This is a genomic window from Planococcus sp. PAMC 21323 (assembly GCF_000785555.1).
In the GTDB taxonomy this organism is placed as follows: Bacteria; Bacillota; Bacilli; order Bacillales_A; family Planococcaceae; genus Planococcus.
Window position 1 is genome coordinate 346,030 of record NZ_CP009129.1, and the last position, 115,343, is coordinate 461,372.

Annotated in this window: 110 protein-coding genes, 9 tRNA genes, 3 rRNA genes, 1 riboswitch and 1 other annotated feature (2 of these 124 only partly in view); of the genes, 95 read left to right on the top strand and 27 right to left on the bottom strand. The window is 40.6% G+C overall.

What is annotated here, in order from left to right; genetic code table 11:
* The 12 genes from PLANO_RS01845 to PLANO_RS01900 all read left to right on the top strand — a co-directional run.
* Nucleotides 1-179, top strand: partial view of a thiolase family protein gene (locus PLANO_RS01845; protein WP_038702470.1) — the 3' end only. The gene continues 970 nt to the left of window position 1, outside the view; the window shows 179 of its 1,149 coding nt (coding positions 971-1,149); its start codon lies beyond the left edge, outside the window; its stop codon occupies nt 177-179.
* Nucleotides 180-198: 19 nt separating this feature from the next.
* Nucleotides 199-969 (top strand): 3-hydroxyacyl-CoA dehydrogenase, encoded by a 771-nt coding sequence (locus tag PLANO_RS01850; RefSeq protein ID WP_038702473.1) that lies wholly within the window; start codon nt 199-201, stop codon nt 967-969.
* 15 nt (nt 970-984) lie between these two features.
* Nucleotides 985-2,133 carry an acyl-CoA dehydrogenase family protein gene (locus PLANO_RS01855; RefSeq protein ID WP_038702475.1) on the top strand — a complete coding sequence of 383 codons (1,149 nt, stop codon included), beginning with the start codon at nt 985-987 and terminating at the stop codon, nt 2,131-2,133.
* Nucleotides 2,134-3,093 carry a CaiB/BaiF CoA transferase family protein gene (locus PLANO_RS01860; protein ID WP_038702477.1) on the top strand — a complete coding sequence of 320 codons (960 nt, stop codon included), beginning with the start codon at nt 2,134-2,136 and terminating at the stop codon, nt 3,091-3,093. It begins immediately after the preceding gene.
* Between the two features lie 19 nt (nt 3,094-3,112).
* Nucleotides 3,113-4,729 carry a long-chain fatty acid--CoA ligase gene (locus PLANO_RS01865; RefSeq protein ID WP_038702479.1) on the top strand — a complete coding sequence of 539 codons (1,617 nt, stop codon included), beginning with the start codon at nt 3,113-3,115 and terminating at the stop codon, nt 4,727-4,729.
* 404 nt (nt 4,730-5,133) lie between these two features.
* Nucleotides 5,134-5,369: a binding site (T-box leader), on the top strand.
* 61 nt (nt 5,370-5,430) lie between these two features.
* Nucleotides 5,431-6,423 carry an anthranilate phosphoribosyltransferase gene (gene trpD, locus PLANO_RS01870; RefSeq protein ID WP_038702481.1) on the top strand — a complete coding sequence of 331 codons (993 nt, stop codon included), beginning with the start codon at nt 5,431-5,433 and terminating at the stop codon, nt 6,421-6,423.
* Nucleotides 6,420-7,193: an indole-3-glycerol phosphate synthase TrpC gene (gene trpC / locus PLANO_RS01875; RefSeq protein ID WP_038702483.1), complete on the top strand. Its 774-nt coding sequence runs from the start codon at nt 6,420-6,422 to the stop codon at nt 7,191-7,193. Before trpD ends, trpC begins: the two co-directional genes overlap by 4 nt.
* Nucleotides 7,190-8,986 carry a tryptophan synthase subunit beta gene (gene trpB / locus PLANO_RS01880; protein WP_081976611.1) on the top strand — a complete coding sequence of 599 codons (1,797 nt, stop codon included), beginning with the start codon at nt 7,190-7,192 and terminating at the stop codon, nt 8,984-8,986. The genes trpC and trpB overlap by 4 nt, the downstream gene beginning before the upstream one ends.
* Nucleotides 8,983-9,744, top strand: coding sequence for a tryptophan synthase subunit alpha (gene trpA / locus PLANO_RS01885; RefSeq protein ID WP_038702486.1), 762 nt, complete (start codon nt 8,983-8,985; stop codon nt 9,742-9,744). Before trpB ends, trpA begins: the two co-directional genes overlap by 4 nt.
* 29 nt (nt 9,745-9,773) lie before the next feature.
* Nucleotides 9,774-10,364 (top strand): DNA-3-methyladenine glycosylase, encoded by a 591-nt coding sequence (locus tag PLANO_RS01890; RefSeq protein WP_038702488.1) that lies wholly within the window; start codon nt 9,774-9,776, stop codon nt 10,362-10,364.
* 69 nt (nt 10,365-10,433) lie between these two features.
* Complete coding sequence (locus tag PLANO_RS01895) at nt 10,434-10,958, top strand: type 1 glutamine amidotransferase domain-containing protein (protein ID WP_038702489.1); 525 nt, start codon at nt 10,434-10,436, stop codon at nt 10,956-10,958.
* A gap of 247 nt (nt 10,959-11,205) precedes the next feature.
* The gene (locus PLANO_RS01900) at nt 11,206-12,501 is read left to right on the top strand and encodes an arsenic transporter (RefSeq protein WP_038702491.1); all 1,296 of its coding nucleotides are present in this window, start codon (nt 11,206-11,208) and stop codon (nt 12,499-12,501) included.
* Between the two features lie 50 nt (nt 12,502-12,551).
* Here PLANO_RS01900 and PLANO_RS01905 read toward each other — a convergent pair whose 3' ends face one another.
* Complete coding sequence (locus PLANO_RS01905) at nt 12,552-13,355, bottom strand: GNAT family N-acetyltransferase (protein ID WP_038702493.1); 804 nt, start codon at nt 13,353-13,355, stop codon at nt 12,552-12,554.
* Between the two features lie 215 nt (nt 13,356-13,570).
* Between PLANO_RS01905 and PLANO_RS01910 the strand changes: the two genes are divergently transcribed.
* From PLANO_RS01910 to PLANO_RS01925, 4 genes are all read left to right on the top strand, one after another.
* A complete protein-coding gene (locus PLANO_RS01910; RefSeq protein WP_038702495.1) occupies nt 13,571-14,497 on the top strand; it encodes a manganese-dependent inorganic pyrophosphatase in 927 nt (308 codons plus the stop codon).
* Nucleotides 14,498-14,662: 165 nt separating this feature from the next.
* Nucleotides 14,663-15,370: a DsbA family oxidoreductase gene (locus PLANO_RS01915; RefSeq protein WP_038702497.1), complete on the top strand. Its 708-nt coding sequence runs from the start codon at nt 14,663-14,665 to the stop codon at nt 15,368-15,370.
* A 111-nt stretch (nt 15,371-15,481) separates the two neighbouring features.
* Nucleotides 15,482-16,120 carry an FMN-dependent NADH-azoreductase gene (locus PLANO_RS01920; RefSeq protein WP_038702499.1) on the top strand — a complete coding sequence of 213 codons (639 nt, stop codon included), beginning with the start codon at nt 15,482-15,484 and terminating at the stop codon, nt 16,118-16,120.
* Nucleotides 16,121-16,722: 602 nt separating this feature from the next.
* Complete coding sequence (locus PLANO_RS01925) at nt 16,723-18,270, top strand: FAD-dependent oxidoreductase (protein ID WP_038702501.1); 1,548 nt, start codon at nt 16,723-16,725, stop codon at nt 18,268-18,270.
* Between the two features lie 76 nt (nt 18,271-18,346).
* Here PLANO_RS01925 and PLANO_RS01930 read toward each other — a convergent pair whose 3' ends face one another.
* Nucleotides 18,347-18,871 carry a YceI family protein gene (locus tag PLANO_RS01930; protein WP_038702503.1) on the bottom strand — a complete coding sequence of 175 codons (525 nt, stop codon included), beginning with the start codon at nt 18,869-18,871 and terminating at the stop codon, nt 18,347-18,349.
* Between the two features lie 201 nt (nt 18,872-19,072).
* Between PLANO_RS01930 and murB the strand changes: the two genes are divergently transcribed.
* The 4 genes from murB to PLANO_RS01950 all read left to right on the top strand — a co-directional run bounded on the left by murB (nt 19,073) and on the right by PLANO_RS01950 (nt 23,218).
* Nucleotides 19,073-19,984, top strand: a complete 912-nt coding sequence (gene murB, locus PLANO_RS01935; RefSeq protein ID WP_038702505.1) for a UDP-N-acetylmuramate dehydrogenase — start codon at nt 19,073-19,075, stop codon at nt 19,982-19,984.
* 148 nt (nt 19,985-20,132) lie between these two features.
* Complete coding sequence (locus tag PLANO_RS01940; protein WP_038702507.1) at nt 20,133-22,499, top strand: penicillin acylase family protein; 2,367 nt, start codon at nt 20,133-20,135, stop codon at nt 22,497-22,499.
* 36 nt (nt 22,500-22,535) lie between these two features.
* Nucleotides 22,536-22,889, top strand: a complete 354-nt coding sequence (locus PLANO_RS01945) for a fluoride efflux transporter FluC (protein WP_038702509.1) — start codon at nt 22,536-22,538, stop codon at nt 22,887-22,889.
* Nucleotides 22,886-23,218, top strand: coding sequence for a fluoride efflux transporter FluC (locus tag PLANO_RS01950; RefSeq protein ID WP_038702511.1), 333 nt, complete (start codon nt 22,886-22,888; stop codon nt 23,216-23,218). The genes PLANO_RS01945 and PLANO_RS01950 overlap by 4 nt, the downstream gene beginning before the upstream one ends.
* A 159-nt stretch (nt 23,219-23,377) precedes the next feature.
* Here PLANO_RS01950 and PLANO_RS01955 read toward each other — a convergent pair whose 3' ends face one another.
* Nucleotides 23,378-23,797, bottom strand: a complete 420-nt coding sequence (locus PLANO_RS01955; protein WP_038702513.1) for a universal stress protein — start codon at nt 23,795-23,797, stop codon at nt 23,378-23,380.
* A 12-nt stretch (nt 23,798-23,809) separates the two neighbouring features.
* Entirely contained in the window at nt 23,810-25,276 is a 1,467-nt protein-coding gene (locus tag PLANO_RS01960; RefSeq protein ID WP_038702515.1) for a SulP family inorganic anion transporter, read from the bottom strand.
* 242 nt (nt 25,277-25,518) lie between these two features.
* Here PLANO_RS01960 and PLANO_RS01965 point away from each other — a divergent pair, with 242 nt between their 5' ends.
* Genes PLANO_RS01965 through PLANO_RS01975 form a run of 3 tightly spaced genes read left to right on the top strand, consistent with a single transcriptional unit; the run spans nt 25,519 to nt 29,080 of the window.
* The gene (locus PLANO_RS01965; protein ID WP_038702517.1) at nt 25,519-25,875 is read left to right on the top strand and encodes an ArsR/SmtB family transcription factor; all 357 of its coding nucleotides are present in this window, start codon (nt 25,519-25,521) and stop codon (nt 25,873-25,875) included.
* The gene (locus tag PLANO_RS01970; protein WP_038702519.1) at nt 25,868-27,937 is read left to right on the top strand and encodes a heavy metal translocating P-type ATPase; all 2,070 of its coding nucleotides are present in this window, start codon (nt 25,868-25,870) and stop codon (nt 27,935-27,937) included. The genes PLANO_RS01965 and PLANO_RS01970 overlap by 8 nt, the downstream gene beginning before the upstream one ends.
* A gap of 21 nt (nt 27,938-27,958) precedes the next feature.
* The gene (locus PLANO_RS01975; RefSeq protein WP_038702521.1) at nt 27,959-29,080 is read left to right on the top strand and encodes a GNAT family N-acetyltransferase; all 1,122 of its coding nucleotides are present in this window, start codon (nt 27,959-27,961) and stop codon (nt 29,078-29,080) included.
* 141 nt (nt 29,081-29,221) lie between these two features.
* Here PLANO_RS01975 and PLANO_RS15940 read toward each other — a convergent pair whose 3' ends face one another.
* Nucleotides 29,222-29,377, bottom strand: coding sequence for a lmo0937 family membrane protein (locus tag PLANO_RS15940; protein ID WP_156108877.1), 156 nt, complete (start codon nt 29,375-29,377; stop codon nt 29,222-29,224).
* Nucleotides 29,378-29,552: 175 nt separating this feature from the next.
* On the opposite strand from PLANO_RS15940, the gene mntR reads away from it, so the two are divergent.
* From mntR to PLANO_RS02000, 5 genes are all read left to right on the top strand, one after another.
* A complete protein-coding gene (gene mntR, locus PLANO_RS01980; protein WP_038705339.1) occupies nt 29,553-29,975 on the top strand; it encodes a transcriptional regulator MntR in 423 nt (140 codons plus the stop codon).
* Between the two features lie 21 nt (nt 29,976-29,996).
* Complete coding sequence (locus tag PLANO_RS01985; RefSeq protein WP_038702523.1) at nt 29,997-30,857, top strand: CvfB family protein; 861 nt, start codon at nt 29,997-29,999, stop codon at nt 30,855-30,857.
* A 53-nt stretch (nt 30,858-30,910) separates the two neighbouring features.
* Nucleotides 30,911-31,798, top strand: a complete 888-nt coding sequence (locus PLANO_RS01990) for a DUF1002 domain-containing protein (protein ID WP_156108878.1) — start codon at nt 30,911-30,913, stop codon at nt 31,796-31,798.
* 437 nt (nt 31,799-32,235) lie between these two features.
* The gene (locus tag PLANO_RS01995) at nt 32,236-32,517 is read left to right on the top strand and encodes a GNAT family N-acetyltransferase (RefSeq protein WP_038702527.1); all 282 of its coding nucleotides are present in this window, start codon (nt 32,236-32,238) and stop codon (nt 32,515-32,517) included.
* Nucleotides 32,518-32,880: 363 nt separating this feature from the next.
* Entirely contained in the window at nt 32,881-33,435 is a 555-nt protein-coding gene (locus tag PLANO_RS02000; RefSeq protein ID WP_038702529.1) for a DUF4064 domain-containing protein, read from the top strand.
* Nucleotides 33,436-33,464: 29 nt separating this feature from the next.
* On the opposite strand, the gene PLANO_RS02005 is transcribed toward PLANO_RS02000, so the two are convergent.
* Nucleotides 33,465-33,956, bottom strand: coding sequence for a GNAT family N-acetyltransferase (locus tag PLANO_RS02005; RefSeq protein ID WP_038702531.1), 492 nt, complete (start codon nt 33,954-33,956; stop codon nt 33,465-33,467).
* Nucleotides 33,957-34,052: 96 nt separating this feature from the next.
* On the opposite strand from PLANO_RS02005, the gene PLANO_RS02010 reads away from it, so the two are divergent.
* Together PLANO_RS02010 and PLANO_RS02015 are read left to right on the top strand one after the other, a co-directional pair.
* Nucleotides 34,053-34,499: a GNAT family N-acetyltransferase gene (locus PLANO_RS02010; protein ID WP_038702533.1), complete on the top strand. Its 447-nt coding sequence runs from the start codon at nt 34,053-34,055 to the stop codon at nt 34,497-34,499.
* Nucleotides 34,500-34,598: 99 nt separating this feature from the next.
* Nucleotides 34,599-34,985 carry a hypothetical protein gene (locus PLANO_RS02015; RefSeq protein WP_038702535.1) on the top strand — a complete coding sequence of 129 codons (387 nt, stop codon included), beginning with the start codon at nt 34,599-34,601 and terminating at the stop codon, nt 34,983-34,985.
* Between the two features lie 39 nt (nt 34,986-35,024).
* Here PLANO_RS02015 and PLANO_RS02020 read toward each other — a convergent pair whose 3' ends face one another.
* The gene (locus PLANO_RS02020) at nt 35,025-36,152 is read right to left on the bottom strand and encodes an MFS transporter (protein WP_038702537.1); all 1,128 of its coding nucleotides are present in this window, start codon (nt 36,150-36,152) and stop codon (nt 35,025-35,027) included.
* 107 nt (nt 36,153-36,259) lie between these two features.
* On the opposite strand from PLANO_RS02020, the gene PLANO_RS02025 reads away from it, so the two are divergent.
* The 5 genes from PLANO_RS02025 (at nt 36,260) to PLANO_RS02045 (ending at nt 40,771) form a co-directional block, all read left to right on the top strand.
* The gene (locus PLANO_RS02025; RefSeq protein ID WP_038702538.1) at nt 36,260-37,156 is read left to right on the top strand and encodes a diacylglycerol/lipid kinase family protein; all 897 of its coding nucleotides are present in this window, start codon (nt 36,260-36,262) and stop codon (nt 37,154-37,156) included.
* Nucleotides 37,157-37,472: 316 nt separating this feature from the next.
* Entirely contained in the window at nt 37,473-38,258 is a 786-nt protein-coding gene (locus PLANO_RS02030) for an AraC family transcriptional regulator (RefSeq protein WP_038702540.1), read from the top strand.
* A gap of 185 nt (nt 38,259-38,443) precedes the next feature.
* Complete coding sequence (gene yidC / locus PLANO_RS02035; RefSeq protein WP_038702541.1) at nt 38,444-39,226, top strand: membrane protein insertase YidC; 783 nt, start codon at nt 38,444-38,446, stop codon at nt 39,224-39,226.
* A gap of 54 nt (nt 39,227-39,280) precedes the next feature.
* A complete protein-coding gene (locus tag PLANO_RS02040; protein ID WP_231554771.1) occupies nt 39,281-39,520 on the top strand; it encodes a hypothetical protein in 240 nt (79 codons plus the stop codon).
* A gap of 402 nt (nt 39,521-39,922) precedes the next feature.
* On the top strand, nt 39,923-40,771 hold the full coding sequence (locus PLANO_RS02045; RefSeq protein WP_038702545.1) for a M15 family metallopeptidase: 849 nt from the start codon (nt 39,923-39,925) through the stop codon (nt 40,769-40,771).
* A 52-nt stretch (nt 40,772-40,823) separates the two neighbouring features.
* Here PLANO_RS02045 and cls read toward each other — a convergent pair whose 3' ends face one another.
* The 4 genes from cls to PLANO_RS02065 form a co-directional block, all read right to left on the bottom strand.
* On the bottom strand, nt 40,824-42,278 hold the full coding sequence (gene cls / locus PLANO_RS02050) for a cardiolipin synthase (protein WP_038702548.1): 1,455 nt from the start codon (nt 42,276-42,278) through the stop codon (nt 40,824-40,826).
* 142 nt (nt 42,279-42,420) lie between these two features.
* Nucleotides 42,421-43,251 (bottom strand): squalene/phytoene synthase family protein, encoded by an 831-nt coding sequence (locus tag PLANO_RS02055; protein WP_038702550.1) that lies wholly within the window; start codon nt 43,249-43,251, stop codon nt 42,421-42,423.
* 186 nt (nt 43,252-43,437) lie between these two features.
* Nucleotides 43,438-44,157 carry an HAD-IIB family hydrolase gene (locus PLANO_RS02060; protein ID WP_038702552.1) on the bottom strand — a complete coding sequence of 240 codons (720 nt, stop codon included), beginning with the start codon at nt 44,155-44,157 and terminating at the stop codon, nt 43,438-43,440.
* Entirely contained in the window at nt 44,102-45,364 is a 1,263-nt protein-coding gene (locus PLANO_RS02065; RefSeq protein ID WP_038702554.1) for a glycosyltransferase, read from the bottom strand. The genes PLANO_RS02060 and PLANO_RS02065 overlap by 56 nt, the downstream gene beginning before the upstream one ends.
* Nucleotides 45,365-45,627: 263 nt before the next feature.
* Here PLANO_RS02065 and PLANO_RS02070 point away from each other — a divergent pair, with 263 nt between their 5' ends.
* Nucleotides 45,628-46,743 (top strand): NAD(P)/FAD-dependent oxidoreductase, encoded by a 1,116-nt coding sequence (locus tag PLANO_RS02070; protein ID WP_038702556.1) that lies wholly within the window; start codon nt 45,628-45,630, stop codon nt 46,741-46,743.
* A 17-nt stretch (nt 46,744-46,760) separates the two neighbouring features.
* Nucleotides 46,761-48,314 (top strand): GNAT family N-acetyltransferase, encoded by a 1,554-nt coding sequence (locus PLANO_RS02075; protein WP_038702558.1) that lies wholly within the window; start codon nt 46,761-46,763, stop codon nt 48,312-48,314.
* A 10-nt stretch (nt 48,315-48,324) separates the two neighbouring features.
* Here the strand turns inward: PLANO_RS02075 and PLANO_RS02080 are convergent, their stop codons facing one another.
* Complete coding sequence (locus tag PLANO_RS02080; RefSeq protein ID WP_038702560.1) at nt 48,325-49,548, bottom strand: helix-turn-helix domain-containing protein; 1,224 nt, start codon at nt 49,546-49,548, stop codon at nt 48,325-48,327.
* Nucleotides 49,549-49,660: 112 nt separating this feature from the next.
* Here PLANO_RS02080 and PLANO_RS02085 point away from each other — a divergent pair, with 112 nt between their 5' ends.
* Both PLANO_RS02085 and PLANO_RS02090 read left to right on the top strand, forming a co-directional pair.
* Entirely contained in the window at nt 49,661-50,929 is a 1,269-nt protein-coding gene (locus PLANO_RS02085) for an MFS transporter (RefSeq protein WP_038702562.1), read from the top strand.
* A gap of 185 nt (nt 50,930-51,114) precedes the next feature.
* A complete protein-coding gene (locus tag PLANO_RS02090) occupies nt 51,115-51,444 on the top strand; it encodes a DUF5658 family protein (protein WP_038702564.1) in 330 nt (109 codons plus the stop codon).
* A 54-nt stretch (nt 51,445-51,498) separates the two neighbouring features.
* On the opposite strand, the gene PLANO_RS02095 is transcribed toward PLANO_RS02090, so the two are convergent.
* From PLANO_RS02095 to PLANO_RS02110, 4 genes are all read right to left on the bottom strand, one after another.
* The gene (locus PLANO_RS02095; protein WP_038702566.1) at nt 51,499-52,680 is read right to left on the bottom strand and encodes an MFS transporter; all 1,182 of its coding nucleotides are present in this window, start codon (nt 52,678-52,680) and stop codon (nt 51,499-51,501) included.
* 116 nt (nt 52,681-52,796) lie between these two features.
* Nucleotides 52,797-55,184 (bottom strand): heavy metal translocating P-type ATPase, encoded by a 2,388-nt coding sequence (locus tag PLANO_RS02100; protein WP_038702568.1) that lies wholly within the window; start codon nt 55,182-55,184, stop codon nt 52,797-52,799.
* 77 nt (nt 55,185-55,261) lie between these two features.
* Complete coding sequence (gene copZ / locus PLANO_RS02105) at nt 55,262-55,483, bottom strand: copper chaperone CopZ (protein WP_038702570.1); 222 nt, start codon at nt 55,481-55,483, stop codon at nt 55,262-55,264.
* Nucleotides 55,484-55,499: 16 nt separating this feature from the next.
* Nucleotides 55,500-55,823: a metal-sensitive transcriptional regulator gene (locus PLANO_RS02110; protein WP_008498814.1), complete on the bottom strand. Its 324-nt coding sequence runs from the start codon at nt 55,821-55,823 to the stop codon at nt 55,500-55,502.
* A gap of 231 nt (nt 55,824-56,054) precedes the next feature.
* On the opposite strand from PLANO_RS02110, the gene PLANO_RS16030 reads away from it, so the two are divergent.
* Complete coding sequence (locus tag PLANO_RS16030; RefSeq protein ID WP_008498815.1) at nt 56,055-56,195, top strand: Lmo0850 family protein; 141 nt, start codon at nt 56,055-56,057, stop codon at nt 56,193-56,195.
* Between the two features lie 29 nt (nt 56,196-56,224).
* Here PLANO_RS16030 and PLANO_RS02115 read toward each other — a convergent pair whose 3' ends face one another.
* The gene (locus PLANO_RS02115) at nt 56,225-57,406 is read right to left on the bottom strand and encodes an FtsW/RodA/SpoVE family cell cycle protein (protein ID WP_038702574.1); all 1,182 of its coding nucleotides are present in this window, start codon (nt 57,404-57,406) and stop codon (nt 56,225-56,227) included.
* A gap of 159 nt (nt 57,407-57,565) precedes the next feature.
* Here PLANO_RS02115 and PLANO_RS02120 point away from each other — a divergent pair, with 159 nt between their 5' ends.
* The 9 genes from PLANO_RS02120 (at nt 57,566) to PLANO_RS02160 (ending at nt 66,309) form a co-directional block, all read left to right on the top strand.
* Nucleotides 57,566-58,336, top strand: coding sequence for a hypothetical protein (locus tag PLANO_RS02120; protein WP_038702576.1), 771 nt, complete (start codon nt 57,566-57,568; stop codon nt 58,334-58,336).
* Between the two features lie 73 nt (nt 58,337-58,409).
* The gene (sugE, locus tag PLANO_RS02125) at nt 58,410-58,757 is read left to right on the top strand and encodes a quaternary ammonium compound efflux SMR transporter SugE (RefSeq protein WP_038702578.1); all 348 of its coding nucleotides are present in this window, start codon (nt 58,410-58,412) and stop codon (nt 58,755-58,757) included.
* Nucleotides 58,757-59,074 (top strand): DMT family transporter, encoded by a 318-nt coding sequence (locus tag PLANO_RS02130; RefSeq protein WP_038705340.1) that lies wholly within the window; start codon nt 58,757-58,759, stop codon nt 59,072-59,074. Before sugE ends, PLANO_RS02130 begins: the two co-directional genes overlap by 1 nt.
* Nucleotides 59,075-59,147: 73 nt before the next feature.
* Entirely contained in the window at nt 59,148-60,218 is a 1,071-nt protein-coding gene (locus PLANO_RS02135) for a D-alanine--D-alanine ligase (RefSeq protein ID WP_038702580.1), read from the top strand.
* 13 nt (nt 60,219-60,231) lie between these two features.
* Nucleotides 60,232-61,590, top strand: a complete 1,359-nt coding sequence (locus tag PLANO_RS02140; protein WP_038702582.1) for a UDP-N-acetylmuramoyl-tripeptide--D-alanyl-D-alanine ligase — start codon at nt 60,232-60,234, stop codon at nt 61,588-61,590.
* A 39-nt stretch (nt 61,591-61,629) separates the two neighbouring features.
* Nucleotides 61,630-62,328: an alpha/beta hydrolase gene (locus PLANO_RS02145; protein ID WP_038702584.1), complete on the top strand. Its 699-nt coding sequence runs from the start codon at nt 61,630-61,632 to the stop codon at nt 62,326-62,328.
* 334 nt (nt 62,329-62,662) lie between these two features.
* Complete coding sequence (locus PLANO_RS02150) at nt 62,663-64,180, top strand: degradosome RNA helicase CshA (protein WP_038702587.1); 1,518 nt, start codon at nt 62,663-62,665, stop codon at nt 64,178-64,180.
* A 145-nt stretch (nt 64,181-64,325) separates the two neighbouring features.
* Nucleotides 64,326-64,805, top strand: a complete 480-nt coding sequence (locus PLANO_RS02155; RefSeq protein ID WP_038702589.1) for a PH domain-containing protein — start codon at nt 64,326-64,328, stop codon at nt 64,803-64,805.
* A complete protein-coding gene (locus PLANO_RS02160; protein WP_038705341.1) occupies nt 64,798-66,309 on the top strand; it encodes a PH domain-containing protein in 1,512 nt (503 codons plus the stop codon). The genes PLANO_RS02155 and PLANO_RS02160 overlap by 8 nt, the downstream gene beginning before the upstream one ends.
* A 47-nt stretch (nt 66,310-66,356) precedes the next feature.
* On the opposite strand, the gene PLANO_RS02165 is transcribed toward PLANO_RS02160, so the two are convergent.
* The gene (locus tag PLANO_RS02165; RefSeq protein ID WP_038702591.1) at nt 66,357-66,965 is read right to left on the bottom strand and encodes a rhomboid family intramembrane serine protease; all 609 of its coding nucleotides are present in this window, start codon (nt 66,963-66,965) and stop codon (nt 66,357-66,359) included.
* A gap of 68 nt (nt 66,966-67,033) precedes the next feature.
* Here PLANO_RS02165 and acpS point away from each other — a divergent pair, with 68 nt between their 5' ends.
* The 30 genes from acpS (at nt 67,034) to tsaD (ending at nt 85,916) form a co-directional block, all read left to right on the top strand.
* Nucleotides 67,034-67,387, top strand: coding sequence for a holo-ACP synthase (acpS, locus tag PLANO_RS02170; protein WP_038702593.1), 354 nt, complete (start codon nt 67,034-67,036; stop codon nt 67,385-67,387).
* A 15-nt stretch (nt 67,388-67,402) separates the two neighbouring features.
* Nucleotides 67,403-68,560: an alanine racemase gene (alr, locus tag PLANO_RS02175; RefSeq protein ID WP_038702595.1), complete on the top strand. Its 1,158-nt coding sequence runs from the start codon at nt 67,403-67,405 to the stop codon at nt 68,558-68,560.
* A 43-nt stretch (nt 68,561-68,603) separates the two neighbouring features.
* The gene (locus PLANO_RS02180; protein ID WP_008432414.1) at nt 68,604-68,888 is read left to right on the top strand and encodes a hypothetical protein; all 285 of its coding nucleotides are present in this window, start codon (nt 68,604-68,606) and stop codon (nt 68,886-68,888) included.
* 4 nt (nt 68,889-68,892) lie between these two features.
* Nucleotides 68,893-69,243, top strand: coding sequence for a type II toxin-antitoxin system PemK/MazF family toxin (locus PLANO_RS02185; RefSeq protein ID WP_008432415.1), 351 nt, complete (start codon nt 68,893-68,895; stop codon nt 69,241-69,243).
* A gap of 165 nt (nt 69,244-69,408) precedes the next feature.
* Nucleotides 69,409-70,236, top strand: coding sequence for an RsbT co-antagonist protein RsbRA (locus PLANO_RS02190; protein WP_038702597.1), 828 nt, complete (start codon nt 69,409-69,411; stop codon nt 70,234-70,236).
* Nucleotides 70,236-70,598, top strand: coding sequence for an STAS domain-containing protein (locus tag PLANO_RS02195; RefSeq protein ID WP_008432419.1), 363 nt, complete (start codon nt 70,236-70,238; stop codon nt 70,596-70,598). The genes PLANO_RS02190 and PLANO_RS02195 overlap by 1 nt, the downstream gene beginning before the upstream one ends.
* Nucleotides 70,599-70,600: 2 nt before the next feature.
* Entirely contained in the window at nt 70,601-71,002 is a 402-nt protein-coding gene (locus tag PLANO_RS02200; RefSeq protein WP_038702599.1) for an anti-sigma regulatory factor, read from the top strand.
* 12 nt (nt 71,003-71,014) lie between these two features.
* Nucleotides 71,015-72,016 carry a PP2C family protein-serine/threonine phosphatase gene (locus PLANO_RS02205; protein ID WP_038702601.1) on the top strand — a complete coding sequence of 334 codons (1,002 nt, stop codon included), beginning with the start codon at nt 71,015-71,017 and terminating at the stop codon, nt 72,014-72,016.
* 96 nt (nt 72,017-72,112) lie between these two features.
* Complete coding sequence (locus PLANO_RS02210; protein WP_038702603.1) at nt 72,113-72,442, top strand: anti-sigma factor antagonist; 330 nt, start codon at nt 72,113-72,115, stop codon at nt 72,440-72,442.
* A gap of 1 nt (nt 72,443) precedes the next feature.
* Nucleotides 72,444-72,914: an anti-sigma B factor RsbW gene (gene rsbW, locus PLANO_RS02215; protein ID WP_038702606.1), complete on the top strand. Its 471-nt coding sequence runs from the start codon at nt 72,444-72,446 to the stop codon at nt 72,912-72,914.
* A complete protein-coding gene (gene sigB, locus PLANO_RS02220) occupies nt 72,892-73,674 on the top strand; it encodes an RNA polymerase sigma factor SigB (RefSeq protein ID WP_038702608.1) in 783 nt (260 codons plus the stop codon). Before rsbW ends, sigB begins: the two co-directional genes overlap by 23 nt.
* Complete coding sequence (locus PLANO_RS02225) at nt 73,674-74,273, top strand: PP2C family serine/threonine-protein phosphatase (protein ID WP_038702610.1); 600 nt, start codon at nt 73,674-73,676, stop codon at nt 74,271-74,273. The genes sigB and PLANO_RS02225 overlap by 1 nt, the downstream gene beginning before the upstream one ends.
* A 54-nt stretch (nt 74,274-74,327) precedes the next feature.
* On the top strand, nt 74,328-76,493 hold the full coding sequence (locus PLANO_RS02230; protein ID WP_038702612.1) for a Tex family protein: 2,166 nt from the start codon (nt 74,328-74,330) through the stop codon (nt 76,491-76,493).
* Nucleotides 76,494-76,515: 22 nt separating this feature from the next.
* Entirely contained in the window at nt 76,516-76,968 is a 453-nt protein-coding gene (locus tag PLANO_RS02235) for a SprT family protein (protein ID WP_038702614.1), read from the top strand.
* A 172-nt stretch (nt 76,969-77,140) separates the two neighbouring features.
* Nucleotides 77,141-77,215, top strand: a tRNA-Asn gene (locus PLANO_RS02240).
* A 5-nt stretch (nt 77,216-77,220) separates the two neighbouring features.
* Nucleotides 77,221-77,295 (top strand) — tRNA-Glu (locus PLANO_RS02245).
* Between the two features lie 127 nt (nt 77,296-77,422).
* Nucleotides 77,423-77,499, top strand: a tRNA-Met gene (locus PLANO_RS02250).
* 3 nt (nt 77,500-77,502) lie between these two features.
* Nucleotides 77,503-77,578 (top strand) — tRNA-Asp (locus PLANO_RS02255).
* A gap of 5 nt (nt 77,579-77,583) precedes the next feature.
* Nucleotides 77,584-77,658 (top strand) — tRNA-Gln (locus PLANO_RS02260).
* 102 nt (nt 77,659-77,760) lie between these two features.
* Nucleotides 77,761-77,846 (top strand) — tRNA-Leu (locus PLANO_RS02265).
* A 13-nt stretch (nt 77,847-77,859) separates the two neighbouring features.
* Nucleotides 77,860-77,936, top strand: a tRNA-Arg gene (locus PLANO_RS02270).
* A gap of 21 nt (nt 77,937-77,957) precedes the next feature.
* Nucleotides 77,958-78,031: transfer RNA gene (locus tag PLANO_RS02275), tRNA-Gly, on the top strand.
* A 174-nt stretch (nt 78,032-78,205) separates the two neighbouring features.
* A 16S ribosomal RNA gene (locus PLANO_RS02280) occupies nt 78,206-79,755 on the top strand.
* A 196-nt stretch (nt 79,756-79,951) separates the two neighbouring features.
* A 23S ribosomal RNA gene (locus PLANO_RS02285) occupies nt 79,952-82,885 on the top strand.
* 81 nt (nt 82,886-82,966) lie between these two features.
* Nucleotides 82,967-83,082 (top strand): 5S ribosomal RNA (gene rrf, locus PLANO_RS02290).
* Together the 16S, 23S and 5S rRNA genes with 9 tRNA genes alongside form the textbook arrangement of a ribosomal RNA operon.
* Before the next feature lie 14 nt (nt 83,083-83,096).
* Nucleotides 83,097-83,169: transfer RNA gene (locus PLANO_RS02295), tRNA-Asp, on the top strand.
* Nucleotides 83,170-83,307: 138 nt separating this feature from the next.
* Nucleotides 83,308-83,760 carry a tRNA (adenosine(37)-N6)-threonylcarbamoyltransferase complex ATPase subunit type 1 TsaE gene (tsaE, locus tag PLANO_RS02300; protein ID WP_038702616.1) on the top strand — a complete coding sequence of 151 codons (453 nt, stop codon included), beginning with the start codon at nt 83,308-83,310 and terminating at the stop codon, nt 83,758-83,760.
* Nucleotides 83,757-84,452, top strand: coding sequence for a tRNA (adenosine(37)-N6)-threonylcarbamoyltransferase complex dimerization subunit type 1 TsaB (gene tsaB, locus PLANO_RS02305; RefSeq protein WP_038702618.1), 696 nt, complete (start codon nt 83,757-83,759; stop codon nt 84,450-84,452). The genes tsaE and tsaB overlap by 4 nt, the downstream gene beginning before the upstream one ends.
* The gene (gene rimI, locus PLANO_RS02310; protein ID WP_038702620.1) at nt 84,449-84,904 is read left to right on the top strand and encodes a ribosomal protein S18-alanine N-acetyltransferase; all 456 of its coding nucleotides are present in this window, start codon (nt 84,449-84,451) and stop codon (nt 84,902-84,904) included. Before tsaB ends, rimI begins: the two co-directional genes overlap by 4 nt.
* Nucleotides 84,897-85,916 carry a tRNA (adenosine(37)-N6)-threonylcarbamoyltransferase complex transferase subunit TsaD gene (gene tsaD, locus PLANO_RS02315; RefSeq protein WP_038702622.1) on the top strand — a complete coding sequence of 340 codons (1,020 nt, stop codon included), beginning with the start codon at nt 84,897-84,899 and terminating at the stop codon, nt 85,914-85,916. The genes rimI and tsaD overlap by 8 nt, the downstream gene beginning before the upstream one ends.
* A 377-nt stretch (nt 85,917-86,293) precedes the next feature.
* On the opposite strand, the gene PLANO_RS02320 is transcribed toward tsaD, so the two are convergent.
* The gene (locus PLANO_RS02320; RefSeq protein ID WP_038702624.1) at nt 86,294-88,228 is read right to left on the bottom strand and encodes an ABC-F family ATP-binding cassette domain-containing protein; all 1,935 of its coding nucleotides are present in this window, start codon (nt 88,226-88,228) and stop codon (nt 86,294-86,296) included.
* A 132-nt stretch (nt 88,229-88,360) separates the two neighbouring features.
* Here PLANO_RS02320 and PLANO_RS02325 point away from each other — a divergent pair, with 132 nt between their 5' ends.
* From PLANO_RS02325 to tatC, 3 genes are all read left to right on the top strand, one after another.
* Entirely contained in the window at nt 88,361-88,993 is a 633-nt protein-coding gene (locus tag PLANO_RS02325; protein ID WP_038702626.1) for a redox-sensing transcriptional repressor Rex, read from the top strand.
* A 90-nt stretch (nt 88,994-89,083) separates the two neighbouring features.
* On the top strand, nt 89,084-89,260 hold the full coding sequence (locus tag PLANO_RS02330; RefSeq protein ID WP_008429889.1) for a twin-arginine translocase TatA/TatE family subunit: 177 nt from the start codon (nt 89,084-89,086) through the stop codon (nt 89,258-89,260).
* A 30-nt stretch (nt 89,261-89,290) separates the two neighbouring features.
* A complete protein-coding gene (tatC, locus tag PLANO_RS02335) occupies nt 89,291-90,061 on the top strand; it encodes a twin-arginine translocase subunit TatC (protein WP_038702629.1) in 771 nt (256 codons plus the stop codon).
* A 16-nt stretch (nt 90,062-90,077) separates the two neighbouring features.
* On the opposite strand, the gene PLANO_RS02340 is transcribed toward tatC, so the two are convergent.
* A complete protein-coding gene (locus PLANO_RS02340; RefSeq protein ID WP_081976612.1) occupies nt 90,078-90,896 on the bottom strand; it encodes a CPBP family intramembrane glutamic endopeptidase in 819 nt (272 codons plus the stop codon).
* Nucleotides 90,897-91,087: 191 nt separating this feature from the next.
* Between PLANO_RS02340 and groES the strand changes: the two genes are divergently transcribed.
* A complete protein-coding gene (gene groES, locus PLANO_RS02345; protein ID WP_006831533.1) occupies nt 91,088-91,372 on the top strand; it encodes a co-chaperone GroES in 285 nt (94 codons plus the stop codon).
* 31 nt (nt 91,373-91,403) lie between these two features.
* On the top strand, nt 91,404-93,035 hold the full coding sequence (gene groL / locus PLANO_RS02350) for a chaperonin GroEL (protein ID WP_038702632.1): 1,632 nt from the start codon (nt 91,404-91,406) through the stop codon (nt 93,033-93,035).
* Between the two features lie 147 nt (nt 93,036-93,182).
* Here groL and PLANO_RS02355 read toward each other — a convergent pair whose 3' ends face one another.
* The gene (locus PLANO_RS02355) at nt 93,183-94,475 is read right to left on the bottom strand and encodes an LLM class flavin-dependent oxidoreductase (RefSeq protein WP_197053125.1); all 1,293 of its coding nucleotides are present in this window, start codon (nt 94,473-94,475) and stop codon (nt 93,183-93,185) included.
* Nucleotides 94,476-94,687: 212 nt separating this feature from the next.
* Here PLANO_RS02355 and PLANO_RS02360 point away from each other — a divergent pair, with 212 nt between their 5' ends.
* Complete coding sequence (locus tag PLANO_RS02360; protein ID WP_231554749.1) at nt 94,688-95,131, top strand: DUF6526 family protein; 444 nt, start codon at nt 94,688-94,690, stop codon at nt 95,129-95,131.
* A 54-nt stretch (nt 95,132-95,185) separates the two neighbouring features.
* Here PLANO_RS02360 and PLANO_RS02365 read toward each other — a convergent pair whose 3' ends face one another.
* Complete coding sequence (locus tag PLANO_RS02365; protein ID WP_038702639.1) at nt 95,186-96,601, bottom strand: DHA2 family efflux MFS transporter permease subunit; 1,416 nt, start codon at nt 96,599-96,601, stop codon at nt 95,186-95,188.
* A 596-nt stretch (nt 96,602-97,197) separates the two neighbouring features.
* On the opposite strand from PLANO_RS02365, the gene PLANO_RS02370 reads away from it, so the two are divergent.
* Both PLANO_RS02370 and PLANO_RS02375 read left to right on the top strand, forming a co-directional pair.
* Nucleotides 97,198-98,775 carry a BCCT family transporter gene (locus PLANO_RS02370; RefSeq protein ID WP_038702641.1) on the top strand — a complete coding sequence of 526 codons (1,578 nt, stop codon included), beginning with the start codon at nt 97,198-97,200 and terminating at the stop codon, nt 98,773-98,775.
* A 223-nt stretch (nt 98,776-98,998) separates the two neighbouring features.
* Nucleotides 98,999-99,850, top strand: coding sequence for a DegV family protein (locus PLANO_RS02375; protein WP_038702643.1), 852 nt, complete (start codon nt 98,999-99,001; stop codon nt 99,848-99,850).
* Nucleotides 99,851-99,902: 52 nt separating this feature from the next.
* Here the strand turns inward: PLANO_RS02375 and PLANO_RS02380 are convergent, their stop codons facing one another.
* Nucleotides 99,903-100,250, bottom strand: a complete 348-nt coding sequence (locus tag PLANO_RS02380) for a DUF6568 family protein (protein WP_038702645.1) — start codon at nt 100,248-100,250, stop codon at nt 99,903-99,905.
* Nucleotides 100,251-100,502: 252 nt separating this feature from the next.
* Between PLANO_RS02380 and PLANO_RS02385 the strand changes: the two genes are divergently transcribed.
* Entirely contained in the window at nt 100,503-101,498 is a 996-nt protein-coding gene (locus tag PLANO_RS02385; RefSeq protein ID WP_038702648.1) for a tRNA dihydrouridine synthase, read from the top strand.
* Between the two features lie 156 nt (nt 101,499-101,654).
* Nucleotides 101,655-102,089 carry a MarR family winged helix-turn-helix transcriptional regulator gene (locus PLANO_RS02390; RefSeq protein WP_156108879.1) on the top strand — a complete coding sequence of 145 codons (435 nt, stop codon included), beginning with the start codon at nt 101,655-101,657 and terminating at the stop codon, nt 102,087-102,089.
* Nucleotides 102,090-102,154: 65 nt separating this feature from the next.
* On the opposite strand, the gene PLANO_RS02395 is transcribed toward PLANO_RS02390, so the two are convergent.
* Nucleotides 102,155-102,664 carry a CarD family transcriptional regulator gene (locus PLANO_RS02395; RefSeq protein ID WP_038702651.1) on the bottom strand — a complete coding sequence of 170 codons (510 nt, stop codon included), beginning with the start codon at nt 102,662-102,664 and terminating at the stop codon, nt 102,155-102,157.
* Nucleotides 102,665-102,855: 191 nt separating this feature from the next.
* Between PLANO_RS02395 and PLANO_RS02400 the strand changes: the two genes are divergently transcribed.
* The 5 genes from PLANO_RS02400 (at nt 102,856) to metH (ending at nt 110,109) form a co-directional block, all read left to right on the top strand.
* Nucleotides 102,856-103,068: a hypothetical protein gene (locus PLANO_RS02400; protein ID WP_038702653.1), complete on the top strand. Its 213-nt coding sequence runs from the start codon at nt 102,856-102,858 to the stop codon at nt 103,066-103,068.
* A gap of 114 nt (nt 103,069-103,182) precedes the next feature.
* Nucleotides 103,183-103,704, top strand: a complete 522-nt coding sequence (locus PLANO_RS02405; protein WP_038702655.1) for a YehS family protein — start codon at nt 103,183-103,185, stop codon at nt 103,702-103,704.
* Nucleotides 103,705-103,888: 184 nt separating this feature from the next.
* Nucleotides 103,889-104,476 carry a hypothetical protein gene (locus PLANO_RS02410; RefSeq protein ID WP_231554750.1) on the top strand — a complete coding sequence of 196 codons (588 nt, stop codon included), beginning with the start codon at nt 103,889-103,891 and terminating at the stop codon, nt 104,474-104,476.
* A gap of 177 nt (nt 104,477-104,653) precedes the next feature.
* Nucleotides 104,654-104,758: riboswitch (SAM riboswitch) on the top strand.
* A 73-nt stretch (nt 104,759-104,831) separates the two neighbouring features.
* Complete coding sequence (locus PLANO_RS02415; RefSeq protein ID WP_038702659.1) at nt 104,832-106,691, top strand: bifunctional homocysteine S-methyltransferase/methylenetetrahydrofolate reductase; 1,860 nt, start codon at nt 104,832-104,834, stop codon at nt 106,689-106,691.
* Nucleotides 106,672-110,109, top strand: a complete 3,438-nt coding sequence (metH, locus tag PLANO_RS02420; RefSeq protein ID WP_038702661.1) for a methionine synthase — start codon at nt 106,672-106,674, stop codon at nt 110,107-110,109. Before PLANO_RS02415 ends, metH begins: the two co-directional genes overlap by 20 nt.
* Before the next feature lie 244 nt (nt 110,110-110,353).
* On the opposite strand, the gene msrA is transcribed toward metH, so the two are convergent.
* Both msrA and PLANO_RS02430 read right to left on the bottom strand, forming a co-directional pair.
* The gene (gene msrA / locus PLANO_RS02425) at nt 110,354-111,493 is read right to left on the bottom strand and encodes a peptide-methionine (S)-S-oxide reductase MsrA (RefSeq protein WP_038702663.1); all 1,140 of its coding nucleotides are present in this window, start codon (nt 111,491-111,493) and stop codon (nt 110,354-110,356) included.
* Between the two features lie 554 nt (nt 111,494-112,047).
* On the bottom strand, nt 112,048-113,076 hold the full coding sequence (locus PLANO_RS02430; RefSeq protein WP_038702665.1) for an NADP-dependent oxidoreductase: 1,029 nt from the start codon (nt 113,074-113,076) through the stop codon (nt 112,048-112,050).
* Nucleotides 113,077-113,257: 181 nt separating this feature from the next.
* Here PLANO_RS02430 and PLANO_RS02435 point away from each other — a divergent pair, with 181 nt between their 5' ends.
* The gene (locus PLANO_RS02435) at nt 113,258-114,382 is read left to right on the top strand and encodes an NADH-dependent flavin oxidoreductase (RefSeq protein ID WP_038702667.1); all 1,125 of its coding nucleotides are present in this window, start codon (nt 113,258-113,260) and stop codon (nt 114,380-114,382) included.
* 53 nt (nt 114,383-114,435) lie between these two features.
* Here the strand turns inward: PLANO_RS02435 and PLANO_RS02440 are convergent, their stop codons facing one another.
* A protein-coding gene (locus PLANO_RS02440) for a TrkH family potassium uptake protein (protein ID WP_038702669.1) crosses the window boundary here: on the bottom strand, nt 114,436-115,343 show its 3' portion. 421 nt of this gene lie beyond the right edge of the window; 908 of the gene's 1,329 nt are visible here — the last part of the coding sequence; the start codon falls outside the window, past its right edge; its stop codon occupies nt 114,436-114,438.

Genomic DNA, 115,343 nt, shown 5'->3' on the forward strand with positions numbered 1-115,343 from the left:
CAGAAAAGTTGAATGTTAACGGAGGCGCTATCGCGTTAGGTCATCCGCTTGGTGCAACAGGCACAAAATTATTGGTGTCGCTATTGCATGAACTTGAACGGACAGGTGGACGTTACGGATTGCTAGCAATTTGTGAAGGAATGGGAATGGCTAACGCAACCATCATTGAAAAACTATAAATTTAAAGGGGGAGTTAGAATGGGATTTTCGAAAGCGAAAGCAGTTGTAACGGGTGGTGCATCCGGACTTGGGGAAGCGACAGTACGTAGAATTGTAAGGAGTGGAGGCAAAGCGGCTATTTTTGATTTGAATGCAGATCGCGCCAAAAAGTTAATAGATGAGTTGGGAGAAGAATCGGTAATATACAAAGAAACCGATGTTTCGGACGCTGCTCAAGTCGAGAAAAATATTGGTGAAACGGTAGAACAATTTGGCAAGATAAATTTGGTGGTCAATTGCGCAGGTATCGGGACGCCTGGGAAAGTATTATCTAAAGGCACGCCTATTGCATTAGAGCAATTTGAAAAAGTCATCCAAGTCAATTTGGTTGGGAGTTTTAATGTCATTCGAGTAGCCGCGGCGGCGATGCAGAAAAATGAGCCAAATGAAGATGGTGAACGTGGTGTTATTGTTTCGACAGCATCTGTTGCAGCGTATGAAGGGCAAATTGGACAAGCTGCTTATAGTGCGTCTAAAGGTGGTGTTGTATCCATGACGTTGCCGATTGCGAGAGAGCTAGCGAGAGATGGAATTCGTGTTATGGCTATCGCTCCTGGTTTAATGGAAACACCGATGGTTGAAGGCTTACCAGATGCGGCAATTGCATCATTATCGGCAGCTGTGCCATTTCCGCAGCGACTTGGGAAACCGGATGAATACGCACAACTCGTAGAAAGCATTGTGGCAAATCCGATGCTAAATGGCGAAACCATTCGACTCGACGGAGCAATCCGGATGCAACCAAAATAAGGAGGGGTAGAAGAGATGGCAAAATACCGTTTTGAAGAAGAAGAACATGTGATGTTCCGCAAGTCATTACGCAAATTTCTAGAAAAAGAAGCGGTTCCTAACTACGATCAATGGGAAAAAGATCGTCTCATTCCAAAGTCTTTCTGGAAAAAACTTGGAGACATGGGTTTTCTCTGCCCTCAAGTAGAAGAACAATATGATGGACTAGGATTGGATTTTCGTTATTCGCTTATTATTGGCGAAGAAATGGAACGAGTTGGCGCAAGTTTAACAGGTGTGGGATTACATAATGACATCACAGTTCCGTATATAGAAGCTTACGGCAATGAAGAACAAAAAAAGCGTTGGTTACCTGGATGTGTCTCGGGGGATCACATTACTGCGATTGCCATGACAGAGCCTGGAGCAGGATCTGATTTAGCGAATATATCAACAACCGCTATTCGAGATGGTGACAATTACATCGTTAATGGTCAAAAGACCTTTATCACCAATGGCATTAACTCGACCTTAGTGGTAGTTGTGGTAAAAACCGATCCAAAATCAGAGCCTAAGCATCGTGGAATTTCGTTATTAATGGTAGAAGAAGGAACACCAGGTTTTGAGAAAGGGCGCAAGCTTGATAAAGTTGGTCTTCATGCGCAAGACACATCGGAATTGTATTTTGAGGATTGTATCGTTCCTGTAGCGAATTTAATTGGCGAGGAAAATAAAGGCTTTACTTATCTAATGGAGAAACTGCAGCAAGAACGCTTGGTGGTCGCAATGGCTGCTCAAATTGCTTCGGAAGATATGCTGGAAATGACTTTAGAATATGTAAAATCAAGAACAGCCTTTGGAAAGCCGATTGGTTCGTTCCAAAATTCTCAATTTAAGTTAGTTGAGATGGCGACGGAAATTGAGTTGGGTCACTCATTTTTAGAGTCATTAATCGAAGATCATATGGCGGGTAAAGATATTGTTTCTAAAGTATCGATGGCAAAATATTGGCTGACAGATACAGCTAAGAAAATTTCGGGTGAATGTATGCAGCTGCATGGTGGATATGGCTATATGGAAGAGTACAAAATTGCACGCCGTTATCGAGACATTCCAGTTGCTGCGATTTATGCCGGTTCTAATGAAATAATGAAAACCATTGTCGCAAAACGAATGGGACTATAGATGAAAAGGGCATTAAAAGGTGTCCGCATACTTGACGTGACTTATTATCTTCCTGGACCATATGCGGGAATGCGTTTAGCGGAATTGGGTGCAGAAGTCATTAAAGTTGAGCCTCCTGAAGGTGATCCCGCGCGTCATATGGGCGGTGGACATGTGCACGAAGCTAACAATCGAGGCAAAAAGATTATCCATATCGACTTTAAAACAGCAGAAGGTCGTTTGGAAATGTTGGAATTGGTAAAAAGTGCTGATGCGCTTATTGAGACATTCCGGCCGGGTGTGATGAAAAAACTAGGCTTAGATTATGAAAGTTTGAAAATAGTAAAACCTGACTTGGTTTATTGCTCGTTATCGGGGTACGGTCAATCTGGTGAAATGGCTCGTTTGGGAAGTCACGATATAAACTATATGGCGTTATCAGGAGCTTTAGAACAATTAAAAGATGCATCAGGCAGACCTATTCATCCAACCAATACATTTGCGGATTTTACGGGTGGAATGATGGCGTCAGAGCAAATAATGGCAGCTTTACTTAAAAAATTCCGGACAGGGCAAGGACAATACCTTGATATTGCATTGGTAAAAGTAATGGCAGAATTTCTTGGGAATCATGATATTTACCATGCAAAAGGTGTCTCTGAAAATGGGGTTCCAGAAATAGGTGGAGCGATCGTTAGTTATGGGATATATGAAACAAAAGATAGTCGCTATATGACGCTAGGTGCGCTTGAAGCGAAGTTTTGGAAAGCGTTTTGTGTATTGGCTGAGCGGCCAGAATGGCTTGGTTGGGCAGGGAAACCACAAGGAAGTCAAGAGCACCGACAAATTGCAGATTTTTTTAAGTCAAAAAACTGGCAAGAATGGTACCAACTATCGTTACAAGTAGATGCTTGTCTAGCTCCTGTTTTAAAAGCGCATGAGCGACACGAACACCCGGTTTTCATTGAAAAAATAGAATGAAAAAGGAGTTGGATGTGACATGATGGATGCACCATTATTACTATCATCTTTCGTAAAAAGAGCCGAGCGTTATTTTCCTGAGAAATTAATTATTTCGCGGACTGGAGAAGATACTATTCATCGTATTCCTTATAAAGACTTTGCTGTGAGAACACGGCAACTTGCGGCTGCTTTAACGAGGTTAGATATGGGACGTGGAACGAAAGTTGGTAGTTTTGCGTGGAATCATCATCGCCACCTTGAGTTATACTTTGGTGTTCCAAGTGCTGGTGCGATTTTGCATATGATCAATATCCGTTTATCACATGAACACATTGCGTATGTGATTAATCACGCAGAAGACGAAATTTTATTGGTTGATCATGATTTATTTCCGTTGATTGAAAAGTTAGCTCCTCTATTAAAGACTGTAAAACATTTCATCATTATGAAAGATGGCGTAGATTTGCCTGAAACGACGCTTGAAAATGTTCATTCCTATGAAAAGCTTCTGGTAGTTGAAGATGGTAATTTTGAGTTTCCGGAAGATTTGGATGAAAACACACCTGCAGGCATGTGTTATACATCTGCAACGACTGGTAATCCGAAAGGTGTGGTGTATACTCATCGCGGACTAGTGCTCCACAGTTACGCATTAGGAATGTCCGATTCGATGGGGTTATCTGAACGTGACATTACGCTATCGATTGTGCCAATGTTCCATGCGAATGCATGGGGCTTACCGTTTGCGGGTGTGTTATTTGGGACGACGCAAGTATTGCCTGGACCGGGCTTTGCTCCTGGTATGTTGTTAGACTTAATCGAATCAGAGAAAGTTACGTTAACTGCTGGTGTTCCGACGATTTGGATGGGTGTCTTAAAAGAGTTAGAAGCCAATCCACGCAATATCGACACACTGCGCATGATTATTTGTGGGGGCTCGGCTTCACCAAAAGGTTTGATTCGAGCGTTTGAAGAAAAATACAATGTGCCATTTGTGACAGGCTACGGCATGACGGAAACGGCTCCGCTTGTCAGTTTAGCGGTAACAACGTCTGCGATGTCTGACATGACGATGGATGAGCGTATAGAACGCCGCTCAATGGCAGGTTTACCGATGCCGGGACTAGAAGTGCGTATTGTCAATGAAAACGGTGAGGCACCATGGGACGGCGAAACGATGGGTGAACTAAACGTCAAAGGTGCATGGATCGCGGATGAATATTATAAAGATGAGCGAACAGAAGATGCGTTCAAAGATGGCTGGTTGTACACCGGGGACATTGCTGTAATCGAACCAGATGGCTATATTAAATTAACGGATCGTACGAAAGATTTAATCAAGAGTGGTGGGGAATGGATTTCGTCGGTAGATTTAGAGAACGCATTGATGACTCACGAAGCGGTATTTGAAGCGGCAGTTGTCGCCATTCCTCATGAGAAATGGATGGAACGTCCACTTGCTTGCGTCGTTTTAAAAGAAAACCATGCTGAAGACGACGCGATGAAAGCAGAATTGCTGACTTATCTTGAAAGCCAATTCGCCAAATGGTGGGTTCCGGATGATGTGGTCTTCTTGAAAGAAGTGCCGAAAACATCTGTCGGGAAGTTCTTGAAAGCGGCGTTGCGGAAAGAGTTGGATGGTTATTATCGGTAAGATATAAAGTAAAGGTGTAAGTGTCCAAAATACTTCGGATACTTACGCTTTTCTATGTCCAGGCTCCAGCAGCCAGCCCCTCGAGTCGCTTCAGCCTAGCCGCCAATGGCAAAGCCCGCCATTATCGTCTAGACTTCCAGCGCTTGTCGGGGCTAAGCGGCTGCTTACGCTTTTCTATGTCCAGACTCCAGCGGTCAGCTCCTAGGGTCATAAGTCAGCCCCGCTGTGTGGCAAAGAACGCCACTTCGCAGGTCTGTCTTATGCCTGTCGGAGCTAGCCGACCGCTTACGCTTTTCTTTATACTTGACAGAATATACGAAACCTTTTAGTATAAGGGACAACTTGTTGAACGGAAACGAGTCTGTTTGAGAGTAGAGCCTAGAGAAGACGAGAATAGAAGAGTGTATAAATCGAGGATTGAGACGAGTAGGCAGGGATATCTATTTAGAGAGTCAGCGGCTGGTGAGAGTTGATTAGATAAACTGCGCGAATGGACTTAGGAGAGCTAACCTGAAAGCGGAAGCGAGTAAGGGAGACGTAAGCCCTGCGTTAAAGGGAAAGGCGAAGAGCCTGTTTAAGTGAATGCAGATAAATTCTGCATTAATGCGTGGTGGTACCGCGGTTTTAACCCGTCCCCGCAATCAGATAGCTATCTGGTTGCGGGGATTTTTGTATTCAAAACAAGATGAGGAGAGATTAGCATGAGCAGAGCAGAGAATATGAGTGAACGATTAATGTATGAGAAATCAATGGAAATCTTGAACGGCAATATAAATGAGCAGCAAGTAAAAAGCTTTTTATCGGACCTACACGAGAAAGGTGAAACAGCAGATGAACTAGTTGGTTTAGTTAAAGCGATGCGTGAAAAAGCTGTGAACCTTCCGAAAGTTGGAGGAGAACTTGTTGATGTTTGTGGAACGGGTGGCGATCGTTCTAATAGCTTTAACATCAGTACGTTAACGGCTTTTGTTTTAGCAGGATGTGGCTTAACTGTAGCGAAGCATGGCAATCGGAGTGTTTCGAGCAAAACGGGCAGTTCGGATGTATTAGAAGCACTCGGAATTTCTACAGAAACGGATATTGCTTCGATTCCAGCAATGCTCGATCAAACGGGAATTGCCCTTCTTTTTGCACCAGCAATTCATCCAGCTCTTGGAGGTTTACGCAAAATCCGAAAAGAAATTGGAACACCCACTATCTTTAACTTAGTGGGACCGCTAGCTAATCCACTTCCAATCACCATTCAAATGACCGGTGTTTACCGCCGCGATATGTTAGAACCAATGGCAGATGCTTTAATTCGACTGGGTCGTAAAAAAGGAGCTTTGGTTCATGGGGCAGGTGGATTAGATGAATTGTCTCTTGTGGGTACGAATGAACTGATTATATTTGATGAAAATGGCAAGCGCGAGATAACCATTCATCCGCACGAAGTTGGTTTGGAAGTTGCGCCAGTAGAGGCAATTCGTGGAGGCGATCCAAAACGCAACGCAGAAATTTTTATGGATGTATTATCAGGCGCTGACAGTCCTTATTTAGATACAGTGGCATTAAATGCAGGTGTTGTATTGTACGTTAGTGGCAAAGCAGGAACAATAGCTGAAGGTGTAAAAAGAGCAAGAACTTCAATTCAATCAGGCGAAACCGCGCGTGTCTTTGACTTGCATCGGTTAGCTGCGGGGGTGTTTGTATGACCATATTAGATAAAATCATTGCGACGAAACATGAAGAAATAAAAACATATAAACCGGTCACGCAAGATGATGGTCAATTTCCGGGAAAATCAAAGTTGCTACAGCGTCTATTAGATGGAAATGGTGTCATCTCAGAAATTAAACGCGCATCTCCTTCTAAAGGGGACATCCAAACAGAAGTAGATATCGTAGCGCAAGCGAAAAAGTACGAAGACGCGGGAGCTGCTGCCATTTCCGTATTAACGGATGAAACTTATTTTAAAGGATCGATTGACGATTTGCGCGAAGTGGCGCAAATTGTTTCGATTCCTGTTCTTTGTAAAGATTTTATGGTGAGCGAAATTCAAATTGATCGTGCCAAACAAGCGGGAGCTACGATTATTTTATTGATTGTAGCGGCATTACAACAGCAACAGCTAAAAAGTCTAAATGACTATGCTCTCTCTAAAGGACTGGAAGTACTGGTTGAAGTTCATGTTGAAAAAGAGCTACATAGAGCATTAGAGTTAGATGCCAAATTAATCGGCGTTAATAATCGTAACTTAAAGACTTTTGAAGTGTCGATTGAACGGACTGCACAATTAGCTAAACTGTTTCCGTTTGATGAAGGTCGTGTATTAATAAGTGAAAGTGGTATGCATACGAAAGAAGATGCGCAATTTGCTTATGCTAGTGGAGCTTCTGGAATTTTGGTGGGGGAAGCCTTAATGCGCTCTGAAGACCCTGGCAACTGGATACGAGAAGCGACAAATGGGGAGGCGATAAAATGACCAAAGTGAAGATTTGCGGTTTAAAAGAAGAACAACATGTTCAAGCGGCAAGTCGCGCTGATGCGATTGGATTTGTCTTTGCCCCGAGTAGGCGTCAAGTGACTATTGAACAAGCAGCCAACCTAGCAAAACATGTTCCGGTCGGTGCCGATAAAATTGGCGTGTTTGTTAATGCCACTTTGAAAGAAATTGAAGACACTATAGCGGGTGTTCCGCTAACGATGGTTCAACTTCACGGTGACGAACCTGATGAGCTAGTCAAGGCGATTCAAGTTCCGGTCATTCAAGCTTTCTCGATTCGTACAAAAGAAGATGTCGAAAAGTTAAAACAGTCATTAGCTGATTATGTGTTAGTAGATGCACCAGGTACGGATTACCGCGGAGGAAGTGGCAATGTATTCGATTGGTCATTGCTTGCTGGTGCGGATATTGATCCTGCTCGACTTATTGTAGCTGGTGGCTTGAATCCAGGAAACGTCCATGCAGCGATCGAACAAATAAAACCTTATATGGTAGACGTTTCGAGTGGTGTTGAAACAGAAAAACGTAAAGATACAGCAAAAATACAAGAATTTATTACACAAGTGAAGGGTGATTCGATGAAACAGACAATGGAACAAGTTGGCTTTTTTGGAAAGTATGGCGGTCAGTTTGTGCCGGAGACATTAATGAAAGCCGTAAAAGAATTAGAAGACGCTTATAACGAAGTAAAAGTAGATCCTGAATTTCATCGAGAATATCACCATTACTTATCCGAGTATGTGGGACGTGAACAACCTCTTACGTTTGCAAAGCGTATGACAGAAGCATATGGTGGACCAAAAATCTATCTGAAACGAGAAGATTTAAATCACACTGGCGCTCACAAAGTAAATAATGCTATTGGCCAAGCCTTACTCGCGATGCGCATGGGCAAACGTAAAATTGTGGCAGAAACGGGAGCGGGGCAACATGGTGTAGCTACGGCGACCATCTGTGCTCTTTTCGATTTAGACTGCGTTATTTTTATGGGAGAAGAAGATATTAAACGTCAGCAATTAAATGTTTTCCGTATGAAGTTATTAGGCGCGCGTGTTGAAAGTGTCACAAAAGGCAGTGCGACTTTAAAAGATGCGGTCAATGAAGCGCTGCGTTACTGGGTGGCAAATGTCGAAGATACGCATTACTTAATTGGTTCGGCACTTGGACCTCATCCGTTCCCGACAATGGTTCGGGATTTCCAAAGTGTCATTGGTGAAGAAACAAAGCGTCAAATTTTGGAGAAAGAAGGACGTTTACCTGATGCGATTTTAGCTTGTGTTGGCGGCGGAAGTAACGCAATTGGTATGTTTTATCCCTTTATTCAAGACGAAGAAGTCGAGTTGATTGGTGTTGAAGCAGCTGGTCAAGGCGTGGATACAGATAAACATGCGGCAACATTAACAAAAGGGACTGATGGCGTTCTTCACGGTGCACTGATGAAATTATTGCAAGATGATGCGGGTCAAGTGCAAGAAGCGCATTCGATTTCTGCGGGTCTTGACTACCCGGGAATTGGTCCAGAGCATGCGCATTTAGCAGATACGGGACGTGTAGAATATCGTTCAATTACAGACGATGAAGCGTTAGCTGCCGTTATTAGCATGTCGCGTCTTGAAGGAATTATTCCAGCGCTTGAATCAGCTCATGCGATTGCAGAAGCGGAAAAACAAGCTAAGAAAATGACAGCTGATCAAATTTTAGTGATTTGTGTATCTGGGCGTGGCGACAAAGATATGGCGACATATGCGGAAAAATTGGAGGGGCTGTCATGAATCGATTAGAGCAACTGAAAAGTTCAGGGAATAAAGCATTTGTTGCTTATATTATGGCAGGGGATGGTGGACTTGATCGTTTAAAAGAGCAAGTTCAATATTTGCAAGGAGCGGGTGTGACAGCTATTGAAATTGGCATTCCTTTTTCGGACCCAGTAGCGGACGGTCCTACGATTGAAGCAGCAGGAAATCGTGCTTTAAAACAAGGTGTTACCCTGCAAAAAGTATTAGAAGAAATCGGGAGCTGGACGTTTGATATAAAAATTCCTTTGTTGGTCATGACCTACTTAAATCCGGTGCTGAAATTTGGTGTAGGAAGATTTGCGACTGAATGTGGAAAAGCTGGCATTTCGGGTGTAATTATTCCAGACCTTCCGTATGAACATAAACAATTGGTTCAGCCATATATGGATAAAGAGAATATTAAATTGATCCAATTAGTAACTTTGACGACAACGGATATTCGGTTAGATGATATTCTTCGCGAAGCACAAGGTTTTGTTTATGCGGTAACCATTAAAGGAATTACAGGATCGCGCGATGAATTATCACAAGATGTAAAAACATTCATGCAAAAAATTCGCAAGAAAAGCCCAGTTCCAGTGTATGCAGGATTCGGGATTTCAAAAAGCAGTCACGTTGAACTGCTGCGGGATGATGTCGATGGATTTATAGTAGGTAGTGCGATTGTGGAAGCTTTTAATGCTGGCAAAATCGAGGAAATTGAGCCTCTCATCCGTGCAGTAACTAGCGCTTAATCGGTATAATACCGATAGGAGGGGATTTGATGTTTACACCAGTAACCGCGGACTTTTTTGATGCTCCGACATTGGAGTTGTCTCGCAATTTGCTTGGACAAATTCTTGTTCATGAGTTACCAGAGGGAATTGTCGCTGGCCGCATTGTAGAAACAGAAGCATATATGGGTGCAGAAGATCGGGCCGCTCATAGTTTCGGCAATCGTCGTACAAAGCGCACGGAAATTATGTTCGGTAAACCAGGACTTGTTTATACGTACCAAATGCATACTCATACATTAATCAATGTGGTTGCTGAAGCCGAAGACACTCCACGAGCTATTTTGATTCGTGCAGTTGAGCCGATAGCAGGCATTGATCTGATGGAGGAACTGCGAGGTAGTCATATGCCGATGCATCAATGGACTAGTGGACCGGGTAAGTTGACCAAAGCAATGGCCATTACGATGGATTATTATGGTCATCATTTTACGGAAAAACCATTGTATATCGCTCGGGGGAATCGGGTGCAGAATGTATCTGTTGGACCACGTGTAGGTATCAAAAATTCTTTAGAAGCGGTAGATTATCCTTATCGCTTTTGGGAAACGGAAAATCAATTTGTCTCGAAATTCCGCTAAATTCAGTTTATGTTTATGCTTTCGTGGAATACAGAAAGAGAATGAACAAAACAGAAGGAGTGGAAAATAGTGGCGAAAATTGCAACCTTAATTACAGATATGTTTGAAGATGTGGAATATATAGATCCCTCGAAAGCATTTAATGAGGCGGGTCACGAAGTTTTCACGATTGAAAAAGAAGCTGGCAAAGATGTAACGGGTAAACAAGGTGAAGCCGTTGTTACAATCGATAAAAGTATTGACGAAGTCAGCCCTGACGATTTTGATGCATTGTTTTTACCGGGAGGGTTTTCGCCAGACTTATTACGTGAAGACGAGCGATTTGTTAAATTCGCAAAAGCGTTCATGGACGCAAAAAAACCAGTCTTCGCGATTTGTCATGGACCTCAATTATTGATTACAGCGAAAGCTTTAGAAGGTCGTAAAGCCACAGGTTATAAATCGATTCAAGTTGATATGGAATATGCAGGTGCTACGGTAGTCGATAAAGAAGTGGTCGTGTGCCAAGATCAACTAGTGACGAGTCGTCAACCAGATGATATTCCGGCGTTCAACAAAGAATCACTACGAATTCTTGAACAATTAACTAAATAACTAGTTGAGCTCAACCCCGAATCAGCAGCGCTGATTCGGGGTTTTATTGGGTATAGAAGTTAATGGATTTTGATTTTCTCTTGAATACATAAGTAACTGCTTATATAATGGGTAAGTGTTACAGCGAAACACAGTATTTGGATCTGTTGTTTAGTTGAAAGATGTCGTTAAAAATATTGTGGATTTCAGCATAAACTTGGTTAACAAGTTATTGATTTGAAAAGGAAGAATAAGGAGTTGTGTGCAAGTGGATGTATGGTTAGCAAGTTTTATATTTATCGTGACATTAATATTTGTGATTTGGCAGCCAAAAGGCTTATCGATTGGCTGGTCTGCGATTGCTGGAGCAATCGTTGCACTTTTATTTGGAGTAGTTGATTTTGGTGATGTGTGGGACGTGACGGGGATCGTTTGGAATGCGACTTTAACGTTCGTTGCGTTAATTATTATTTCATTAATACTTGATGAAATTGGCTTTTTCGAATGGGCAGCATTACATATGGCGCGCTTCGCAAAAGGTAGCGGTTTGCGTATGTTCTTTCTCGTAACCATGTTAGGCGCGTTTGTTGCAGCTTTGTTTGCTAATGACGGAGCGGCGCTAATTTTAACACCAATTGTATTGGCAATGGTTCGCGCATTGAAATTTAAAGAAGCGATGATTTTGCCGTTTATTATGGCTAGTGGATTTATTGCAGATACAGCTTCGCTTCCTTTTGTAGTAAGTAATTTGGTTAATATCGTGTCTGCTGACTTTTTTGGTATAGGCTTTACCGAATATGCGATTAAGATGGTAGTTCCGAACTTGTTTAGCATTGCAGCGAGTATGCTAGTGCTGTATTTGTATTTCCGAAAAGATATTCCGAAACATTTTGATGACAGTACTTTAAAAACGCCGGCTTCCGCTATAAAAGACATTCGGATTTTCCGTATATCTTGGGTAGTGCTTGTGATTTTACTGATCGGCTATTTTAGCAGTGAAGCATTAGGAATTCCGGTGTCCTTTATCGCTGGGACTGTCGCTATTATTTTCTTAGCCATTGCTCGGAATAGTAAATCAGTAGAAACAATGACTGTTTTAAAAAATGCGCCTTGGGCAGTTGTCTTTTTCTCTATTGGTATGTATGTAGTTGTTTATGGTTTAAGAAATGTAGGACTTACGTCAGTATTAGCGACTGCAATTGAATGGACATCAAGTCATGGTTTATACGCTGCGACTATTGGTATGGGTTTTATCGCAGCAATTCTTTCTTCTATTATGAACAATATGCCAACTGTTATGATTGATGCGCTAGCAATTGCTGAAACAAATACGACAGGTGTTGTTAGAGAAGCATTAATCTATGCCAACGTAATTGGTTCGGATTTGGGTCCGAAAATCACGCCAATTGGTTCATTAGCGACATTATTATGGCTTCATGTTTTGAAAACTAAAGGGGTAGATATTTCGTGGGGCTATTACTTTAAAATCGGCATTATCCTAACAGTGCCTACTTTGTTTATTACTTTAACAGGACTTTATTTGTGGTTAACTATTTTAAATTAAGGCGATAAAAAAGGAGCAAAAGGAGCATGCCAGGGGCATGCTCCTTTTGCTTAGTTTAAAAATTTAGCTAAGTACAATTCGTTATGTGGTTTATCATCAATCATCATAGATTTCTCGCGAATGCCCTCTGATTTGAAGCCTGCTTTTTCGTATAATTTACGAGCCGATTCATTTTCTTCGACTACCGATGTTTCAAGTCGTGAAATGCCTTTTTCTTTAGACCATTCTTCTGCTTTCTTCAGAAGTGATTTAGCAATGCCTTTGCCTTGAGCTTCTTTTTGCAGTCCAAGCTCAATAGTAGCACGGTGTGCAGCACGTTTTGCATCATTGCCCATAATCATCAAAAATCCTACATGTTGGCCGTTTAAGATGGCAATAATGATAGTTGAATAGCCACTTTGCTTCCATTCGATAATTTGCTTTCGTACTTTTTGTGTCGATTGCGTACGCTCATCTTTACCGTAGAGCATATAATCTGATTCAGACTCGACTGCTTTTTGCAAAGCGGCGAGAGAACGTGCATCTCCATGCTCTGCTGTTCGAATCAATAATATGTCTTGATCTTCTTCATCCGTACCTGTGCCAGTTCCACCAGTGGAATCAATTCTTTCGAAAACAACAAAACGGTCAGGTTCGACCTCTGTGACAAAATAACCCGCATCTACCCAAGCGTGAAAATGCTTAGCAGGTGCTTTTACCTTTTTCCACCAGCTTTTGTTTAAGTAGGCGGCATTGGGCAAGTTTTGGCCCATAATTTGTTCGATTTCAGAAAATGTTAGTTTAATTGAGGCGTTAGTCGCTCCAGAAAAATAATTTGCTAAGGGAATGTATTTCTTTTCCAGTAAAATAGTCACAGATATCTCTTCCTTCCGCATAACTTAGAATTAGTTAGTCATATTATACCATTGGTCTATGCTAAAGTACACAATGAATTTTAAATATACAGATAATTCTATAAACTTAATGATTTTTTATATATGTTAATAATTTGGAGAGTCTAATTTTTTCAAATGCTATTATTATGATAGAATAAGCACAGAAACTAAGTATTTTCAGGAGGCTATTATTTATGTCAAAGATTTTAGTATTAGGTCATAAAAATCCGGACACTGATTCAATTTGTTCGGCTATTTCGTACGCATATTTAAAAAATGAAGTAGGCATGGTTGCTGAGCCTATTCGTTTAGGTGAAATAAACAACGAAACTTTGTTTGCTCTAGAGACTTTTAAATTTGATCAGCCAAGACTTGTGACACAAGTTGCTAAAGAAACAGACCGAGTAATCTTAGTTGATCACAACGAACGCCAACAAAGTGCCGACGATATTGATGAGGTTCAAGTAATTGAAGTGGTAGATCATCACCGTATTGCAAACTTCGAAACGACTGATCCATTGTACTTCCGCGCAGAGCCGGTTGGCTGTACAACAACAATTCTTCTTAAGCTTTTCAAAGAAAATGGTGTAGAAGTGCCTCCTAATATTGCAGGCTTAATGTTATCTGCTATTATTTCAGATTCCCTACTATTCAAATCGCCAACATGCACGCAACAAGATATCGATGCGGCAGCTGAACTAGCTAAAATTGCCAAAGTTGATGCAGAAAGCTATGGTCTTGATTTATTAAAGGCCGGAGCTGATTTAAGCAATAAAACTTTAGAAGATTTGATTTCTTTAGATGCTAAAGAGTTTGAAGCGGGTGACTGCCGGTTCGAAGTAGCTCAAGTTAATGCTATTGATGTCGAAGAAGTTATGGTCCGCCAAAAAGAGCTTGAAGTCTTAATGGATAATACAATTTCAACTAAAGGGTTAGGTCTCTTTATGTTTGTTGTAACAGATATCCTCAATAATAATTCTGTAGCTATCGTTCTTGGCGAAAAAGCACACGTAGTCGAAGCTGCTTTTAATTCGAGTGTGGTTGATCATCGCATTTTGCTACCAGGCGTTGTGTCACGCAAAAAACAAATCGTTCCTGTTATTACAGAAGCATTAAGCTGATTCCCAAATGGGAGTCAGTTTTTTTGTGCGTGGGTATATAAGTGGAAAGTATAATATTCCCTTGGTCGTATTTTTTAAACCTGACGTGTAAAGAGCTTTTTTCTATAGGCAAAAAATTTGAGCACTATTGTTTTCGTTGCTATAGTTAATGGCGAGGTGGAATATATGAAAATTGAAGTTTGGTCAGATTATGTATGCCCATTCTGTTATATAGGCAAGCGAACATTAGAAAAAGCATTAATTCAATCAGGTTTTGACAGTCAGGCAGAAGTGTCTTATAAGGCTTATCAGTTAAATCCGAATACGCCGGTGGATTCGACTGTTCCAACATATGAAAGTTTAGCGAAAAAATTTGGACAAACTATTGATCAGGCAAAAGAAATGTCTAAAGGTGTAGCAGAGCATGCTCGCTCTGTTGGTTTAGAATATGATTTTGATAACATGGTAGAAGCGAATACGTTAGCAGCTCATCGTTTAGTAAAATGGGCTGAAACACATGGCAAAGACGGAGAACTCACGGAAAAGTTAATGGATGAGTATTTTATCCAGGCGCAAAACGTGGGTAATCACGATGTGTTAGTGTCGATTGCTGAATCGACTGGTTTACCAAAAGACGAAGCGATAAAAGTGCTTGAATCGGATCAGTTTATGGCGCAAGTTCAAGTAGACATTGCTGAAGCTGGCCAAATTGGTGTGCAAGGTGTGCCTTTCTTCGTGGTTAACCGTAAATACGCAATTTCAGGTGCTCAACCTGTAGAAGCTTTTGTGGAAGCGCTAGAACAAATCGCCGAAGAAGAAGGCATTCGTCCTAAGCTAAAGCCGATGGGTAAGAAAACAAGTTTTTGCACAGGCGATTCATGTGATGGAATTTAATGATCAAAAGCAGAGTAATTGACTTTTACTCTGCTTTTTTATTAAGATGACAAAGTAGTTTTAAACTGAGATATATAATTTGAACATGATTACAAGAGGAGTTTTAAAGTAATGACAAACGTTTTAGTAGTAAAAGCAAATAACCGCCCCGCTTCTGAAGGGGTTTCAAGTAAAATGTACGAAGTATTCATGGATACAATCGGTACAGGCACGGAGCTTAACATCAATACGTTTGATGTCTTTAAAGAAGATATGCCGTATTTTGGTCAAGATTTCTTTGATGCTATGCAAAAGTCAGCGCAAGCTGAACCGTTAAACGAACTTGAACAACGCATTTTGACTGCGGCGAACAAATCAATGGATGCTTTTATGGAAGCAGATGTAGTGGTTTTTGCATTCCCATTATGGAATAAAACAATTCCAGCACCATTGCAAACTTTCATTGATTACGTTTACCGTGCAGGTGTAACATTCAAGTACACACCAGAAGGTCCAGTTGGCCTTGTGCCCGATAAAAAAGTGATCATTTTAAATGCACGCGGTGGAGTGTACTCGACACCAGAAATGGCTCCTGCTGAAATGAGCGTTAACTATGTTCGCTTAATTATGGATTTCTTCGGAATCACAGATATCGAAGAAGTAATCATTGAAGGACATAATATGTACCCAGATCGTGCGGAAGAAATTAAAGCTGATGGCATGAAACGTGTAGAACAAGTAGCTAATTCACTAATTAAAGTGTACGCATAATTTTGTGATAGAGGACAACCTTCATTGGTTGTCCTCTTTTTATTTGGACAGTAAATGTGGAGGAGTGGACAGTAAACTAGCTGAATCGGACAGTATTTCGGAGATTTGGACAGTATTCAACGGAAACTCGACAGTATATCCAATTTTCCCCTTTTCCAATCAACAACCCCTTGATACCCAAGCCCAGGAAAGCGCAAAGTCGCGCTTTCCGCTAAACCATATGAATTTTTGATTTCGACAGTAAGTGGTGTGAATTAGACAGTAAACTAGCTGAATCGGACAGTATTTCGGAGATTTGGACAGTATTCGACGGAAACTCGACAGTATATCCAATTTTCCCCTTTTCCAATCAACAACCCCTTGTTACCCAAGCCCAGGAAAGCGCAAAGTCGCGCTTTCCGCTAAACCATATGAATTTTTGATTTCGACAGTAAGTGATGTGATTTCGACAGTAAACTAGCTGAATCGGACAGTATTCTAAAGATTTGGACAGTATACAACGGGAACTCGACAGTATATCCAAATTACTGGAAAAATATTGGGTTAAGAATTTCCATTAGGGGTAGATAGGGAGTAAAAAGCTATCGAGGAGGAATGACGAGGTGCATAACGAACATGAGAGCCGAATTCCACATGAACAAAAGTCATTTTGGAGAGAGTACAAAGACATTCCAAGCTATCCTGCATTACAGGCAAATGAGTCGACCGATATCGCTGTCGTCGGTGGAGGAATGGTTGGCGTAATTAGTGCTTACTTATTAGCCAAAGCGGGACGGAAAGTAACATTAATCGAAGCTGGAAAATTGGTTGATGGGGTAACGGGGCGAACCACCGCAAAAATAACGGCGCAACACGGATTGTATTATGATTCCTTAATTCAAGTGGCTGGAGAAGAACAGGCAAAACTGTACTATCAAGCGAATATGGACGGATTAAATTTTATTGAAAAAACAGCAAAAGAACTGTCCATTGACTGTGATTTTTCGCATCATAATGCATTTGTGTATGCTAACACAGCTGCTGGAGCAAAAAAAATTGAAAAAGAAGCTGAAGCGTATATGAAGTTAGGCATTGACGGCGAGCTTGCAAAGGATGAAGTAGAATTGCCGTTTTCTGTAGAAGAAGCAATTGTCATGCGCAATCAAGCTCAATTTCATCCTGTGAAATTTTTGGCTGGTTTGATCAAAGAAATTGAACGACTGGGTGGAAAAATTTACGAACAAACGCGGGCAATGAAAATATTGAGCAAAAACGATCCAGTCATACAAACTGAAAACCTGTCTCATTTATCGTGCAACAAAGTCATTGTTGCCAGTCATTATCCTTTTAATGATTTTGATGGCATGTATTTCTCACGCTTAACAGTCAATCGCTCGTACGCTATTGCAGCTAAAATAAGTGGGAACGTTCCGAACGATATGTACATTAGTGGAGACATGCCTTCCCGCTCTTTGCGTTACGCAACCGGCGAGAATGGTGAAAAGCTATTATTGATAGGTGGCGATGGCCATGCAACGGGTAAAAGTTCGAGCGAAACAATCGAGCATTATTACAATCTTGAAAAGTTTGGTGACGAACATTTCGGAATTGAAGAAGTTCCATATCGTTGGTCATCACAAGATATGACAACGCTTGATACAATCCCTTATATCGGCACCATCACAGCAGGCTATGACAATATTCTAGTTGCTACTGGCTTTCATAAATGGGGAATGTCGAACGGCGCATTAGCCGGAATGTTGCTCAGCGACCAAGTATTGGGCAAAGAAAATAGGTACGCAGCCGTTTTTGATCCAACGCGCACGAAAGTGAAATCTAAAGATGCGGTGAGCTTTGCAAAAGATAATGCATCGGTAGCAAAAGCGTTAGTTACAGGCAAGTTACAACGAACCACTAAAACAGTTGACGACTTGAGCAAAGACGAAGGTTCGCTAGTCAAAGTTGGTAAAAAGAAAGCAGGAGGATACCGCGATGAGTACGGTCAAGTCCACCTTGTCGATACGGCGTGCACGCATATGGGTTGTGACGTTAAGTGGAACGATGCGGAACGTTCTTGGGACTGTCCGTGCCACGGATCACGTTTTTCGTATACCGGAGATGTACTGAATGGACCAGCTGTAAAACCTCTTAAAAAAATACAGGAGGAATAATGGACTTACAAACAACTAAACAATATTAAAACAGAAAAAAGCAGCGAGGAATTTTCCTCACTGCTTTTATTCGAATTTATTCAGCTGGGTTCGCTTGAATTTCCAAATGAATTTTAATGTCTTCGCCAACCATTACGCCGCCAGTTTCAAGTGCTTGGTTCCATGTGAGACCGAAATCTTTACGGTTTACTTTACCGTCTACATTGTAAGCTACAACTTCAACGCCCCATGGGTTTGTGCCTTTACCGTTATATTCTACATCGAAAGTTGCTGGGCGTGTAATACCTTTCATCGTAAGGTCGCCAGTCATTGTGTATTCGTCACCTTTTTTGACAATTTCATTTGCTTTGAATGTAATGTGTGGGAACTGCTCAGCATCAAAGAAATCTGCAGAGCGCAAGTGAGCGTCGCGATCTTTATTTTTTGTGCTAATGCTGTCTACATCGATTTTGAAATCGATTAATGCACCTTGTAAATCTTCTTCGTTTGCTTCAATTGTTGCTTCATAAGAAGTAAAAGTACCTCTAACTTTTGAAATCATCATATGTTTTACTGAGAACCCGATTTCTGAGTGTGCTGCATCTACTGTCCATTTTTTCATGTTAAATTCCTCCTAAAAATATTTTCTAAAATAAATATAGCAGAATTAAATCTCGAAGTCAATTGTCTTTAATTAAAAACTTTTTAATTCGAGATAAAAATTAGTTAGACTTTTGTACCGAACTTTACTTTATTGCTTGTCAAATCAAGATGAAAATTAGATACTAATAGAAGCTATAAGTTAAGAAGGGATTTGCATTAAATGACGAAACAACAATGGTTGACGGATTTACGCAGTTTTTTAACAGACGATCACGTCAAAGTGGATGAACCGCTCTATCTTCATACACTAACTAAAATGGGTGGACCTGCTGATATTTTCGTAGCACCAACAACTGAAGAAGAAATTGCTTTCACTGTAAAGTATGCATATAAAAATAATATACCTCTGTTGCTTCTTGGTAACGGTTCTAATATGGTTGTCCGAGACGGAGGGTTTCGTGGGATTGTCCTGACCTTTAAAGGGTTACGAGCAATTCGTATAGAAGGCACAAGAGTTTACGCCCAGGGTGGAGCGAATATTAAAGAAGTCTCAAAAGCAGTAGCAGCAAAACAATTAACGGGATTTGAATTTGCTTGTGGCATTCCAGGATCGATTGGTGGAGCGATGGCGATGAACGCTGGCGCATATGGTGGAGAAATCAAAGATGTCATTAAACAAGCAACGGTTCTTTCGAGAGAAGGAGATTTGCTCGTTCTATCTAAAGAGGACTTGGGTCTTGGCTATCGTAAAAGTATTATTACTAAAGAAGGTTATTATGTATTGTCGGCTGAATTTGATTTGGAAGTCGGCAATCCAATGGTTATTGATGCTAAAATGAGTGAATTAACTTACCAACGAGAAACGAAACAGCCTTTAGAGTTTCCTTCTGCTGGCAGTGTATTTAAACGACCACCTGGCAATTTTGCAGGAAAGTTGATACAAGATAGTGGCTTGCAAGGAAAAGGATTTGGCGGTGCAGAAGTTTCTACAAAGCATGCTGGGTTTATTGTTAATAAAAACAATGCAACTGCTAACGATTATATTAAGACAATTGAAATGGTCAAAGAAACGGTATTCAACAACTTCGGTATTGACTTAGAACTTGAAGTGAAGATTGTTGGAGAAGATTGAATCTGATTTGAAAGGATGTTCCTTAATGGGACATCCTTTTTTTGATGAGAAAAACAAGTCCTAGCCTATCGTTGCAAGAACGATCTTTATTAAAAGGTGTTTTTCCTTCGGTAGTCGAATAAAGAACTAAGGAAAAGGGGGGAGATTCATGAAGGGGAAAGTGAAAAACAAAAGATGGTTAAAATGGCTACTCGGTGTTTTAGGTGTAATGGTAATACTAATTGTGGCATTGCTTATTTTTATAAATGTCTTCTTGAATAAATCTAAACCATTCATCGAAGGGGAAGTATCGGTAGAAATACTAGATAATGATGCGACTATAATCCGAGATGATATAGGAGTCCCGCACATAAAAGCAGAAACAGATGCTGATTTATACCGTGCACAAGGATATGTTCAAGCGCAAGATCGCATGTTCCAAATGGATCTATCCCGTAGGCAAGCAAGTGGTCAATTGGCAGAAGTGATTGGGGCAGATGCTGTTGATACAGATAAGTTTTTTAGAACTTTTAGTTTGCGTGACGCAGCAGAGAAGTCTTGGGGTGGATATGATGAGCAAGCTCAACAAGTACTAGAGTGGTATGCAGAGGGCGTTAATGCTTATATGAAAAGCGCGAAAGCGGACAACACTTTGAGCTTTGAATTTTCCATTCTTGGATACGAACCGACAGAGTGGACACCTATTGACTCGCTGACGATTGGCAAGTTTATGGCCTATGACCTTGGTGGTCATTGGAATACACTTGCCGTTCGCCATTGGGCATTAAACGAATTTCCAGAAGACAAAGCGGCCGAACTTTTTATAAATTATCCTGAAAATGCACCGGCAATTTTAGCGGCTAATAAACAACAACAAGTTCAAGTAGCTGGTGAGTTTGATGCGTCAGTTATACCGCCAGAATTTAACGGCAGCAATAACTGGGTCGTATCGGGAGATAAAACAGCAAGTGGGAAGCCATTACTTGCCGACGATCCACATCTTGGACTGAGTACGCCATCCATTTGGTATCAAATGCATTTAGAGTCTCCTGAACAAAATGTGAGTGGCGTTATATTTGCAGGAGTGCCCGGAATTATTTTAGGTCACAACGAAGAAATTGCATGGGGTGTAACGAATGTTGGTCCCGATGTTCAAGATCTCTATATTGAAACACCAAATCCAGAAGATCCGACTCAATTCGAATACGAGGGGGAATGGGAGCAAGCGGAAGTAAGAAAAGAACCAATAAAAATAAAAGGTGAAAAAACGGAAGATTTCGAAGTGTTAGTGACAAGGCATGGTCCTGTGGTGTCTAATATTCTTTACGAAGATGAAAAACCAGAAGCTGTATTTTCTATGCAATGGACTGCACTTGAGCCAACACTCGAACTGCAAGCGGTTTTGAATTTCAACAAAGCTGCCAATTGGGAGGAGTTTGAACTGGCTCTCGAAGATTTTCAAGCACCTGCACAAAACTTTGTTTTTGCTTCGACTGATGGCACCATAGCCTATAAAGCCAATGGTCGCATTCCAATTCGAAAAACTGGAGATGGGCAATTACCGGTTCCAGGAAATTCAGCGGACTATGGGTGGGAAGGGTACGTGCCGTTTGATGAATTGCCAACGTCAGTAAACCCGGAAAGTGGATTTATTGCAACAGCTAATAATGAAGTCATCGACGATTCGTATCCATACCACATCACGAATTTTTGGGCACAACCATATCGCTATGAACGGATTGCTGAAGTGTTGGAAGCATCAGATAAACTGACAGCAGAAGACATGATGGAATTACAAATGGACCAAAAGAATTTGTATGCGGCTGAATTTTTAGAAGATATGATTGCGACCGTACGCTCGAATACAGAAGAACACAATGAAGTGCTCACGTTGCTAGAGAAATGGGATCAAGTGGATAGCAAAGACCAAGGAGCGCCATTAGTATTTCATAAGTGGATCAAGCAATTGCCTGAAACTTTACTAGCAGATGAATTTCCAGAAGACGTATATAAAATGTTAGATGGAAAAAATCACATCACAGATGAAATGATGCGTGATGCTTTTGCTGGAAACGAAGGGGTTTGGGTAAGTGAATACGGCGGAGCAGAAAAGTGGCTTGTGGATTCATTAGAAACAGCTATCGCTGAAATTGAAGAAGAACAAGGGAGTGATGTAGCTGACTGGAGTTGGGGAGATCATCATCAATTAACTTTCCCACATCCACTGGCAGGGGCATCTCCAGTTTTTGCTGAATTTCTAAACCCAGATTCGGTGCCCATCGGTGGTTCGAACATCACCGTTCAAGCAGCGGCATCAACACCAGATGGCGATGTTGATCATGGCGCATCATGGCGATTTGTTGCAGACCTCGCGGATTTATCGAGTGCTTATCATATCGTAGGACCAGGATTGAGTGGTCATATGAAATCGGATTACTTCCATAACCAAGTAGATGATTGGGCACAAGGAGATTTTCATGAAACAGAGATAGAAGAGAGAGTTGAAGGTTCAACATTAATATTAAATGCCGAATAAGTTATACTGGTGAAAAACGGATGCGAGGAATAATCTATGAAACGGATACTAGCTGTCGGACTTGGTGGAATGATTGGCGCACTTTTGCGTTATGGAATATACATGGTAGCTGCAGACGATCTGGGCCTTTGGCTTGTGAATCTAATCGGTAGCTTTTTAATCGGAGTGGCGGCCATTCGCTTATCTCACAAATCGGCTGAAATGCGGCTGTTCATTTCGACAGGTTTGCTAGGCTCTTTTACGACCTTTTCGGCATTCTCTTCTGCCTGGTTTTACCACCTCGAATCTTCTATTTGGCTAGGCATAGCGTTTGCTATCAGCATGACGATGGCATGTGTTGCGGCAGCGGGAGTAGGTTTATGGGTTGGTAGAAAAGAGGTGTCAGCATGATCGGCATTGCAATTGGTGGATTTTTAGGAGCGATTACACGTTATTTATTTTATTTATTTGTTGAGAGTCGAACGTGGCAACCGAAAGTTGCGACTTGGTTAGTTAACAGTATCGGTTCATTTGTTTTAGGCTTATTGATTGGTGAAGAAAATATATCGCTTTTCTGGATCACTGGATTTTTAGGTGCATTTACAACGTTTTCAACAATGGCTTTAGATGCTGTAAAAGACATAGAAGATGGTAAATGGTTAACGGGTGGGCTCTATATTACGGCTACTTTAGCTTCTGGAATTGCGTTATTCAGTTTGGGTTATATGTTAATGCAATAAAAAAACCTCATTATAATTGATGTGGGGGCTAGGTAAATACTTCACTAAACTACTTATTCAATTTTGGTATTTGTAATGAAGCGAAATAGGAATTTGGATATTTCTTCAACAACTTTAAAAGAGCCCTTTGCGATTTTTCGCAAAGGGCTCTTCTATAGCTTATTTAACGATAATGACAGGTGACTGAACGCGTTTAGCTACTTTATGGCTAACGCTGCCGAGCACCATTTCTTGCAGTGAGTTTAATCCGCGGCTGCCGATTAGTACAACGTCGTAGCCAACTTCATTGGCGTGTTTAACGATAGTTGGTCCTGGAATGCCGTGAAGTGTTTTTGTTTCAAAATTAATACCAGCAGAACGAAAAATTTCTTCGAGCGGTACTAAATGCTTGCGACGTTCCAAGTGAACTTCGTCGCTACTTTGGCCATGAAGAATCTCAGTACGAGCTTTTTCATAATCAATCACATAAAGCAAAGTGATAAATGCTTGTGGATTGGCTTTGGCCATTCTTACTGCTTCATGAGCAGCTCGTTTTGAATGGTCTGAGCCATCTGCTGCAACTAAAATTTTCTCATACATAGAGCATCCTCCTTATGGTGTACCTTTACCAGCATTGCTGTAGGTTGCTAACTTATCAACAAGCTTTTGGCTTGAAGAGTTTAGCCCAACAATTGTAACGGCTTGCCCTTGTGCTTGTAGTTTGTTCATAACTCGGTCGATGGCGCCAACTCCTGAGTCGTCCCAAACGGTAGCATCTGTAAAGTCTAAAACAACTTCTTTTGAAACTTCTACGTTGTCGAATTCAGAGACAAAGTCTTGAGAAGAAGCAAAGAACAATTGTCCGTGTATCGTATATCTATTCGACGCATTGCTTTCCAATCCTTCTTTACGCACTTCAACTTTGGAAATTTTAGCAGCAAATAGTACTGCACTCAAAATAACACCCGCGAATACGCCTTTCGATAAATCGTGTGTATAAACGACTACAACTACCGTTAATAACATAACGATGGCATCAGCTTTTGGTGCGGTCGCTAAATATTTGAACGATCCCCAGTCAAAAGTACCGATACAAACCATTACCATAATACCGGCTAGCACAGGCATTGGAATTTGAATAACCCAGTTGCCTAATACGATAATTAAGAACATCAAAAATACACCAGCTACAAAACTCGATAATCGTCCGCGACCACCAGAACGAACGTTAATACCTGATTGTCCGATCATTGCACAACCGGCCATACCGCCGAAAAATCCAGTGATAATGTTTGCGATACCTTGACCACGTGCTTCTTGGTTTTTATCTGATCCGGTTTCTGTTGCATCATCGATAATTGACGCTGTTAATAAAGACTCTAATAAACCGATAACAGAAAGTGCCAATGCAGTTGGGAAAATGATTTGCAAAGTTTCAAAGTTGAACGGGACGCTTGGAATAAAGAAACTTGGCAAGGTTTGCGAAATTGTGCCAAGACTACCAACGTTTTGCATATCAATGCCCGTGTAGATAACAACACCTGTTAATACGAGGATCGCGATCAATGGAGCCGGAATAGCTGTGAAAAAACGAGGCAAAATATAAACGATTGCCAATGTAACACCAACAAAAACATAAGTGAGGGTATTGATGCCGAAAATAAATGGCACTTGTGCCATGAAAATCAAAATAGCTAATGAATTGACGAAGCCAATCATAACCGCTCTAGGGATAAATTTCATAAAACGTGCAACTTTTAAGAGACCAAAAATCAATTGCAGTACACCTGTTAATACAGTAGCAGCCAATAAATAATCCAATCCGTGATCACGAACCAATAGGACCATTGCAAGCGCCATAGCACCTGTTGCTGCAGAGATCATGCCCGGTCGTCCACCGACAAAGGCGATAATAACAGAGATAGAAAACGACGCATACAAGCCAACCATCGGGTCAACGCCAGCAATGATGGAGAAAGCAATCGCTTCCGGTATTAAAGCAAGTGCGACAACAATTCCGGCTAAAACATCTCCGCGAATATTACCAAACCATTGCTCTTTGTAAGATAAAGTATTCAAAAACTTCCACTTCCTTCTATATTAATTTGTATTGATACCATATCTCGTAAACTAGTAATAAGCTAATTGAAAATAGTTAGAAAGATGAATTCCTTGCTCTTTCAATTATAGGCTATAAAACTGTATCACCTTTTTTTTCATATGTAAATACAATTCATTCAAACGCAGGTTTGACTGTAAAGGTTTGAGCGAATATACTAAAGAAAACAATCAAACTCTTATTTGAATGAAAGAGGTGCCATATGAAAGAACTATGTGAAGTAACAAAAGTTCATCCGGAAGTTGTCGATCGTGTACAACAAAATATGACTGACATGGGCGATGTAGCAAATTTATTTAAAGCATTAGCAGACGAGACAAGATTAAGGATTGCTTATGCTTTAACAATAGAAGAAGAAATGTGTGTTTGTGACATTGCGGCGGTTATTGGTTCTTCAACAGCAACCGCCTCTCATCATTTGAGGTATTTGAGAGAGCGAGCATTAGCGAAGTCTGAACGAAAAGGAAAACAAATCTATTATTCTTTATCAGACAACCATGTACGTCAATTAGTAAAAATCGCTCACGAACATACGAAAGAAGGTGTGGAAATTGGTTAAAACTTATCGCTTAGAAAATTTATCTTGTACAAGTTGTGCTGCTAAATTTGAAAAAAACATACGAGGTTTGCCTAATATAAAAAACGTCGATTTAAATTTTGGAGCTTCTAAGTTAACAATTGATGGAGATGTATCGATTAAAGCACTTGAAAAAGCTGGGGCCTTTGATCATATTCGAATTTATCCAGAAAAAGAAAAAATTAAAGTCGTTCCGTTTTATCAACGGAGACAGACAATAGAGACAGTCTTGTCGCTGTTATTATTGATTGCAGGTATTGTAGTATCGTTTCAAACCACTGAAACAGCTCCTTGGGCAATCGCGTTATTTACGGGTTCTATGGCAATCGGTGGCTACCATATGTTCTGGACAGGCCTAAAAAACTTGAGTGCGTTCCAGTTTGATATGAAAACTTTAATGACGATCGCGATTATCGGGGCGGTCATTATTGGTGAGTGGCGTGAAGGGGCGGTTGTAGTTTTCCTTTTTGCTGTCAGTGAAGCATTAGAATCGTTTTCAATGAACAAAGCGCGTCAGTCGATTCGCAGTTTGATGGATTTGGCACCGGCACGAGCATTAATTCAACGAGCTGGTGAATTGATCGAGTTGGATACAGAAGATATTCAGATCGGTGACATTTTAATCGTTAAACCTGGACAGAAAATTGCGATGGATGGCACAGTTCTTCGTGGAGAATCCGCTGTCAACCAAGCAGCAATTACTGGGGAATCGATTCCTGCAGTTAAAACTGTGGGAGATGATGTTTTTGCGGGCACTATGAATGAAGAAGGGGCATTAGAAGTTACCGTCACGAAACGTGTAGAAGATACGACAATCGCCAAGATTATTCATTTAGTAGAAGAAGCACAAGCTGAAAAAGCACCGACTCAGAAGTTTGTGGATCAGTTTGCAAAATACTACACACCAGCCATTATCGTTATTGCCTTTTTAGTAGCTATCGTACCAGGCTTTGTAACCGGTAACTGGGAACTGTGGGTTTATCAAGGTTTGGCAGTACTTGTTGTGGGGTGCCCATGTGCTTTAGTTGTATCAACGCCAGTAGCAATCGTAACTGCTATCGGTAATGCTGCGCGACAAGGTGTGCTCATTAAAGGCGGTATTCATTTAGAAGAAACCGGACAGATTAAAGCTGTCGCTTTTGATAAAACGGGAACATTAACAAAAGGCTACCCAGAAGTAACAGATGTAATTGTACAAGCTGCGATTACAGAAGAAGAGTTATTAAAGCTAGCCGCATCTGTAGAAACCATGTCACAGCATCCTTTAGCAAAAGCAATTTCAAAAAAAGCATCAAGCACTTATCCTTCTGAAAACTTTAATTCAGTTACAGGAAAAGGCGCATACGCGATAGTTAATAGTGAAATCATTTACGTTGGTAGTTTAAACTGGGCAGAAGAAAAAGGCTTACGTATTCCTGGAAAAGCGCGTAAACTCCAAGAGAGTGGGAAATCTGTTACGGCTGTCTTTTCTGAAGCAGTATTATTCGGTATCATCGCAATCGCCGATGCCATACGCGAAGAAAGTCCGTCCATTATTAAGCAGTTAAAAGCGATGGGAATCGAGCAGACCATCATGCTTACAGGAGACCATCCGGCAACGGCATCTGCCATTGCTGCGGAAATTGGGATGACAGATGTTCGAGCTGGACTCATGCCAGAAGAAAAGTTATCGGCGATAAAAGATCTTCAAAAACAATATGGACGAGTAGCTATGGTAGGGGATGGTATCAACGACGCACCCGCGTTAGCCGCTTCAAGTATTGGTATTGCGATGGGCGGAGCAGGAACAGATGCTGCACTTGAAACAGCAGATATTGCGTTAATGGCTGATGATCTCGAAAAACTTCCATATACAATTCGACTCAGCCGGAAGACTTTGCGTATAATAAAAGAAAATATCGTCTTTGCATTAGGGCTAAAGGTAATGGCATTGCTATTAATAATTCCAGGTTGGTTAACTTTATGGATCGCAATTTTTGCGGATATGGGTGCCACATTATTAGTAATATTAAATGCGTTACGTCTTGTGAAAGTTCAGAAGTGAGGTACGTTTGGAGGTTATGTATTGAAATTAACAGAGTGGACTATGGAAGAGCAGGAACAGCTAATTCATTTTATGACAACGAACTCTTGGCCATTCCATGGTCATGAACATCCGGTCCGAGCTTTAATTGAAAAAACAATTGAAGAAGGCGGCTATAAATCAGACCAAGTAACAACGTTTTGGATTGAAAATGAAGATAAAAAACAAGTAGGCTTAGTACAAATTTTTGACTTACAAGACGACATTCCCTTGTTTGATTTGAGAATTGCTGATCCCTACCGCAATAAAGGATACGGTCCAAAAGCATTGAAAATGGTTGCAGATTATGTCTTTTCGCTACCAGAAAAGAAAATTCGTTTAGAAGGCAATACACGTCACGATAATTTTGCGATGCGTAAAGCGTTTGAGCGAACCGGATTTGTTAAAGAAGCTCATTTACGGCAAGCTTGGTTTTCGCCAAGGGAAAGTCGATATTACGATGCGGTCATTTACGGTATGACACGTGAAGATTGGCAAGCAGGAATTACTACGCCTGTTCTATGGGACGATGCTGTAATTGAAGCGAAAAAGCCACCATTCAATCCGGTTTTACTCAACTTTCCCGAGGAATTTGAGTCTGAACGATTGTTAATCCGAGCACCAAGAAGAGAAGATGCAGAAGCCAATTATGAAGCAGTTATGCATTCATTGGAGTCGTTTCGACCGTGGTTACAGTTTGCACAGCAAAAGCCGGATCTTGCACAAACAGAAGCCACATTAATTGAAGCCGAAGCAAACTTTAAATTACGAAAGGATTTGCGTTTGCATTTCTTTTTAAAAGAAACTGGACAATTTATCGGCTCAACGGGTCTTCACCGAATCGACTGGGAAGTGCGTAAATTTGAAATTGGGTATTGGGTAGACAGTCGCTTTGAAGGCAAAGGATTTGTTTCAGAAGCGGTCGAACGGATTACGCGCTTTGCATTTGAAGAGCTAGAAGCCAACCGTGTAGAAATTCGTTGCGATCCAGATAATGTTCGGAGCCGTGCTGTGGCCAATCGTTTAAATTTTGAACTAGAAGGAATTTTGCGGAACGATAGCCTTTCACGTGTGGATAACAAACTACGTGATACATGCGTATATGCTAAAATTCGAGAAGAATAGCGCTATTAAAAAGCAGAAAGGGCAATTTACTAATTGCCCTTTCTGCTTTTACTTGTTATACAATTAACTACAAAAAAGGGTTGACCCGAAAGTCGTGTTCACGACTTTGAGTCAACCCTTTATGTATACATCACGCTATAGTTATAAACCTTTACGTCCGGTAACCAAGTTGATAACTAAAATGATTGCAGCAATAACTAAAAGAATGTGTATAAGTCCACCTGCAACGTCCATTAAGAATCCGATAAGCCATACTACGATAACAACCGATAAAATAATCCATAGAATACGTGCCATTTTTTTCACCTGTCCTTTCTTTAATAACTATGTTGCTTATATCAATAACTACCCCAGCTATAATGAGCTTAAACCTTTCTGAAAAAACGGATTGTTTGGAGCAAGACTCAGTCGAGTTGTTTCAATGATGGCGGTATAGTAAACTAAACATAGCTAAGTGAGGGAGGAAAGAATGTTGCCTACTCCAAGTATGGAAGACCATATTGAAATCATATATTCTTTAATTGAGCAAAAAGGCTATGCGCGTGTATCAGATATCGCGGAGGCCTTATCCGTGTTGCCTTCTTCTGTGACTAAGATGGTGCAGAAGCTAGATAAAGACGGATACTTAATATACGAACGTTACAGAGGTCTTGTGTTGACGCCAAAAGGCCAAAAGCTAGGCAAGCGGCTATTAGAGCGACATGGCTTACTGGAGCAGTTTCTACAGTTAATCGGCGTAGATGAAGAACGGATTTACGAAGATGTTGAAGGTATCGAACATCATTTGAGCTGGAATTCAATCGACCGAATTGCTGATTTGGTCCAACTACTGGAAGAAAGCCCGGATTTTACGGGAAAACTTAAACAGATGAAAGTAGCAGGAAAAGAAAGTTAAAGACAATAGGAGGAACTAAATATGGCTTTGCACCCAGGGTTAAAAGAGGTACTACAAGTAAAAGATCGTTCAACATCACAATGGATTTTATCAGATGGTTCAGGCGATGAAGTAATGATGAACGCATCAGAAATAGAAGAAGGACAAGAAATTGGAGAAGAAATTGAAGTTTTCCTTTATCGCAATCGCCAAGGCGGAGTTTCTGCAACGCCAATGATTCCGCACATTTTGCCAAGTGAGTATGGCTGGGCAAAAGTTTTAAAAGTATCACAGCGCGAGGGAGCGGTAGTTGATATTGGCACAACACGCGAAGTCTATTTATTACCAGCAGATCTTCCACAAATTTTAGAATTATGGCCAAAACAAGGGGATCATATTTTTATGACGCTTCGAACAGATCGCCATGGTGATTTATACGGGCGTTTAGCAACAGAGGAAAAAGTATTAGAATTGATGGAGCCGGCGCCAGAAACTCTTTTCAATCAAAATGTACAAGCGCGTGCTTATCGTTTATTGCCAGTTGGTACATTTATGTTGTCAGTACCAGGAATGCACCGAATCTTTGTTCACGAAACAGAGCGTAAAGAAGAGCCGCGTTTAGGTGAAGAAAAAACAGTACGTATTATCGACGTGAAAGATGATGGTACATTGAATGGTTCTTTACTTCCTAGAAAACAAGAGCGTCTATTAGACGATGCTGAAGAAATTATGCGTTATTTAGAAGAGTCAGGCGGAAAAATGCCGTTTACGGATAAATCTTCACCAGACGAAATCCTAGAAATTTTCGGTATGAGTAAGGCTGCTTTTAAACGAGCACTTGGAAAATTGTACAAAAACCGTCAAATCGTCCAAGAAGAAGGTTGGACAAAGTCGACGAAGTAAAGGAACCTTTTCGAGTTAATTTCGTATTAATTTGAAGAAAGGGGCAAATTAAATTGAAAAAAATAATCACAGTTATAGCATTACTGTTTACACTATCTGTTGTATTACCGTCATATAGTTCGGCAAACGTCGGCATTAATGAAAAATTCGGAGTGCCAATTGTAGTTTATGGAGGCAATTTATCAGCTGATGAAAAAGCTTCAGTTGCTAAGAGCTTAGATGTTGCAGGAGAAGCTGATGTAGAAGAAATTGAAGTAACAGGCCAAGATTTAGTGAAATACATTAAAGACGGGGATTCTCGCGCACGTATGTATTCTTCAGCTAAAATCACACGCAAAGATGAAGGCGCTGGTTTGGTCATTGAAATCGTAACACCTGAAAACATTACGCAAGTAACAACTGAAATGTATGCCAATGCTATGCTGACTGCGGGTATTGAGAATGCAACAGTAGAAGTGGCTGCACCAAAAGCTGTTACAGGACATTCAGCGCTTGTTGGAATTTATAAAGCTTACGAAGTGAACGGAGAAGCATTAGACCCGGAACGCACAGACGTAGCAAATGATGAATTGACGGTTGCTACGGAACTTGCAGAAGGTGGAGTTGGAGAAGACGAAGTTAGTGAATTGTTAACAGAAATCAAAAAACAAATTGCTGAAAAAAATCCAGCTTCGCGTGAAGAAGTAGAACAAATTGTTGAAGAGCAATTAAGCAAACTTCAGATCGAATTGAGTCCGGAAGATCGTCAGTTATTAGTGGACTTGATGGATCGTATTCGTCAACTTGATATCGATTTTTCAAAATGGTCAACACAACTAGAAGATTTGAGTAAAACGATTGAAGACAAAATTACAACAATCGTTAATGATGAAGGATTTTGGGCAAGTGTAAAAAAATTCTTTAAAAACATAGCTGACACTGTAAGTGGTTGGTTCAACTAATTAAAACAGGCAAACCTTGTATTATGAGGATTGCCTGTTTTTTTGTAGAAGTTTAATCTCTTGAGGAGAACAAAAGTCAGTGATAATATAAGATAAAATCTTGAAATAGAGATAACCGTGTAAACTTGATTAAAAGATGGGGAAATGTTTACCGAATCTATACGCCAGGAGTAATTGCAAGCATTTATCATGACTTCTGCTAGAGTGTTACCGTTATAAATAGAAAATATTTACGAGAAGGCAACAACAGAAATTTTCGGCATTTTAACAGGAAATGAGTCGTCTGCTAGCGAAATGTATTTTAGAAAAGCATTTTAGTTTTTCTATAAAAGATTGTGTGAGAAATGTCGATGAATGGTTTTAAAGTCGTCATAAAAGCATGTGAGTTAAAGCGTGTTGCATCCAATGTGTATTACGTAGAATAGGGGGAATTGGAAATGGATTTTAAATTAGTAGAATTAGGTAGTGATGAATTTGCATATCGCCTTGAAGATAAAGGTGTTATGAAAGGGGAAATTGCGTGGACTCAGTTGGCAGATGTGATGGTCGTTGAGCATACTTTTGTCGATGAATCGTTACGCAATCAAGGAATGGCTAAAAAACTTTTAGACCAAACAGCAAACTTTGCTCGTGAACATAGCTATAAAATAGAACCTGTTTGTTCTTACGCAGTTTCCGCTTTTGATCGCTACAACGATTACGATGATATTAAGATATAAGCTTCTATTAAGTATATAGACACATAAAAAGCAATCCGCTGTTAGTTGAGTGGATTGCTTTTTCTAATAATCGACTATGTAGTTTTTCATGTGCAACCTCCGTTTTAAATGCTTGTCATTAAGAAAACGATAGCTGTTAAAATTGAAGCTCCACCAACACCATACATAAAATCAGCTTGACTAAAAATTAGGTTTTTTTCCATTTTTTAGAACCCCTTTCAAATCTTTGTTATTTATAAATTACCCGCTCAATCGCTTTTTAAACAGGTTTTATTAATTTTATTAGGGGAAAACAAATAAGAGTGGAATTCTTTCTTTATTTAATTACGTAATGACAATAAATTAAAAGAAGAGGTGAGTGTTATGCATCAAGAAACCGTAAATAGAGCTGGTGAAAAAGTTCTCGGTATTATTGGTATTGTCTTTAATATTTTGTTTATAGGATTAATGGGTTTTGCAATGGTAAGTTACTCGAATGCACCGGAATTCCGACAGTATATGGAAGAAGAAATGATGGCAGATCCGACCATAACAAATCCTGAAGAAGTAGAAATGATCATGAATGTGATGTCTTCCGGATTTGGAATAGTAGGGTGGGTCGTGATTGCTTTATTGGCATTAAGTACGCTTTTAGCCGTTATCGCGATTATAAGTCTTCGCAAAAAAGGAAATGCATCTACAGCGGGTGTATTCTTTATCTTAGCAGGATTGTTTGCAGGCCTATTATCATTAACTTCTATACTGTTCTATGTTGCTGCTATTATGTGTTTTGTTCGTAAACCGCGAGTGCAGCAGACACAAACTTTGCGTGACGATGATTTTAAATACCAAGAAGATGAATTTCAGCGTAAAGAAGATTCATTCAATAACGATACTACAACACAAAAAGACAATGACACACCTTATCGTCCGTTATAAAAAGTCATGTGCACACAAAAAACCGCTACCTATGAGGTAGCGGTTTTTAAATCGTAAACATATTTGGTTGTTTGCAAAGGATGCCCCTCAAACAATTCTTCAAATTCTTCTAGTAACTTAAAGCCATTTGCTTCATAGAAGTTACGGCCTTTAATATTTTCGCTTTCAACATAAACAAAAAGTTGATTGCCATTAAGTAACTGACGTAAGCCTGCAGTGAATAATTGTTTGCCATGACCAGAACGTTGAAATTCGGGTTTTATGTAAATGGCAATCAGTTCAGCGTCGCCATCTTCATCAACTTTTGTGAAATTAGCGAAACCAACTGGTTCTCCTTCATGTTCTGCAAGTAATACAATCGTTCTCTTTAAACGCATCTCCATCATGGGAGTAGAATATGATTTATCTAGAAAACTTTCTTGGACAGTAGAGGGAATGATTCCAGCGTAAGTGTCATTCCAACTAATTTTGGCAATCTCCTGAACAGCTGTAATGTCTGCGGATGTACCGGTGCGAATCATGCAATCACCTCTAAAATTCTTTATGCAATCATACCAAAAAAAGAGGTGAATAGCCACTAATGTAGAATAAGTAACTCTAAAGGGGAGGCTCTATCAATGGATTGGAAGATTTATCAATTTGACGATTTGAGTAGTAGAAAACTATACGATGTGCTTAAGTTACGTGTTGATGTGTTTGTAGTTGAGCAAAACTGTCCTTATCCAGAACTTGATGGTTTAGATCAGCAATCGATTCATCTTCTTTGTAGCGAGAACGGTAAATTGATAGCTTATGCCCGATTAGTGCCATCAGGTGCCAAATATGAAGTGCCTTCTATTGGTCGTGTTATTGTGCATGAAGACGCTCGAGGTCGTGGCTTAGCAAAAGAATTGCTTGAGCGCAGCATCGATTATATTTCAAATGAATGGGGTGCCGACGCGATTAAATTGCAGGGACAAGTTTATTTGAAGGAATTTTACCAATCCTTTGGTTTTCAGCCAATTTCGGCAAGTTATGATGAAGACGGTATTCCCCATATCGATATGGAACGGGTTCGCAGTTAAATGTAATACGATTGACATATAAAAAAAGATTAATGGTGTGAAAAAGGGGTAAACATTAGTATTAAACAAATATGAAAACAGAAAAAGGAGTGCTGCAAAATGGCAAGAGGAAGAGGTCTCTTAATGGCAGGTTTGGCTGCAGGAGCATATGCATATTTTAAAGATCCTAAAAATCGCGAGAAAGCTACAAAAGCTTTCAATGAAGCGAAAGTGAAGGTGAACTCTTATATGGAATCACAAAACCTAGACAAGTCAGGAAATACAAGTTCAAATGTTGATGCAGCATCAGACAATTCAGTAGATCCTCAAGAGGATATGGTTGCAGAAGGTGGAGCAACAACAACTATTCAATATTACAATGAGCAACAACAAAAGAAGGAAGAATCAGATGATGTAAAACTTTCATCAAATGACGTTAGCAAAGAAAAGGCTGAAAACACTGATTCAGCAACTCCTGAAAATAAAATAAATACGGATAACTTATAAAAAAAGGATGGTCTTTTGACCATCCTTTTTTATCGCTATTTATTTTCTGGAAGTTAATCCGTTTGTAATGGCTGCAAAAAGCAAAAGAGAGCCACTCAACATAAAACCTTGATTAGAGTTCAATGCTAGAGCACCAGTAATACCAGAACCAACAACGACACCTGCGGAGAAAAACGCGTAAAAATAACCGTAAGAACGACCACGCGAAGAAGTGCTAGTTGAATCGATCAAAATAGAGTTGATTGAAGGAAATAATAAAGCAAAGCCTATTCCATAAGTACACATGCCAATATACAATAAAGGTTCAGTTGACACAGCACTTAAATAAAATAAAGAAATACCCATGACAGAAAAGCCTGCGATTAAGGTATATATCGGTTTAACAATGTCAAAAATTCGATTGACAGGAAGCAAGAATACCAATATAGCCGAAATACCAAAGGCGCTTAATAGTAAGCCGCTGAGTTGAGAATCTAAGCCAATTGCTTCAACTTTAAGGGGGAGCATATAAGCTAAAACTCCTTGAGAAAACATCAAGAAAAATGCACCTGAAAAGGACCGTAATAAACCAGTATTTTTCAAGATATCTGTTAAAGAAGCGGGAGTTTTAATCGTACTTTCTTTTATTATATGCGTTCGACGCAAAATTAAGAATGCAGCGATACCAATAGAAAAAATCAAAATCCCAGTTATAAACATCGTTTCTGGAACACTATTTCGACTTGTATAAACGGCTCCATAAGCAGGTCCAAGAATTGCTGCCAAACCAATGAAAGCGCCGGACAATGCAGACTCTTTTCCTCGTTTGTCTGATTTCGTTCGATTCGCTAAATACGTAAAAGCTGCAGGAACAGTTAATCCTGCTGCAAGTCCATGAAGAAATCTCACCGCCAATAAACTATAAGGTCCATCAATTAGTGAGTAAGTAAACAAAGTTACACTTGTAGATAATAAACCGATAACTAAAATGGCAAATGGACCTCTTCGGTCGGAGAAGATTCCAGAAATGATGTTCCCAAACGTATTGGATAACGAATACATACCTACGGCTAATCCTGCGATAAACGGACTTGAACCTAAAGATACTGCGTAAGGACTTATAATTGGAAGTTGAGCAAACAAGTCAAAGAAAGAAAAAAAGATTATAATATAGATGAGAATACGCAAGGCAGTTCCTACTTTCCTAAACAATATGCAGTTTTTTGGGTTTATTTCCCACAGTATAGGGGAAAGACAGCTACAGTTATTTATATTATACCATCGGAGGTCTTATGATGAAAAAAGCCATGTTTATATTAAATCCATCCTCGGGAAAAGAACAAGCTTCTGAATACCGTGGGCAAGTAGAAGAAACACTTACCTCAATGGGGTACGATGTGGATACAAGAGAAACAGAAAAAGAAAAAGATGCTACAAATTTTGCAACAGAAGCATGTGAAAAAGAATATGACTTTATTGTAGCAATGGGTGGAGACGGTACAATTAATGAAGCTGTATCAGGAATAGCGGAACAGTCACATGAGCCTTTATTTTCATTAATTCCGCTTGGGACAGTTAATGATTTTGCACGAGCTTTAGGAATTCCGTTAGATCCACCAGAAGCCATCGAAGCACTTAAAACAGCTCATGAAAAACGTGTGGATATCGCTAAAGTTGGTGAACAATACTTTATGAACATCCTCGCAATTGGAGATATCGCTGAATCTACGTACGATGTAGATCCAGAGCAAAAAACCAAATTAGGAGCTTTGGCATACTTTGTTGAAGGGATAAAGGCGATTTCTTCTGAAGCTGAAACTCATTTTGAAATCGAGCATGACCATGGTACGTGGTCAGGTGAAGCAAAACTAATATTGGTCGCATTGACTAATTCGGTAGGTGGATTTGAAAAACTAGCACCTGAAGCTTTGACAGATGACGGGCTACTTCATCTATACATTGTAGAAAATGCTGCTTTACCTGGATTTGTCCGAATAGCAACTTCAGTTCTTAGAGGAAAATTGAAAGATGATCCAGCAGTTGAAGTTATCAAGACTACCAAAGTCTCAATAAAAACAAATGAACCTCTATCGTGCAATATTGACGGTGATGAAGGATGCACAACACCATTTGAGATTCATGTTTTGCCACGTCATATTCGTGCGTTCATTCCAACTGAAAAAGACGAATAGTAAATTTTTCTATTAACTCAATATAGTGTTTCATAATGAGGGAAAGCAAGCGAACAGTTTACTAAGGTTTGTTTGGCTTTCCTGTTAAAATTAAGTTTTATGAAGTAATAATGAAACCTTTTCCCATCGAAATCGTCTTATATAGTATAAATTTTGTATTAAAACATTACTGAAGACATATGTAAAATTTATTATGTATAGAGCAAATGACATAAAAAAAATACAAAAATAGCAGTTTCACTCTATTATTTCAACTTAATTCAGTATATAGTTAAAATAATGAGGAAAAACTTGTACAAAGAAAGACGGGGAAATTATGAATATTATCACTGCACCAACTATTCAAGAAACCATTTCAAAAATATTTATGAACGAAACAGAAAATTTAAACCAAATTGATGGGTTGGATAAATTTTTTGAAATTGAAACACAGCTAATGTACGAGATTCATCATCTTGAAAAAGAGCGTGCGAAAGAGACATTAAGAGAATTAATCGATATGCTCTCCCTTCGCTCGGAAAAAGACATTATTCGATCTATTCGTAATTATTTCATCATCTTGTCTTCTGTCATGGCGCGAAAACTTTATGAAATGCGTGTTCCGCCAAAAAAAGCATTTGCTTTTAATTCTGCTTGTGTAGAGCTAGTAGATAAGCATATGAATGATTCAGAATTCATGTTTGTTGCAGACGAATTGATTGAGTTTTTTGTGTCGATCATATCTGAGCGGAAGCAACCTTCTTTTGGCCATCAAACCGTCAATAAAGTTGTTATTTATATCAATGACGAAGTTGAACGTGACCTTTCAGTTGAAGAAATTGCTAAGCATTTCAATATTTCCACAAGTCACTTGTCACGTATTTTCAGGGAACATGCGGGCATTACGCTTGTAGAATATTTGAACGTGCGCCGTGTAGAAGAGTCGCAATATTATCTTCGTCACTCGGATAAAGGTATTTCAGAAATTTCTAAGCAGTTCCATTTCTGCAATCAAAGTTATTTTACGCGAATCTTTAAAAAGTATACTGAAGTTACACCAAAGCAATTTAGGGACAGTCAGCACATTCCGTATTTCCGCTATACATTACCAAACGCTAAATAAAAGCAAAAAGGAAAGGAGAAGAAATTCTCCTTTTCTTTTTGCTTTTTTTACTAGGAGAAAGTTTTTAAGGTGCCGTAATTTTGTCACAAAAATTAAAATTTTTGCTAGTGTTCTCTCCACGGATTGAATTTTGTTCTGCTTATCGTTATACTTCATAGTAGCTAAAAAAGGTGAAGGTGACTAAATTGAAAAAGAAAATTACATTATTAATGATGATGGCATTAGCCGTTGTTTTGTTAAGTGGATGTTCGGCAGTAGAAAACAAAGAAGGTATGTTTTATACTGTTTTTGTCAAACCGTTCGATGTGTCATTGAATTATTTAGGTGACTTGTTTGGCGGAAGTTACGGATTAGCCATTGTGGTTATTACCATTATTATTCGTTTGGTATTAATGCCGTTTATGCTGCGTACATATAAACGTCAGCAAGGTATGAAAGTCAAAATGGATGCAATGCGTCCCGAAATGGAAGGCATTCAAAAACGTTTAAAAGAAACAAAAGACAAAGAAGAGCAAATGAAGTTGCAACAGGAAATGATGGGACTTTACAAAAAACATGAAGTAAACCCGCTGAATATGGGATGTTTGCCTGTCGTTATCCAAATGCCAATCATTATGGGTCTGTACTTTGCCATTCTTCATTCACCAGATGTTCAAGCGCATGAATTTTTATGGTTTAGTCTAGGTTCACCGGATATCATCATGACATTGATCGCCGGTACTGTTTACTTCTTCCAAGCAAAAGTATCATTATGGACGATGCCAGAACAGCAACAAAAGCAGATGAAATTGTTTATCTACATTTCACCAATCATGATTATGTTCATATCATTTACATCGATGGCGGCTTTACCCGTGTACTGGACAGTCGGAGGGATCCTTTTGATCATTCAAACCTTTATCGGTCGTAAATTCTATTCGAATCATCCAGAAAAAGCACTTGAATCAGTAGAAGAGAAAAAAGAATAATAGCGAGCCGGCAATTATTGCCGGCTTTCTTTTATGGGAGATGTTTACGTGAATATGAAATTAGTTCAAGGAGTGGCAATAGCCCTTTTAAGTATTACCGCATTAACTTGTTTAATATTTGGCTATTTAGAGGTAGCTGTACTGTTTATGACTGTGCTATTCGTTTTAACAAATAGCTTTCGCTATCGTCATATGAAAGCGCAAGGCATGCACCGAGAAGCTAAATGGATGCTCGGGATGTCAGTTACTTTTGGTGTATTATTCTTTGTCGTATTGGCAACTATTCTGTTTTAAAAGTAAAAGCACAATCTCTTTTTTATAGAGATTGTGCTTTTTGTGTATACTCATATTTTTCTTTCATACGTTCTTCAAGTAATGTATCTAATTGGTTCATCAATGTTTGAATGTCATTTTCTGATATTTGGTTCACTATCGACAACTCCTTAGGTGTTTATACACAGTTATTCGCAAAGAAATCGTATTTATGGGGGTATATAGTTTATGAAATTAAATTTATTTCTAGGGTATAATGTAGGGGTAATGTCGCATTTAAAGAAACGTAATAAAAGCCTCGGAATTCTCAACTACAGATTAAAATTTAATCCGATTTTAAGAGGGGTTGTTATGGGTTAACGAAGAATTTCAATAGTAGAAATGGTAGAATAAGAAATATGTTAAATAGAAGGAAGGCTTATTATGAAGTTTTTAGACCACTTAAAACAAAAAGATAAAAAGTTTTATATAAAATGGATGGTGATTGGTATGACAGCAATTATGGCAGCGTTAGCAGCATTGTGGTTATATATTAACGACTGGGATGCTAAACAAAGCATGACCGCATTAATAGAGGCTGTGACAATTGAAGAGCCAGCCATGGAAACACCGACAGAGCAAATTACAGAGGTGCCTGAATCTGATAAAGTGACAGAAGAACCTAAAAAAGAAGAGCCGATAACAGAAAAACCGGTTGAAGAAAAAGTAACAGACGCTACTGTTTATCCAGAGAATAGTCTATTACCAAAAGAGCCTTTTATCATTAAGGGGATACTATTGGCAAATAAACAACATCCGCTACCAGACACATATGCACCTGGAGAAGTACCAGAAGCCCGTACAGCTTTTGAAGCGATGAAAGCTGATGCAGTAAATGATGGGATTAATTTGCAGGCATTTAGTACGTATCGTGATTTCGCACGACAAAAGCAGCTATACGAAAGTTACGTAGCGAAAGATGGCCAACAAGCAGCAGATCGTTATAGTGCGCGTCCAGGATACTCTGAGCATCAAACCGGTTTGTCATTTGATATTGGCGAATCAGGAAAAGAACAGCATTGGGCGTCTGCCTCTTTTGGCGATACTGAAGGCGGCAAGTGGTTAGCAGCTAACGCTCATAAATATGGTTTTATTCTTCGTTATCCTGAAGGAAAAGAAAAAATCACAGGTTATATGTATGAATCTTGGCATTTTCGGTATGTCGGAAAAGAAGTTGCTACGCAAGTTTATGAAAAAGGCATTACACTAGAAGAATATTTAGGAGTTAATTAAACACAAAAGCGTCTTCGTAAAAATCACGAAGACGCTTTTTCTATGGTTAAAATTATAAAATTGGAGCCAACAAGCGGGCGATGGATTCTTTTGTCTTAATCCAACTTGTCCGGTGTAAGTACATTTCATACGTTAATTCAGTTGAAAGTTTCATATCTTGGTGGAAAAGTTCCGCGAGGTCTGTTGATATTTTTTGGTCGTAAATAAACGCATTTACTTCAAAGTTTAATTTGAAGCTTCTTACATCAATATTAGCGGTACCAACAGTAGATGCTTTATTGTCCGTTACAATCATTTTAGTGTGTAAAAAGCCATTTTCATAAGTAAAGACGCGTGCGCCTGCTCTTAACATTTGACCAACGTAAGAGTAGGTAGCCCAGTAAACAAACGGATGATCTGGTTTATTTGGAATCATAATACGAACATCGATTCCAGATAATGCAGCAATACGAATAGCATCATAAAAAGTGGCATCCGGTATGAAATAAGGAGTTTGGACATAAACATATTCTTTTGCAGAGTTTATAAGCTTAACGTATCCGTCTTTAATCTGTTCCCAATCTTCATCGGGACCACTAGAAACAATTTGCATAGAAGTGTTCCCCTTAGTGGGTTTAGCAGGGAAGAACAGTTCATCGTACTCGATGTCGTGCCGTGCAGATGCTTGATTCCAGTCACGGATAAAGCGCGTCTGTAAAGGATTAAGTGCGCTACCTTCGATGCGCAAATGGGTATCTCTCCAATATCCAAACTTGCGACTTAATCCAATGTATTCATTTCCTACGTTAAAGCCGCCGAGATAACCGACTTTTCCATCAATCACAACAATTTTACGGTGATTACGGTAGTTTAAGCGTGGATTAATTATAGGCAAAATAGATGGGAAGAACGTTTCTACTTCGCCACCAGCCGCCACTAATTCTTTGAAATGACGCTTTCTCAAACGCCGAGAACCCATATCATCATACAGCAAACGTACTCTGACACCTTCTTTAGCTTTAGCAGTTAACGCATCAACAATACGCGTGCCCAGTTCATCTAAACGAAAAATATAGTATTGTACGTGAATATGGTTGGTTGCCTTTTCGATATCCTCTAATAGAGAATTGAATTTTTCGCGTCCATCATTGAATATTTGAACACTGTTATCTTCAGTAAGTAAAGCTCCGTTATTCCGCAAGTGAAGATAAATCAAATCGGCGTAGTCTTTTGTATCTGGATCTTTAAATTCGAAGTTCTCATCATGCAATTCGTTCATCTGATGAGCAATCAAGCTCTCAATACCAACCCGTTTTTTCCCTTCCCATTTGAAGAGCGTCTTTTTGCGCAGTCTTCTACCCAAAAACAAGTAAATAAAGAAACCGAAAATAGGGATGAAGAATAAGACTAATAGCCATGCCCATGTTGTGGAAGCATCGCGTCTTTCAAGAAATACGAGCGCTGCAGCTAGAAGGACGTTCAAAATAAAAATAAATGCAGTTAAAAAGCTGAGAACAGTAACGGTCATTGGAATTCTCCTAACGTAAAATTCGTGGGTGGACAAGTTCTTACCTAACAATAATCAGTTTAGTTGAAATTGTAATTGTATAAAGGTCTTGTAATTGAGCGATTCAAAAAACTCCAGCCTCTTAAAATAAGGCTGGAGACTGTTAACTTAAACGTTCTTCTTTTTTTAATTGTTCTACTATGCCTTCAACTTCTACTCGACTCATCTTTTCTTTACCTGACTTCAAGGCTTTGAGCGTGCTATGAGCTAATGCCAATGGAACTTTACAGAACATCAAAATCCGTTTGCTTTTAATGGGTTTTATATAAAGGTCTGCTTTTGCTAAATTGTTTTTCGCATAGTCGAACAAATCTTCACGTGTCCAACCTTCTGGTACGAAAGTGACACCGCGCTCAAAATCTTCATCATAATTTCGTAGCATATTGACTGCTTGCAGTCCACGACCAAAAGCGATGGCGTGATCCGGATCTGTAACTGTACCGTCGTGCCAATACCAAATGTCTGAAAGCATTGTACCTACAAGGCCAGCTACGTAATAGGTATACTCATCAAGATCTTCTTTTGTTCGAATAACCCAATTTTTTTCTACCCACTTGGACATTCCACCAGCCATAATAGCAGTAGATTCCATTACTTTCCCTCTAATTTCTTCAGGACAAACATGGATCCAATCCGCTAAGCGCATTGTAACAGGTGGCAAAAATTCTTTATAAGGTGTAACAAGTTCTAAATAAGCCTGCTCATCAAAATCTGTTTCAAGCATTTTTTGAATCGTGCTTAGCAATTTAATTTTAGCTTGATCCTCTAGTTCTGGATGATCTTCAATTTCATCGATCGCTCGCATACAAAGGTAAGCCGAACCGACAGTTTTCTTTAAAGTAGGTTCTAAAAAGCTGATTGGGATGAAAAAGGTCCGGCTAGTTTCTTTTAGCATGATTAAGGACTCTTTTTGTAAATTCGAAACTTTGCTCATCTCAATTTCCTCCTGTTATGTGTATTGGCGTTCCATAATTTTATGTATGATACTAGGTCTAATGATAAAATGGCTTCCTACTAAATATAAACCATCTAGATAAAAAAACAAACAAATACCCCGAAAGCCAGAACTTTGTATAAAAAAAGTCCCTTTAAACAAATTGAAATGTTTAAAGGGACAAGGTCAATCCGGATAAAAATGACGCCATGCTTCATGAATTCCACCGGCATAATATTTCGTAGCCCGATAAATGGAAGGGTGACTTTGTTGTTCAAGCAGTTCAGGCTGTGCATTTCCAACGATAACAGAAGGAAAGCCCATCGTTAGCATTTCAACATCATTGCCAGAATCTCCGGCTACCAGTAGTTTAACATTATCCAAGTGATGCGTATTTAAGATGTATTCGAGTGCCTTTCCCTTCCCGCTGTTTACTGGAAGAACATCAACGTCACGTCCGCCACTATAAATTAATTTGTACGAAACTCCCGCTTGATCAAGTGCTATACGGAAATTCTCTACAACAGTAGAGTCAGTCGCATAATAAGAGCAACGGTTTGTAACTGGGAGTTCTTGAGAAACCAAACCGGCAATTTGACGAGCAATGGCCTTTATTTTTTCGGGCATCCATAATTTTTCTAAATGCTGCGACCATACTGAATCTTTTTCTAATGATTTTCCTACATAAATAGCGGTTCCGACGTCTGTAATCAGTACATCAGGAATCGGTAAATCTTCTTCATTGATAAGCGATAAAGCAGATTGATAATGTCTGCCTGTAATATAAACTAAAGACACATTGTACAGTTGCCTGTTATAAAAATGGAGTAGTTCCTGCAAACTTTCTGGATCACCTACGAGTGTTCCGTCCAGATCTGTTGCTAATAAGTGTGTTACTCCGTGCATGAATAATCACCTCATATAATGAATTGATGCGAGAAGAAATAGAATCCCAATTAAAGTCTTTACGAGCAATCTTTTCTGCTTGGCGACTTAATCGCTCTGTCAACAATGCGTTTGCTGATAAAACATCCATTGCAATAGCTAAATCAATTTCGTTTTTTGTTTCAACTAAAAGTCCTGAAATGCCATTTTGGACGACATTTTTTAATCCGCCTATATTAGATGCGATTACAGGACTTCCACATGCTTGCGCTTCAGCAGCAACCATCCCAAAAGATTCATAGAAACTAGGAACAATTGTAGCGGTAGCCGAATTGAACAAAAGAGCCAATTCTTCTTGGCTTTGAGGACCTAAAAACTCTACTCGGTTTTCGATGCCTTTAATGGCTTCACGAAGTTTTTCGTCTTTCGGAAATCCAGTATCGGAATCAAAGTCTTCACTATCTCCACCTGCAATTACCAAATAAGGTGTATCGGCAGAATTATTTTTTTCAACTAATAATCTGAAGGCTTTTAATAAGGTGAAAATGCCTTTCGTAACTTCTAGTCTTCCAGCAAAAACAAACAGGGGGCTATCGTAACCGAATTTCTTGCGCAAATGTGTTCGGTTACCACGTACTTTAAAAGCCTGATCTACTCCAATTGGTACAACTTGAATTGGCGAAGGTGAGTTAATGTGAGATTCAATCAACTGTTTTTCATTCTTAGTAGTAGCCAATACGTGATCTGTATTTTTCAAAATTGCTTTTTCTGCATTTATTCGGCGTTGGTCATGAACGCCTGTTGCTTGTTCTTTTGCCCAAGCAAGTGAATGGGTTGTGTGTACATAGGGCAATCCAAATTCACTTTTTAATTTTTTTCCGATTAAGCCGGATAGCCAATAATGTGTATGAACGATGTCATAAGAAGCTAAATTTAACGCGATTTTCATTTCTTTGTAAAATGATGGAAGCATAGCATACATTTCATCTTTTGAAACAAACCCTTTATGTCCAGCTTCTAATCTTAAAACGCGGCACGTAGTACCGAAAGTTTCTATTTGAGGTGCTGAAGAATCGCACCAATGAGTGACGACATCAACTTGCCAACCTTTATCTTCTAATGCGAGTGCTAATTGTTTAACATAATTGTTTTGACCGCCCGATTGTTTACCACCGAGCTTAGCTAAAGGATCTCCATGATCCGATATAAATAATGCTTTCTTGTTCATCAAAGCTCAGCTCCTTTTTTCTTTTTAAAAGAGGTCATCATAAGTGTTTACCCGTATTTTGAAATTTCCAATCAGATATTTTGAAAATTGTTTCTTTTTCGCTGATGGAGAATCTTAGTAACTTTAAAAAGCGGTAAGGTATCTTTACCCTATAATCGCGAAATGTAATCCACAATTTCCCATTTACAAAGAAATCTAGTTTGAGTCTCTCGGCACACTCGATTAGAATGAAGAAACAAGACTTTTGGAAACTAGGTGTTCACATGAAATCATTAATTATTATCGGTTCAGGAATTTTAGGAGCTTCTGCTGCCTATCACGCAGCGAAAGCTGGAGCAGCTGTTGTCTTGATAGACCGTGGCGATAAGGGACAAGCAACTGGAGCCGCAGCTGGCATTGTTTGTCCATGGATCTCTCAACGTAGAAACAAAGCTTGGTACAATTTGGCGAAAAATGGAGCTAAATATTATCCGGAATTGATTCGTGAGCTTGAGGCCTTAGGAGAAGAGTATACGGGTTATAGACAAGTAGGCATAGTTAGCATTCACGAAGACAGCAAATTAGATAAGATGGAACAAAAAGCATATGAGCGACGAGTTGATGCTCCGGAAATGGGTGACATTAAAAGGTTATCGTCCGAGGAAACAAGAGAAATTTTTCCTTATGCGACAGAAGAGTATGGCGCACTTTGGGTAAGTGGAGCGGCTCGAGTTGATGGGAAAGCCATTCGAGATGCGTTAATTTCGGGTGCGGTAAAGCTTGGAGCAGAACGTATGATTGGAGATGCCGAGCTATTGGTTGAAGAAGGACAAGTAGTAGGAGTAACCGTGGCTGGCAAACAAATTATTGCAGACCGAATTGTTTCAACAGGAGGCGCATGGGCAGCAGATTTATTCAAACCTTTAGGATTGGACTTAGACATTGTGCCGCAAAAAGCCCAAATTCTTCATTTGCACGCTGAATCTCAAGCGACAGGGGACTGGCCTGTTGCTATGGTTCCTTATGGTCAATATATTGTTCCGTTCGCGGATGGCAAGATTGTTGCCGGCGCAACGCATGAAAATGGAGTAGGTTTTGATGACAAGCTGACTGCAGCGGGAATTCATCATATTCTTGATAAAACCTTAGAAGCCGCACCTGGACTCGGTGAAACAGAGATGACTGGTGCTGCAACTGGTTTCCGTCCCGCTACAACGAGTGCGTTACCGTTTATTGGACAAGTTCCGGGATATCCGAACTTCTTTGCGGCTAATGGACTCGGGGCTTCAGGTTTAACTGCTGGTCCATACTTAGGTGGACAGTTAGCAAAACTTGCGCTCGGGGAACCTGTCGATATCGATTTGAGTCTTTACCAAGTAGAAGATGCGTTCAGGAGCTGAAAAGGAGGCGTAGAAATATGTATTGGTGCAAAATCGCCCGAACTAAAGCAGAATATGCTGAAATTGCGAGATTGAACTATGAAACTTTTGTAGAAGAAATTCCTCAACACCAAGCTGATGAAAGTGGCACACGTGTAGATCCGTTTCATGAACAAAATACATATTTAATTGTATTGTCGGGAATGGAAGTAGTTGGGATGATAGCATTGCGTTCAGAACGTCCATTTTCATTGGATTTGAAAATCGGGAATATTGAAGAGTTATTGCCAAATGCGGGGAAAGTTTGTGAAATCCGGTTATTGGCGATACGTAAAGCGCACCGAAACGGACGTGTGTTTTTTCTTTTAGCCCGAGCATTATCTGATTTTTGTTTAGAGCAAGGTTTTGATTCAGCTATAATTTCTGGCACTACACGTCAGATGAAACTATATGGCCAGCTTGGGTTTCGAGCATTTGCAGAACCGATGGGCACAGGAGAAGCTGTTTTTATTCCGATGGTTACGACGCGTCGCCAATACATGAATTCTGTAGCTGCGAGGTTGCAAGCAAGGCGCAGACTGTTTGTTCCAGGACCAGTTGCTTTGACTGATCAACTCGCTGCTCCTTTTAAAGAAGCTCCTATTTCACATCGATCAGCGGCTTTTCGGGAAATCCGGCAGGAAGTAGATCAATTACTTAAAGACATGACAGGGATGAAACCTCATTTACTGATAGGAAGCGGAACTTTAGCCAATGAAGCAATGCTCGCGCAAATAAAGCGTCTAAATACAAAAGGTTTAGTTTTAGTAAACGGTGAATTTGGCAGGCGGTTAGCCCAACAAGCAGAGCGTCTTAACTTAGATTATGAAGTAATAGAAGAATCATGGGGCCAAGCTTTTGATTTTAAAAAAATAGTAGAACAGCTTGAAACGGGAAAATTTCGTTGGATACTTATGGTTCATGGCGAAACTTCGACAGGTCAATTAAATAATTATGCTGAACTAACTGGTATTTGCGAGGCACGAGACATAAAGCTTTGCTTGGATACCATTAGTAGTTTTGGGGCTGTGCCATTTTCGCTTGAAGGAGTTTATCTTGCAACTGCAACAAGCGGCAAGGCGCTTGGCACGTTGAGTGGTGTTGCCATTGTCTTTGCTGATCATGAAATTGAGCCAGACAATAATGTGCCCAGCTATTTAGATCTTGGACTTTATGCGACAGGCGTCCCGTTTACATTCGCTGCGAGTTTGCTGGAAAGTTTACATCAGGCATTAAAGGCATATCCAGCCCGCTATGAACTACTAAGTCAGCGTGTTCATAAATTGCAAAAAGATACGGAAGACTGGCCAATCTTAGCGGCTGGTTACCCAACCGCTCGAACTTTTAAAATAGAAGAAGATATTCGTTTTCTAGTTGAAGATGCTCACCTTTCAGGTTTTGAGTTACATTCAGCAAGTGGCTATTTAAAGGCACGTGAATTGTTTCAAGTTTCTTGTATTCAACCAGAATTCGAAAAAGATTGGAAGCATTTCCTTGAATTTTATGAAGTTTATTATCGTTATCACGTAAAAGCAGCCCGCCACTCAATGTGACGGGCTATTGTTATACGACAATTTTGTTATAAACATCTAATATAAATGCTTTATGAGGAAAATTAGGCATAGGTTCGATCAAGTCTTTAGCGATACTGGCGTGTTTTTTGGCGAGTTCTTTATCGCCAAGCTCTAAGTAAATGAGTGCCATATACGCATCTTTTTCATAGTGCAGCGATAAGTCATAAGGGTGATGAAGAAATTCCCAGAGCTCATGCTTTTTCAGCCATTCTAAAGCTTCTTTAAATTGCCCAAGACCATATAAAGCTTTGCCTTTTTCTAAAGTAAACATGAAGATTTTGTCTTCGGGATACTTTTCTAAGTTTTCATCAATCAACGTAAGAGCCGCATGGTAATCATGAGCAAAAGAATTTAAATAATGAACTTCAATCGCATTAGCTAATGCGCTCACTTCATCGTCTTCTGTAAAATCTGCAAACAAACGAAGTTTCGAAATGTAATAATCTATTCTTATTACATCCTCTTCCAACATGGCTTGGAACCCTGCTAGTCGGTAAAGAGCATCAATTCGATAAAATACTTGATGCTCTTTTGAGTATTGAATAGCCTCTTCCATTAAACGTTTAGCGTTTTTGCCATCTCCAATAGCGGAATAAAGAATCGACTCGTAATAATCAAAGTCCAATTTCTTCAGATGATCTAAAACCCCAGTACGTTCTTCAAATGTTTTTCTCGAGGCTTGAATCGAATTTAAAGCTTCCTTATAGCGATGCTCCGTAAACGCCATCATTGCTTTGAAAATATGAAGGTCCGCGCTTTGGTTGATCATATGCAGGCTTTCATAAATATCTTCTGCGCCTCTCAACGTCTCTTCCCAGTCATTTTGTTTTGTGTGATAACTACAGCGACTGTAAATTTCAAGAAGTCTTGCAGATTCATAGCGAAAAGGAAGTCGATCGAGATATGGCTTTAAAATCTCAATGATTTCCTTGTACTTGCCAATCAATTCATTACTTAACAATTCTTTTGTATATAGCTTTTCTATTTTTTCCAATAAGCTTCTCAATTCATGTGTTGGCATATTTTCAAGAAGTTCATTGCGATCTACATCTAGTTGTTCTGCAATATATGCCAAGCTTTCCATAGAAGGATTTGCCTTATTGTTTTCGATTAAACTAAGCATTCCTTTAGTTAATTGATCGCCCGCTAAGGCTTGTAACGTTAATCCTTTTTGTTTTCTTAATGTCTTAATTCGTTCGCCTAAAGTAGTCATTGGATCACCCGCCTTCAATAGTTTAATTATATTAAACTTTTTCTTGCTATGTCAATTCTTTCGTGATATATTTTGTTTAATTAAATTAAACTTTCGTTTAGGAGGACAAAAGATGACAGATGATTTACGTATCAAACAGGCAACATACCATCTCTACACATTTACAGTTAGCAAATTAATCTCCACATTTGGAAGCTCTGTTTATGCATTCGGTATTAGTTTGTATGTATTGGCATTGACCGGTTCAGCTGCTAGTTTTGCGATTAATTTAATATGCAGTATTTTGCCACGATCACTATTATCTCCATTTGCGGGATATGTTGCCGACAAATACTCAAAAAAAGCCACCATCATTCTGTCCCAACTAGCCAGTGTGTTAGCAGTAGCAGGCTTACTTATTTTTGGGTTAATAAATGACTTGTCGTTAACAGCTATTTATACGACAACCGCGCTGTTGTCCATTAGTACGATGTTTACCGGTGTCACATTCTCTTCGTCAATTGCCAATCTGATTGACCCAGATCGCATTCAACGAGCAATGGGTTTTAACCAATCAGCCGTTTCTATTGCAGCAATCGGTGGTCCTGTAGTAGGAGGAATTCTTTTCGGATTTGTTTCGATGAATGTCTTTCTCATCATCCAAGTAGCGGCGTACGCTTTAGCTGTCTTGTTAGAGTCCACAATGAATTTCAAGCTTTTTACAAATCGAACTGAACAGCAAAGTGGCAGTTCGAACACTTCTATGTTGAAAGAAATGAAAGAAGGGTTTCTTTATTTAAAATCTAACCGTGTCATCATGGTGATTGTCACGACCGCTATCGGTATCAACTTCTTTTTTTCTTCAATGATGATTGGTTTGCCATTTATCGTGGTTCAGCAATTGCAAATCAAAGCAACGCATTTTGGCATGATTGAAGCGATGATTGCGATAGGGATGTTAATAGCGTCAATTTATTTTTCAATAAGCAAAGAAGTAGGATTTCCGCTTCTAGTTGCTAAAAGAGGGATATTGGCGATGTCTGTTTTGCTTGCTGGCATGGGCATCCCGCTGATTATTGGTATGCCTTACAACGTAACAGTTGGCTATTTCCTTTTGCTTATGTTGATATTTGGTATTAGCAATGTCTTTGTTAATACGCCCATTGGTGTCATGATGCAAAAGGACGTAGCAGAAGAATACCGAGGTCGCGTTTTTGGAATATTGGAGTCGATGGCAATGGCTATGATGCCGCTCGGCTATTTATTGTTTGGCTTGTTATATGATATGTTGCCTGCAGAATACGTAGTAGGGATAAGCAGTGTTTGTTTAATTGCGTTAACAAGTTATTTGATGCGTTCCTCGATCATGAAAGAAGCAATGCCTTCACTTCAAAAAATATAAGTTTCATAAAAAGCGCTGAACAACGTTGTTAATGTATGTTGTTCAGCGCTTTTTAAAGATTATTTTCTTTATTAATTGAAAATTAAAATAATTTATGTATAAATACCCCCTTTTAATGTCTATAGTATGTATTTTCTGGGTAACCCATTACTAAGGACTTATTATTTAGTGAGTGGGGGGAGACTATGAAAGTGGAAAAAGCAAATGCGCCATTAAAAAAATATGTTTGGAGCTTAGTCATTTTAAACTTCTTAGATGGCTTATTAACATATATTGGGCTTTCAACTGGAGCTATAGATGAAGGGAATCCATTGTTAGCATCGCTATCTCCTTTAGCCCTCTTCGCAACAAAGTTGTTTTTGTCGCTCTGTCTTTTCAGCTTTCTCTTCACACCTTTCATCAAGATTCAATCCCACATATGGCGTTACACGCTCGTTATTGTTAATATCCTGTATTCGATTACGCTGCTGCTTCACATTTATTGGTTAGTTATTTTGGTCGCAATAACTTATTGAATAAAAAAAGCACCGCTAAAAGCGATGCCTGTTCTAGAACTCTTGCTCTTATCATCATGCAGAAGTGCTGGCTTTTTTTGTCGTTGCTAAAGTCTTATTAGAAGCTCTAAACAATACGATCAATAATATGCTGGCTATTGCCAATGCTGCAGATAAATAATAAATGCTGCCAGCCTGAATAGTAAGAAGCCATGTGAAGGCTAGAGGGCCAATAATGCGCCCTAGATTATCCATAGAATAAGTCAAACCTGCAGCTGTCCCATATTTACCACCGGATTCTTTCGAAGTTAGCGATACGAGCGCTGTACGAGACAAGGCATTACCGGCAGTAAAGATGCTGAGTGCAACCCCAGCAAAAATCAAACTGCTTGTGAAGGGGAGAATGAATAGCCCTAGAGCTGTAACGACTTGTGCACCAATGATCCATTTTGTTTCAGCACCGTCTTTAATACGGCGAACGACGCCGCCTTGAATTGCAGCATCGACAAACCCACTAGCGATAAACAAGTAACCGAGTTGAAGTGGGGTAATGTTAATTTGTTTGATTTGGAACAATTGGAAAGTCGATTCTAGTCCTGCTAGTAAAATAGTTACCATGAAAGACATTAAAAACAAATAACGAATACGGAACTGCCAAAGCGTACTTGATCCTTTAGGCAAAAGTGCGCGCTTTGTGGCTTCGCCTTTGCGTACAGGCTCTTTTAACACAAGACTCGCATAACCCATCAATAACAGTACGAGAACTGCAGAAGTTGTAAAAGGCAGCGATAAGGAAATTGATCCTAGTAATCCACCAATAGCAGGTCCGAAAATAAACCCTAAGCCGATCGACATGCCAAGAAAGCCCATATATTTATTACGATCTTCATTTGAAGTGATATCTGCTACGTATCCGGTTACAGCAGTGTAGAGTGCACCTGAAAATAAACCACCAACGATACGTGAAAAATACAGTAGCATTAGATTATCAAGAAACAACGAAAATAAGAAAAAACTTAAACTAAACCCTGCTAGTCCAACGAGAATTAGCTTTTTTCGCCCTGTACGGTCTGAGAGTTTTCCCCATAACGGTGCAGTGAAAAAAGAAGACAACGCGTAAATGGTAATCAAGCCACCTACATGAATTTCGGAAAATCCTTGTTGTACGATGACTTCCGGTAAAATCGGTATAATAATGCCGAATCCTAAGTACACAAAAAATTGCACGGACATCAGCAGCAAAATGGTTTTTTTCATAATAAAGAATTCCTACTTTCTGAAAAGAATATGCCCTCATTTTACCTTTGTTTCTTATGTAGAACAATGACCAGAAAAAAAGAAGGCCAATAAGGGCCTTCTTTTTAGCGATCTGTTTATTTATTCAATTTAACACGTTGCAAACGTAACGCGTTCATAACAACCGATACGGAACTGAATGCCATAGCGGCACCTGCAAGCCAAGGAGCTAAAAGACCAACCGCCGCAATCGGAATACCGATCGTGTTATAGGCGAGTGCCCAGAACAAGTTTTGTTTAATATTTCGAACGGTTAGTCGACTCATTTGAACTGCATCAACGACTCTCATTAAGTCGCCTTGCATTAACGTGATATCAGCGGCTTCCATCGCAATCGCCGTTCCTGTACCCATCGCCATGCCGACATCTGCACTAGCTAAAGCTGGAGCATCGTTCAAGCCGTCTCCAGCCATGGCAACATGTTTGCCTTGTTGTTGAAGCTTCACCACAACATCTGCTTTTTCTGCAGGTAAAACACCCGCAAATACTTCGTCGATGCCAACTTGTTTAGCAATCGCCATCGCCGTCTGTTCTTGATCTCCTGTTAACATGACCACGTGCAATCCCATATCTTTCATTTCTTGAATGGCTCTTTTCGCAGTTTCTTTCACAGTATCAGCAACAGCAACAAGTCCGCTGTAACGGCCGTCCACAGCTATAAACATAACCGTTTTGCCGTCTTGTTCCAAAACGCTCGCTTGTTCTTCGTCAATGACAAGGCCATCCATCAAACGACGGTTGCCCATTACAACTTGGTGATTGTCTACTGTGGCACGAATTCCGTGACCTGGAACAGCTTCGAAAAGACTGACTGCTAAATTTTTTCTACCATAATCAGAGATAGCTTGCGCCACAGGGTGCTCAGATTGACTTTCAGCACTTGCCGCTATATTTTTTAGTTCTTCCAAATCGATTCCATCAACTGCGATAAAATCAGTAACAACAGGTCGACCGTTGGTGATGGTGCCTGTTTTATCCAAAACAATGGTATCAATATGTTTTGTGTTTTCTAGCGATTCTGCTGTTTTAAATAACACACCTTGCTCAGCAGCACGTCCTGATCCCGCCATAATTGAAGTTGGTGTAGCAAGTCCAAGTGCACACGGACAAGCGATTACGAGAACTGCAATTGTACTTTCGAGAGCAGCTGGGAAGTTTCCAGGTGATACAACAAAGTACCAAAGGATAAACGTGACTACCGCAATACCGACGACGACTGGAACAAATACACTGGAAATTTGATCAGCAAGTCGTTGAATCGGCGCTTTTGATCCTTGTGCTTGTTCAACAACGCGAATGATGTTGGATAAAACGGTATCTTTACCGATTTTATCCGCGCGTACATGAAGTGAACCGTTAGAATTGACGGTCGCTGCAAAAACGGCGTCGCCTGCTTCTTTATCAACCGGTAAACTTTCACCAGTTAGCATCGATTCATCCACTGCTGAATTACCTGAAAGAACAGCAGCGTCTACTGGAATAGATGCGCCAGGCTTAATCAATAGAATATCGCCGGTTTTGACTTCTGAAATGGGCAAACTGACAAATTCATCTCCGCGCTCAACGAGTGCATGTTGCGGTTGCAGTTTCATTAGCTTTTTGATGGCGTCAGAAGAACGGCCTTTTGCGCGTGCTTCAAACACTTTCCCTAATATAATTAACGTGATCAATACTGCACTTGTTTCAAAATACAAGCCCATCGTATGTCCTGTATTCCAATTAGAAAGAACCAAGTAAACACTATAGAAATAGGCAGCTGAAGTTCCGAGTGCGACCAAAACATCCATGTTCGCGGATTTGTTTTTTAAAGCAAAATAAGCACCTTTATAAAATGAAGCCCCAATAATAAATTGAACAGGTGTTGCTAATGCCCATTGAACAAGTGGATTCATCAAAATTTCAGGCACATACATCCACGACGTGAACGAAAAATGACTAAACATCGTCCAAAGAAGCGGGAGCGAAAGTGCTGCAGAAATCCAGAAAAGACGTGTTTTCTTTTTGATTTCTTGCTGCTTGTGGTCGGTTGCGTCTTCGCTTTCTTGTTCTAGTATCGCATCGTAACCAAGCGATTGAATACGTTTAACAAAGTCTTCAGGTGTAACGGTTCCAGGATTATATGAAACATGTCCAGTTTCCATTGCCAAATTCACATTGGCTAGTTGAACACCCTCCATTTTGTTTAATACTTTCTCAATGCGTGCAGAGCAATTGGCGCAAGTCATGCCTTGAATTGTGAAATCGATTTCTTCTTGTTGCACGCCATAGCCTAATTGTTCGATTTTATTTTGTACTTCAGTCATTGATGCTTGATCGCTATCATAAACAACGTTGGCTTTTTCTGTTGCAAAATTAACGGTCGCTTCTGAAACACCTGGTAATTTTTGAAGGCCTTTTTCGACACGATTTGCACAGGCTGCACAAGTCATGCCGGTAATGGCTACTTCTGTTTGTTTTGTGCTCATTGTGAGTCCCACCTTTTTTAATAATGCATACCTATAGGGGGTATGATGTTGTGAAAAAAATAACCGCGTTTCCGCAGTTATTCACTTAAAGTCGCTACATCGTATCCTTGATCTTCAATTGCCTCAGCAATTTGACCAACATCCACTGCAGAACCGTCATATGCTACATCAACAGAGTTATTTTCTAAAGAAACTTCTACTTTTTCGACTCCTGGTAACGCCATAACGCTTTCTTCGACAGACTTCACACAATGTTGGCAAGACATACCACTTACTTGTAAGTTAATTTGTTCTTTCATTTGAAATTCCTCCTCATTATTTGCGCATCATTTTTTGAATAGTAACCAATAGTTCATCTAAAACTTCTTCTTCACCATTTTCAAGGCGGTCTTTAACACAGCCTTTTAAATGACCTTCTAGCAAAACTTTTGTTACGCTGTTTAAAGCAGACTGAGTCGCCGCTAGTTGTGTGATAATGTCATCGCAATAAACGTCCTTTTCTACCATACCTTTAATGCCACGGATTTGACCTTCGACACGACTGAGTCGATTAGTTAAATCTCTTTTCACAGAGAGAGGATGGTGGCTTTTACGGCAACTAGTATCCAATGCTAAGGTTTCTTCGATTAATTCGCTCATCTGAAGATTCTCCCCTCATATTTCTCACTATAATATACCTCTATAGGGTATGCAAATCAATTGATTTACCTTTTCTTCACAATTGTCATCAAAATGATAAGTTTAAAATCCTGAAATGATGGTATTATATACATAGACATAAAAAAGTCAATAATTTATACATTTTAACTGCAACACAGTAAAGTGAATTGCGTTTATATAAGTAACGAATAATATAAAGAGGTGATCTGGATGGCGAAAAACGTAGATGTTCGCAACATTGTTTCAAATTTATCGAAACTTGGAATCCAAGCAAAAATCACAAAATCTCGTGTGGAATTAATAAAAGCGCTAGCGTTACCACAACCGATTCAAGCGCAGTCACAACAATAAAAAGCTCTGGCGCAATTCGCCAGAGCTTTTTATTTTTTGTTTTTATCGAACATATACGTTTTATGATGGAATTTCATACTAAAAACAATTCCAAGTGCGAGCATATTCCCGATTAACGAACTACCGCCGTAACTAATGAACGGTAACGGTATTCCGGTGATCGGCAATAATTGAATGGTCATGCCGATATTTTGGAATACATGGAAAGTGACCATCGCGATAATCCCTGCGCATACATACGTACTAAACGTATCTTTAAATTGCAGCGTGATTTTCGTCAAATGGTAAATTAACATGAAAAACAAAATGATTACAGCGCTAGCGCCGATAAACCCAAAGTCTTCTGAAATAACAGTGAAGATAAAGTCGGTATGGTTTTCTGGTACATAAACTTGTCGTCCTTGATAGCCTTTACCAAAAACTTCTCCAGAACCAATTGCATTCATGGCGGCAATCAAGTTATACCCACCAGATTCTGCATAAGAATAAGGATCTAGCCATGTGTAAATACGTTCAAACATATAAGGTTTTAATCCGAAAGCGCTAGATAAAAAGTCTTGTGCATTAATAGTCATCCATAGCAAAATTGCCCCGACGATAGCAACGCCGCCAAAACTAGGTGCGATAATCTTCCAAGAGATCCCTGAAACGACTACCACTGCTAACGTAATTGCGATAAAAACAAGTGCAGTTCCTAAGTCAGGTTGCAAAAGGATAAAGCCGAGAGGAAGAGCTAAACACAAACCGATTTTACCGAGTAAATAAAAGTCGGATTTCAGTGATTTGATTAAATGCTGTTCATGATGCGAGGAAATCATTTTAGCTAATGCGAGTATATAAAAGGTTTTCATAAATTCAGCCGGCTGAATATTGACAAATGGTGTGTGAAACCAGGCTTTTGCACCGTTCACGGGAGCGGCTATTTGTCCAACTCCATCAGGCGAAATCATTAATAGAATGAGCAAAAGAATTCCGAAACCATATAGATAATAGGCCATCTTTTTGTATTGTTCAGGATCAAAATACATAAGAACGGCAATCATCATGACAGAAATGATATAAAATAAGGCTTGCCGTGGAACAAAATTCGTTAAATACTGACCGGAAGTTTGGGCAGAAGAAATAGCTACCAAACTGACGATAAAAAACAGAAATAAGATGAAAGCTAGCGACCAATCAATGCGGTCGGTAAAGCTTTTATTAGTTTGCATGTGATTCCACCTGTACTTTTTATTATTATGAGTCGAAAACTATTATAACGTATATAACTGTAATATGCGCATGACAAAAGTAATGACGCTTTTGGAGTACGGATGTTTCATATTTCTTCTATTTGGTCGTATAATAGAAAATGGAATGGAGTGGGGGAAATGGAAAGAAAACCGTTGCACACTGATGCATACATACAGCATTTATATATATATTTAAACGAGTCTGATCAATTTGCTTTATTTAGTGGCCTGACCTTTGCTCATTTTTTGGATGCTATGAAATTGCCTAAAAATCTTTTGTTATTAAAACACCCATATGAAGAGGCCTCTTTTAATATGCATACCCATATGGAGTTTGCGACACAAGAGGATTTTAGTCAGTTGAGAAAAGCGCGTGCAAATAAAAAAAGTGAATTTTGTTGGATCGATTTCAAAAGCGAAAAGCAATTAAACTCCCTGACGCCCCAGGAACAAGCGGAATTGCTTTACATTGGTCATAAAAAAGAACCGGTAAAGACGCCGTTTTTTTCGACTCTTCAAAATGAATTTGTCTATTTATCAAGTGAAGAAGAAGAAACGACAAAAATATACTTCCGCAAATTAGAACGATTAAATGAGTTAGTTGGAAATTACTTTACGTATTTAATTCGGAGAGAAGGAAATGGTCAAAATTTCTGGAGACGGAAATCTAAGGACTTAATCCCGGAACTGCCTACTGAAATTCTTCAATCATTAAAAAAGAATTACCGTGAAGGCGTACTCATATCATTGGCTGATCCTGAAAAAACAAAAAATACAATTGAACTGCATATTCGCTCAGTAGAAGAAATTTCTTTTTTAGATGAATTCTGGTCTGATATAGAAGAGTATACAAAACAAGGCGTTTCTCGCAAGATTGTCTACGATAAAAAACTAAAAGTATGGAAATGATACCTTTAAGCGGGTATCATTTTTTTCGGACTGATACTAAAGAGCAGTTAGTCTATAGGAAAGAAGGGATTACATGGCATGGATTCTTCTTGTGATTGCAGGGCTGACTGAGATTGTGTGGGCAATCGGCTTAAAGTTTGCTAATGGATTTACAAATTTCGTTCCTTCTCTTGTAACAATCATTTTTATTATCGTTAGCTTTATGTTGTTTGCTGCTGCGATGAAGACGATTCCAATTGGCACAGCCTATGCAGTATTTACGGGTATTGGAGCTGCAGGAACAGCGGTTCTAGGAATCATATTATTTAATGAAAATGCAAGTTTTGAAAAACTTTTCTTTTTATGTTTATTACTATTCGGCATTATTGGCTTAAAAGTATTAGATGGAAAAAGATCTGCTGATAAGGAAGTGCAGTCATGATGGCATGGTTGATCTTGATTGTTGCTGGAATATTCGAAGTAGTCTTTGTCACGACAATGAAATTATCAGAAGGATTTAAAATAAAGCGTTATACGGTTTTAACGGTTGTATCTGGCGCGCTCAGTTTTTACTTGTTATCGCTTGCACTAACCACGATTGCATTGGGAACAGGCTACGCTGTTTGGACGGGGATTGGAGCAGCAGGAAGCGTCTTGGTGGGGATGATTTTCTTTAACGAGAGTAGGCAAATAGCCAAGTTGTTTTTCTTGTCTTGCATTATTATTGGAGTAGCAGGACTGAAAATATTCGGCGGATGACATTAAAAAATTATTAGTCATTGCAGGTTCGTGATAAACTAAGCAATAAGGATAATGAAATGAGGTTTCTTAAATGAAAAAAAAGATTGGTTTATTATATGGAGGCAAATCAGCAGAACATGAAGTTTCTCTGTCCACAGCCCTAGCTGTGACGAAGGCAATTGATTTTGATGCATACGAAATTTATCCAATTTACATCACGCAAGAGGGTGAGTGGAGAAAAGGTCAGCGTCTTGAAGAATCAGCAAAAACAATTGAACAACTTCAAATTTTAGAAGGATCTGGAAAACCGAATGATATTTCTAGCTTTCTTCCTACACAGGCGAGTGAAGAGTTAGACGTTATCATCCCGTTACTTCACGGACCAAATGGAGAAGATGGTACGGTACAAGGTCTTCTAGAAGTTATGAACATTCCGTATGTAGGAAATGGTGTATTAGCATCTTCGGCAGGAATGGACAAAGTGGTGATGAAGCAATTGTTCGAACAAGCAGGTTTAGAACAAACGCCATATGTGTATTTTATAAGAAGAGACTGGGATAAAAATCAAGGTTTCTGGTTGGATAAAGTTGAAGCAGAACTTGCTTGGCCAGTCTTTGTCAAACCTGCCAATCTAGGGTCGAGTGTTGGTATTAGTAAAGCAGAGGGTCGAGAAGAATTGGTTGCTGCTGTACAAGAAGCGTTAAAATTTGATCGTAAAATTGTCATCGAACAAGGTGTAGTCGCGCGTGAAATCGAAGTGGGAGTTCTTGGGAATGATGAGCCTGCATGTTCAGTAGCTGGAGAAATCAAACCATTAAAAGCATTTTATGATTATCAAGCGAAATACAAAGATGGCAATACAGCAATGATTATTCCGGCCGAACTAGATAAAGCGGTTTACGCAAAATTAGAAGTAGATGCTAAAAAGGCGTTTAAAATCTTGGATTGTTCAGGACTTGTTCGAGCAGATTTTTTTGTTACAGCAAACAATGAAATCCTCATTAACGAAGTAAACACATTACCAGGATTCACACCTTTTAGTATGTTTCCGTTATTGTGGGAGCACACAGGAGTGCCTTACCCAGAACTAATTGAACGACTTATAACGTTAGCGATCGAGAGACATGAAGAAAAACAATTACTGCAAGTTAAAATAGATTGAGTGGAGAAGCCAAATGAAAAAAAAGATTGAACAAGTAGCCAAATGGCTGGATATCAAAACGAATTTAAAAGACATTGACATCACGGGAGTCTCAATCAACACGAGAACGCTCAAGCCAGGTGATTTGTTTATCCCTTTTCGTGGTGAAAAAGTGAACGGACACAAATATGTCCGCTCGGCAATTGAGCTAGGTGCAACTGCCTCTTTATGGCAACGCGATGAACCTGGTGCGCCGGAAGATTTACCATTACTTTTTGTAGATGATTGCGAAGTAGCGTTGCAAGAGATGGCTCGCTCTTACCGCGATGAATTGTCGGCAATGGTTATTGGAATCACGGGGTCTAATGGGAAGACCTCTACAAAAGACTTAGTGGCTAGTGTTTTGAAGCCTTATTTTAAAGTGCAAAAAACACCAGGTAATTTTAATAACCAATTGGGTCTTCCTTTGACGATTCTGTCTTTAGAAGAAGATACGAAAGTTGCTGTATTGGAAATGGGCATGAGCGGCAGAGGGCAGATTGAATTTTTATCTGAACTAGCTCGTCCAGATTATGCAATTATTACGAATATCGGAGAAGCGCATTTGCAGGATCTAGGTTCACGCGAAGCAATTGCTGAAGCGAAATTTGAAATTACTGCAGGTCTTCAACAGCATGGCAAACTTTTTTATGATGGTGACGAACCATTATTACAGCCATTTATGGAAACTTTTCCGCAAGGTGTGTCTTTTGGATTTGATGACAACAACGAATTAACCGTAACGGACATTAAAGCTACTGAAAGTGGAAGCAGCTTTATGGTGAGTGGCATTATAGATGCTGCATTTACGATTCCTGTATTAGGTGAACACCAAGTAAAAAATACATTAGCTGCTATATTGGTAGCTCTTGAAGCAGGATTGTCAGAAGAGCAAATACGGAAATCATTAAAAGAAGCAGCATTGACAGATATGCGTATGCAAATGATTCAATCAGATAATGGTGCGATTTTTATTAATGATGCGTATAATGCAGCTCCTTCATCGATGAATGCGGCGCTGAACTTTATTCGTGAAACAACGATGAAAGATAAGAAGTGGGTTGTATTAGGTGACATGCTCGAACTTGGAGACGATGAACAAAGCTATCATGAAGCTTTGAGCAAATACATTTCCGATAACTTGGTAGGAGTTTGCTTATATGGACCGCGTATGAAGTGGCTTTACGATAAATTGCAGCCGAGTTATGGTGGCACGTTGCTGTGGAGTGAATCAGATTATGGACCGATTATCGATGTCCTGAAAAAACAAACAAACAAAGACTCAGTCATCTTGGTAAAGGGTTCTCGTGGCATGGCATTGGAAAATATTATTGAACCTTTTGTTACGCAATAAAAGTCAGTAAGCATTAGTTAGTAGAAAGAAGGAACCGATTTGAAGACCGGTGTGCTATGTATTCATGGTTTTACAGGAGGTCCATTTGAAGTTGAACCATTTGCCGATTTTTTAATCGAGCAAACCGATTGGCTTGTAGAAATCCCAACACTTCCAGGGCATGGCGAAAAACTTGCATTAAAAAGTATTACTGCTGAAAGTTGGATGATGGAAGCCGAATTAGCTTTAAAACGCTTGAAAAAATCGGCGGATCGTATCATCATTGTAGGATTTTCAATGGGAGGCTTGATCGCCATGTATTTAGCGATGCGCTACAAAATAGATCGACTTGTTTTATTGAGCGCGGCTGCTAAATACATTAGTCCTGTGCAAATGTTTAAAGAAGTACAAGAAGCAGTAAAAGATGCGGTGTCAGGCAAAATAACCGAAAATGCACTTTTTCATCTTTACGAATACAAACTAACAAATACTCCTATCAGCTCGACAGTTGAATTTTTACGCGTAGTAAAAATGGTCGAACCTTATTACGATAAGATCAAAATTCCGGTCTGCATTGTGCAAGGAGAAAAAGATGGCATCGTGCCAGTTTCTGCAGCAGACTTTATTTATGACCATATTGGTTCAGAAGAAAAGCACTTGATTCGTTCCGAAAAAGGCAAGCATTTAATCTGTTACAGCGAAGACTGTGAAGAATGGTTTAGTGAAGTATTTACGTTTATGAATAAAGGCTTAGAGTAAACTGATTATTAGAACCTTTGCGTATTGATTGCAAATGGTAAAAAAACATGTTATTCTTTTGAGAGCAATGGATACATTTTTGAAACACTCTTCCCTGTGAAGAGTATTTTTTTGAGCAAAACGGTTTGTTCTATAGATAGGGCATCAAACGCCCGCCGATCAGACCGCTCGGCAAAGCCCGAGCTTTTCCTGTTCACACATCCCCTCTGACTTAAAACTACAGAGTATGATTTTCGACGTGAAACTTCCTCATAAAGGCTCGCCCTTGTCACGAATTCATCTAAAATGTACACCATTTGTAAATCAGATGAAGACAAAAGGAGATTGAAAAAATTTGGTAAAATTTTCAGAGTTAAATATTAGCGAAACAACTTTAAAGTCCGTAAAACGTATGGGGTTTGAAGAAGCAACACCAATTCAAGAGGGAACAATCCGTCTTGGTATGGAAGGTAAAGACATCATCGGACAAGCGCAAACTGGTACTGGTAAAACTACTGCTTTCGGTATTCCTTTGATTGAAAAAATCGACACTAAAGACGGTAACGTTCAAGGATTAATCATCGCACCAACACGCGAATTGGCAATCCAAGTTTCAGAAGAACTTTACAGACTGGGTCAAGATAAAAACGTACGTATTCTTTCAGTATACGGTGGCCAAGAAATTAGCCGACAAATCCGTGCACTAAAAAACCGTCCACAAATTATCGTTGGTACTCCAGGACGTCTATTAGACCATATCAACCGTCGTACGCTTAAATTGGATAATGTAAACACATTGATCCTTGATGAAGCAGACGAAATGTTGAACATGGGCTTTATCGAAGACATTCAAACAATTATGGCAAGTGTTCCTGATACTCGTCAAACATTGTTGTTCTCAGCAACTATGCCGGATGCAATCCGTCGCATTGCAGAGAAATTCATGAAAACTCCAGAAATCGTTAAAATCAAATCAAAAGAAATGACTGTTGAAAACATTGAGCAGTTCTATGTGAAATCTGTAGAGCGCGAGAAATTTGATTTCCTTTCACGTCTTTTGAATGTTCAACAACCGGAACTTGCGATCGTTTTCGGACGTACAAAACGCCGTGTTGACGAATTAGCAAAAGCTTTAAATATCCGCGGCTACCTTGCTGAAGGTATTCATGGTGACTTAAGCCAAGCAAAACGTATGTCAGTTTTAAAGCAATTTAAAGCAGGCAAAATTGATATTTTAGTTGCAACAGATGTAGCAGCTCGCGGACTTGATATCTCAGGCGTATCACACGTATACAACTTTGATATTCCACAAGATCCTGAAAGCTATGTTCACCGTATCGGTCGTACTGGTCGTGCAGGTAAAAAAGGAGTCGCTGTCACGTTTGTGACACCACGTGAAATGGGCTACTTAGCTATCGTTGAACGCACAACTAAGAAAAAAATGGAAGCATTGGTTCCTCCAACTGCGAACGAAGCTGTACTTGGCCAAAAACGCGTTGCTATGGAACAATTGCTTGAAATGACAGAGAAAAACAATCTTGGCGATTACCGCGAATTCGCGACGCAAATGCTTGATAAGCATGATGCGGTTGACTTGATTGCAGCAGCTCTTAAAACAATGACTAAAGAACCGGAAGATATTCCAGTTTCTATTTCCGAAGAACGTCCTTTGCCATCACGCGGAGGCGGCGGATATAAAGGTAAAGGCGGCGGCGGACGCAGTTCTGGAGGCGGCGGTTACAAAGGTAATCGTTCATCAGGATCAGCTCGTCCATCATCAAGCCGTGGAGCAAGCTCAGGCGCAAGCCGACGTCGTGAAGGCGGAAGCGGTGGCGGACGTCCAGGACGTACGACTCGCCGTAGCGAATCTTAATACTGATTAATTGAAAGGACGTACGCAAAACAGGAAACTGTTTAGCGTATGTCCTTTTTTGCTGTTTGAATATCAGGTACAATGAAATGAAACATTCTAAAGAATAAATCGTATAATGAGTAGATAGACGATTGGAGAGAAGACAATGGATAACCAACCAAAAAACCAAATTTCACGAAAAGGCTTAACGGTCTGGCGTGTTTACGGCAGTATGGAAACAGCGGTTATTGCGCTAATTGCAATTGGAGCAGGCGTGCTAACTTATTTTTTTGATTGGCCGCAATGGCTTTATGCGATTTATGGAGCGGTTATTTTACTATTTGGTATCGTGCTGATTTTCTGGTTTCCCAAAATACGGTGGCAACGTTGGCGGTATGAAGTAAGAGAACATGAAATTGAACTGCAACACGGCTTGTTTATTGTTACACGCACATTAGTGCCGATGGTACGAGTCCAACACGTCGATACTGAACAAGGTCCTATTTTAAGAAAGTATGACTTAGCAGAAATTTCAATTTCGACAGCTGCAACAACTCATACAATTCCTGCATTAGTTACAGCAGAGGCAGATGAGTTGAGAGCGAGAATTTCTGTATTGGCAAGGGTGGCGGAAGATGATGTATGAAGAACGTTATAAACTACATCCGATTTCGGCATTTTTAAACTTTATTAAAGGAATGAAAGAGTTACTGCTCCCATTTATCATTATTTTTGGTGTCAATATATTTAGAGGTGACGGTCTCAGTTCGATGTTTAATCAAGGTTGGCAAGGGTTAATTCCGGTAATTGTCGGTGGAGCTGTGTTGTTATTTCTACTAGTCGCTGGAATTGTTAAATGGAAACGATTTGTTTATTGGTTTGAAGATGGAGAACTACGTATTGAATACGGTTTGTTTGTTAAGAAAAAAAGATACATACCATTTGAACGGATTCAAAGCTTAAATTATGCAGAAGGAATTTTCCACCGACCTTTTGGTTTGGTAAAGGTAAAAGTAGAAACAGCAGGTTCTGGGAAAATTGGCCAAGCGGAAGCTGAATTGACGGCCATTTCAAGAGAAGATGCAGATCGAATTGAAAAAGAAATGGAAAAGGCTAAACATCAACTTTCTCGAGATACGACTCCGGTAATGGGTCCCATAGAGTATGTTGAAGCTCCAGTAAAAAAAATGTCCAAAACACTTTATCATATGTCTATGAAGGAATTATTAATTCTTGCGACAACTTCTGGAGGAATCGGCGTTGTCATTTCTGCAGTAGCAATTTTTCTTTCGCAGTTTTCTGAGTTTATTCCCTACGATGCTATTTATGAAGAAGTTATCTTGTTTTTGCGTTTTGGTGCATTAATTGTTGCCCTAACGGTTTTTGTTGTCTTACTGGTGGCTTGGGTCATTTCAGTCATAATGACAATCGTAGCAAATTATCAGTTTACGATTCAGTACGATGAAGATCGAATTTATATCACTAGAGGCTTACTGGAAAAAAAGAAGGTTTCTGTTCCGTTAAAACGTGTTCAAGGAATTAAAATCAGCCAAAATCCTTTGCGAGAACTATTCGGTTATGCAACGGTCGTAGTCGAAAGTGCTGGTGGGTCAGTAGGGGATAAGGATGAAAAAATTCGTCTATTTCCTTTAGTTAAAAAAAATCGGATGTTACCTATTTTAGAAGAATTATTTCCGGAGTTAGAATGGGAGCCTCAATTGGTCAAGGCACCAAAGCGAAGCATTCATTTTTTCTATCGCTTAAATTTAGTTTGGTTCTCTCCGTTTTTTGTTGCTGCGGGATATTTCTTCTATCCATACGGTCTTTTAGCGCTAATTATCGTACCGTTTGTTATTGTTGTCGGCATTTGGCAGCACCAGACTGTAGGTTATGCACTTGGGGAAAGACAGCTAACCGCTCAATTTAGAGGACTTAGTAAGCATCGTTATTTCATATTAAAAAAACGAATTCAAGTTGTTCAAGTGACGCAAAGTTATTTTCAAAGGCGGAAGGGAATTGCTTCAATTCACGCAACGATAAAATCAGGTATGATGGGTGCTACTGCAACAACCCCGCATATGGAAAAAGAAGATGCTAGTCGAATATTAACTTGGTATAAACCGCTTGGTGCAAAAGAGGGTTCGAGTTGAAAAATGAGTATAAAAAAAGACGGCCGGATGTGAAAATCCGGCTGTCTTTATTTTTTAGCTCGCCAACTAACGATACGTTTCGGGTGGAAATAACTAAGTCCAACTATGAATCCAGTGATCATTCCAGCGATATGAGCAGTAACGTTAATGTTTGGTGTTAAGAAAGTCATAACTATACTAATGACGATAATTGGGAGTATAATTTGTTTAAGTTGAGGTAAAGCGCGTCCCCCGTAATATACCAATGCACCAAATGCGCCGAAAACGCCGAAAATGGCACCACTTGCCCCAACATGGGAATAATCGAGTGGCTGTAAAAAATAAGTTGCTGCTGAAGCAAAAAACCCTGCAAGTAAGTAAATCGTTATAAAACGAACTTTACCGGTTAATCGTTCTAATTCTGGTCCGAAAAGGAATAAAGAAAACATATTAAACAGCAAGTGCATCAGTCCACCATGTAGGAACATTGGGGTGAAAAAGCGCCACCATTCGCCTTGCGCAATGTAAAAATTAGACCCTACGCCATAAAAATAAATCCATTGACCAAGAAAAGGTAACCATGTCAGTACATAGACCAACAGATTAAGCGCGATCAAAGTGGAAACGACCGGATACATACGCAGATATTGCTTAAAGCTTTCTGTTCGAATAAACATTTTGTCACCTCTATTTCATACGTTTTATTATACCTGTTACTTGTTTGCGAATGAAAGGAGAAACATTTATGATTACAGGAATTGGACTGGATATTGTGGAATTGTCACGAATCCGTCGATTAGATACCAAATCACCAAGATTTCGAACGCGTATATTAACCCATTACGAACAAGCCGAATACGATCGATTAACAGAGACAAGAAAAGTTGAGTATCTTGCAGGTCGTTTCGCGGCAAAAGAAGCCTTTTCCAAAGCAAAAGGTACTGGAATTGGCAGTGAATGTTCTTTTCAAGATATCGAAGTTAGAAAAGATGATAAAGGAAAACCTACTATTTACTTCCGTGGAATAGAAACGGGATTAGTGTCTATTACACACTCAAAGGAATTTGCAGCTGCGCAAGTTCTTTTACAAACAATCTAGTCAGGCGGTGTTGAAATGATAGAAAATTATCGGCCGACTAAAGCGGTCATCAATTTAACGGCAATCAAAAATAATTTGACTTATTTTCAAGAAAAGAGCGGTGATGCGGAAGTAATTACAGTGGTGAAAGCCGATGCTTACGGACATGGTGTTCTAGAAATTGCTAAAAACGTTATTGAAAATGGTGTCCGTATGCTTGCAGTAGCGACTCCAGATGAAGCACTTTTTTTACGAGAGCAAGGGATAGATGCAGAGCTGTTGGTATTAGGAGCGACTCCAGCGCGATTTATTCCAATCGCCCAGAAACATAATATTACGGTGACGGCTATTTCTCTTGAATGGCTTTCAATGGCCGCGATGAATATAGAGCAAGGTTTAGATGCATTGAAGATTCATTTAAAAGTGGATACTGGAATGAGGCGTATCGGTATTCAAGTAGATGAAGTTGACGATGCGTTTCGTTTTATTGCCGATCATGATTTTGGTTTTAAAGGCATTTTTACTCATTTTGCGACTGCAGATGAAAAAGATTCTTCGCTTTTCAGTCAGCAAGTAAATGCAATGAATAATATAATTGATAAACTGGATGACCCTTCTGTAATGGTTCATGTATCGAATAGCGCAGTGGCAATTATGCAACCGGATTTAGTTTGCGATGCAGTGCGTGTTGGAATTTCATTGTATGGAATTGCACCTTCCCCTTATGTGGGTAAGGAAATGGACTTTCAATTACAACCTGCACTTAGTCTCGAAACTGAAATGATTCATGTGAAAAAAGTGAAAGCTGGAGAATCCTTAAGCTACGGGGCTACCTATCGTGCTGATCAAGACGAGTGGATTGCGACGATACCCATTGGTTATGCAGATGGCATGTTGCGTGGTTTGCAAGGTCAAGATGTTTTAGTAAGAGGGCAACGTGTTCCAATTGTGGGGCGTATTTGTATGGATCAATGTATGATTCAACTTTCTGAGGAAATGCCCGTTGGCGAAAAAGTTCAATTGATTGGACGTCAAGGACAACAACAGATTTTAATCGATGAATGGGCCGACAAACTTGAAACAATCCCCTATGAAATTCCTTGTATCTTAACTAAACGAGTGCCACGCGTGTACGTAGAAAGTGCAGGGTTCTCCGATTTGTCTTTTCAGAAGTCTGATAAGGTGTTAAGATAGGGGAGACTATAACAGAAGAACGGGATTTTCGGAGGTGTCGGCTGTGTACGGTAAGTCAAAGACAAAAGAAGTGGTTGTGAAAATGCCAAAGCAATTTATTTCGGAGTTGACAACTCATTCAAATGAGCATGTCCAGGAAAGTGGAGATTATATATACGTTTCCACAAACCGGGTGACGAAAAATCTGTACGACTCATATCATATTCGGGAAGCAATGATCAAGGGCTATGTGGAGATGTCACAAATCAATCTATCGATTGCTTGTGAATGTTCTCACGCTGAGTACGAAGCGGAGCATACGACTGTGCGACTCGTAAGCGGAGGGTGACAACTTGATTGTAAAACGCGGAGATGTTTTTTTTGCGGAATTATCGCCAGTCGTCGGGTCTGAGCAAGGTGGGACCCGTCCTGTTCTGGTGATTCAAAACGATATAGGGAATCGTTTCAGTCCGACCGTCATTATTGCTGCAATAACGGCGCAAATTCAAAAAGCTAAATTGCCGACACACGTAGAAATCAATGCCAAGAAATATGGTTTTGAGCGTGATTCCGTTATTTTGCTTGAACAATTACGAACGATTGACAAGTCAAGGTTGACCGACAAAATTACTCAACTTGACGATACATTGATGGAAAAAGTGGATGAAGCATTGGAAATCAGTGTGGGCCTAGTAAAATTTTAAGCATACATATTTTGTAGAGGCACCTTGAGAATTTTTCTTAAGGTGCCTTTTTTATAGTTTGTGATGACGATAAAAAAGATGTGAAAAAAACGAATTTCCGATACAATAAAGAGTAGTAGATGAAAAAAGGGTTACATAGTGCAACAGGGAGGGTTTTTAGTCAATATGAATAAACAGATGGCTCAATATATACAGGGTAATTTAACCGAAATTATTTCGCGATGGCAAGAAAAAATGAAGAACGAAGAGCAGGAACTTTCTTTTCGGATTATGCCTGAAAAACTAATAAATCAAACGAGCCATGAATTTGCAGAGTTGATGATTTCTAATTTGCTAGAAAGTCACCAAGCATATGAAAGTCGCATAAATGATTTTGCTGAAAAAGTTGTTCGTCTTGGCTGGTCTATCACATTTGTTTCAAAAGCAATTGGGCACTTTGCTGAAATTGTTTATGAAGATATGAGAAAAGAAGAAATTATTGATGATAGCAATCTTGCTGATTATATAGATGAATTTTCAAAATGGATCACGCCTATTCGAGAAAGTACAATTCAAGCTTATTCTAAAACGTGGGAACGTACGGTTAGTCTACAGAAAATTGCGCTTCAGGAACTTTCTGCATCATTAATTCCGGTATTTGATAAAGTTTCCGTTATGCCTTTAGTCGGAACAATAGATACAGAACGAGCAAAATTAATTATGGAAAATCTACTTGAAGGTGTCGTTAAGCACCGAGCAGAAGTTGTTTTGCTCGATATAACAGGTGTTCCTGTAGTAGATACGATGGTTGCTCATCACATTATCCAAGCAGCAGATGCTGTGCGTTTAGTAGGAGCAAAATGTATGCTTGTCGGAATTCGACCTGAAATTGCACAAACCATCGTTACATTAGGTATAAATTTAAATGATTTCACAACGACAAGTACCTTGCAGCGAGGGGTAGAACAGGCCCTTGCTTGGACAAACCGAAAAATTGTGGAGGTTGAAGACTGATGAATTTTAGAATTCCAATTTTAAAATTAAGAGATACATTAATTGTTTCGATTCAATGGGAACTTGACGATCAAACGGCTCTTCAATTTCAAGAAGATTTGTTGACAAAGTTACATGAAACTAGTGCTAGAGGGGTTGTAATTGACTTAACATCAATTGACTTTATCGACTCGTTTATTGCGAAAGTTTTGGGAGACGTCATCAGCATGTCAAGCTTGATGGGGGCCAGAGTAGTTATTACCGGTATCCAACCAGCAGTTGCTATCACTTTAATCGAGTTAGGAATTCGACTTGAAGATGTTATGACAGCACTAGATTTAGAAAATGGTCTGGATAAACTTCAATTGGAATTGGAGGCTTAATCATGATCGATGAGTCCTCGGTAGAAATTTTAACGGAATGGGATATTGTTGCTGCAAGACAACTCGGACGTAATGTCGCGAAAGAACTTGGTTTTGGCACAGTAGATCAGGCCCGTATTACAACGGCTATAAGCGAACTTGCTCGTAATATCTACTTATACGCTGGAAAAGGAAGAATTGAAATTCAGCAATTGACCGAAAACGGGTTAAAAGGGATTTTGATTATTGCTGCAGATAGCGGTCCAGGAATATCAGATATTCGTCAAGTGATGCAAGATGGATTTACAACTTCAGGTGGATTGGGAGCAGGGCTTCCTGGAGTAAAGCGTTTAATGGACGACTTTAAGATCGAAACCATTGTGGGCGAAGGTACAGATATAAGAGCTACGAAGTGGCTTCGTTAGGGGGAAGACCCGATGATTCATGAAATTGAGAATCAGTATAAAGAGATTTTAAATGAGTATATGAAAAAACAAACCGAACAAAATTTATATGTTGGTCAAAATTTCAGCCGTCAACTTATCTTAGAGAATATTGCTCCTGAAGAAGTGATTAGTATGCACAAAGGGGCAATTCAAGAACTTTACGATGAGTTGCCGGATGTTGTTTGGCATTCTTTCGATTTTTTAATCGAAATGATGATCAATTATGGATTAGCGCTTCAAGAGCGTCAAAGTCTCTTAAAGCAACAGGAAGAGTTAAAGGTAGAAATGGATTTAGCGGCGAATGTGCAAGAAACCTTGCTGAAAACGAAACTACCCTTACTAGAAGGTTTAGATATAGGCCTTCTTTCTATTCCTGCGAAAAAAATGAATGGTGATTATATATATTTTGTGAGTGAACATGACGGGTATGCTGGAGTCGCGGTTGCAGATGTAATCGGCAAAGGACTTCCGGCTGCTCTTTGCATGTCCATGATTAAATTTGGAATGGACAGTTTAAATAGTTCACAAGCACTTCCGAAAGATGTGCTAAGCATCATTAACCGCATTGTTGAGAAAAGTGTGGATGATTCGATGTTTGTTTCCATGTTCTACGGAAATTATGATGCGAAACGAGCGCGTTTAACATATGGTTCAGCAGGACACGAACCTGCTATTTTATATCGTGCAAAAGACAATGAATTTACAGAGTTAAATGCGAAAGGCTTGTTGCTTGGAGTATCTCCAGCGGCGGTCTACGAAGAACACACCGTTGATTTGGAAAAAGGCGATTTAGTCATTATGATGACCGATGGCGTAACAGAAGGCCGAAACGAAGAAGGCTTTATCGAGCGCGAAGTTATCTTTGAATTAATTGAACGAAAAAAAGAAAAACCTGCACAAGTGATCGTGCAATATGTTTACGATGAACTTGAGCGAATGCAAAATGCAGAGTTCCAGGATGATTTTACATTGGTAATTTATAAAAAAGTCTAATAGCAGGTTTAATGACTTAGCGTCGGTGGTATTAAGGCTTAGAGTAGCTTTTTAAAAAGCGAGAGTTAATTTTAAAAAACGGGGTGTCAACTTACAATGAATATACAAGTAGATTTAACTGAATCGAATAATGTTCTTGAAGGATATATAGGCGGAGAAATTGATGCACATACTGCACCAGTCTTACGCGGAAAATTAGAAGATTACCAAAGTCACCAAGGTTTAGAAGCAGAGTTGGATCTTTCTGACGTTAATTATATGGATAGTACAGGATTAGGCGTTTTTGTAGCTTTTTATAAATCAGTCAATTCAAATGGTGGGCACGTAAAATTAAAAGGACTCTCCGTTCGGTTGAAACGCCTTTTCGATATTACAGGTCTAGGCGATATTATGGATATCGAATCAGTCGGGAAGGAGGGTAATTGATATGCGTCCTTTCGATTATGTAGAAATGAGAGTTCCCGCTAAATCACAATACGTAGGTGTTGCAAGACTTACGATTTCAGGTTTGGCTAGTCGTATTGGTTTTTCGTTTGATGATATAGAGGATTTGAAAATTGCTTCAAGTGAAGCGGTGACAAATGCGGTTCAACATGCTTACACTGAAGGTGAGCAAGGTGAAGTTGTAATTGGCTGTGCACTTTATGAAGATAAAATCGAAATTATGGTCGCTGATCACGGTCGCAGCTTTAATTTTGAAGAAACTAAAGCAAAAGTTGGACCTTATCACGATGAAGAAGAAGGTGCTTTTCTTCGCGAAGGAGGTCTCGGCTTGTATTTGATTGAAACATTAATGGACGAAGTTAAAGTTCATCATCAAGAAGGAGTAACGATCTTCATGACAAAGCATGTTGAAGGAGAGCAGGTGGAGAAGGATGTCGAAACAGTCTCATCCTAATCAGCCTACTAAAGAGCAGGTGCTTGATTGGATTGAAGCTTATCAGAAAACAGAAGATGAAGAAGCCCAAACAAACTTGGTGTTAAATTATAAACGCCTTGTCGAATCCATTGCCCGAAAATATTCGAATGGGAAATCTTATCATGAAGATATAGCGCAAGTAGGCATGCTCGGACTTTTAGGAGCTATTAGACGCTATGATCCATCGTTCGGTCGTAGTTTTGAAGCTTTTGCTGTGCCTACAATTATTGGAGAGATTAAACGATTCTTGCGTGACAAAACGTGGGCAATCCATGTTCCGCGTCGCATAAAGGAACTAGGTCCTCGGATAAAAGCGACGGTTGAAGTACTAACAAGAGAACTTCAGCGCTCGCCACAAGTATGGGAAATCGCTGAATATCTAGACGTTGAAGAAGACGATATATTGGAAGCAATGGAGATGGGCAAAAGCTATCAAGCACTTTCAATGGATCATTCTTTAGAGGCAGATTCAGACGGTAGCACAATTACTTTATTTGATGTAGTTGGCCAGGAAGACGATGGATATGAGAAAGCGGATCAACGCATGCTTGTAGCTGAAGCGATGAATGTGCTTTCTGAACGCGAAAAGCAAATCATCCAATTCACCTACATAGACCAGTTGAGTCAGAAAGAGGCTGGGGATAAACTCGGCATTTCTCAGATGCATGTTTCTCGCTTACAAAGAAAAGCGATTAAAAAACTTCAAGAAGCAATTTTAGCAGCTGGCGGAGTATCCTAGTGGAGAAAATTCAGCATAGTTCTATAAATGCTTTTATTTTCAACGCAGCAAAAAAAGGGAATTATGAATCTGGCGACAGTTATCATACCGTGTTAACAGATGATTACTTTATTTGCTCCGTAGCTGATGGATTAGGTAGTGGACCCATAGCACGTGAATCGTCTCAAGTGATTCCTCAGATTTTAAGAGAATACCATCACGAAACAGTGGATCAATTAATGCAACGCTTTAATGAGTTGATGATTCATAAACGAGGCGCTGCTGTGGCGATTTTTAAAGTTGATTTTAATAATAAAACCCTTGAATACAGCTGTGTCGGTAATATCCGGTTTTATCTGTACCGAAAAACAAAAGATGAAATTATTTACCCATTGCCGGTAATGGGCTATTTGTCAGGACGTCCGCAAAAGCTGCGTACTCAACTATACACATATATGGAGAACGATTTGTTTTTGATTCATTCTGATGGAGTGGATTTAAGAAATCCAAAATCCATGATGCGTAAAGCAACGGTGCCTGAACAATTATACAGTGATATATTAGAGTCGATTCAAACGGTTGACGACGCTACATTCATAACAGGAAGTCTTCTCAAATGAGAAGGCTTCTTTTTTATGTGTTAAAATGAGAAAGAATTGAAGGGGAGTGTCTAGATGGAAATGCAACAAATACATACATTAATCGCAAAAGAAGCGGACGTGCGAAAAGACCAAGTTGCGCAAGTTATCGCATTAATAGAAGATGGCAACACCGTACCTTTTATCGCGCGCTACAGAAAAGAAGCAACCGGCTCGTTAGATGAAGTTCAGATTAAGGCGATTGATGATCGATATACATACATTCAAAATTTAGAACAGCGAAAAATAGAAGTGATTCGTTCAATCACAGAACAAGAAAAACTAACAGAGGAACTAGAAAAGGCGATTAATGGAGCTACTGTTTTACAACGCCTAGAAGATTTATATCGACCATACAAACAAAAACGGCGCACAAAAGCAATTATCGCTAAAGAAAAAGGCTTGCAACCGTTAGCTGATTGGATGCTAGCACCTGGCGATGAAAAGTTAATGGAAAAAGCAGATACATTTGTCAATGAAGAAGAAGGGGTTACTTCTGCTGAAGAAGCCATTCAAGGCGCACAAGATATTTTAGCGGAATTATTTGCGGACGACCCGGATGTTCGAGAGAAAATTCGTTACATGACCCGAAAAAGCGGAACCATCGCTACAATAGCTAAAAAAAATCATGAAGACGAAAAACAAGTTTTTCAAATGTATTACGAATACGAAGAAGCAATCCAAAAAATTGTTCCGCATCGAATTTTAGCGATTAATCGTGGAGAAAAAGAAGATGTGCTAAAAGTTTCCGTTAATCCACCAGTTGATCGCATCGTTACGTTGATGAAAAATAATTGGATAAAGCAAACTCACTCAACGACAGAGGTGATAGCTGCAGCAATCGAAGATAGTTATAAGCGATTGATCCAGCCATCCGTCGAACGAGAAATTCGCGCCGAGTTGAGTGAGAAAGGTGAAACGCAAGCCATTCACATCTTCTCAGAAAACTTACGCAACCTTTTACTGCAGCCACCAATGAAAAACAAAATGGTTTTAGGGGTAGACCCAGCTTACCGAACAGGTTGCAAACTGGCAGTCATCGATGAGACCGGAAAACTTTTAGAGGTAGCAGTTATTTATCCACACCCACCAAAATCTGATCAAGCAGGCTCGAAAAAAATTATGGAGCGCTTAACGGCCAAGTACCCGATTGAAATCATGGCGATTGGTAACGGTACAGCATCTCGTGAAACTGAGCAATTTGTTGCGGACTTCTTATCGGAAACTTCGGCAAATATTTCTTATGTCATTGTCAACGAAGCAGGTGCTAGTGTTTATTCGGCGTCTGATATCGCGCGAGCTGAGTTCCCGGATTTAAAAGTTGAAGAACGAAGTGCGGCATCTATTGCACGTCGTTTGCAAGATCCGCTGTCTGAGCTGGTGAAGATTGACCCGAAAGCTGTAGGAGTTGGTCAATACCAGCACGATGTTTCTCAAAAGAAATTAGCAGACCAACTAACTTTTGTTGTAGAAACGGCTGTTAACCAAGTAGGAGTCAACGTTAACTCGGCCTCCGCTTCGTTATTGCATTATGTAGCAGGTTTAAGTAAAACTGTAGCTGAAAACGTAATTAAGGTAAGAGATGAGAATGGTCGCTTTACTTCACGCGCTCAGCTGAAAAAAATTCCGCGTCTAGGCGCGAAGACGTATGAACAAGCAATCGGATTTTTGCGGATTCCTGAAGGTAAGAATCCGTTAGACGCAACAGGTATTCATCCGGAGAGTTATGACATTGCAGAAAAACTCTTGAAACTAGTAGGGGAAGACAAAAAATCTGTTGGTAAAGTAGGTATCTCTGAAAAACTTGAAGCGCTCGAGCTATCCGAGTTAAGTGCAGAGTGGGGTGTCGGAGAAATAACCTTGAAAGATATTTTGGATGCGTTGAAAAAACCGTTCCGTGATCCGCGTGATGAATTTCCGCAGCCGCTATTGAAAAACGATATTTTGAAAATGGAAGACTTACTTCCGGGCATGGAAGTGCAAGGGACTGTTCGTAACGTAGTCGACTTTGGCGCGTTTATTGACATCGGAGTAAAGCAAGATGGCTTGGTCCATATCTCGAAACTGAAAAAAGGTTTTGTAAAGCATCCACTAGAGGTAGTTGCGGTAGGGGACATTGTCACTGCTTGGGTTGAAAAAGTAGAAAAAGATAAAGGACGCATTGCCTTAACGATGTTACAACCGGAAGAGCAAACCCTTTAACTTTAAGTATAGGGGAATTACTATGACGAACGAAGAACTAACAGAACTAATAAAAGAGATCTCGCTAGAAAATTTTTCTAAGCCATTTCGGCATGAAGGTATTTTCAATTCAAGATTGAGAACAACAGGGGGCAGGTATCTGTTGCGTTCTCATCATATTGAAATAAATCCAAGGTCTTATGAGAAATTTGGATATGTCGAATTGGAAGGGATTATTAAACACGAGCTTTGCCATTACCATCTTCATATAGAAGGAAGAGGATATAAGCATCGAGATCAAGATTTTAAAGAATTACTCCAGAAAACAGGATCACCTCGTTTTTGTTCATTGTTAGAAAACAAAACGAAGCAGCGCTCTATGAAGACTTATGTTTATCAATGTGTAATGTGCGAAACAAACTACAAGCGTAAGATTCGGATGAATACAGAACGCTACAGATGTGGTCGCTGCTCGGGAAAACTAGTAGCACAATAATAATTCAGCTGAAAAGGAGACAACCCACAACTGGTTTGTCTCCTTTTTTATTTGGGACTAGAGTGTAATTTTCTCTAAAGAAAAACAAAAGTAAAATTAAAACGAAAAAGGTATTGACGATTCTCTCAGACCTCTCTATAATAGAAAAAGTCGACAAGTAATTAAACATTATTCCGAAGTAGCTCAGTGGTAGAGCACCGCACTGTTAATGCGATGGTCGTAGGTTCGAGTCCTACCTTCGGAGCCATTTATGGCCCCTTGGTCAAGCGGTTAAGACACCGCCCTTTCACGGCGGTAACACGGGTTCGAATCCCGTAGGGGTCACCAACTTTTAAAAAACAATTAATCTGAAAAGTTATAGTTAGATAATAACTGTGGTACACTAATACATGAGTTAAACAACTATAAAAAAACGAATTATTGTTTTTTGAAAAAAATAATCTAATATTATTGTCGCGGGGTGGAGCAGTTCGGTAGCTCGTTGGGCTCATAACCCAAAGGTCGCAGGTTCAAATCCTGCCCCCGCAACCAAATGGTCCCGTGGTGTAGCGGTTAACATGCCTGCCTGTCACGCAGGAGATCGCCGGTTCGATCCCGGTCGGGACCGCCATTTATTGGGGTATAGCCAAGCGGTAAGGCAACGGGTTTTGATCCCGTCATGCCCTGGTTCGAATCCAGGTACCCCAGCCATTATTAATAAGCCGAAACGACAATGAATTAGAAATTCTAATTTCTCATTGACATTAAAGTGAAGATGCAGTATAATAGAATTTGTCTCTAAAATTAATTCAAGCGGTCGTGGCGGAATGGCAGACGCGCTAGGTTGAGGGCCTAGTGGGAGAAATCCCGTGGAAGTTCGACTCTTCTCGGCCGCACCATATAATCTCTAATGCGCCCGTAGCTCAATTGGATAGAGTACTTGACTACGAATCAAGCGGTTAGAGGTTCGAGTCCTCTCGGGCGCACCATAAATTTCTTCTTATAATAATGCGGGTGTAGTTTAGTGGTAAAACCTCAGCCTTCCAAGCTGATGATGAGGGTTCGATTCCCTTCACCCGCTCCATAATTTTAAATTAATAACTGAACCTTGAAAACTGAACAGCAAAACGTCAACAAATAGCAACGGTCGCGCAAAACGGCCCGCGCAAAACTTACTGATCAGCTTACGCAGATCAAAGCGAATCGTGCGTCTTCGGACGGCGATACGCCAGCAGTATTGAGCAATCAACACTACTCTATAATGGAGAGTTTGATCCTGGCTCAGGACGAACGCTGGCGGCGTGCCTAATACATGCAAGTCGAGCGGAACATTGGGAGCTTGCTCCCAATGTTTAGCGGCGGACGGGTGAGTAACACGTGGGCAACCTGCCCTGCAGATCGGGATAACTCCGGGAAACCGGTGCTAATACCGAATAGTTTGCGGCCTCTCCTGAGGCTGCACGGAAAGACGGTTTCGGCTGTCACTGCAGGATGGGCCCGCGGCGCATTAGCTAGTTGGTGGGGTAATGGCCTACCAAGGCGACGATGCGTAGCCGACCTGAGAGGGTGATCGGCCACACTGGGACTGAGACACGGCCCAGACTCCTACGGGAGGCAGCAGTAGGGAATCTTCCGCAATGGACGAAAGTCTGACGGAGCAACGCCGCGTGAGTGACGAAGGTTTTCGGATCGTAAAACTCTGTTGTGAGGGAAGAACAAGTACCAAGTAACTACTGGTACCTTGACGGTACCTCACCAGAAAGCCACGGCTAACTACGTGCCAGCAGCCGCGGTAATACGTAGGTGGCAAGCGTTGTCCGGAATTATTGGGCGTAAAGCGCGCGCAGGCGGTTCTTTAAGTCTGATGTGAAAGCCCACGGCTCAACCGTGGAGGGTCATTGGAAACTGGAGAACTTGAGTGCAGAAGAGGAAAGTGGAATTCCATGTGTAGCGGTGAAATGCGTAGAGATGTGGAGGAACACCAGTGGCGAAGGCGACTTTCTGGTCTGTAACTGACGCTGAGGCGCGAAAGCGTGGGGAGCAAACAGGATTAGATACCCTGGTAGTCCACGCCGTAAACGATGAGTGCTAAGTGTTAGGGGGTTTCCGCCCCTTAGTGCTGCAGCTAACGCATTAAGCACTCCGCCTGGGGAGTACGGCCGCAAGGCTGAAACTCAAAGGAATTGACGGGGGCCCGCACAAGCGGTGGAGCATGTGGTTTAATTCGAAGCAACGCGAAGAACCTTACCAGGTCTTGACATCCCACTGCCCGGTGTAGAGATACACTTTTCCCTTCGGGGACAGTGGTGACAGGTGGTGCATGGTTGTCGTCAGCTCGTGTCGTGAGATGTTGGGTTAAGTCCCGCAACGAGCGCAACCCTTGATCTTAGTTGCCAGCATTCAGTTGGGCACTCTAAGGTGACTGCCGGTGACAAACCGGAGGAAGGTGGGGATGACGTCAAATCATCATGCCCCTTATGACCTGGGCTACACACGTGCTACAATGGACGGTACAAAGGGTTGCCAACCCGCGAGGGGGAGCCAATCCCATAAAACCGTTCTCAGTTCGGATTGTAGGCTGCAACTCGCCTGCATGAAGCCGGAATCGCTAGTAATCGTGGATCAGCATGCCACGGTGAATACGTTCCCGGGCCTTGTACACACCGCCCGTCACACCACGAGAGTTTGTAACACCCGAAGTCGGTGAGGTAACCCTTGTGGAGCCAGCCGCCGAAGGTGGGACAGATGATTGGGGTGAAGTCGTAACAAGGTAGCCGTATCGGAAGGTGCGGCTGGATCACCTCCTTTCTAAGGATAAATTCGGAACCGAGTTTTCTCGGGGTTGACGTTTTGCGTTCAGTTTTGAAGGTTCACCTTCAGGCGGCAACGCCTTTTTTTGTGACTTTCAAACTTGTTCTTTGAAAACTGGATAAAACGACATTGAAACAAATGCAAGAAATTCAAGTACGCGTGACCATTGGTCACAACTTTTTAATTAACCATTGGTTAAGTTAGAAAGGGCGCACGGTGGATGCCTTGGCACTAGGAGCCGAAGAAGGACGGCACTAACACCGATATGCTTCGGGGAGCTGTAAGTGAGCGATGATCCGGAGATTTCCGAATGGGGGAACCCACTACCTTTAATCGGGTAGTATCCATGTGTGAATCTATAGCACATGAGAAGGCAGACCCAGGGAACTGAAACATCTAAGTACCTGGAGGAAGAGAAAGCAAATGCGATTCCCTGAGTAGCGGCGAGCGAAACGGGATCAGCCCAAACCAAGAGGCTTGCCTCTTGGGGTTGTAGGACACTCTATACGGAGTTACAAAAGGTAGGATTAGGCGAAGCGACCTGGAACGGTCCGCCACAGCGGGTAACAGCCCCGTAGCCGAAAACCCTACCCCTCCAGAGTGGATCCTGAGTACGGCGGAACACGTGAAATTCCGTCGGAATCTGGGAGGACCATCTCCCAAGGCTAAATACTTCCTAGTGACCGATAGTGAACCAGTACCGTGAGGGAAAGGTGAAAAGCACCCCGGAAGGGGAGTGAAATAGATCCTGAAACCGTGTGCCTACAAGTAGTCAAAGCCCGTTAATGGGTGATGGCGTGCCTTTTGTAGAATGAACCGGCGAGTTACGATTACATGCAAGGTTAAGCTGAGAAGGCGGAGCCGCAGCGAAAGCGAGTCTGAATAGGGCGACAGAGTATGTAGTTGTAGACCCGAAACCAGGTGATCTACCCATGTCCAGGGTGAAGGTAAGGTAACACTTACTGGAGGCCCGAACCCACGCACGTTGAAAAGTGCGGGGATGAGGTGTGGGTAGCGGAGAAATTCCAATCGAACCTGGAGATAGCTGGTTCTCTCCGAAATAGCTTTAGGGCTAGCCTCAAGATAGAGAATCCTGGAGGTAGAGCACTGTTTGGACTAGGGGCCCATCCCGGGTTACCGAATTCAGACAAACTCCGAATGCCAGTGATTTATGCTTGGGAGTCAGACTGCGAGTGATAAGATCCGTAGTCAAGAGGGAAACAGCCCAGACCACCAGCTAAGGTCCCCAAATATCCGTTAAGTGGAAAAGGATGTGGCGTTGCTTAGACAACCAGGATGTTGGCTTAGAAGCAGCCATCATTTAAAGAGTGCGTAATAGCTCACTGGTCGAGTGACACTGCGCCGAAAATGTACCGGGGCTAAACGGATTACCGAAGCTGTGGATGGATCTCGTAAGAGATCCGTGGTAGGAGAGCGTTCTAAGGGCGTAGAAGTCAGACCGGAAGGACTGGTGGAGCGCTTAGAAGTGAGAATGCCGGTATGAGTAACGAAAGACGGGTGAGAATCCCGTCCACCGAATGCCTAAGGTTTCCTGAGGAAGGCTCGTCCGCTCAGGGTTAGTCGGGACCTAAGTCGAGGCCGATAGGCGTAGACGATGGACAACAGGTTGATATTCCTGTACCACCTCCCCGCCGTTTGAGCAATGGGGGGACGCAGAAGGATAAGGAGAGCGTGCCGTTGGTTGTGCACGTCCAAGCAGTGAGGCGTGGAATGAGGCAAATCCCATTCCTGATACGTTGAGCTGTGATGGCAAGAGGGTTTACCCTTAGAGTCCCTGATTTCACACTGCCAAGAAAAGCCTCTAGCGAGGCGGGAGGTGCCCGTACCGCAAACCGACACAGGTAGGCGAGAAGAGAATTCTAAGGTGAGCGAGTGAACTCTCGTTAAGGAACTCGGCAAAATGACCCCGTAACTTCGGGAGAAGGGGTGCTCTGGTAGGGTGAATAGCCCGAGAGAGCCGCAGTGAATAGGCCCAGGCGACTGTTTAGCAAAAACACAGGTCTCTGCAAAACCGTAAGGTGACGTATAGGGGCTGACGCCTGCCCGGTGCTGGAAGGTTAAGAGGAGTGCTTAGCGCAAGCGAAGGTGCGAATTGAAGCCCCAGTAAACGGCGGCCGTAACTATAACGGTCCTAAGGTAGCGAAATTCCTTGTCGGGTAAGTTCCGACCCGCACGAAAGGCGTAACGATCTGGGCACTGTCTCAACGAGAGACTCGGTGAAATTATAGTACCTGTGAAGATGCAGGTTACCCGCGACAGGACGGAAAGACCCCGTGGAGCTTTACTGTAGCCTGATATTGAATTTTGGTGCAACTTGTACAGGATAGGTAGGAGCCTGAGATTCCGGAGCGCCAGCTTCGGAGGAGGCGTCAGTGGGATACTACCCTGGTTGTATTGAAATTCTAACCCACAAGCCTGATCGGCTTGGGAGACAGTGTCAGGCGGGCAGTTTGACTGGGGCGGTCGCCTCCTAAAGAGTAACGGAGGCGCCCAAAGGTTCCCTCAGAATGGTTGGAAATCATTCGTAGAGTGTAAAGGCAGAAGGGAGCTTGACTGCGAGACGTACATGTCGAGCAGGGTCGAAAGACGGGCTTAGTGATCCGGTGGTTCCGCATGGAAGGGCCATCGCTCAACGGATAAAAGCTACCCCGGGGATAACAGGCTTATCTCCCCCAAGAGTCCACATCGACGGGGAGGTTTGGCACCTCGATGTCGGCTCATCGCATCCTGGGGCTGTAGTCGGTCCCAAGGGTTGGGCTGTTCGCCCATTAAAGCGGTACGCGAGCTGGGTTCAGAACGTCGTGAGACAGTTCGGTCCCTATCCGTCGCGGGCGCAGGAAATTTGAGAGGAGCTGTCCTTAGTACGAGAGGACCGGGATGGACACACCGCTGGTGTACCAGTTGTTCTGCCAAGGGCATCGCTGGGTAGCTATGTGTGGCCGGGATAAGTGCTGAAAGCATCTAAGCACGAAGCCCCCCTCAAGATGAGATTTCCCATTGCGCAAGCAAGTAAGATCCCTCAAAGACGATGAGGTAGATAGGTTCGAGGTGGAAGCGTGGCGACACGTGCAGCTGACGAATACTAATCGATCGAGGACTTAACCAACAAATTGTAGGCGAAGCTTTTGCGTCACTGTTTCCAATGTCGTTTATCCAGTTTTGAGTGAACAAGCACTCAACCAAATAGTCCAGTGATGATGGCAAAGAGGCCACACCCGTTCCCATCCCGAACACGGCAGTTAAGCTCTTTTGCGCTGATGGTAGTTGGGGGTTTCCCCCTGTGAGAGTAAGACGTCGCTGGTCTGTTTTTTTTTTTTGGTCCCGTGGTGTAGCGGTTAACATGCCTGCCTGTCACGCAGGAGATCGCCGGTTCGATCCCGGTCGGGACCGTAATTTTGATAATAAACACAGCGATCATGCTGTGTTTATTTTTTTTATCCAAAAATCTTAGCTAAAAAACAATATATTTTGATTTACTTCAACTATTTCGCTAAACTATGTAAAGACTCAATAGAGGTGACATGATAAATGACATATACTAAAATACTAAAATCGCCTGAAGAAACCGAAAGCTTTGCTATCTATCTTGCGGAACGATTAGAGGCTGGAGATTTGCTAACGCTTGAAGGAGATTTGGGTGCTGGAAAAACTACTTTTACAAAAGGCTTAGCTAAAGGTCTTGGCATTCAACGGATGGTGAACAGTCCAACGTTTACCATCTTAAAACAATATTCGGGTCGACTAGACTTGAATCATTTCGATGTCTATCGTCTCGAAAACAGCGACGAAGATATTGGCTTTGATGAATTCTTCGATAGCGAAGCTGTATCGGTTGTTGAATGGGCAAGATTTATTGAAGAATATTTACCAAAAGAACGCTTAGAAATCACCATCAACCGACAATCTGAACAAGAACGAAAAATGACCTTGAATCCGATTGGCAGACGGTATGAAAATCTTTGCAGGGAGCTAAACTTATGATCTATCTCGGAATTGATACCTCGAATTCTCCACTGTCTCTCGCGTTAGTTGAGGATGGAAGAGTTTTAATAGAAGAAACATCTAATTTAAAAATCAATCACTCGTTAACAGCGATGCCTGCCATTGAAGAAATGATGAAAAAGGCAAAAGTTGCACCTGCGGACTTGACGCATATAGCAGTAGCGGAAGGACCCGGTTCGTATACAGGAGTACGTATTGGTTTAACGATTGCCAAGACATTAGCATGGTCATTGAAAATTCCACTCCATCTTGTTTCAAGTTTAAAAGTACTTGCAGCAAACGGAAAGGGCTTTGAGGGGCTAGTTTGTCCAATAATGGATGCTCGGCGAGGAACAGCTTTTATCGGCTTGTATGAAGGTCTTAGCTTAAACACTGTTTTTGCTGATCGACATAGTGATGTAAAAGAATTCTTACACAAAATTAAAGAACTCAATCGTCCTGTCATGTTTACCGGAGTTGACGCTGACTTGCACCAAGCACTTATTAAAGAAGTGCTTGGGGAGCAGGCTCATTGGAGTGAAGTTTCAAATAGATTGCCACGCGCATCAAACTTGATCCTGTTGGCTCAAGAGTCTAAGGAAAGCGCTGTTCATCACGCTGTTCCTGAGTATCGCCGGATTACAGAAGCTGAAGCAAACTATAATAAAGCTCAAGAAGGTAAAGCGCTATGAGTGAAACCGTAAGTTATAGAAAAATGACGGTTGAAGACGTTGACGCGGTTTACGAAATTGAAAAACTGTCTTTTACACTGCCTTGGACGAAGGATGCTTTTTTCAATGAAATGAATATTAATGAGCATGCGTATTATGTTATTGCTGAAACGGAGGAAGGTATTGTTGGATATTGTGGAATGTGGCTTGTGATGGATGAAGCACATGTGACCAATATCGCTATTCACCCGGATCAGCGAGGGAAAAAACTAGGTGGCGGATTAATGGAAGCGGCGATTGAGACTGCGAAAGCGCAAGGGGCTGTATTAATGACATTAGAAGCTCGAGTCAGTAATACAGTAGCTCAAAATCTTTATCGAAAGTTAGGATTTAAAAATGGTGGCATTCGTAAGCGGTATTATACGGATAATTACGAAGATGCCATAGTTATGTGGGTGAAATTCGATGAATAAAGACATTTATATATTGGGAATCGAAACAAGCTGTGATGAAACAGCAGCTTCTGTTGTTAAAAATGGAACGGAAATCATCTCGAATGTTGTAGCATCTCAAATTGAAAGCCATAAACGCTTTGGTGGCGTGGTACCAGAAATCGCTTCAAGACACCATGTAGAGCAAATCACTTTAGTCATTGAAGAAGCTTTGCAATTAGCGCAACTAGAACCGCATCAATTGAATGCAGTCGCAGTAACAGAAGGACCTGGATTAGTCGGTGCTTTACTAGTGGGCGTTAACGCCGCTAAAGCTTTTGCTTTTGCTCATCAACTACCTTTAGTAGGCGTTCATCATATTGCAGGTCATATATACGCCAATCGTTTAGAACAGGAAATGGAATTCCCACTGCTTGCTTTAGTGATTTCTGGTGGCCATACAGAGCTTATTTATATGAAAGAACATGGTGATTTCACTGTTATTGGAGAAACGCGTGATGATGCAGCAGGAGAAGCTTATGATAAAGTGGCACGGACATTAGACCTGCCTTATCCTGGTGGCCCTCATATTGATCGCTTGGCACATGTTGGAGAAGAAGCGATCATGTTCCCAAGAGTTTGGCTGGAAGAAGGGTCGTACGATTTTAGTTTTAGTGGATTAAAATCGTCCGTCTTAAATTATATGCATAATGCAGCTCAACGCGGTGAAAAAGTGGTGCCTGAGCACGTAGCAGCAGGTTTTCAAAACAGTGTGGTTGAAGTTGTAACGGGTAAAACGGTTCGTGCAGCTGAAGAATATCAAGTTCGTCAAGTCATTGCCGCAGGTGGAGTTGCTGCGAATAAAGGATTGCGAAGCTCTTTAGAAAAATCATTCAATGAAAAAGGAGTACCATTCTATATTCCTTCGTTACCATTATGTACAGATAATGCAGCCATGATCGCAGCGGCAGGAACTGTCATGTATCAAAAAGGACTGTTCGGCACAATGGCCATGAATGGACGACCAGGTATGCAATTGACATCATGGGTTTAATAAAACAAGTAATTTCATCATTTCAGTAAATCTGAGATGTGTGAAATTGCTTGTTTTTATTTACCATAAAATTCAGTCTTCTGCATTATAAAGAAAATTGTTCTGTCAATAGAGAACATTTGTACTTATGCACAATTTGTGAATAAACTGTTTATAACTAGAGGATAAAAGGGGGGTATCCTACATATTGTGTACTAGAAAGTGGAAAACTATGTGTATAACTTTTAGTTATTCTGTGGATAATGTGGAGAAGTCTGTTGACCGTTGATAAGACACTATCGAGTTTGTGGAGAAATCTGTGGAAATAAATATTTTGCAAATAGCTATTGACCTATATATAGTATCAAAAAAACCGGCTATACCCTAGCCGGTTTCAACTACATATTTTCAATTTCTTCCTGAATTTCAAGCCATTGCGTCATAACTTCTTCATGAGTGGACTTGAGCTCTTCAAGTTCATTTTGAAGTGGTAGTACTCGTTCATGATCTTGGAAGATTTCTGGCTTGCATAGTTGTTTTTCGATGTCAGTAATTTGTAAATCTAGCTTTTCCATCGATTGTTCGATTTCTTCTGATTGTCGAAGCAATTGACGTTCGCGCTTTTTCGCTTCTTTGTCAATCTGAGAAGTAGAGGAAGCAACTGGAGCTTTTACTTCAGTGACCGAACCGGCTTCATCGAGTGCTTTTAGTTCAGCAATCTCTAATTTTTTCTCTACATAATAATCGTAGTCACCCAAGTATTCAGTCGTGCCATCTTGCGTAAGTTCAATTACTTTTGTTGCAATGCGGTTCATAAAGTAACGGTCATGGGAAACAAAAAGTAATGTACCAGGGTAATCTAATAATGCATTTTCCAAAACTTCTTTACTGTCGAGGTCCAAATGGTTGGTTGGCTCATCTAACAACAAGACATTGGCTTTTTGCATCATAAGTTTTGCTAGTGCCACACGTGCTTTTTCGCCACCTGATAATGTAGAAACAGGTTTTAGCACATCGTCACCGGTAAACAAGAATCGACCTAATATGCCACGTATGTCTTTTTCGTTAATGAGCGGGTAGTCGTCCCATAATTCGTTCAGTACCAGCTTATTGCCTTTTAAATTGGCTTGTTCTTGGTCGTAATAGCCAAACTGAATACCTGTACCATAATGAATATCGCCTTCTAATGGCTTTAACTCTTTCATAATGGTTTTTAGCAGTGTAGATTTTCCGACACCGTTTGGTCCGACTAAAGCTAAACTTTCTTGGCGGTATAGTTTTGCTGAAATGTCTTTGGATACGGGTTCTGTGCTATAGCCAATAGCTAACGATTGTATATTCAATACATCGTTACCGCTTTGTTTGCCAATTGTAAAACCAAAGCTCGCTGATTTTTCATTGCCATCGGGGGCTTCCATCCAATCGGTTTTCTGCAAAACTTTCCGGCGGCTTTGCGCCATTTTCGTTGTGGAAGCTCGGGCTAAGTTGCGCTGGACGTAATCTTCGAGCTTAGCCTTTTCCCCTTGTTGTTTTTCAAACTGCTTTTGGTCAAGTTCGTATTGCTTCGATTTTTCGTCCAAGTATCGACTGTAGTTACCGGTATACTTTTTAACGCGATGACGAGATACTTCATATACGAGCGTAACTACTTGATCTAGGAAATAACGGTCATGGGAAACAATAAGTAAAGCGCCAGGGTAATTTTTCAAATAGTTTTCCAACCAACTTAAGGTTTCAATGTCTAAGTGGTTGGTCGGCTCATCGAGGATTAAAAGCTCGGGTTTGCTTAGCAAATGTTTCGCCAACATAAGACGCGTTTTTTGCCCACCTGATAAAGATGTCACTTTTTTATCGTAATCTTCCGGATAAAATTTCATGCCGTGAAGAATGGCGCGTGTATCCGATTCGTATTGATAGCCGCCTGCATCTTTAAAGTCATGCTGCAAAACGTCGTATTGTTTCATCACTTTATCATTTTCTTCCGGGTTGTTATAGACATCAGGATTTGCCATTTGTGCTTCTAAATGGCGAAGTTTCGATTCTTGTTCACGAAAATGATGGAAAATCGTCATCATTTCATCCCAAATAGTCGCGTCTGATTCTAAATTGGTTTGTTGTTCCAAATAGCCGATGGTTAAATCTTTAGGCATGCTAATATCGCCGCTATCGTAAGACATATCTCCAGCAATAATTTTCAATAAAGTCGATTTTCCTGCGCCGTTGCGGCCTACTAATGCCACGCGATCGCGGTGTTGTACTTCTAATTTAACGCCTGAGAGAATCTCTTCTGCGCCAAATGATTTATGGACTTGGTTTACTTGTAAAACAATCATGTAGGTCACCTCTATTCTCTTTAAGTGTAGCTGATAGGGCGTGTGTTCGCAATTGCACAAGTCTTTACATATCAATGCTCCTACTGTAAGATGAAAGCGATTTGACAACACCTCAGGAGGATGCGAAAGCGTATGTTACAAGAGACATCTAAAATTCCGCAAGCCACGACAAAAAGGCTGCCACTATATTATCGCTTTCTTCAAAACTTTGCGAACGCCGGACAAAAAAGAATTTCTTCGCAGGAATTGAGTGAAGCGATGAAAATTGATTCTGCTACCATCCGCCGTGATTTTTCTCAATTGGGTGCACATGGTAAAAAAGGCTATGGCTATGACGTTCAAGAATTACTGCTGTTTTTTCGCAAAACATTAGATCAAGATGAAGCGACCAATGTCGCATTAATTGGTGTTGGTGGGCTTGGCAGTGCATTCTTAAAGTATAATTTTCACCGCAATCACAATACAAAAATCATTGTTGCTTTTGATTCCAATAGTCCAAAAGAGGGCGAAAAGATCAACGACATTGACACGTATCATCCCGATAAAATCGAAGAAAAGATTAAAGAATACGGGATAGAGTTGGTTATTTTAACCGTGCCTTCCCGATCAGCTCAAGAAGTAACAGACCGTTTAGCAAAAACGGATATTAAAGGGATTTTGAATTTCACACCGGTTCGAATTTCGGTGCCTGAACATATCCGTGTCCAGACCATTGATCTGTCAGTAGAGCTGCAAACATTAATCTACCAAATCAAGCAGCAATGACTTAAAACCTTCACATTTCTACAGCCTTTCGAAATAGCCAAACCCGCTCGAATGATGTAAAATAGAGCCATAATACAGGAGGTGCAACGTATGCCAGGTCCAATGAGTATCATTATTATCGGTGTTGTTGCTTTACTTGTTTTCGGTCCGAAAAAATTACCGGAACTCGGAAAAGCATTTGGTTCTTCTTTGCGTGAGTTTAAAAACGCAACAAAAGGACTTGTAGACGATGACGACGATAAAGTAGATTTGAAAAAGAAAGACTAGCAAAAGGATATACGATAGGATGTTTGTCTGATGACAGAAAAAGATATGACATTAATTGAACATATAGGTGAACTTAGAAAACGACTGACCATTCTAGTCGTTTTCTTTGTATTAGCGATTATTATTAGCTTTTTCATTGCACAGCCGCTGATTCAGTATTTGCAATATACCGAAGAAGCAAAAAATCTTACCTTGAATGCGTTCAAAATTACGGATCCACTGAAGATTTTTATGCAGGTAACCATGATTTTAGCGTTAATCATCACTTCACCGCTAATCATGTACCAATTCTGGGCGTTTATAAGCCCTGGACTTCTCGATAAAGAGCGGAGAGCGACATTAAGTTATATTCCGTTTTCAGTACTACTGTTTTTAGGTGGAATTGCTTTCGCCTATTTAATCTTGTTTCCATACGTCATCGGATTTATGTTGAATATATCCGATAACATGAATATACAAGAAACCATCGGCATTAATGAGTATTTTCAATTCTTGTTCCAGATTACGTTGCCGTTCGGTGTGATTTTCCAGCTACCGGTACTGATGTTGTTTTTAACAAGACTCGGGATTATTACACCGATGTTGATGACTAAGTATCGTAAGTTTGCCTATCTTGGATTGGTGATCATTGCGGCGTTTATTACTCCGCCTGACATCGTTTCACATATGATTGTTACGTTACCGCTTATTATATTGTATGAATTTAGTGTTGTGATTGCTAAAATCGGCTACCGTAAATTTTTAAAAGCAGAGCAGCAACAAGCGATCGAAGAACAACAAGAAAGCCTTCCACCGAATTGATCGGGGAAGGCTTTTTTTACTGTAAATTTTCCAGTTGTTTTTGAAATTCCATGATTTTGTCCATGTTCAATTGAATAACCATTACATAGCTGTTTAACAGAATATGCGCAATGATTGGCGTGACGATGCTTTTTGTTTTCTGGTATAGAAAAGCCAAAATCAACCCGGTTGTGAAATACAGCAATAGGTGCGTAAAGTCGAAATGGATTAACGCGAACGTCAATGCACTCACCGCAGTTGCGAAAAAGAAGTTGGTTGTCTGGTTTAGTGACCCAAACAACACGCGGCGGAAAACAAGCTCTTCAAGAACTGGACCAAACAAGACAATTGAAACGATCGCGAGTGGCACCACTTCGGCAATGTTAACTAATGAAGCGGTATTCTCAGAGCCGGGATCAATGCCAAGGAAATTCATTTCAATTAAAGCGGCAATGGATTGGCCGATGAGTAACAGCAAGAAGCCGAGAAAGCCCCAGATAATCGACATGAGAAGAGACGATTTTTTGCCTTTCCAAATATCGAAAAAGCGTTTGTCTCGGGATATGAGGATGAGCGTTAAGATAAAGCCAATTCCCATCGTTAAAAAGATTAGCCAGCCGGATGTTGCAAACCCAGCAGCTTCGCGGTCCATGCCTTGGTCTTGGAAGTAGCCTAAGGTAGGGCTAATAAACAAGATCGGCGATAGCTGTGCCGCGATGAAAATTAATAATACATAAAGCGGTGTTTTTTTACCTTTATACTTTGGGCGATTATTGGTACTTTTTTGTACAGTTGGTTTTTTTCTAGTATCGTTCTCAAAAAATGTGTCTATGAATTTCTTTCGTTTAGAGGGCATAATGCAATTCCTTTCACTTTTAAACTCCTTCTATTGTAGAGCTTTCAGAAGATAACCGCAAAGAAATCAAAATCATAATAGTTCCTACTTGCAAAAGACTGAAGATTTTATTAAACTTGATAATGGGTTAGCACTCAAAGGTTGAGAGTGCTAATCGAGAACATTTAGATAATTTGAGGAGGGTGTTTCATTTGTTAAGACCACTAGGAGATCGTGTAATTATTGAGCTCATCGAAGCGGAAGAAAAAACATCAAGCGGTATCGTTTTACCGGGATCGGCACAAGAAAAACCGCAGGAGGGCCATGTGATCGCTGTAGGAAATGGACTTATTCGTGAAAACGGACAGCGCACAGAATTAGACGTGCAAGCTGGCGATCGCGTTATCTTCTCGAAATACGCAGGCTCTGAATTGAAATATGAAGGCAAAGAATATTTGATTTTACGTGAAAACGATATATTAGCAGTTTTAGGCTAAAATAAACCAACGACACAGGAGGAAGCTAAACATGGCAAAAGAGATTAAGTTCAGCGAAGACGCACGCAGTTTAATGCTGAGAGGCGTAGATAAATTAGCAGACACAGTAAAAGTAACGCTTGGACCAAAAGGGCGTAACGTAGTGCTTGAGAAAAAATTCGGTTCGCCGTTAATCACCAACGATGGTGTGACAATCGCAAAAGAAATCGAACTTGAAAATGCTTTTGAAAACATGGGTGCGAAACTTGTTGCGGAAGTTGCTTCTAAAACAAACGACATCGCTGGTGATGGTACAACTACAGCAACGGTTCTTGCTCAAGCAATGATCCGTGAAGGGTTGAAAAACGTTACAGCTGGTGCAAACCCAGTCGGCATCCGTCACGGAATTGAATTAGCTGTTGAAAGCGCACTTAGCGAATTAAAAGCGATTTCAAAACCAATCGAAGGCAAAGAGTCAATTGCACAAGTTGCAGCGATTTCGTCTGGGGACGAAGAAGTCGGCAAATTGATTGCAGAAGCAATGGAGCGCGTGGGTAACGACGGCGTGATCACATTAGAAGAATCACGTGGCTTTACAACGGAACTTGACGTTGTAGAAGGTATGCAATTTGATCGTGGCTACCAATCACCATACATGGTAACCGATTCAGATAAAATGGAAGCTGTTTTAGAAAACCCATTTATTTTAGTGACGGACAAGAAAATTGGCAACATCCAAGAAATCTTACCAGTCCTTGAACAAGTGGTTCAACAAAGCAAACCGTTACTGATCGTTGCTGAAGACGTTGAAGGCGAAGCGTTAGCAACATTAGTAGTGAATAAATTGCGTGGCACGTTTAACGCAGTAGCTGTAAAGGCACCAGGCTTCGGTGATCGTCGCAAAGCAATGCTTGAGGATATTGCAGCATTAACTGGCGCAGAAGTGATCACAGAGGATCTAGGGCTTGAATTGAAAACAACAAACATTGCTCAACTAGGTCGTGCATCAAAAGTTGTTGTGACAAAAGAAAACACAACAATCGTAGAAGGCGCTGGCAACCAAGAGCATATCGTTGCGCGCGTTGGTCAAATCCGCAACCAATTAGAAGAGTCAACTTCTGAATTCGACAAAGAGAAACTACAAGAACGTCTAGCGAAATTAGCTGGCGGCGTAGCTGTCATCAAAGTCGGAGCGGCTACAGAAACGGAATTGAAAGAACGCAAACTTCGCATTGAAGATGCTTTGAACTCAACTCGTGCAGCTGTAGAAGAAGGAATTGTTGCCGGCGGTGGTACAGCATTAGTCAACGTCTACAACAAAGTAGCAGAACTTCTTACAGCACAAGAAGGCGACGTAGCAACAGGGATCAACATCGTACTTCGTGCGCTTGAAGAGCCAGTTCGTCAAATCGCAACAAACGCAGGACTTGAAGGATCTATCATCGTTCACCGTCTGAAAACAGAAGAAGTCGGAATCGGCTATAACGCTGCAAACGGCGAATGGGTGAACATGGTTGAAGAAGGAATCGTTGATCCAACTAAAGTTACCCGTTCAGCATTACAAAATGCAGCATCTGTTGCGGCAATGTTCTTAACAACTGAAGCGGTTGTTGCAGACTTGCCAGAACCAGCAGGACAAGGCGGCGGCATGCCTGATATGGGTGGCATGGGCGGCATGATGTAATAAGCACCTAACCCTGGAACTTATAAGGGTTAATGTGTTAAAAACATCTTATTGCTTACAATCACGACATCAAACTACACAAAAGAGCCTCACACCAATTCAACGAATTAGTGTGAGGCTCTTATTTTTTTATTGTGAAAAGTGCACTTACCGCTTAACAGACTGCCGCTTTTCCAGATAAGGCAACTCCAAATTGTCACGCAACGTCTTTCCTTCATATTCGTTCCGGAAAATTCCGCGTGCTTGCAGAATTGGTACCACTTGGTCGACAAACGCTTCGAGTTCACTTGGCAAATTGGCAATGATCATAAAGCCATCTGCTGCGTGTTGTTCGTACCACAATTCGATCAAATTAGCGACGTATTCAGGTGTGCCTATAAAAGGTGTGCGCGGTGTCGCTTCACGTAAAGCCACTTGGCGCAAGCTTAAGTTTTCCTCGCGTGCTTCTTTTTTAATACGGTCGGTATCGCTTTGGAAACTGTTTTTGCCGATGGTTCCGAGTTCTGGAAACGGTTCGTCGAGTGGGTATTGAGAAAAATCATGGTGTTCAAATAGACGTCCTAAAAAAGCGAGAGCTTGTTCGGTCGTTACTAAACTGGCCAGCTCTTGGTATTTTCGTTCGGCATCTTCTTCCGTATCACCGATAATCGGGCTGATGCCTTGTAAGACCAATATGTCTTCAGAGTGACGACCGCTCAAACGGGCTTGTTCTTTAACATTTTTACAATACTGCGTGGCTTCATCTATATTCGGCATAATGGCAAAGACGGCATCTGCTTGTTGTGCAGAAAAAGCAATGCCGTCTTTAGAAGAACCGGCTTGGAAAATTACGGGCTGTCCTTGTGGTGAGCGACCAATATTCAACGGCCCTTGCACAGAAAAGAATTCGCCTTGATGGTTTAATGGATGCAACTTGGTTGGATCAAAAAACTGCCCAGACGCTTTATCACGAACAAAGGCATCATCTTCCCACGAATTCCATAAGCCTTTCATGACGTGAACAAATTCTGCAGCCATTCGGTAGCGTTCCGCGTGACTGGGGTGATCGTCGAGTTGTTTGCTAAAATTCAATGCGGTTTTTTCCAGTCCTGAAGTAACCGCGTTCCATCCAGCGCGTCCGCCACTCAACATATCTAATGAAGCAAACTGGCGTGCTGCTGAAAACGGTTCACTATAGGTTGTAGATAACGTACTAACGAGTCCGATGTTTGACGTAATCGCTGCCAAGGCAGAAAGGATCGTTAACGGTTCAAAGCGATTTAAGTAATGCGGATTTGATTTTTCATTGATGTATAAAGCATCTGCAATAAATACAAAATCAAATTTGCCGCGTTCTGAAGTTTGCGCTTGTTGTTTGTAAAATTCAAAACTGACACTGGCATCCGCTGGCATTGCCGGGTGGCGCCAATCTGAAATCTTTTCGCCGACTCCATGAATCATGGTTCCAAGTTTTAGTTGTTTTCTCACACTGCATTGTCCTTTCGATAATCCTTTATCTTAAATTATCGTATGTGCCAGGTTAAGTGTCAAGACAGGTGTCGTGATAGAATTTGGAAACTGTTGAAACTAGCTTGAATACTAAAGTTCATACAAACAACAAAATAGGAAAAAGTATTGCGGTATAGTATGGTATCTCTATAGGTAGTTAAGGAGTGAAATTTTTGAAAGAACAATCGTATGAAAAACATGTACGTTACCCAAGGTTACAGCTTTTTTTCTGGGTCCCGTTAAGCTTTGTATTGCTCATAACAACAGCAAGCTATGGTATTTATCAATTTATGAAAAATGGATTTTCAATGCAATTATTATTGATATTTGCAATTATTATCCTCGCAATCATTCCAGGAATGCTCGCAAGAATTTATGCGCTCACTTTACAAGATCGTTTAATTTGTACGGAAGAACAATTGCGCTACTTTATGCTGACAGGAAATCGCTTGGATTCACGTTTAACAAAATCACAACTAATCGCCTTGCGTTTTGCACCTGATGCGGAAGTAGTTGGATTAGCTGAACGTGCAGTAATTGAAGAGTTATCAGCAGACGACATTAAAAAGTCGATTAATATGTGGCGTGCCGATCACCAACGCGTTTAAATCCAAAAAAGCTCACTTCATCTAGAAAAGATGAAGTGAGCTTTTTATATGTCTTTAATTTTTCTTCGTAGCTGGTTTTGGGCTTTTAACAGCAAATGATAACAAGAACCCAAAGGCTGCAACAATGCCGGCTACAACAAAGGCCATGTTCACTCCGTGAATCGCACCAGCAACTGAATTGTCACTAGCAGCGGTAACGGTAACTGTTACAAGAACGGCGGTTCCAATAGCTCCTGAAATTTGGCGGAACGTATTGTTCATGGCCGTACCATGAGGAATTAAATGATTCGGCAATTGATTCAACCCAAGCGTAGTGGATGGCATCATCACCATAGCAATTCCCACCATTCGAATAGCGTTCAACACGGATAGATAAAGAAACGTTGTATCTTCGGATAAGTTTGCAAAGAAAAAAGTCGTGATGGTTAAAATGGCAAACCCAATGCGCAATAGCCATTTGGCACCGTATTTATCGAAAAGAGCACCCGTTACAGGATTCATAATTCCCATAAGGATCGCACCTGGTAACAACATCAACCCCGAATGCAACGCGTCAAACCCAAGTAAGTTTTGCATAAACAGTGGCAAAATAACGGTTGTCGCAATCATCGAAGCAAAGACGATCATGCCAAGTGAGGTTGCGATGGAGAAGATGCGGTATTTAAAGACACGGAATTCGAGAATGGGTTGTTTTAGTTTTAATTGTCTCGTGATAAACCAGTAAAGCGCAATAGCACCAACGACAAGCGAAATGATTACGTTCGGGCTGAGCCAGCCCACGTTCCCAGCGATACTAAAGCCGTAGAGAATTCCACCAAACCCGAAAGTCGAAAGGACAATTGATAAATAATCCATTTTGGGGTTCGTTTGCTCAGTAACGTTTTTTAGAACGAAATAAGCAGAAATGATAATGATGATCGCGATCGGTAAGACAACATAAAAAACACTTCGCCACGGATAGTGATCAACTAAGTAACCTGACAAACTAGGTCCTATTGCAGGTGCAAAGGCAATAATCAAGCCAAACATACCCATTGCTTTTCCTCGTTGTGAAACGGGGAAAATTAAAAAAAGAACGGTCTGCAAGAGCGGCATCATAATTCCAGCGCCGGCCCCTTGTAACACGCGTCCGCCTAATAAAAAGGTGAAGTTAGGAGAGACAGCAGCGAGTAAGGTTCCTGCTGCAAACAAACTCATAGCGGTTAAAAACAAACTACGCGTCGTAAACTTACCGATTAAAAAGGCGGTAATGGGAATCATAATCCCGTTAACTAGCATAAAAATAGACTGCAGCCATTGGACTGTACTTTCGCTAATTTGAAGATCGTTCATAATCGGCGGAAGGGCTGTAGCCAAAAGAGTTTGATTTAAAATAGTGATAAAAGCACCTGATAGCAAAACAGCTAAAAGAGGAATATGCTTTTTCAAATCAAACGGCTGTGTATTATCAAGAGTTTGTGAACTGACCATTAATTGAATAGCACTCCTTTAGTTTTATCGTGAATTTTAGCTTGCAATGGTCACGAAAATGATTATTAGTATCTCTATATCATAGATGTTATTAATCTATACCTCAATTCACTTGCTCGTAGTCCTATATTTAGGATTTCATCATAAAGGATTGTGAGAGCTATTACGATAGCATATCTCAAAGCCACCAATTGTCGTCGGAATTTTGAATGATGATGCGTGCTCAAAGAGGATGTGATAAGTCGTCCTCACTCAATATAACCATATATTTCAGGATTTTCCCGAGATCGATATTCCATAAAATGGACGGTTTCTGACACGAATTCTTCAATTATTCTTCCAAGAGTCAAAAGGGTTGTCAAATTGTGTGTAACTCATATACAATTACATACTTATTGCCAAAAAGCTTTTGAGTGACGTGCTCTTCTTATGCGAAAGAAAAGGCAACGACAATTGAACATACTGTTTAGAAATAGATGTGCAGAGCACGCTGTCACACGGAGCAGCTAGTGAGGTTGATATTATCATTGTGGAGAAGTTTTCTGCTTTTTAAAGTATGTGTGGATGCACAGACTATTAATAGGAGGTTTTATTGTTTGAAGAAGTATGGATCGAAGACAGATTGGCCCGTGCTGTTAATCAGTGGTGGGTTACTGGTCGCTTTTGTTATTGCAGCATTTATCAATATAGAGTTTGTGTCGAATAGTGTAAATCAATCATTTGATTTTGCCGTTAACTATTTCGGTGCATTTTGGCAAGTCTTGTTATTGGGAACATTCTTTATTGCACTTTTTTTAGGATTTTCGAAATACGGCAAGGTCCGGCTTGGTGCTATGGACAAGCCAGAAGTTCCTTATTTTAAATGGATTGCGATGATCATGACAACCTTATTAGCAGGCGGAGGCGTATTTTGGGCAGCCGCAGAACCGATGTATCATTTTCTCGATGTCTCGCCTAATTTTGCAGGTTCAGGTGTAGAGTCGGGTACTAAGAGCGCCATTGTTCCTGCCTTTGCACAATCCTATTTGCATTGGGGATTTCTTGCGTGGTCGATTCTTGGAACGCTTGGAACGATTGTATTAATGTATGCTCATTACCAAAAAGGCATGCCGTTAAAACCACGTACACTATTGTATCCGTTGCTCGGTGAAAAAATTATGAAAAACAGCGTATTAGGTACGATTATTGATGCATCGGCTGTTATCGCGGTCGCAGCCGGAACAATTGGACCGATTGGATTTCTCGGTTTGCAAGCAGCTTATGGTATGGAGGCATTGTTCGGCGTGCCGAATAACTTGTTTACGCAAGTAACCATCATTATCATTGTAGTAGCGATAGCGACCATTTCCGCTATTACAGGTTTGCGTAAAGGAATACAATTTTTAAGTAATTTGAATATCCTTATTACGCTAGTTTTAATGGCAGCTATTTTAGTGTTAGGACCAGGCGGGTTTATCTTTGATACGTTTCTTGCAGCAACTGGAGTTCATCTTCAAGAATTCCTGTCAATGAGTACGTTTAGAGGAGATTCAGTTTGGTTAGGTTCTTGGACCATCTTTTTCTGGGGTTGGTTCCTTGGATATGGACCAATGATGGCAATTTTCATCGCTACGATCACACGTGGACGCACAATTCGCGAATTGATTTTGGCTGTGTCAATTACAGCTCCAATCGTTACCGCATTTTGGTTTACAGTTGTTGGCGGAACGGGGATGTTTTATGAACTTGCTCAGCCAGGGATTGTATCAAACGCATTAAATACTGCGGGAATGCCGGCTGCAATGGTAGCTATTACACAACAATTGCCACTTAGTTCATTGATCGCTCCATTGTTCTTGGTCGTCACAGTCTTATTTGTTGTTACGACTGCAGACTCAATGGCGTATACGATTTCGGTAGCCATTACAGGTGATGGTCACCCACCGAAAAGCATGCGCGTTTTTTGGGCAATCGTCATGGGTGCGGTAGCAATTGTACTCTTAATGATTAGCGAAGGCGGCGTTCAAGCGATTCAATCGTTTATTGTCGTTACCGCAATGCCAGTTTCGGTGTTGTTATTACCGACGTTCTGGGCTGCGCCAAAAGCTGCGAAAATCATGTTTGAAGATCAATTTGGTAGAACTGCCAAATCGAAGAGTAGAGCTACTGGGACGAATCCATTAAAAGATGTATAAGCAGAAAAACTTAGAGAAAAAATTATAATTCAGTCAGCAGCTCATCATGAGGTTGCTGGCTTTTTTTTGATAAAAGCAAAATATGTTCAAAATATGGCACCGCTTTCACTATTTCGACTTCATATGACAATTGTCACTAGTGTCCTACGGATTTGTCATGTAAGTTATTGTTAGGAGATAGCTGATTCCGTTGTAAAAATTGTACTTAGAGGAGAAATTTTTTATGAAGAAGATAGCTTGGATTACGGACACAGCTGCACAACTCGAAGATCACTTTATCCAAAAACATGACGTCTATGTATTGCCACTGGGTGTTGTTTTTTCAGATGGGGAATACAGAGAATCCATTGACCTAACAAAAGAAGAATTTTACGATAAATTAAAAATAGCAAAAGTTTCACCAAAAACATCACAACCGGCGATTGGTGAGATGCTTGAGTTATACGAAAAATTAGAAGCAGAAGGCTATGATTTTGCTGTTGCTGTTCACTTATCAAGTGGTTTATCAGGTACATTTGAAACGGCACAAGCAGCTTCTGAAATGACAGACTTTCAAGTATACACAATCGATTCACAAATTGGCTCTTTTCCAATGGTGAAAATGATTGAAGTCGGTAATCGTTTGTTCGAAGATGGCAAAACAATCGAAGAAGTGGTCGCAACCCTTACTGAAATGACACAGAAGTCAAAACTGTCATTTATCCCTTCAAGTTTAGCGCAATTGCATAAAAGTGGACGCGTTTCAGGAACGCAGGCATTTATTAGTAATTTGCTGAACATTAAATTGGTCATAAGTTTTGTTGACGGAAAGCCTGTAATGACTGAAAAAGTGCGAACAAATAAACGAGCTAAAGATTATGTGATGTCGGTGTTGCGCGCAGATATGGCGAAGGGGACAGTTCCAGAAGTGGCTGTGATTCATTGCAACAACGCACCAGATTCAGAAATTTGGAAAGCCGAGTTATTGCAGGAGTTTCCAAATCTAAAAGTAGAAGTGACCGCACTGAGTGTCTGTGTAGCAGTACACGCAGGTGACGGAACGACTGGTTTGAGTTGGGTTAGTTATTCAAAATAAAGTGAAAAGACCGTCGATCTTATGATCGACGGTCTTTCAATTTCTATAAAACTTATTTGTTTATGAAGGCTTTAATTTCTTCATTGTCCATAGATGAATCGCATTTCACGTTTACTGTATCACCATTTTTATAAATGAAACCAGGAACTGTTGGAATGTTATATTCATTACGTAACGAAGTAATGCCTGTCATATCATCTGACTCTACGCTGTTTACATGGTAAACATGAGTAGCTGTTTCATCTGCAACTTCTTTTAGTTTTTGTACGAAAGTCTTACAAAAAGGGCAAACCTCTTTACCTATGTAAAGAACGGCCTCAGAATCACCTTTCAGTAATTCTTTTGCTTTTGTCGAATCAATTTTTTCAAAACCTGCTATGTTTTCTTGGTAAGTTGTCATATTCAATCAATCTCCTCTCTCTAATAACTTCATTGTACAGGAAGAGGCGAGTGGACCAAAAAGTTATGCTTATGGTATGTGCTCTTGAAACACGCTACTTTCCACAAAGCCGAGAGTCGTGTAAACTATACAAGGTTAAGAAAAGAAAGAGACCAACACAAACATTTGATACTTATGGATTTTCCGTATAGATACAACAAGAATTTTGGATGATGAAAAGTCATCTCTTGATGAAAGGATTGGAATTTGAATATGAAAGAGAATTTTTGGCGTGAATTACCGAAACCATTTTTTGTTTTAGCGCCGATGGAAGATGTGACGAATGTCGTATTTCGCCATGTAGTGGCTGAAGCTGCAAGACCTGATGTGTTTTTTACTGAGTTTACGAATACCGAAAGCTATTGTCATCCGGAAGGAATCTTTAGTGTTCGTGGCCGTTTAACATTTACAGAAGATGAACAGCCAATGGTCGCGCATATATGGGGCAACAAGCCTGAGCATTTCCGAGAAATGAGTATCGGCATGGCTAAGCAAGGTTTTAAAGGTGTCGATATTAACATGGGTTGCCCTGTACCAAACGTAGCTGCTAAAGGAAAAGGCAGCGGGTTGATTCGCTATCCAGATAATGCAGCCGAGATTATTCAAGCAGCTAAAGCAGGTGGCTTACCAGTAAGTGTGAAAACACGACTAGGATACACCGATTTAGATGAATGGAAAGGCTGGCTGACGCATGTATTTGAGCAAGACATTGCGAACTTGTCGATTCATTTGCGTACCAAAAAAGAAATGAGCGCGGTTCCTGCTCATTGGGAACTGATTCCAGAGATTAAAAAACTTCGTGATGAAATCGCACCGGATACACTTTTGACGATCAATGGAGATATTCCAGATCGCCAAGCTGGCTTAGAACTTGCCGAAAAATACGGCATTGATGGTGTTATGATCGGACGTGGAATTTTCCATAACCCGTTTGCTTTTGAAGAAGAGCCAAAAGAACATAGTCCGAAAGAGTTGTTTGATCTACTAAGATTGCATTTGGATCTTCACGATAAATACTCAACCGACATCGAACCCATTGCATTTAAACCGCTTCGCCGCTTCTTCAAAATATATGTGCGCGGTGTCCGTGGCGTTGGCGAATTGAGAAATCAATTGATGTATACCGAAACCACCGACCAAGTCCGGGCATTGTTGGATGAATTTGAAGCGTTGAATAAAGCGGAGAGTTCAGTAGAAACGAATGCGTAAGCTAAGTTTTTTAGCAGCCATCACCAAGTAATAATATTGGCGATGGCTTTTTTGTTTAGATTTATACATCAGTAACACCGAAGTATTTTTACTAATTGACTTCACATAACGATATCGTTATATTAAATGGCGAAGCAGATGATAGGAGTGAACCGTTTGACGCCAAACGTGGAGTTGCAAAACTTAAACTTGATCGATTTATTAAGCGAACGTCAAATAGCAACACGACGAATTACAGAACAAGCTTGGGACGAGGAAAGTGAAATTCGCATCTCAAATTCTGAGTGGGTTATTATGGCTCATATATACAAACAGCAACCTACCATTGCGTCCGTCACTAAAAACTTAGATATCACTCGTCAAGCAATTCATAAATTTATTAAAAACTTAGCTGCTAAAGGTTTAGTGGAAGTAAAAAATGTGGAGAACAATAAAAAAGAAAAATGCATTCGATTAACTGCTTTAGGTGAAGTGTGTCATGAGAAACACGAAATATTGAAACAGCGGCTAGAAGTTCAAATCGCTAATAAAATTGGTGCCGATCAATTGAACATTTTGAAAGATATGTTGAAAGCTGATTGGGGAATTTAATAAACACTAAAAAACGTTTCACTTTCTCAAAACTTGAGAAAGTGAAACGTTTTTTGTTTGTAAGATTAATTAACTGCCTGCGGTTGACCATCTGTAATCAAATCGTTAATCATTTGATTGACCTCTTCAAAACTGGTATCGAGCGCATGCGCAAGTTCTTTAAAAAGAATGATTTGGGTATTATTCAAAAGTTTATAATCATGAGCATAAAAAGACTCTTTTTGAATTTGGGTATCAAATTTCTTGCGTAGCAATCCATTAATTACGCCTGCAATTTGCATACGGTCACCTGACTGGATTTTCTTAGGTTGTGCTTTTGGATTTTGTAGAATTTCAGCTTCTACTTCGGGTTGCTTAAACACTTCAATAATTTCAAGTGCTTCATCTCTTTGAAGAAGTTTTAGCATAACAACCTTATCGTTACCGACAGGTGTACTAATTGTTACTAAGGTATTCTCCAAAGGCTGCAGTTGGTAATACTGCTTTGTGACGTCTGAAACCGTCATATCGTAAATATCGTTAATTTTACAAAGGCCGTGGGTGGAATAAATAATATGATCTCCAATAGCGAACATCTTTTTTCCTCCTCAAATGAAACTCATCTAAGACCACTATAACACACTATCTTAGAATTGTAAACTCGGTTGACAATTATGGAATAGTTTAGAAGCTGGTAGAATATAGGTCTTAAGAAGTTTGAAAACACGTAGAAAGGGAATAGATATAAAGTATTAGTTTTGCATTGTCAAAACGGAGGTAGAACGAGATGAAGAGTATAGAAGAAGCCAAGCAATTGATTATTGCTGAGAAGCTCAAACATTACAATGAACGGTTAGCAGATATTGAGCGAGATTTAAATTTTTTCTATAAAGAATCGATAGATGATGAAGAGTCATTAAAGATTATTCAAGAATTGAAGAATAACGTAGAACGTTTAAAAATAAGAAAAAATAGAGAAACAAAAGAGACAGTCATGTGAGGCTGTCTTTTTTGCTGCCTTTAAGAAACTGAAGGACGAGAGAAGTTATGCTATTATTAGGACAGGATTTAATGTAGATCATAAAGATAATTGAGAGCAACAGGAGGAATTTAGATGGACAATAATGATTTATTGATCCGATTGCGCTATGCATTGGATATAAAAAATAAAGACATGGTCGATATTTTCAAATTAGGTGGCATCGATCTGAGTAAGGAAGAAGTACTGAAGGTGCTGACGAAGACTCCTGAAAGCGATGAAGATGAAGACGACAGCATTTGGATTGATCATGAAGATAATGATGATTACATCAAAGCGGAAGATTCTCTGTTTGAATCGTTTTTAAATGGCTTTATAATTTTTAAAAGAGGTCGTCAAGAGCCAAAACCTGGACAACCTGAAGTTCCGTCATTGACCAATGAACGCTCGAATAACTTACTATTGAAGAAAGTGAAAATCGCTTTACAGCTAAATAGTGAAGACATGTTAGAGGTTTGGGATTTAGCAGGAGTTACCGTTACAAAAGGCGAGCTAGGTGCCTTACTTCGAAAAGTCGGACATAAAAATTACCAAGAATGTGGCGATCGTTATGCTCGCAACTTCCTTAAAGGATTAGCAATCAAATATAGAAAATAACAATATATCCCCATTAGCCTACAGTATCGGTTAATGGGGATTTTTTATATTGGAAAATAAGACTTTTTTATGGACAAAAAGAACTATCACTTTTGTGTAAATATGATTATGATAGAGAGAAGTAATCACAGATGGATACAAAGGGGATAGCGAGATGAATTGGTTGCCGAGGAGAAAGAATAAGGTGACAGCTTTTTGGGAGTGGTTTGTTGCTAACGAAGAATCGTACCTTCAACTAGACAGTACGGGCGGAATCAAACTGCTTAACCAGTTGGAAAAGAAGTTGCAGAAAGTAAATCAGCATTTAGTTTTTGAAATGGGTGAGCCTCGTAAGGGCAGTAAGCCTGAGTTTGTTATTAGTGCAGATGGCATGGTCGAAGCATTTGATGATGTGATTGAATTAGTTAAGCAAGCTCCTCAACTTAGTTTTTTTGACGTTGTCGCTTTTCGTCAACAACAAGCTGAAGAAATTTCAATTTCATATGGTGATATCGAATTGGGATGGAATGACCTTTTTTGTACATGCGAAAAAGATGAAAACAATGGTGAACTGGACTTGATTCTTTATATTAAAGACTTTAACGAAGAAAATGAAGACGAATTTGTCTCGGCTGCTTTTATTTTATTGGATTCAATTATTGGCGAGTACAATGTGGGAATGCATATTGGAGAAATCGAGTTTACAAACTACGAAGGTCAGCCCAACGTCCGGCCTGTAAAAGAACTGCAAAGTTTGTTTATTACCGATCAAGTAACGGAATGCGGAATATGAAATGAAAAGTCGGTTCAGATAAAATTCTGAACCGACTTTTCATATTTGTTCCACATAGAGTTGTATTAAAATAGATATTTTAAATTTAACAGAAAGTTCATTTTTTTTAGATAAATTCTCTTGACCTGGTCAAAAGATACCTGTACTATACTAAGAATACTAAAACTGAATAGTGAATCTTTATCGAGAGAAGTTGAGGGACTGGCCCTATGAAACTTCAGCAACCAGCCGAAAGGTAAGGTGCTAAATCCAGCAGGCAAGAAATTGTCTGACAGATGAAAAGGAACGAGTTTGATATCGTAAAGCCTTCTTTTTCATGAAGGCTTTTTTTGTTTATATAAAGGGGGGTTAATAGATGGGTTTACTAGATGAGTTGAAGACAAGGATTTTAACAGCAGACGGTGCTATGGGAACATTACTATATTCGTACGGCATTGAGTATTGCAACGAGGAGTTGAATTTACAACGCCCTGAAATTGTAGAGAAAATCCATCTCGATTATATTAACGCCGGGGCAGATATTATCCAAACCAACACGTACGGGGCGAACGCACTAAAACTAGCTCGTTATGGATTAGAATCTCAAGTTGCAGAAATCAATAAAGCCGCGATCGATATCGCAAACCGAGCAGCGACACCGGGTGGACAATTTGTTTTTGGCACGATTGGCGGCATTCGAGGAATTCGAAAAAGTGATGCCAGTTTGCAAGAAATCATTGCCATGGTTGACCAGCAAGCAAACCAATTATTAGAAGGCGATCCACATGGATTATTGCTAGAAACCTATTACGATTTTGAAGAACTTGCAGCTACGGTGAAACACTTGAAAACCATCACAGACACCCCGTTAATTGCTCAAGTGTCGATGCATGATCCGGGGATTTTGCAAAATGGTATGACATTAAACGATGCGCTTCACCAACTAGAAACGCTCGGAGCCGATATCGTCGGAGTCAATTGCCGGTTAGGTCCTCACCATACGATTCAAGCATTTGAAGAAGTGACTTTGCCTGAGAAAGCTTTCTTGTCAGCTTATCCAAATGCCAGCTTGCTAGATGTGGAAGACGGGCGAATTGTATATGAATCAGAAGCAGATTATTTCGGACGTGCCGCTTTATTGTTACGAGAAGAAGGCGTTCGATTAATTGGTGGCTGTTGTGGAACAACGCCGAAACACATCGAAGCAGTAAAAAAACATTTAGGTCAGCTAAAGCCGATTGTTCATAAAATAGTAACTGAGAGAAAGCCGATTGTCATTCGAGAAGCAGAAGCTTTAGCAGTAACCCCGCTTCATGAAAAAGCGAAAACCGAACGAACGATTATTGTGGAACTCGATACACCACGTCATTTAGATGTTGAGAAGTTTCTCGAAGGTTCAGTTGCATTAAAAGCAGCGGGTGTCGATGCTTTAACAATGGCTGACAATTCACTTGCTTCACCGCGTATTAGCAATATGGCGATGGGTTCGATTTTAAAACATACAGAAGATATTCGTGCACTTGCGCACATTACATGCCGCGACCGTAATTTAATTGGATTACAATCGCATTTAATGGGGCTTGATGCACTTGGCATACACGATATACTCGCTGTGACAGGTGACCCGACTAAAGTGGGGGATTTTCCAGGAGCGACAAGCGTTTATGATGTGTCAAGTATGGAACTGATTCAATTAATCAAAAAGTTAAATGAAGGCATTTCATTTTCTGGGAAGTCGTTACGGAAAAAAGCCAACTTTTCTGTTGCTGCAGCGTTCAACCCGAATGTCCGTGTGCTTGACCGAGCTGTTGCAAGACTCGAAAAGAAAATCGACAGTGGCGCAGATTATTTTATTTCGCAGCCGGTTTATACAAAAGAGAAAATAATCGAAATTTACGAAGCGACAAAACATATAGAAACACCCATTTTTATTGGCGTAATGCCGTTAACCAGTATTCGCAGTGCAGAATTCCTGCACAATGAAGTACCAGGTATAAAACTGTCAGATGATGCATTGGAGCGGATGCGTGCATGTGGTGATGACAAAGACCTGGCAACTGCAGAAGGCATTCAAATTGCGAAAGAATTAATTGATACAGCAGCCAAATTATTCCATGGAATTTACTTGATCACACCTTTTGTTCGCTACGATATGACCGTAGAATTGATTCATTATATTCGTCAACTAGATCAACAGAAAGAGAGCGATCACAGCCATGTCCAAGCATCTTATTGAACAACAACTCGAAAAAAGAATATTGATTATTGATGGAGCCATGGGGACAATGATTCAAAATGAAGATTTATCTCCGGAAGATTTTGGCGGAGAAGAGTTTGATGGCTGCAATGAGTACTTGAATATCGTACGACCAGATGTTATCCAAAATGTGCACATCGCTTATCTTGAAGCTGGAGCGGATATTCTTTGCACCAATACGTTTGGGGGTACACCAATTGTATTGGATGAATACGGAATCGGTGACCAAGCAGCTGACATTAATAGACGTGCAGTTGAAATTGCGAAACGAGCGACTGCAGAATTTTCAACACCTGAATGGCCTCGATTTGTAGCGGGTGCGATTGGGCCAACGACGAAAACCCTATCTGTTACAGGTGGAGCTACGTTTGATGAGATGCTGGAAAATTTTTATGTGCAGGCGAAAGCATTAGTTGAAGGCGGCGCCGATTTAATTTTATTAGAGACGAGTCAAGATATGTTAAATGTTAAAGCCGCAACGATTGGAATTAACCAAGCGTTTAAAGAAACAGGGATTGAATTGCCGATTATGGTGTCAGGAACAATCGAGCCGATGGGGACAACGCTTGCCGGACAAAGCATTGAAGCTTTTTACATTTCCATTGAACATGTCAAGCCTTTATCGGTGGGATTAAATTGTGCGACGGGTCCAGAATTTATGACTGACCACCTTCGATCGCTGTCAGAGCTATCGGACGGCTATGTGAGTTGTTACCCCAATGCCGGCTTACCCGACGAAGATGGACATTATCACGAAACGCCAGAATCGCTTGCGAAAAAATTGCGCGGTTTTGCGGATAAAGGTTGGTTGAACGTTGTCGGCGGTTGTTGTGGGACAACACCTGCACATATTCGAGCGGTTCGCCTGGCGATGGAGGGATTGCCACCGAGAAAGCCGGATCCTGTCGAACATGGTCACGTGGTTTCCGGGATTGAGCCTTTGCAATACGATGAAACGATGCGTCCTTTGTTTATCGGAGAACGGACAAATGTAATCGGTTCTCGTAAGTTTAAACGATTAATCATAGATGGGAAATTTGAAGAAGCCGCTGAAATTGCTCGTGCTCAAGTGAAAAACGGGGCACATGTTATTGATATTTGTTTGGCGAACCCTGACCGTGACGAAGTTGAAGACATGACTCATTTCATGAAAGAAGTCGTCAAAAAAGTAAAAGTGCCACTGGTTATTGATTCTACGGACGAAGAAGTGATTGAAGTGGCATTGAAGTTTTCACAAGGAAAAGCGATTATCAACTCGATCAATTTAGAAGATGGGGAGGAACGATTTGATGCGGTAATGCCGCTTGTGAAAAAATACGGAGCGGCCGTTGTGGTTGGGACGATTGATGAAGTAGGGATGGCTGTAACACGGGAACGGAAACTCGAGATTGCAGAACGCTCTTATGATTTGCTAGTTAATAAATGGGGGCTCGCACCAGAAGACATCATTTTCGATCCACTCGTGTTCCCAGTCGGAACGGGCGATCAACAATATATCGGTTCTGCAGTTGAGACGATTGAAGGCATTCGTCTCATTAAAGAAAAGCTGCCGCGTGCGTTAACCATTTTAGGGGTCAGTAATGTTTCATTCGGCTTACCTCCGGTCGGTCGTGAAGTATTAAATGCCGTGTATTTATATCACTGCACACAAGCAGGTTTGGATTATGCCATCGTCAATACGGAAAAGTTGGAGCGGTACGCGTCGATTCCGAAACAGGAAATCGACATGGCTAATGAATTACTGTTTACGACAACAGATGAGACACTAGCTGATTTTACAGCTTTTTATCGTGATAAGAAAAAAGAAAAAACCGAAGACGACATCCCAAAAACGGTACCGGATCGCTTAGCTTACTATATTATAGAAGGAACAAAAGAAGGCTTGATTCCAGATTTGGAAAAAGCGTTGGATATGTACGATGAACCGCTTGATGTCATCAACGGACCTTTGATGAAGGGAATGGCCGAAGTAGGTCGCTTATTTAATGACAATCAATTGATCGTGGCTGAAGTGCTACAAAGTGCTGGCGTCATGAAAGCAGCAGTTTCATTCCTTGAGCAGTTTATGGAGAAAAAAGAAGACGATTCCGGAAAAGGAAAAATCGTTTTAGCTACTGTAAAAGGTGACGTTCATGACATCGGCAAAAACTTAGTGGAAATCATTTTGAGCAATAATGGCTTTAAAGTTATTGATGTCGGCATTAAAGTGACACCAGCAACCTTGATTGAAGTAATTCGAAAAGAAAAGCCAGACATGATTGGTTTGTCCGGGTTACTCGTTAAGTCAGCGAAGCAAATGGTCATCACCGCACAAGATTTTAAAGAAGCGGGCATCGATGTACCGATTTTAGTAGGCGGGGCGGCCTTATCTAGACGCTTTACAGAAACTAAAATTTCAGCAGAGTACGATGGACCGGTTATTTATGCGAAAGACGCGATGCAAGGCTTAGACTTGGCAAACCGTTTACAAAATGGAGCTGGAAAAGCGGAATTGCTGTTAGAGTTGGACGCACAGCAAGAGAAACGCCAAGCGTCTGAAGCCGTGCGAGCTGCAAAACCCGCTGTAGCAGTTGCTGAAAAACCAGTAAAAACAGTACGCGAAGACGTCACGGTTCACGTGCCGAACGATTTGCGTCGTCACGTATTGAAAGAGTATTCTGTGGCTCATTTGTATCCATACGTCAACATGCGCACATTGATTGGTCATCACCTTGGGTTGAAAGGCTATAACGATAATTCGTTAGCTAAAGGCGATCCGCGTGCTGTTCAGCTTCATGAACTGGCAACTGAGTTTTTGGGTTCAGGGGTTTTGAAGCCGTCCGGGATGTATCAATTTTTCCCGGCTCAAAGTGATGGAGACGATGTGATCGTTTACGATCCAAAAGACGCCAAGACAGAAATCGAGCGTTTTACATTTCCACGACAATCAGCGTCACCATTTCTTTGCTTGTCCGATTACTTGAAATCGGTCGACAGCGGCGAAATGGATTACGTCGCTTTTATGCAAGTTACTGCGGGATTTGGGGTACGCGAACAAGCAACACGTTTGAAAGAACAAGGCAAATTTTTAGAAAGTCATGCGCTGCAAGCAACAGCACTTGAACTCGCAGAAGGCTTTGCTGAACGAATCCACCAAGAAATCCGAGATCAATGGGGCTTCTCAGATGCGACAGACTTCTCCATGCGCGACCGCTTTGCTGCCAAATACCAAGGACAACGCTTCTCATTCGGTTACCCCGCGTGTCCGAACTTAGAAGACCAAGCCAAACTATTCAACTTAATCAAACCCGAAGACATCGGCGTGCATTTAACAGAAGAATACATGATGGACCCTGAAGCATCCGTATCCGCGATCGTATTTGCGCACCCAGATGCCAGATATTTTGTAGTTGATTGATGATAGAAAAGCGGAAGCGCCCGTGTAGCTCTGCCGGGCATAAGACAGACCAGCGAAGTGGCGCATTTTGCCACACAGCTGGGTTGGCTTAAGCCCCAAAGAGCTGGGCGCTGGAGTCTGGACAAAGAAAAGCGGAAGCGCCCGCCTGCAGCGAAATCTTAACCCTTAAACAGTTAAAATCCCGAACGTCACTTAATCAAGTGACGTTCGGGATTTTGTTTTTTCATTCATTAGTAACAGGCAGTCAATTTACTTTATCCAATAAGAAACCATAGCCTTGTGCTTCCATATCTGCTTCGGGTACAAACAATAGCGCTGCGCCGTTCATGCAATAGCGCAGGCCGCCTTTGTCTGCAGGGCCGTCGTTAAAGACATGACCAATGTGATTGTCTCCAGCGCGACTTCTAATTTCGGTTCGTTTCATAAAGAACAATCCATCATCATGTTCAGTTACCACTTCCGGATCAATCGGTTTAGTAAAACTCGGCCAGCCGGTCGTGGAATCGTATTTATCGGCAGATGAGAAAAGCGGTTCGCCTGTTGTGATGTCGACATAAATACCAGGTTCGTAAAAGCCATCGTACTCACTTGAAAACGCGCGTTCTGTATCGTCTTCTTGCGTAACAGAGTATTGAATATCAGTTAATGTTGCTTTTAATTCTTCGTCACTTGGTTTCGGATAAAGTGCTGGGTCGATCAGCGACTGTGCGTCTTCGCCTACTTTTTGATCTTCTAAGGTATCAAATTCGATGTGGCAATAGCCGTCTGGATTTTTTTCGAGGTAATCTTGATGGTACTCTTCAGCCAAATAATAGTTATCCAGCATTTCAACTTCTGTAACGATTGGATCGTCATAGCGATCTACTTGGGCAGTCACTACTTTATCGATCACAGCTCGGTCATCTTCATTTTCATAATAAATGCCTGTTCGGTACTGTTCTCCGCGATCATTGCCTTGTTGATTTAACAGGGTTGGATCAATAATCATAAAATAATGATTTAGTACTTCTTCTAAATCAACACGTTCTGGGTCGTAGCGGACATGGACCGTTTCAGCGTGTCCGGTGTTTTCACGAACCACTTCTTCGTAAGTTGGGTTTTCCGTATTGCCGTTAGCGTAGCCAGATGTGACATCGTAAACGCCGTAAACGCGTGCCATATAAGCTTCGACGCCCCAGAAACAGCCGCCAGCTAAATAAATGTCCTGCAGTTTATCTGTATCGAATTCAAGATCTACATTTGGATTGTCTGGAAATTTGGACGTGCTAGTTTCTGTCGATTGCCCAGAATCAGCGCTACTGGACTCTGAGACACTTGCGCTTCCACAACCTGAAAGCAGCAATAGCAATAAAACCACAAAGCCCGTAAGTGAGAGTATTTTCATATCAAAGCTCCTGCCTTTCTTAGTGGAGTGATTTCTTCGCGGTTCTTGTTTTAAGTTTAATCTACTAATCAATAAAAGCGGTACTAAGGCGGTTCGGAAAAAACTGATAATTTAAAGAGGCTGTCACAAAATGGATTTATTCAATAAAGTAAAAATGGGTTGGAGTGGCATCTGCATTTAACCTATCTGGAAAATGAAACCATTTCTATCTCACTGCGTATAAATTACAAAGAAGAAGGGCAGGCGTGGCAAATGGAGATTAAAACGAAGACGAAAGAGAAGAAAAGTCGCTGGTGGATTTTTGATGTGATTGAATTTATATTAGGGTGTCTGGAGCTTATATATTTTTTGCCACGCATGGTCTTTCGTTTTCTCAAAGAATTATAAAGAGATTATTCTCGAAAAAGGAGTTGGACAGTATTTCTCGGATTTGGACAGTATTCGACTCAATTCCGACAGTATTCAAGTGGAATCGGACAGTATTTCATCCATTCCCGACAGTATCGCCAAAAAAATGGAAAAAAGCCGCCTAAACTAGGCGGCTTTTCTTCATTTTATAGCTTAGCAAACTCAGGATCTGCGACTTTTACGAGCTGTTTACCAAGATTTGTACCTTTGAACAAGCCCAGGAACGCATCTGGCGTATTTTCAAAACCTTCGACAATTGTTTCGTCGTATTTCAATTTACCTTCTTGTAGCCATTGCGTTAATGCTGCAACGCCTGTTGGTAAATCTTTTGCATAATCGCCAAGCGTAAAGCCTTTCATCATCGCGCTTGTTTTGATGAATTGACTTTGCATGCGTGGACCGATATCGCCATCTTTAGCGTTATAAGAAGAAATAGCTCCGCATAATGTCACGCGTGCATGTTTGTTTAGCTGACGAATCACGGCGTCGGAAATATCGCCGCCTACATTATCAAAGTAAACATCAACACCGTCAGGAAGAGCGGCAAGCAAATCTTCTTTAAAGCTGTCTTTTTTATAATTAACGGCAGCGTCAAATCCAAGTTCATTGATCAAGTAATCAATTTTTTCATCCGAGCCGGCGATACCAACAACACGAGTCCCTTTGATTTTAGCGATTTGGCCAACAATCGAGCCGACTGCACCAGCTGCGCCTGAAACGACAACTGTTTCGCCTGCTTGCGGGTTCGCGATATCAAGTAATCCGAAATAAGCCGTAAGTCCAGTTAATCCAAGCACACTTAAGTGAGCGGTAATTGATGCAGCTGTTGGGTCAATTTTTTGAAGCTTAGCAGCAGCTGCTACATTGTACTCTGACCAGCTAAGGTTGCTGCTGACGATGTCGCCTTTTTCGAATAAATCCGAGCGTGATTCGACAACTTCAGCTAATATGCCGCCCGTTAATGCTTGGTTTAATTCGAATGGGGGGATATAAGATTTTACATCTCTCATTCGTCCGCGCATATACGGGTCAACCGACAAGTAAAGTGTTTTTAATAAAACTTCATTTTCAGCAGGTGTTGGAACTTCTTTTTCGACAAAACTAAAATCATTATTCGTTGGCATGCCTTCTGGGCGGTTTGCCAATTGAATTTCTTTCTGTAATCGAGCTGTCATGAAAAATTCCTCCTATATATACGAATTCGAGAAAAGCGTACCACTCAGATTTAGGGCGGTCAAAAATAATGTACCGAAAAAACGGGGCGAGCGTGTATTCTTGATTCCTTAAATTCCATATGCTATTTTGAAATACCGATGCATATCGGAAAAGATACGAACCGAGAAAAGAGGAACTTCCATGAAGTCATTATATAAAGAATTATTTAACGAAATCACTTTGCCAAATGGCGTCGTGTTAAACAATCGTTTAGGTGTGGCACCGATGACGACTTATTCAGGAAATGAAGACGGTACCGTTTCCGATGAAGAGTTAAGCTACTACAACCGCCGCGCAGGTCTTGGGAGTTTGTACGTTACGGCATGCATCGCAGTTTCAGAAAATGGTCTTGCGTTCCCGAATCAGTTTATTGGATTTGACGATAGTGCTCTTCCACGTTTAAAACAACTAGCAAAAGAAATGAAATCCAAAGGCAGCAAAGCGATTTTACAAATGCAACATGGTGGTCGACAAAGCAAGCCTGAATTGATTAAAGCAAACGAAATAGTAGCGCCAAGTGCTGTTCCAGGTGAAGCTGGCAAGCCAACACCGCGCGAATTGACTGAAGATGAAATCTTCGCAATCATTGAAGACTTCGGTGAAACGACAAGAAGAGCCATCGAAGCAGGCTTTGACGGTGTTGAAATTCACGGAGCGAATACGTATTTGCTTCAGCAATTTGTATCGAAAGTTACAAACCAGCGTCAGGATCAATGGGGAGGCAGCCTCGTAAATCGTATGAGATTCCCTCTTGCCGTTATGAAAAAAGTTCAAGACACAGTGGCTAAATATGCGGATGAGCAATTTATTGTTGGCTACCGCCTATCACCAGAAGAAAACAACGAGAAAACGACAGGCTATACAATCGAAGAAACAAAAATATTAGTGGAAGAGCTAATCGATCGCGGAATTCATTATATTCACGTGTCGTTGTTCGAATTTAAGAAAACACCAAAAGGCGCTGAACAAGGCGACAGCATTGTTCGCATTCTAGCCGATCAAATCAAAGGGCGTGTCCCATTTGTAGCTGTTGGAAGTGTAAAAACCCCAGAAGACGCATTATCGGCCATGACTGAAGGTGCCGACATTGTGGTAATGGGTCGACAAGCTTTGATCGATCCCGAGTGGACGGAAAAAATTAAACAAGGCAAAGAAGAGGATATCAATCCAGTAATCAAGCAAAACATGGTAGGAACATTGGATATCCCGCAAAACATGTGGCATCTGATCACATCATACGGCATGGTTACAGTTGAAGAAAGTTGATAACCTGACAAAAAAACGCAGTTCCGATGCATTCGGAACTGCGTTTTTTGCGTCTATCCAGTAAATACGGGGTCATAAGGATAACGATAATTTTCTTTGCGAGGTTTCATTAAGATAAAGAATAAAGTTAACGGTCCTATGCGGCCAGTGAACATAACGATGCTTAATAAAACCTCGCCAATGCTACTCAAATCACCTGTGATGCCCATAGTCAAACCAACTGTACCAAAGGCCGACACCACTTCAAAGGCGAGCGGTAGAAATGGAATGGTTTCGGATACGGTTAATAAAAATAAGAAGAGAACAACGAGTAACACGCTAATTGTCGTGATGGCAAGCGATCGGATAACAGTTTCTAGTCGGATAGAACGGCCAAAAATTTCCGGTTCTCTCCGTGATCGCAAAAAAGAAACAGTTGCGAGAATAACCACAATAAAAGTAGTCAACTTAATACCGGAAGCTGTTGAAGCGCTCCCGCCGCCAATAAACATTAGCAGCATAGTGAATAACAATGTAGGGTCTTCAAGTTGTCCATAATCCAACATATTAAACCCAGCAGTTCGTGGCGTTACGGCACTAAAATAGGAAGTCACTAACTTATCGAATATCGACATAGGGCCGAGTGTGCCTGGATTGTTATATTCCAATAGGAAAATAACCAACATGGCTAAGCAATTTAAAATTAATGTACCGCCAACCATTAACTTAGTATGCAACGACCACCGACGAATTGATTTCTTTTGTGAAACATCCATCACGACAGTAAAACCAATTCCCCCAATAATAAACAATGAAGAAATCAATAACGTTACCACTGGATCACCAGCAAAGCCGATCATGTTATCTGGAAATAAAGAAAAACCGGCATTATTAAAAGCTGAGATAACATGAAAAATACTGTAATTGAGTGCATCTTTAAAGCCGAATTGAGGGATCCAGTAAATGGTCAGAAACACCGTTG

Coding starts and splice junctions, on each gene's coding strand:
- PLANO_RS01850 (WP_038702473.1), top strand. CDS start 199: ATGGGATTTTCGAAAGCGAAAGCAGTTGTAACGGGTGGTGCATCCGGA.
- PLANO_RS01855 (WP_038702475.1), top strand. CDS start 985: ATGGCAAAATACCGTTTTGAAGAAGAAGAACATGTGATGTTCCGCAAG.
- PLANO_RS01860 (WP_038702477.1), top strand. CDS start 2,134: ATGAAAAGGGCATTAAAAGGTGTCCGCATACTTGACGTGACTTATTAT.
- PLANO_RS01865 (WP_038702479.1), top strand. CDS start 3,113: ATGATGGATGCACCATTATTACTATCATCTTTCGTAAAAAGAGCCGAG.
- trpD (WP_038702481.1), top strand. CDS start 5,431: ATGAGCAGAGCAGAGAATATGAGTGAACGATTAATGTATGAGAAATCA.
- trpC (WP_038702483.1), top strand. CDS start 6,420: ATGACCATATTAGATAAAATCATTGCGACGAAACATGAAGAAATAAAA.
- trpB (WP_081976611.1), top strand. CDS start 7,190: ATGACCAAAGTGAAGATTTGCGGTTTAAAAGAAGAACAACATGTTCAA.
- trpA (WP_038702486.1), top strand. CDS start 8,983: ATGAATCGATTAGAGCAACTGAAAAGTTCAGGGAATAAAGCATTTGTT.
- PLANO_RS01890 (WP_038702488.1), top strand. CDS start 9,774: ATGTTTACACCAGTAACCGCGGACTTTTTTGATGCTCCGACATTGGAG.
- PLANO_RS01910 (WP_038702495.1), top strand. CDS start 13,571: ATGTCAAAGATTTTAGTATTAGGTCATAAAAATCCGGACACTGATTCA.
- PLANO_RS01915 (WP_038702497.1), top strand. CDS start 14,663: ATGAAAATTGAAGTTTGGTCAGATTATGTATGCCCATTCTGTTATATA.
- PLANO_RS01920 (WP_038702499.1), top strand. CDS start 15,482: ATGACAAACGTTTTAGTAGTAAAAGCAAATAACCGCCCCGCTTCTGAA.
- PLANO_RS01930 (WP_038702503.1), bottom strand. CDS start 18,871: ATGAAAAAATGGACAGTAGATGCAGCACACTCAGAAATCGGGTTCTCA.
- murB (WP_038702505.1), top strand. CDS start 19,073: ATGACGAAACAACAATGGTTGACGGATTTACGCAGTTTTTTAACAGAC.
- PLANO_RS01940 (WP_038702507.1), top strand. CDS start 20,133: ATGAAGGGGAAAGTGAAAAACAAAAGATGGTTAAAATGGCTACTCGGT.
- PLANO_RS01945 (WP_038702509.1), top strand. CDS start 22,536: ATGAAACGGATACTAGCTGTCGGACTTGGTGGAATGATTGGCGCACTT.
- PLANO_RS01950 (WP_038702511.1), top strand. CDS start 22,886: ATGATCGGCATTGCAATTGGTGGATTTTTAGGAGCGATTACACGTTAT.
- PLANO_RS01955 (WP_038702513.1), bottom strand. CDS start 23,797: ATGTATGAGAAAATTTTAGTTGCAGCAGATGGCTCAGACCATTCAAAA.
- PLANO_RS01965 (WP_038702517.1), top strand. CDS start 25,519: ATGAAAGAACTATGTGAAGTAACAAAAGTTCATCCGGAAGTTGTCGAT.
- PLANO_RS15940 (WP_156108877.1), bottom strand. CDS start 29,377: ATGGCACGTATTCTATGGATTATTTTATCGGTTGTTATCGTAGTATGG.
- PLANO_RS01985 (WP_038702523.1), top strand. CDS start 29,997: ATGGCTTTGCACCCAGGGTTAAAAGAGGTACTACAAGTAAAAGATCGT.
- PLANO_RS01995 (WP_038702527.1), top strand. CDS start 32,236: ATGGATTTTAAATTAGTAGAATTAGGTAGTGATGAATTTGCATATCGC.
- PLANO_RS02000 (WP_038702529.1), top strand. CDS start 32,881: ATGCATCAAGAAACCGTAAATAGAGCTGGTGAAAAAGTTCTCGGTATT.
- PLANO_RS02005 (WP_038702531.1), bottom strand. CDS start 33,956: ATGATTCGCACCGGTACATCCGCAGACATTACAGCTGTTCAGGAGATT.
- PLANO_RS02010 (WP_038702533.1), top strand. CDS start 34,053: ATGGATTGGAAGATTTATCAATTTGACGATTTGAGTAGTAGAAAACTA.
- PLANO_RS02015 (WP_038702535.1), top strand. CDS start 34,599: ATGGCAAGAGGAAGAGGTCTCTTAATGGCAGGTTTGGCTGCAGGAGCA.
- PLANO_RS02025 (WP_038702538.1), top strand. CDS start 36,260: ATGAAAAAAGCCATGTTTATATTAAATCCATCCTCGGGAAAAGAACAA.
- PLANO_RS02030 (WP_038702540.1), top strand. CDS start 37,473: ATGAATATTATCACTGCACCAACTATTCAAGAAACCATTTCAAAAATA.
- PLANO_RS02040 (WP_231554771.1), top strand. CDS start 39,281: ATGAAATTAGTTCAAGGAGTGGCAATAGCCCTTTTAAGTATTACCGCA.
- PLANO_RS02045 (WP_038702545.1), top strand. CDS start 39,923: ATGAAGTTTTTAGACCACTTAAAACAAAAAGATAAAAAGTTTTATATA.
- cls (WP_038702548.1), bottom strand. CDS start 42,278: ATGACCGTTACTGTTCTCAGCTTTTTAACTGCATTTATTTTTATTTTG.
- PLANO_RS02055 (WP_038702550.1), bottom strand. CDS start 43,251: ATGAGCAAAGTTTCGAATTTACAAAAAGAGTCCTTAATCATGCTAAAA.
- PLANO_RS02060 (WP_038702552.1), bottom strand. CDS start 44,157: ATGCACGGAGTAACACACTTATTAGCAACAGATCTGGACGGAACACTC.
- PLANO_RS02065 (WP_038702554.1), bottom strand. CDS start 45,364: ATGAACAAGAAAGCATTATTTATATCGGATCATGGAGATCCTTTAGCT.
- PLANO_RS02070 (WP_038702556.1), top strand. CDS start 45,628: ATGAAATCATTAATTATTATCGGTTCAGGAATTTTAGGAGCTTCTGCT.
- PLANO_RS02075 (WP_038702558.1), top strand. CDS start 46,761: ATGTATTGGTGCAAAATCGCCCGAACTAAAGCAGAATATGCTGAAATT.
- PLANO_RS02080 (WP_038702560.1), bottom strand. CDS start 49,548: ATGACTACTTTAGGCGAACGAATTAAGACATTAAGAAAACAAAAAGGA.
- PLANO_RS02085 (WP_038702562.1), top strand. CDS start 49,661: ATGACAGATGATTTACGTATCAAACAGGCAACATACCATCTCTACACA.
- PLANO_RS02090 (WP_038702564.1), top strand. CDS start 51,115: ATGAAAGTGGAAAAAGCAAATGCGCCATTAAAAAAATATGTTTGGAGC.
- PLANO_RS02095 (WP_038702566.1), bottom strand. CDS start 52,680: ATGAAAAAAACCATTTTGCTGCTGATGTCCGTGCAATTTTTTGTGTAC.
- PLANO_RS02100 (WP_038702568.1), bottom strand. CDS start 55,184: ATGAGCACAAAACAAACAGAAGTAGCCATTACCGGCATGACTTGTGCA.
- copZ (WP_038702570.1), bottom strand. CDS start 55,483: ATGAAAGAACAAATTAACTTACAAGTAAGTGGTATGTCTTGCCAACAT.
- PLANO_RS02110 (WP_008498814.1), bottom strand. CDS start 55,823: ATGAGCGAATTAATCGAAGAAACCTTAGCATTGGATACTAGTTGCCGT.
- PLANO_RS16030 (WP_008498815.1), top strand. CDS start 56,055: ATGGCGAAAAACGTAGATGTTCGCAACATTGTTTCAAATTTATCGAAA.
- PLANO_RS02115 (WP_038702574.1), bottom strand. CDS start 57,406: ATGCAAACTAATAAAAGCTTTACCGACCGCATTGATTGGTCGCTAGCT.
- PLANO_RS02120 (WP_038702576.1), top strand. CDS start 57,566: ATGGAAAGAAAACCGTTGCACACTGATGCATACATACAGCATTTATAT.
- sugE (WP_038702578.1), top strand. CDS start 58,410: ATGGCATGGATTCTTCTTGTGATTGCAGGGCTGACTGAGATTGTGTGG.
- PLANO_RS02130 (WP_038705340.1), top strand. CDS start 58,757: ATGGCATGGTTGATCTTGATTGTTGCTGGAATATTCGAAGTAGTCTTT.
- PLANO_RS02135 (WP_038702580.1), top strand. CDS start 59,148: ATGAAAAAAAAGATTGGTTTATTATATGGAGGCAAATCAGCAGAACAT.
- PLANO_RS02140 (WP_038702582.1), top strand. CDS start 60,232: ATGAAAAAAAAGATTGAACAAGTAGCCAAATGGCTGGATATCAAAACG.
- PLANO_RS02155 (WP_038702589.1), top strand. CDS start 64,326: ATGGATAACCAACCAAAAAACCAAATTTCACGAAAAGGCTTAACGGTC.
- PLANO_RS02160 (WP_038705341.1), top strand. CDS start 64,798: ATGTATGAAGAACGTTATAAACTACATCCGATTTCGGCATTTTTAAAC.
- PLANO_RS02165 (WP_038702591.1), bottom strand. CDS start 66,965: ATGTTTATTCGAACAGAAAGCTTTAAGCAATATCTGCGTATGTATCCG.
- acpS (WP_038702593.1), top strand. CDS start 67,034: ATGATTACAGGAATTGGACTGGATATTGTGGAATTGTCACGAATCCGT.
- alr (WP_038702595.1), top strand. CDS start 67,403: ATGATAGAAAATTATCGGCCGACTAAAGCGGTCATCAATTTAACGGCA.
- PLANO_RS02190 (WP_038702597.1), top strand. CDS start 69,409: ATGAATAAACAGATGGCTCAATATATACAGGGTAATTTAACCGAAATT.
- PLANO_RS02195 (WP_008432419.1), top strand. CDS start 70,236: ATGAATTTTAGAATTCCAATTTTAAAATTAAGAGATACATTAATTGTT.
- PLANO_RS02200 (WP_038702599.1), top strand. CDS start 70,601: ATGATCGATGAGTCCTCGGTAGAAATTTTAACGGAATGGGATATTGTT.
- PLANO_RS02205 (WP_038702601.1), top strand. CDS start 71,015: ATGATTCATGAAATTGAGAATCAGTATAAAGAGATTTTAAATGAGTAT.
- PLANO_RS02210 (WP_038702603.1), top strand. CDS start 72,113: ATGAATATACAAGTAGATTTAACTGAATCGAATAATGTTCTTGAAGGA.
- rsbW (WP_038702606.1), top strand. CDS start 72,444: ATGCGTCCTTTCGATTATGTAGAAATGAGAGTTCCCGCTAAATCACAA.
- sigB (WP_038702608.1), top strand. CDS start 72,892: ATGTCGAAACAGTCTCATCCTAATCAGCCTACTAAAGAGCAGGTGCTT.
- PLANO_RS02230 (WP_038702612.1), top strand. CDS start 74,328: ATGGAAATGCAACAAATACATACATTAATCGCAAAAGAAGCGGACGTG.
- PLANO_RS02235 (WP_038702614.1), top strand. CDS start 76,516: ATGACGAACGAAGAACTAACAGAACTAATAAAAGAGATCTCGCTAGAA.
- tsaE (WP_038702616.1), top strand. CDS start 83,308: ATGACATATACTAAAATACTAAAATCGCCTGAAGAAACCGAAAGCTTT.
- tsaB (WP_038702618.1), top strand. CDS start 83,757: ATGATCTATCTCGGAATTGATACCTCGAATTCTCCACTGTCTCTCGCG.
- rimI (WP_038702620.1), top strand. CDS start 84,449: ATGAGTGAAACCGTAAGTTATAGAAAAATGACGGTTGAAGACGTTGAC.
- tsaD (WP_038702622.1), top strand. CDS start 84,897: ATGAATAAAGACATTTATATATTGGGAATCGAAACAAGCTGTGATGAA.
- PLANO_RS02320 (WP_038702624.1), bottom strand. CDS start 88,228: ATGATTGTTTTACAAGTAAACCAAGTCCATAAATCATTTGGCGCAGAA.
- PLANO_RS02325 (WP_038702626.1), top strand. CDS start 88,361: ATGTTACAAGAGACATCTAAAATTCCGCAAGCCACGACAAAAAGGCTG.
- PLANO_RS02330 (WP_008429889.1), top strand. CDS start 89,084: ATGCCAGGTCCAATGAGTATCATTATTATCGGTGTTGTTGCTTTACTT.
- tatC (WP_038702629.1), top strand. CDS start 89,291: ATGACAGAAAAAGATATGACATTAATTGAACATATAGGTGAACTTAGA.
- PLANO_RS02340 (WP_081976612.1), bottom strand. CDS start 90,896: ATGCCCTCTAAACGAAAGAAATTCATAGACACATTTTTTGAGAACGAT.
- groL (WP_038702632.1), top strand. CDS start 91,404: ATGGCAAAAGAGATTAAGTTCAGCGAAGACGCACGCAGTTTAATGCTG.
- PLANO_RS02355 (WP_197053125.1), bottom strand. CDS start 94,475: ATGATTCATGGAGTCGGCGAAAAGATTTCAGATTGGCGCCACCCGGCA.
- PLANO_RS02365 (WP_038702639.1), bottom strand. CDS start 96,601: ATGGTCAGTTCACAAACTCTTGATAATACACAGCCGTTTGATTTGAAA.
- PLANO_RS02375 (WP_038702643.1), top strand. CDS start 98,999: ATGAAGAAGATAGCTTGGATTACGGACACAGCTGCACAACTCGAAGAT.
- PLANO_RS02380 (WP_038702645.1), bottom strand. CDS start 100,250: ATGACAACTTACCAAGAAAACATAGCAGGTTTTGAAAAAATTGATTCG.
- PLANO_RS02385 (WP_038702648.1), top strand. CDS start 100,503: ATGAAAGAGAATTTTTGGCGTGAATTACCGAAACCATTTTTTGTTTTA.
- PLANO_RS02395 (WP_038702651.1), bottom strand. CDS start 102,664: ATGTTCGCTATTGGAGATCATATTATTTATTCCACCCACGGCCTTTGT.
- PLANO_RS02400 (WP_038702653.1), top strand. CDS start 102,856: ATGAAGAGTATAGAAGAAGCCAAGCAATTGATTATTGCTGAGAAGCTC.
- PLANO_RS02405 (WP_038702655.1), top strand. CDS start 103,183: ATGGACAATAATGATTTATTGATCCGATTGCGCTATGCATTGGATATA.
- PLANO_RS02415 (WP_038702659.1), top strand. CDS start 104,832: ATGGGTTTACTAGATGAGTTGAAGACAAGGATTTTAACAGCAGACGGT.
- metH (WP_038702661.1), top strand. CDS start 106,672: ATGTCCAAGCATCTTATTGAACAACAACTCGAAAAAAGAATATTGATT.
- msrA (WP_038702663.1), bottom strand. CDS start 111,493: ATGAAAATACTCTCACTTACGGGCTTTGTGGTTTTATTGCTATTGCTG.
- PLANO_RS02430 (WP_038702665.1), bottom strand. CDS start 113,076: ATGACAGCTCGATTACAGAAAGAAATTCAATTGGCAAACCGCCCAGAA.
- PLANO_RS02435 (WP_038702667.1), top strand. CDS start 113,258: ATGAAGTCATTATATAAAGAATTATTTAACGAAATCACTTTGCCAAAT.